Origin of the sequence: Bacillus sp. FSL L8-0099 (genome assembly GCF_038006385.1) — a bacterium.
GTDB lineage: Bacteria > Bacillota > Bacilli > Bacillales > Bacillaceae_G > Bacillus_A > Bacillus_A toyonensis.
Map to the genome: position 1 here is coordinate 1 of NZ_JBBOVC010000002.1, position 115,343 is coordinate 115,343.

At 31.9% G+C, this 115,343-nt stretch carries 107 protein-coding genes and 15 pseudogenes (1 of these 122 running past the window's edge); 40 read left to right on the top strand and 82 right to left on the bottom strand.

Annotated elements, in window-relative coordinates; all coding sequences use genetic code 11:
• Positions 1–38: 38 nt before the first annotated feature.
• Together MHH42_RS27655 and MHH42_RS27660 are read right to left on the bottom strand one after the other, a co-directional pair.
• Entirely contained in the window at positions 39–1,322 is a 1,284-nt protein-coding gene (locus tag MHH42_RS27655; RefSeq protein WP_340894833.1) for an NCS2 family permease, read from the bottom strand.
• A gap of 27 nt (positions 1,323–1,349) precedes the next feature.
• Positions 1,350–2,555, bottom strand: a complete 1,206-nt coding sequence (locus tag MHH42_RS27660) for a cytochrome P450 (protein ID WP_340894835.1) — start codon at positions 2,553–2,555, stop codon at positions 1,350–1,352.
• Positions 2,556–3,214: 659 nt separating this feature from the next.
• Here MHH42_RS27660 and MHH42_RS27665 point away from each other — a divergent pair.
• Complete coding sequence (locus tag MHH42_RS27665; protein WP_340894840.1) at positions 3,215–3,988, top strand: HAD family hydrolase; 774 nt, start codon at positions 3,215–3,217, stop codon at positions 3,986–3,988.
• A gap of 118 nt (positions 3,989–4,106) precedes the next feature.
• On the opposite strand, the gene MHH42_RS27670 is transcribed toward MHH42_RS27665, so the two are convergent.
• The 4 genes from MHH42_RS27670 to MHH42_RS27685 all read right to left on the bottom strand — a co-directional run bounded on the left by MHH42_RS27670 (position 4,107) and on the right by MHH42_RS27685 (position 7,544).
• The gene (locus MHH42_RS27670; protein ID WP_340894843.1) at positions 4,107–4,745 is read right to left on the bottom strand and encodes a LysE family translocator; all 639 of its coding nucleotides are present in this window, start codon (positions 4,743–4,745) and stop codon (positions 4,107–4,109) included.
• Positions 4,738–5,505 carry a YqcI/YcgG family protein gene (locus MHH42_RS27675; protein ID WP_000236658.1) on the bottom strand — a complete coding sequence of 256 codons (768 nt, stop codon included), beginning with the start codon at positions 5,503–5,505 and terminating at the stop codon, positions 4,738–4,740. Before MHH42_RS27675 ends, MHH42_RS27670 begins: the two co-directional genes overlap by 8 nt.
• A 29-nt stretch (positions 5,506–5,534) precedes the next feature.
• Positions 5,535–6,011: a YbaK/EbsC family protein gene (locus MHH42_RS27680; RefSeq protein ID WP_070174150.1), complete on the bottom strand. Its 477-nt coding sequence runs from the start codon at positions 6,009–6,011 to the stop codon at positions 5,535–5,537.
• A 357-nt stretch (positions 6,012–6,368) separates the two neighbouring features.
• Entirely contained in the window at positions 6,369–7,544 is a 1,176-nt protein-coding gene (locus tag MHH42_RS27685; RefSeq protein WP_016107160.1) for an MFS transporter, read from the bottom strand.
• Positions 7,545–8,563: 1,019 nt separating this feature from the next.
• Between MHH42_RS27685 and modA the strand changes: the two genes are divergently transcribed.
• The 6 genes from modA to MHH42_RS27715 all read left to right on the top strand — a co-directional run bounded on the left by modA (position 8,564) and on the right by MHH42_RS27715 (position 13,460).
• Positions 8,564–9,382, top strand: coding sequence for a molybdate ABC transporter substrate-binding protein (gene modA, locus MHH42_RS27690; protein WP_340894847.1), 819 nt, complete (start codon positions 8,564–8,566; stop codon positions 9,380–9,382).
• A 156-nt stretch (positions 9,383–9,538) separates the two neighbouring features.
• Positions 9,539–10,342, top strand: coding sequence for a Cof-type HAD-IIB family hydrolase (locus tag MHH42_RS27695; protein WP_070174147.1), 804 nt, complete (start codon positions 9,539–9,541; stop codon positions 10,340–10,342).
• A 35-nt stretch (positions 10,343–10,377) separates the two neighbouring features.
• Positions 10,378–11,097, top strand: a complete 720-nt coding sequence (locus MHH42_RS27700; RefSeq protein ID WP_070174146.1) for a phosphoribosylaminoimidazolesuccinocarboxamide synthase — start codon at positions 10,378–10,380, stop codon at positions 11,095–11,097.
• Positions 11,098–11,101: 4 nt separating this feature from the next.
• A complete protein-coding gene (locus MHH42_RS27705; RefSeq protein WP_070174145.1) occupies positions 11,102–12,016 on the top strand; it encodes an acetamidase/formamidase family protein in 915 nt (304 codons plus the stop codon).
• Positions 12,017–12,081: 65 nt separating this feature from the next.
• Positions 12,082–12,738, top strand: coding sequence for an ATP phosphoribosyltransferase (gene hisG / locus MHH42_RS27710; protein WP_340894849.1), 657 nt, complete (start codon positions 12,082–12,084; stop codon positions 12,736–12,738).
• Between the two features lie 35 nt (positions 12,739–12,773).
• Positions 12,774–13,460 carry an SDR family NAD(P)-dependent oxidoreductase gene (locus MHH42_RS27715; RefSeq protein WP_000707038.1) on the top strand — a complete coding sequence of 229 codons (687 nt, stop codon included), beginning with the start codon at positions 12,774–12,776 and terminating at the stop codon, positions 13,458–13,460.
• Between the two features lie 666 nt (positions 13,461–14,126).
• On the opposite strand, the gene MHH42_RS27720 is transcribed toward MHH42_RS27715, so the two are convergent.
• The gene (locus MHH42_RS27720; RefSeq protein WP_340894851.1) at positions 14,127–14,636 is read right to left on the bottom strand and encodes a hypothetical protein; all 510 of its coding nucleotides are present in this window, start codon (positions 14,634–14,636) and stop codon (positions 14,127–14,129) included.
• 549 nt (positions 14,637–15,185) lie between these two features.
• Between MHH42_RS27720 and MHH42_RS27725 the strand changes: the two genes are divergently transcribed.
• The 5 genes from MHH42_RS27725 (at position 15,186) to MHH42_RS27745 (ending at position 19,652) form a co-directional block, all read left to right on the top strand.
• Positions 15,186–15,884 (top strand): DUF1963 domain-containing protein, encoded by a 699-nt coding sequence (locus MHH42_RS27725; protein WP_098072192.1) that lies wholly within the window; start codon positions 15,186–15,188, stop codon positions 15,882–15,884.
• A 134-nt stretch (positions 15,885–16,018) separates the two neighbouring features.
• Positions 16,019–16,165, top strand: coding sequence for a hypothetical protein (locus MHH42_RS27730; RefSeq protein ID WP_170958071.1), 147 nt, complete (start codon positions 16,019–16,021; stop codon positions 16,163–16,165).
• Positions 16,166–16,497: 332 nt separating this feature from the next.
• A complete protein-coding gene (locus MHH42_RS27735) occupies positions 16,498–18,672 on the top strand; it encodes a colicin E3/pyocin S6 family cytotoxin (protein ID WP_340894857.1) in 2,175 nt (724 codons plus the stop codon).
• A 14-nt stretch (positions 18,673–18,686) separates the two neighbouring features.
• On the top strand, positions 18,687–19,232 hold the full coding sequence (locus MHH42_RS27740) for a hypothetical protein (protein WP_070174138.1): 546 nt from the start codon (positions 18,687–18,689) through the stop codon (positions 19,230–19,232).
• 96 nt (positions 19,233–19,328) lie between these two features.
• A complete protein-coding gene (locus tag MHH42_RS27745) occupies positions 19,329–19,652 on the top strand; it encodes a hypothetical protein (RefSeq protein ID WP_070174137.1) in 324 nt (107 codons plus the stop codon).
• Positions 19,653–19,917: 265 nt separating this feature from the next.
• Here MHH42_RS27745 and MHH42_RS27750 read toward each other — a convergent pair whose 3' ends face one another.
• Positions 19,918–20,223: a hypothetical protein gene (locus MHH42_RS27750; protein ID WP_070174136.1), complete on the bottom strand. Its 306-nt coding sequence runs from the start codon at positions 20,221–20,223 to the stop codon at positions 19,918–19,920.
• 148 nt (positions 20,224–20,371) lie between these two features.
• Here MHH42_RS27750 and MHH42_RS27755 point away from each other — a divergent pair, with 148 nt between their 5' ends.
• Both MHH42_RS27755 and MHH42_RS27760 read left to right on the top strand, forming a co-directional pair.
• Complete coding sequence (locus MHH42_RS27755; protein ID WP_070174135.1) at positions 20,372–20,797, top strand: DUF4879 domain-containing protein; 426 nt, start codon at positions 20,372–20,374, stop codon at positions 20,795–20,797.
• 417 nt (positions 20,798–21,214) lie between these two features.
• Entirely contained in the window at positions 21,215–21,493 is a 279-nt protein-coding gene (locus MHH42_RS27760; protein ID WP_070174134.1) for a hypothetical protein, read from the top strand.
• A 280-nt stretch (positions 21,494–21,773) separates the two neighbouring features.
• Here the strand turns inward: MHH42_RS27760 and MHH42_RS27765 are convergent, their stop codons facing one another.
• A complete protein-coding gene (locus MHH42_RS27765; protein ID WP_340894864.1) occupies positions 21,774–22,499 on the bottom strand; it encodes a hypothetical protein in 726 nt (241 codons plus the stop codon).
• Positions 22,500–23,050: 551 nt separating this feature from the next.
• Between MHH42_RS27765 and MHH42_RS27770 the strand changes: the two genes are divergently transcribed.
• The 3 genes and pseudogenes from MHH42_RS27770 to MHH42_RS27780 form a co-directional block, all read left to right on the top strand.
• The gene (locus MHH42_RS27770) at positions 23,051–23,344 is read left to right on the top strand and encodes an ArsR/SmtB family transcription factor (RefSeq protein WP_070174133.1); all 294 of its coding nucleotides are present in this window, start codon (positions 23,051–23,053) and stop codon (positions 23,342–23,344) included.
• Between the two features lie 291 nt (positions 23,345–23,635).
• Positions 23,636–23,815 (top strand): annotated as a pseudogene (locus tag MHH42_RS27775) (hypothetical protein).
• A 635-nt stretch (positions 23,816–24,450) separates the two neighbouring features.
• Positions 24,451–24,696: pseudogene (locus MHH42_RS27780) on the top strand (site-specific integrase); the annotation flags it as partial.
• Positions 24,697–24,824: 128 nt separating this feature from the next.
• On the opposite strand, the gene folE reads toward MHH42_RS27780, so the two are convergent.
• From folE to MHH42_RS27850, 14 genes and pseudogenes are all read right to left on the bottom strand, one after another.
• Positions 24,825–25,412, bottom strand: a complete 588-nt coding sequence (gene folE, locus MHH42_RS27785) for a GTP cyclohydrolase I FolE (RefSeq protein ID WP_000054142.1) — start codon at positions 25,410–25,412, stop codon at positions 24,825–24,827.
• Between the two features lie 43 nt (positions 25,413–25,455).
• Positions 25,456–26,172 (bottom strand): 7-carboxy-7-deazaguanine synthase QueE, encoded by a 717-nt coding sequence (queE, locus tag MHH42_RS27790; protein WP_340894867.1) that lies wholly within the window; start codon positions 26,170–26,172, stop codon positions 25,456–25,458.
• Positions 26,165–26,656 (bottom strand): 6-carboxytetrahydropterin synthase QueD, encoded by a 492-nt coding sequence (gene queD / locus MHH42_RS27795; protein WP_000426940.1) that lies wholly within the window; start codon positions 26,654–26,656, stop codon positions 26,165–26,167. The genes queE and queD overlap by 8 nt, the downstream gene beginning before the upstream one ends.
• On the bottom strand, positions 26,656–27,321 hold the full coding sequence (gene queC, locus MHH42_RS27800; protein ID WP_340894869.1) for a 7-cyano-7-deazaguanine synthase QueC: 666 nt from the start codon (positions 27,319–27,321) through the stop codon (positions 26,656–26,658). The genes queD and queC overlap by 1 nt, the downstream gene beginning before the upstream one ends.
• 12 nt (positions 27,322–27,333) lie before the next feature.
• Entirely contained in the window at positions 27,334–28,122 is a 789-nt protein-coding gene (locus MHH42_RS27805; protein WP_000621951.1) for an ABC transporter permease, read from the bottom strand.
• A gap of 2 nt (positions 28,123–28,124) precedes the next feature.
• The gene (locus MHH42_RS27810; RefSeq protein ID WP_000760369.1) at positions 28,125–28,916 is read right to left on the bottom strand and encodes an ABC transporter permease; all 792 of its coding nucleotides are present in this window, start codon (positions 28,914–28,916) and stop codon (positions 28,125–28,127) included.
• Positions 28,913–29,911 carry an ABC transporter ATP-binding protein gene (locus tag MHH42_RS27815; RefSeq protein WP_000351263.1) on the bottom strand — a complete coding sequence of 333 codons (999 nt, stop codon included), beginning with the start codon at positions 29,909–29,911 and terminating at the stop codon, positions 28,913–28,915. Before MHH42_RS27815 ends, MHH42_RS27810 begins: the two co-directional genes overlap by 4 nt.
• Before the next feature lie 17 nt (positions 29,912–29,928).
• Positions 29,929–30,585, bottom strand: a complete 657-nt coding sequence (locus MHH42_RS27820; protein ID WP_000652095.1) for a PIG-L deacetylase family protein — start codon at positions 30,583–30,585, stop codon at positions 29,929–29,931.
• Between the two features lie 125 nt (positions 30,586–30,710).
• A complete protein-coding gene (locus MHH42_RS27825) occupies positions 30,711–31,511 on the bottom strand; it encodes a class I SAM-dependent methyltransferase (protein WP_001187391.1) in 801 nt (266 codons plus the stop codon).
• A gap of 11 nt (positions 31,512–31,522) precedes the next feature.
• Positions 31,523–32,302, bottom strand: a complete 780-nt coding sequence (locus MHH42_RS27830) for a glycosyltransferase family 2 protein (RefSeq protein ID WP_000933534.1) — start codon at positions 32,300–32,302, stop codon at positions 31,523–31,525.
• Positions 32,268–33,026: a DUF5591 domain-containing protein gene (locus MHH42_RS27835; protein ID WP_001246018.1), complete on the bottom strand. Its 759-nt coding sequence runs from the start codon at positions 33,024–33,026 to the stop codon at positions 32,268–32,270. Before MHH42_RS27835 ends, MHH42_RS27830 begins: the two co-directional genes overlap by 35 nt.
• A gap of 13 nt (positions 33,027–33,039) precedes the next feature.
• The gene (locus MHH42_RS27840; RefSeq protein WP_000289406.1) at positions 33,040–34,707 is read right to left on the bottom strand and encodes a carbamoyltransferase family protein; all 1,668 of its coding nucleotides are present in this window, start codon (positions 34,705–34,707) and stop codon (positions 33,040–33,042) included.
• Positions 34,708–34,727: 20 nt separating this feature from the next.
• Positions 34,728–35,762 carry a bis-aminopropyl spermidine synthase family protein gene (locus MHH42_RS27845; protein WP_000662195.1) on the bottom strand — a complete coding sequence of 345 codons (1,035 nt, stop codon included), beginning with the start codon at positions 35,760–35,762 and terminating at the stop codon, positions 34,728–34,730.
• A gap of 831 nt (positions 35,763–36,593) precedes the next feature.
• Positions 36,594–36,719, bottom strand: a pseudogene (locus tag MHH42_RS27850) (Rpn family recombination-promoting nuclease/putative transposase); the annotation flags it as partial.
• 864 nt (positions 36,720–37,583) lie between these two features.
• Here MHH42_RS27850 and MHH42_RS27855 point away from each other — a divergent pair.
• The 3 genes from MHH42_RS27855 (at position 37,584) to MHH42_RS27865 (ending at position 39,298) form a co-directional block, all read left to right on the top strand.
• Entirely contained in the window at positions 37,584–37,817 is a 234-nt protein-coding gene (locus tag MHH42_RS27855; protein ID WP_000718506.1) for a hypothetical protein, read from the top strand.
• Positions 37,818–38,043: 226 nt separating this feature from the next.
• Positions 38,044–38,289: a hypothetical protein gene (locus tag MHH42_RS27860; RefSeq protein WP_000477973.1), complete on the top strand. Its 246-nt coding sequence runs from the start codon at positions 38,044–38,046 to the stop codon at positions 38,287–38,289.
• A gap of 31 nt (positions 38,290–38,320) precedes the next feature.
• On the top strand, positions 38,321–39,298 hold the full coding sequence (locus MHH42_RS27865; RefSeq protein WP_016107726.1) for a CgeB family protein: 978 nt from the start codon (positions 38,321–38,323) through the stop codon (positions 39,296–39,298).
• A 312-nt stretch (positions 39,299–39,610) separates the two neighbouring features.
• Here MHH42_RS27865 and MHH42_RS27870 read toward each other — a convergent pair whose 3' ends face one another.
• The 10 genes from MHH42_RS27870 to MHH42_RS27915 form a co-directional block, all read right to left on the bottom strand.
• Complete coding sequence (locus MHH42_RS27870) at positions 39,611–40,789, bottom strand: FtsW/RodA/SpoVE family cell cycle protein (protein ID WP_000034797.1); 1,179 nt, start codon at positions 40,787–40,789, stop codon at positions 39,611–39,613.
• An 823-nt stretch (positions 40,790–41,612) separates the two neighbouring features.
• Complete coding sequence (gene pseI / locus MHH42_RS27875; protein ID WP_000073386.1) at positions 41,613–42,662, bottom strand: pseudaminic acid synthase; 1,050 nt, start codon at positions 42,660–42,662, stop codon at positions 41,613–41,615.
• On the bottom strand, positions 42,655–43,215 hold the full coding sequence (pseH, locus tag MHH42_RS27880) for a UDP-4-amino-4,6-dideoxy-N-acetyl-beta-L-altrosamine N-acetyltransferase (RefSeq protein ID WP_000900606.1): 561 nt from the start codon (positions 43,213–43,215) through the stop codon (positions 42,655–42,657). Before pseH ends, pseI begins: the two co-directional genes overlap by 8 nt.
• 1 nt (position 43,216) lies before the next feature.
• Positions 43,217–44,317 (bottom strand): UDP-2,4-diacetamido-2,4,6-trideoxy-beta-L-altropyranose hydrolase, encoded by a 1,101-nt coding sequence (gene pseG, locus MHH42_RS27885; protein ID WP_098100569.1) that lies wholly within the window; start codon positions 44,315–44,317, stop codon positions 43,217–43,219.
• A gap of 39 nt (positions 44,318–44,356) precedes the next feature.
• Positions 44,357–45,352: a glycosyltransferase family protein gene (locus MHH42_RS27890; protein WP_000679358.1), complete on the bottom strand. Its 996-nt coding sequence runs from the start codon at positions 45,350–45,352 to the stop codon at positions 44,357–44,359.
• A complete protein-coding gene (gene pseC, locus MHH42_RS27895; protein ID WP_052943703.1) occupies positions 45,353–46,558 on the bottom strand; it encodes a UDP-4-amino-4,6-dideoxy-N-acetyl-beta-L-altrosamine transaminase in 1,206 nt (401 codons plus the stop codon). It lies immediately after the preceding gene.
• Positions 46,558–47,520 carry a GDP-mannose 4,6-dehydratase gene (locus MHH42_RS27900; RefSeq protein ID WP_000699373.1) on the bottom strand — a complete coding sequence of 321 codons (963 nt, stop codon included), beginning with the start codon at positions 47,518–47,520 and terminating at the stop codon, positions 46,558–46,560. The genes pseC and MHH42_RS27900 overlap by 1 nt, the downstream gene beginning before the upstream one ends.
• Entirely contained in the window at positions 47,517–48,542 is a 1,026-nt protein-coding gene (locus tag MHH42_RS27905; RefSeq protein WP_000465310.1) for an SDR family NAD(P)-dependent oxidoreductase, read from the bottom strand. The genes MHH42_RS27900 and MHH42_RS27905 overlap by 4 nt, the downstream gene beginning before the upstream one ends.
• Before the next feature lie 227 nt (positions 48,543–48,769).
• The gene (locus MHH42_RS27910) at positions 48,770–50,173 is read right to left on the bottom strand and encodes a CDP-glycerol glycerophosphotransferase family protein (RefSeq protein ID WP_340894885.1); all 1,404 of its coding nucleotides are present in this window, start codon (positions 50,171–50,173) and stop codon (positions 48,770–48,772) included.
• Positions 50,174–50,177: 4 nt separating this feature from the next.
• Positions 50,178–50,945 carry a glycosyltransferase family 2 protein gene (locus MHH42_RS27915; protein ID WP_001124411.1) on the bottom strand — a complete coding sequence of 256 codons (768 nt, stop codon included), beginning with the start codon at positions 50,943–50,945 and terminating at the stop codon, positions 50,178–50,180.
• A 281-nt stretch (positions 50,946–51,226) separates the two neighbouring features.
• Here MHH42_RS27915 and MHH42_RS27920 point away from each other — a divergent pair, with 281 nt between their 5' ends.
• From MHH42_RS27920 to MHH42_RS27930, 3 genes are all read left to right on the top strand, one after another.
• Positions 51,227–52,513, top strand: coding sequence for a glycosyltransferase family 2 protein (locus MHH42_RS27920; RefSeq protein ID WP_001182599.1), 1,287 nt, complete (start codon positions 51,227–51,229; stop codon positions 52,511–52,513).
• A 341-nt stretch (positions 52,514–52,854) separates the two neighbouring features.
• On the top strand, positions 52,855–53,970 hold the full coding sequence (locus MHH42_RS27925; protein WP_070174124.1) for a response regulator aspartate phosphatase: 1,116 nt from the start codon (positions 52,855–52,857) through the stop codon (positions 53,968–53,970).
• Entirely contained in the window at positions 53,970–54,131 is a 162-nt protein-coding gene (locus MHH42_RS27930) for a hypothetical protein (RefSeq protein WP_000724113.1), read from the top strand. The genes MHH42_RS27925 and MHH42_RS27930 overlap by 1 nt, the downstream gene beginning before the upstream one ends.
• 265 nt (positions 54,132–54,396) lie before the next feature.
• On the opposite strand, the gene MHH42_RS27935 is transcribed toward MHH42_RS27930, so the two are convergent.
• From MHH42_RS27935 to MHH42_RS27945, 3 genes are all read right to left on the bottom strand, one after another.
• Positions 54,397–56,379 (bottom strand): methyl-accepting chemotaxis protein, encoded by a 1,983-nt coding sequence (locus tag MHH42_RS27935; RefSeq protein WP_142307622.1) that lies wholly within the window; start codon positions 56,377–56,379, stop codon positions 54,397–54,399.
• 855 nt (positions 56,380–57,234) lie between these two features.
• Entirely contained in the window at positions 57,235–57,567 is a 333-nt protein-coding gene (locus MHH42_RS27940; protein WP_000524423.1) for a hypothetical protein, read from the bottom strand.
• Between the two features lie 1,574 nt (positions 57,568–59,141).
• The gene (locus MHH42_RS27945; RefSeq protein ID WP_070174122.1) at positions 59,142–60,410 is read right to left on the bottom strand and encodes a glycoside hydrolase family 5 protein; all 1,269 of its coding nucleotides are present in this window, start codon (positions 60,408–60,410) and stop codon (positions 59,142–59,144) included.
• Between the two features lie 317 nt (positions 60,411–60,727).
• Here MHH42_RS27945 and MHH42_RS27950 point away from each other — a divergent pair.
• From MHH42_RS27950 to MHH42_RS27960, 3 genes and pseudogenes are all read left to right on the top strand, one after another.
• A pseudogene (locus tag MHH42_RS27950) lies at positions 60,728–61,201 on the top strand (RNA-guided endonuclease TnpB family protein); the annotation flags it as partial.
• Between the two features lie 361 nt (positions 61,202–61,562).
• Positions 61,563–62,213 carry a Yip1 family protein gene (locus MHH42_RS27955; protein WP_340894891.1) on the top strand — a complete coding sequence of 217 codons (651 nt, stop codon included), beginning with the start codon at positions 61,563–61,565 and terminating at the stop codon, positions 62,211–62,213.
• Between the two features lie 238 nt (positions 62,214–62,451).
• Entirely contained in the window at positions 62,452–62,811 is a 360-nt protein-coding gene (locus MHH42_RS27960; protein ID WP_000653922.1) for a hypothetical protein, read from the top strand.
• A 311-nt stretch (positions 62,812–63,122) separates the two neighbouring features.
• Here the strand turns inward: MHH42_RS27960 and MHH42_RS27965 are convergent, their stop codons facing one another.
• The 3 genes from MHH42_RS27965 to MHH42_RS27975 form a co-directional block, all read right to left on the bottom strand.
• Complete coding sequence (locus tag MHH42_RS27965) at positions 63,123–64,058, bottom strand: DUF7018 domain-containing (lipo)protein (RefSeq protein WP_053446183.1); 936 nt, start codon at positions 64,056–64,058, stop codon at positions 63,123–63,125.
• A 171-nt stretch (positions 64,059–64,229) separates the two neighbouring features.
• The gene (locus MHH42_RS27970; protein ID WP_340894895.1) at positions 64,230–64,715 is read right to left on the bottom strand and encodes a metal-dependent hydrolase; all 486 of its coding nucleotides are present in this window, start codon (positions 64,713–64,715) and stop codon (positions 64,230–64,232) included.
• 33 nt (positions 64,716–64,748) lie between these two features.
• Positions 64,749–65,138 carry a hypothetical protein gene (locus MHH42_RS27975; protein ID WP_070174118.1) on the bottom strand — a complete coding sequence of 130 codons (390 nt, stop codon included), beginning with the start codon at positions 65,136–65,138 and terminating at the stop codon, positions 64,749–64,751.
• 799 nt (positions 65,139–65,937) lie between these two features.
• On the opposite strand from MHH42_RS27975, the gene MHH42_RS27980 reads away from it, so the two are divergent.
• The 3 genes from MHH42_RS27980 to MHH42_RS27990 all read left to right on the top strand — a co-directional run bounded on the left by MHH42_RS27980 (position 65,938) and on the right by MHH42_RS27990 (position 68,051).
• Positions 65,938–67,032 carry a Rap family tetratricopeptide repeat protein gene (locus MHH42_RS27980; RefSeq protein WP_097926812.1) on the top strand — a complete coding sequence of 365 codons (1,095 nt, stop codon included), beginning with the start codon at positions 65,938–65,940 and terminating at the stop codon, positions 67,030–67,032.
• Positions 67,032–67,199 (top strand): hypothetical protein, encoded by a 168-nt coding sequence (locus MHH42_RS27985; RefSeq protein ID WP_000755964.1) that lies wholly within the window; start codon positions 67,032–67,034, stop codon positions 67,197–67,199. Before MHH42_RS27980 ends, MHH42_RS27985 begins: the two co-directional genes overlap by 1 nt.
• A 219-nt stretch (positions 67,200–67,418) precedes the next feature.
• Positions 67,419–68,051 carry a hypothetical protein gene (locus MHH42_RS27990; RefSeq protein ID WP_070174116.1) on the top strand — a complete coding sequence of 211 codons (633 nt, stop codon included), beginning with the start codon at positions 67,419–67,421 and terminating at the stop codon, positions 68,049–68,051.
• 107 nt (positions 68,052–68,158) lie between these two features.
• Here MHH42_RS27990 and MHH42_RS27995 read toward each other — a convergent pair whose 3' ends face one another.
• A complete protein-coding gene (locus tag MHH42_RS27995) occupies positions 68,159–68,635 on the bottom strand; it encodes a hypothetical protein (RefSeq protein WP_340894898.1) in 477 nt (158 codons plus the stop codon).
• A 376-nt stretch (positions 68,636–69,011) separates the two neighbouring features.
• Between MHH42_RS27995 and MHH42_RS28000 the strand changes: the two genes are divergently transcribed.
• Positions 69,012–71,444 (top strand): immunoglobulin-like domain-containing protein, encoded by a 2,433-nt coding sequence (locus tag MHH42_RS28000; RefSeq protein ID WP_340894901.1) that lies wholly within the window; start codon positions 69,012–69,014, stop codon positions 71,442–71,444.
• Positions 71,445–71,512: 68 nt separating this feature from the next.
• Positions 71,513–72,043: an SMI1/KNR4 family protein gene (locus tag MHH42_RS28005; protein WP_070174114.1), complete on the top strand. Its 531-nt coding sequence runs from the start codon at positions 71,513–71,515 to the stop codon at positions 72,041–72,043.
• Positions 72,044–72,251: 208 nt separating this feature from the next.
• Here MHH42_RS28005 and MHH42_RS28010 read toward each other — a convergent pair.
• The 16 genes and pseudogenes from MHH42_RS28010 to MHH42_RS28085 form a co-directional block, all read right to left on the bottom strand.
• A pseudogene (locus tag MHH42_RS28010) lies at positions 72,252–72,413 on the bottom strand (AbrB/MazE/SpoVT family DNA-binding domain-containing protein); the annotation flags it as partial.
• Between the two features lie 5 nt (positions 72,414–72,418).
• Positions 72,419–72,634, bottom strand: a complete 216-nt coding sequence (locus MHH42_RS28015) for a hypothetical protein (protein WP_070174113.1) — start codon at positions 72,632–72,634, stop codon at positions 72,419–72,421.
• A gap of 219 nt (positions 72,635–72,853) precedes the next feature.
• Positions 72,854–73,081 carry a hypothetical protein gene (locus MHH42_RS28020; protein ID WP_000206853.1) on the bottom strand — a complete coding sequence of 76 codons (228 nt, stop codon included), beginning with the start codon at positions 73,079–73,081 and terminating at the stop codon, positions 72,854–72,856.
• A 161-nt stretch (positions 73,082–73,242) separates the two neighbouring features.
• Complete coding sequence (locus MHH42_RS28025) at positions 73,243–73,842, bottom strand: hypothetical protein (RefSeq protein WP_171903040.1); 600 nt, start codon at positions 73,840–73,842, stop codon at positions 73,243–73,245.
• A 387-nt stretch (positions 73,843–74,229) separates the two neighbouring features.
• Complete coding sequence (locus MHH42_RS28030) at positions 74,230–75,114, bottom strand: Rpn family recombination-promoting nuclease/putative transposase (RefSeq protein WP_340894906.1); 885 nt, start codon at positions 75,112–75,114, stop codon at positions 74,230–74,232.
• 117 nt (positions 75,115–75,231) lie between these two features.
• Positions 75,232–75,392 (bottom strand): annotated as a pseudogene (locus tag MHH42_RS28035) (LacI family transcriptional regulator); the annotation flags it as partial.
• A gap of 119 nt (positions 75,393–75,511) precedes the next feature.
• The gene (gene tnpB / locus MHH42_RS28040; RefSeq protein WP_070174267.1) at positions 75,512–76,660 is read right to left on the bottom strand and encodes an IS200/IS605 family element RNA-guided endonuclease TnpB; all 1,149 of its coding nucleotides are present in this window, start codon (positions 76,658–76,660) and stop codon (positions 75,512–75,514) included.
• A gap of 171 nt (positions 76,661–76,831) precedes the next feature.
• A pseudogene (locus tag MHH42_RS28045) lies at positions 76,832–76,909 on the bottom strand (LacI family DNA-binding transcriptional regulator); the annotation flags it as partial.
• Positions 76,910–77,086: 177 nt separating this feature from the next.
• Positions 77,087–77,590, bottom strand: a pseudogene (gene terS / locus MHH42_RS28050) (phage terminase small subunit); the annotation flags it as partial.
• Between the two features lie 480 nt (positions 77,591–78,070).
• Positions 78,071–78,148, bottom strand: a pseudogene (locus MHH42_RS28055) (DNA translocase FtsK); the annotation flags it as partial.
• Positions 78,149–78,670: 522 nt separating this feature from the next.
• Entirely contained in the window at positions 78,671–78,955 is a 285-nt protein-coding gene (locus tag MHH42_RS28060; RefSeq protein WP_070174266.1) for a hypothetical protein, read from the bottom strand.
• A 201-nt stretch (positions 78,956–79,156) separates the two neighbouring features.
• Positions 79,157–79,700: pseudogene (locus MHH42_RS28065) on the bottom strand (site-specific integrase).
• Positions 79,700–80,182 carry an ArpU family phage packaging/lysis transcriptional regulator gene (locus MHH42_RS28070; protein WP_070174265.1) on the bottom strand — a complete coding sequence of 161 codons (483 nt, stop codon included), beginning with the start codon at positions 80,180–80,182 and terminating at the stop codon, positions 79,700–79,702. Before MHH42_RS28070 ends, MHH42_RS28065 begins: the two are co-directional and overlap by 1 nt.
• 358 nt (positions 80,183–80,540) lie before the next feature.
• Positions 80,541–81,197, bottom strand: coding sequence for a DUF6944 family repetitive protein (locus MHH42_RS28075; RefSeq protein ID WP_098180551.1), 657 nt, complete (start codon positions 81,195–81,197; stop codon positions 80,541–80,543).
• 813 nt (positions 81,198–82,010) lie between these two features.
• A complete protein-coding gene (locus tag MHH42_RS28080) occupies positions 82,011–82,235 on the bottom strand; it encodes a hypothetical protein (protein WP_340894913.1) in 225 nt (74 codons plus the stop codon).
• Between the two features lie 474 nt (positions 82,236–82,709).
• The gene (locus tag MHH42_RS28085; RefSeq protein ID WP_340894914.1) at positions 82,710–82,862 is read right to left on the bottom strand and encodes a hypothetical protein; all 153 of its coding nucleotides are present in this window, start codon (positions 82,860–82,862) and stop codon (positions 82,710–82,712) included.
• A 2,262-nt stretch (positions 82,863–85,124) separates the two neighbouring features.
• Here MHH42_RS28085 and MHH42_RS28090 point away from each other — a divergent pair.
• Both MHH42_RS28090 and MHH42_RS28095 read left to right on the top strand, forming a co-directional pair.
• Complete coding sequence (locus MHH42_RS28090; protein WP_340894917.1) at positions 85,125–85,709, top strand: exosporium leader peptide-containing protein; 585 nt, start codon at positions 85,125–85,127, stop codon at positions 85,707–85,709.
• Between the two features lie 295 nt (positions 85,710–86,004).
• Positions 86,005–86,871 carry an exosporium protein D gene (locus MHH42_RS28095; protein WP_340894920.1) on the top strand — a complete coding sequence of 289 codons (867 nt, stop codon included), beginning with the start codon at positions 86,005–86,007 and terminating at the stop codon, positions 86,869–86,871.
• A gap of 114 nt (positions 86,872–86,985) precedes the next feature.
• Here MHH42_RS28095 and MHH42_RS28100 read toward each other — a convergent pair whose 3' ends face one another.
• From MHH42_RS28100 to MHH42_RS28135, 8 genes and pseudogenes are all read right to left on the bottom strand, one after another.
• Entirely contained in the window at positions 86,986–87,177 is a 192-nt protein-coding gene (locus tag MHH42_RS28100; protein WP_340894922.1) for a DUF3954 domain-containing protein, read from the bottom strand.
• Positions 87,178–87,248: 71 nt separating this feature from the next.
• Positions 87,249–87,611: a cell division protein SepF gene (locus tag MHH42_RS28105; protein ID WP_340894923.1), complete on the bottom strand. Its 363-nt coding sequence runs from the start codon at positions 87,609–87,611 to the stop codon at positions 87,249–87,251.
• A gap of 10 nt (positions 87,612–87,621) precedes the next feature.
• Positions 87,622–88,572 (bottom strand): annotated as a pseudogene (locus tag MHH42_RS28110) (DnaD domain-containing protein); the annotation flags it as partial.
• A 119-nt stretch (positions 88,573–88,691) separates the two neighbouring features.
• Complete coding sequence (locus MHH42_RS28115) at positions 88,692–89,144, bottom strand: JAB domain-containing protein (RefSeq protein ID WP_070174259.1); 453 nt, start codon at positions 89,142–89,144, stop codon at positions 88,692–88,694.
• Between the two features lie 753 nt (positions 89,145–89,897).
• On the bottom strand, positions 89,898–90,422 hold the full coding sequence (locus MHH42_RS28120) for a nuclear transport factor 2 family protein (RefSeq protein WP_340894925.1): 525 nt from the start codon (positions 90,420–90,422) through the stop codon (positions 89,898–89,900).
• A 155-nt stretch (positions 90,423–90,577) separates the two neighbouring features.
• Positions 90,578–90,970, bottom strand: a complete 393-nt coding sequence (locus MHH42_RS28125) for a nuclear transport factor 2 family protein (protein ID WP_340894926.1) — start codon at positions 90,968–90,970, stop codon at positions 90,578–90,580.
• Between the two features lie 4 nt (positions 90,971–90,974).
• Complete coding sequence (locus MHH42_RS28130) at positions 90,975–91,796, bottom strand: cytoplasmic protein (RefSeq protein ID WP_340894929.1); 822 nt, start codon at positions 91,794–91,796, stop codon at positions 90,975–90,977.
• A gap of 292 nt (positions 91,797–92,088) precedes the next feature.
• Positions 92,089–92,709, bottom strand: coding sequence for a DsbA family protein (locus MHH42_RS28135; protein WP_070174255.1), 621 nt, complete (start codon positions 92,707–92,709; stop codon positions 92,089–92,091).
• Between the two features lie 1,149 nt (positions 92,710–93,858).
• Between MHH42_RS28135 and MHH42_RS28140 the strand changes: the two genes are divergently transcribed.
• A complete protein-coding gene (locus MHH42_RS28140; protein WP_340894932.1) occupies positions 93,859–94,263 on the top strand; it encodes a DUF3221 domain-containing protein in 405 nt (134 codons plus the stop codon).
• 1,076 nt (positions 94,264–95,339) lie between these two features.
• Here the strand turns inward: MHH42_RS28140 and MHH42_RS28150 are convergent.
• Entirely contained in the window at positions 95,340–96,020 is a 681-nt protein-coding gene (locus tag MHH42_RS28150) for a hypothetical protein (RefSeq protein ID WP_097873035.1), read from the bottom strand.
• 389 nt (positions 96,021–96,409) lie between these two features.
• On the opposite strand from MHH42_RS28150, the gene MHH42_RS28155 reads away from it, so the two are divergent.
• Positions 96,410–96,547, top strand: coding sequence for a DUF3956 domain-containing protein (locus tag MHH42_RS28155; protein WP_000376551.1), 138 nt, complete (start codon positions 96,410–96,412; stop codon positions 96,545–96,547).
• A 130-nt stretch (positions 96,548–96,677) separates the two neighbouring features.
• Here the strand turns inward: MHH42_RS28155 and MHH42_RS28160 are convergent, their stop codons facing one another.
• The 6 genes and pseudogenes from MHH42_RS28160 to MHH42_RS28185 form a co-directional block, all read right to left on the bottom strand.
• Positions 96,678–96,953, bottom strand: a complete 276-nt coding sequence (locus tag MHH42_RS28160) for a hypothetical protein (RefSeq protein ID WP_070174252.1) — start codon at positions 96,951–96,953, stop codon at positions 96,678–96,680.
• 295 nt (positions 96,954–97,248) lie between these two features.
• Positions 97,249–98,037 carry a cytochrome c oxidase assembly protein gene (locus MHH42_RS28165; protein WP_070174251.1) on the bottom strand — a complete coding sequence of 263 codons (789 nt, stop codon included), beginning with the start codon at positions 98,035–98,037 and terminating at the stop codon, positions 97,249–97,251.
• Positions 98,027–98,533, bottom strand: a complete 507-nt coding sequence (locus MHH42_RS28170) for a DUF2243 domain-containing protein (RefSeq protein ID WP_070174250.1) — start codon at positions 98,531–98,533, stop codon at positions 98,027–98,029. Before MHH42_RS28170 ends, MHH42_RS28165 begins: the two co-directional genes overlap by 11 nt.
• Before the next feature lie 266 nt (positions 98,534–98,799).
• Positions 98,800–99,045: pseudogene (locus MHH42_RS28175) on the bottom strand (IS4 family transposase); the annotation flags it as partial.
• A gap of 357 nt (positions 99,046–99,402) precedes the next feature.
• Positions 99,403–99,801 (bottom strand): CHRD domain-containing protein, encoded by a 399-nt coding sequence (locus MHH42_RS28180; RefSeq protein WP_070174249.1) that lies wholly within the window; start codon positions 99,799–99,801, stop codon positions 99,403–99,405.
• A gap of 561 nt (positions 99,802–100,362) precedes the next feature.
• Positions 100,363–101,352: an ABC transporter substrate-binding protein gene (locus MHH42_RS28185; RefSeq protein ID WP_340894937.1), complete on the bottom strand. Its 990-nt coding sequence runs from the start codon at positions 101,350–101,352 to the stop codon at positions 100,363–100,365.
• Positions 101,353–101,976: 624 nt separating this feature from the next.
• Here MHH42_RS28185 and MHH42_RS32485 point away from each other — a divergent pair.
• Positions 101,977–102,123 (top strand): annotated as a pseudogene (locus tag MHH42_RS32485) (GNAT family N-acetyltransferase); the annotation flags it as partial.
• Positions 102,124–102,304: 181 nt separating this feature from the next.
• On the opposite strand, the gene MHH42_RS28195 reads toward MHH42_RS32485, so the two are convergent.
• From MHH42_RS28195 to MHH42_RS28205, 3 genes are all read right to left on the bottom strand, one after another.
• Positions 102,305–103,174 (bottom strand): DUF421 domain-containing protein, encoded by an 870-nt coding sequence (locus tag MHH42_RS28195; RefSeq protein WP_097838379.1) that lies wholly within the window; start codon positions 103,172–103,174, stop codon positions 102,305–102,307.
• Positions 103,175–103,530: 356 nt separating this feature from the next.
• Positions 103,531–103,710 carry a small acid-soluble spore protein H gene (locus MHH42_RS28200; RefSeq protein WP_001041681.1) on the bottom strand — a complete coding sequence of 60 codons (180 nt, stop codon included), beginning with the start codon at positions 103,708–103,710 and terminating at the stop codon, positions 103,531–103,533.
• 214 nt (positions 103,711–103,924) lie between these two features.
• A complete protein-coding gene (locus MHH42_RS28205; protein ID WP_098180449.1) occupies positions 103,925–104,488 on the bottom strand; it encodes an undecaprenyl-diphosphatase in 564 nt (187 codons plus the stop codon).
• 436 nt (positions 104,489–104,924) lie between these two features.
• On the opposite strand from MHH42_RS28205, the gene MHH42_RS28210 reads away from it, so the two are divergent.
• Both MHH42_RS28210 and MHH42_RS28215 read left to right on the top strand, forming a co-directional pair.
• Positions 104,925–105,545 carry a DUF2238 domain-containing protein gene (locus MHH42_RS28210; protein WP_340894944.1) on the top strand — a complete coding sequence of 207 codons (621 nt, stop codon included), beginning with the start codon at positions 104,925–104,927 and terminating at the stop codon, positions 105,543–105,545.
• Between the two features lie 231 nt (positions 105,546–105,776).
• Complete coding sequence (locus tag MHH42_RS28215) at positions 105,777–106,085, top strand: hypothetical protein (protein WP_097838381.1); 309 nt, start codon at positions 105,777–105,779, stop codon at positions 106,083–106,085.
• Positions 106,086–106,454: 369 nt separating this feature from the next.
• On the opposite strand, the gene MHH42_RS28220 is transcribed toward MHH42_RS28215, so the two are convergent.
• The gene (locus MHH42_RS28220) at positions 106,455–107,252 is read right to left on the bottom strand and encodes an alpha/beta fold hydrolase (RefSeq protein WP_097926880.1); all 798 of its coding nucleotides are present in this window, start codon (positions 107,250–107,252) and stop codon (positions 106,455–106,457) included.
• Between the two features lie 469 nt (positions 107,253–107,721).
• Here MHH42_RS28220 and MHH42_RS28225 point away from each other — a divergent pair, with 469 nt between their 5' ends.
• Positions 107,722–108,498, top strand: a complete 777-nt coding sequence (locus MHH42_RS28225; RefSeq protein ID WP_098180450.1) for a C39 family peptidase — start codon at positions 107,722–107,724, stop codon at positions 108,496–108,498.
• A 717-nt stretch (positions 108,499–109,215) separates the two neighbouring features.
• On the opposite strand, the pseudogene MHH42_RS28230 reads toward MHH42_RS28225, so the two are convergent.
• Positions 109,216–109,877, bottom strand: a pseudogene (locus tag MHH42_RS28230) (cytochrome c oxidase assembly protein).
• 558 nt (positions 109,878–110,435) lie between these two features.
• On the opposite strand from MHH42_RS28230, the gene MHH42_RS28235 reads away from it, so the two are divergent.
• Entirely contained in the window at positions 110,436–112,115 is a 1,680-nt protein-coding gene (locus MHH42_RS28235; RefSeq protein ID WP_098180451.1) for a DUF6044 family protein, read from the top strand.
• 91 nt (positions 112,116–112,206) lie between these two features.
• Here MHH42_RS28235 and MHH42_RS28240 read toward each other — a convergent pair whose 3' ends face one another.
• The 6 genes and pseudogenes from MHH42_RS28240 to MHH42_RS28265 form a co-directional block, all read right to left on the bottom strand.
• On the bottom strand, positions 112,207–112,431 hold the full coding sequence (locus MHH42_RS28240; protein ID WP_070174382.1) for a DUF2187 domain-containing protein: 225 nt from the start codon (positions 112,429–112,431) through the stop codon (positions 112,207–112,209).
• Between the two features lie 25 nt (positions 112,432–112,456).
• Positions 112,457–112,564: pseudogene (locus MHH42_RS28245) on the bottom strand (recombinase family protein); the annotation flags it as partial.
• A gap of 422 nt (positions 112,565–112,986) precedes the next feature.
• The gene (gene hfq, locus MHH42_RS28250; RefSeq protein WP_098180452.1) at positions 112,987–113,175 is read right to left on the bottom strand and encodes an RNA chaperone Hfq; all 189 of its coding nucleotides are present in this window, start codon (positions 113,173–113,175) and stop codon (positions 112,987–112,989) included.
• 584 nt (positions 113,176–113,759) lie between these two features.
• Entirely contained in the window at positions 113,760–114,443 is a 684-nt protein-coding gene (locus MHH42_RS28255) for a hypothetical protein (protein WP_070174384.1), read from the bottom strand.
• Between the two features lie 426 nt (positions 114,444–114,869).
• Positions 114,870–115,184, bottom strand: a complete 315-nt coding sequence (locus tag MHH42_RS28260; RefSeq protein ID WP_070174385.1) for a DMT family transporter — start codon at positions 115,182–115,184, stop codon at positions 114,870–114,872.
• Positions 115,184–115,343, bottom strand: the 3' end of a protein-coding gene (locus MHH42_RS28265) for a DMT family transporter (RefSeq protein WP_070174388.1). Its footprint extends 182 nt past the window's final position; the window shows 160 of its 342 coding nt (coding positions 183–342); the start codon falls outside the window, past its right edge; the stop codon is at positions 115,184–115,186. The genes MHH42_RS28260 and MHH42_RS28265 overlap by 1 nt, the downstream gene beginning before the upstream one ends.

A 115,343-nucleotide genomic window follows, 5' to 3' on the forward strand; every position in this document is an offset into this window, starting at 1 on the left:
TATAAAGCAGTCTTTTTCTATTTATAAAGAATTCTTAATTAATAAGATAGTAAGTAATTTAATAAGAATAATAGACCGATAACACAAATAGTTTTGTTTAATTCTTTTCTTTTTCCAGTTAGAAGTTTTATTATTGGATAAAATATAAAACCAAAAGCTATACCGTCAGCTATATTGTAAGTCATTGGAATCATAATAATTGTAAGAAAGGCAGGGAAATATTCCGAGAAATCATCAAAGTCAATCTCTTTTATGCTTTTTAACATTAAACTTCCAATGATAATTAGAATAGGTGCAACGGCTCCATCTGGAATCATTTTTATAAAAGGCATAAAGAAAAATGAGATAAGAAATAGTAATCCCACAAAAATAGAGGATAAACCGGTTTTTGCACCAGCAGCTATTCCCACAGCACTTTCTAAACCAGCTACAGTAGAACTAGTACCAAAAACCCCAGCAAAAATGTTAGACACCCCGGTTGCCTGATAAGCTCGATTGAAACGTTTATTGTCATTTTCAAAACTTTGTATGGTTCCTAGATTTTGAAATAATAGAATCATTGTTAAAGAAAAGGTAGCTGTCCAAAAGGAGGCATTTTTTGCTTGTGCAAAAGAAAAAGCGTTAAACACAGCTGGGTAATGCTCATATAAAGATCCCATATTATAGGAAGGATCTAATTTTGTTATGCCACAAAGGGCTGCAACCAATGTACTAATTCCTATAACGATTAAAAATCCACCTCTAATATTATAAATAAAAAGGATTACAGCTAATGCCAGAGTAAAAATTGTAAGTAATGTATTTGCTTTAAATAGGTTATCCAATCCTATTATTGTTACAGAAGAATCTGTAATAAGTCCACCTTTCTGAAGTCCGATAAAGGTCAAAAATAGGCCAATCCCTACAGTAATAGCATTTTTTAAGGAGTGTGGAATAGAGTTGATTAAAAGTTTAGAAAAAGGTGTAAATGTAATCAGTGTGAAAATAATGCCTGATACTAATACGACTCCTAAAGCTTCCTGCCAATTTAGTCCTAAAGATTGAACAATTGTATAGGAAAAGAATATATTTTCTCCCATTCCAGGGATAATTACGAGAGGGGAATTTGCCCAAAAACCTATTATAAGGCAACCTAAAAAGCATGTTAGAGTAGTGGCTACTACAGATGCCTCTGTACTAATCCCTGCGTCTCTTAATATGGAGGCATTTACAATCACTATATAAGAAACAGTGAAGAAACTTGTTAGAGCAGCTAGTAATTCTTTTTTTATGGTTGTATTGTAGTGTGTCATATTAAAGTGAGTATAAATCCATTCTGTCATGACATAAGTCTCCTCTGTTCAAATTTTTTATACATTAACTGGGTACTTCGTTTTTATTGTGACTTTCAAAGTTGAAATTGTTCTAAATCCAAAAGTATCGTTCCATTCTAGATCGTCAATAATAAGTGACTTATCTTCTATAAAAGGTTGTATGGTATTTAAAAATACTTTTAGTGATTTTCTTGTTAGATTTGCACCGGCACAGTAATGAGAACCAACTCCAAAACTTAAGATTGGAGGGGTATTTGATCGCTTTTGGCATTCATTTGGGTTTTCATATTTACTCTGATCTCTATTTCCAGAAGAGATAAACAAAATAATTCTATCACCTTTATTAATGAGTTTATCTTCTAAAGGTATATCTTCATTGGCAACACGTGCACAATAGGGAAAAGGGCATTCCATTCTTAAAGATTCTTCAACTATATTTTCTAATGTTAGTAAACTGTATGGATTATTATGAGGTAATTTATCATTCTGCGTTTGTATGTAAAGATACATTAATGTTTTTACAGCACTAAGGAATGGTTCATGTCCATCTACTGTTACATTTGCGATTAGGGCCAAACTATCTTCTACTTGATCTACATTTTTCAGTATTAAATCGAATAAACCATTTTTTTCGTATCTTTGTTGGTCGCGAATTTCAGAAATAATACTATAGGTTATATCAATAGAGTGAACAGTTTTTTGTGAGTCTTCGAAACTAGGAACCGGAATCCAAAGGAAATCCACAGCTTTAAAAGCTTCTTGTAGAATTAATTTATAATCGTTTACATCTAGGCCCAATAAATTAGCAAGAGTGTTTTCTGTAAACGGTATAGCTATTTCATTAATAACGTCAATGAATTCATTATCTTTATTCAGAGAATTCAATACTTTGAGTGTAGAAGATTTAGCTAACTCTTCTATAATAGAGTTTGTTAAATTGATAGGTACTTGTACATGTTTACGCAATTCTTTATGCTCAGGATTATCCATATACATTAACCATCTAGAGTAAAAATTAGAGAGTTTATCTTTATACTCAACAGGTATATCTAGCTTTTCGATGAATTGTTTTTTTCGATTAGCCTTTAATCGAGAATCTTTTAGTAGTTGGGTGATATTGGTGTAATCAAAAACAAGCCATGCATTGAGTTCTTTATCCCAAATAATATTTTCTGTAGCTAAGGCCTCTGTATAAAATTTATATCTATCTTCGATAATTTTTTTTATTGTATTGTTAGTCATTTCGTCACTCCTAGATTCACTTTTATTTGTAATATTAATTTTCTTGTAATTGATATTTCATATTTTTGTGAGTGATCTGGTTGTTGGATGAGAAAAGAGAAAATAATGCTTGAAAAATATATATTTATAGATATGGACCTATTTTCCAGTTATAACTAAATTATATTAAACAATAAATTTAGTTATAAAACAATACTTATTTTAACTAAACATAACTAAACATAACAAAAAATGACTAAACATAACTGGATATATATTTGTTTAGTTAATTCAGAATATTCCTTATTCCGTTTATTAAGATGATGATTTTTATAGTTAATGAATTGAAAATCTTTTATTAAATTGTAAGACTATCAAGGGTTGTGACTAAGAAATAAAGCGTTCAAAAGGTTTTTATCCTGAAAATAAAGAAAAAAATAATTTTGCAATTAATAGAATTGATATGATATGTTTTCTTTGTTAATAATTTAAAAAATCTACATAGTCTATTAAATTTATGTTTGATTTATTTAAAGACATTATAGATAAGCAGAAGAGAAGGTAGATGATAGATCAGCATTGGGTAGAGTGAATAGCTGTAAGTAACTTAAAGTAAAATCACGTTGTTTATTTTTGAGTTATTATATAATCTAGGAGAAATAAGAAGGGGAGTGCAAATTTTGAAATTTGTCTTTGATTTAGATGGTACAATTTGCTTCAAGGGAAAACCAGTTTCGGAAAAAATTCTTGCATGTTTAGATAACATTAGTAAAAATGGTCACGAAGTTATATTTGCTTCTGCAAGACCTATTCGTGATATGCTACCTGTGATACATCCACGTTTTCACGAATATACATTGATTGGTGGAAATGGATCTTTAATTTCTCAAAATGGAAAATTAATTTATTCGAAAGAGTTCGAGAAATCGCAACTAAAAAAGATTCTTGCTTTGATAAATGAATTTCAAGCAACGTATTTAATTGATGGTGATTGGGATTATGCATATACTGGTCCGGATAATCATTCTATACTTAATAATCTAGATCCAGCTAAACTTGCTAAATCTGTTAAGGTGACTTCTTTAAATTCTATAGTTAAGATTTTAATCCTTACAGCGAGCAACATGGAAGAACTATCTCAGAGTCTAAATGTATTAGATGTTGTAGTACATAAACATAGAAATGAGAATGTAATAGACATTAGTCCAAAAGGTATTCATAAATGGAATGCACTACAGGTATTAGGTGTCAAAGAAGGGGAATATGTAGCTTTTGGAAATGATGCGAATGATATAAGTATGTTCGAACATGCTGTATATTCAGTAATGGTTGGACATCATCCAGAATTAGCGCCATTTTCTAAAGAAAGTATTCCAATGGATATAGAATATGAAATAGAGATCATAAATAAGTTAGAGAAACTTTCTGAATTATACAGCCTAAGTCATAATTAAATGTTTAAAAATCCAATAATATATTTTTAAATTATTAGATGTGGAATAATTAAATATTGTAAAATGAAAAATATCCTTTTGGATTATCAACTCCAAAGGGATATTTTCGCAACTTTATTTAAATTAACTGTTGGATTGTTAGCACAGCTTGGTAGCCAAAGTAAATACCAAAACAGATTAAAATAACACCTGCTGAAATGGAAATCCATTTCATTACAGTAGCGTTTACAAAGCGTCTACCAAAATGTATGGATGTAGCCATGAATAAATCCCATAGCATAATACCTGCAAAAATAGCTGTACTATACCATAGAGCTTGTTCTTTTCCAATTGTATTTATTGCACTAGTAAGAACAGAACCGTAAATTCCTATCCAAAATACAATGTTTAATGGATTTGAAATTGCAATTGCAAATCCTGCTAAAAAAGATTTTAGAGGATGTTCTTTTTCCCCAGCTAAAGAATGATGTACTTGTTTAGGAGCATCCTTAATACTTTCATATCCTAAGTAAAGCATGGTAATAAAACCAAAAATCCAAATACAAAGTTGAGCAATTGGAGTTGTTAAAAAAGTGGAAACCCCAAAATAAATGAGTAACATCATAATTACATCAGCGGACATAGCCCCTAATCCAACAAACCAAGCACTCCAAAATCCATTTTTAATGCCTTTATTTATTTGAGCCACATTGATTGGGCCCACAGGAGCAGAAAGGGAAACACCTAACAATATATAACTAAAGATCATGCTAATCATGTTTTTTTACACCTGTAATCGGACATCTCATTACGCTTTCTTCATTTGTTTCAGGCAAAATATACTGTTTCCACTCATGTGAATTTTCAGCACCATAATCACCTATATCTGGATGCATTGAAATATTATCGTAGGCTAATAAGCGTTTCCTAATAACTTTACGGACTTGTTTTCCTTGTTTGGTATTACCTGTAATATCATCTAAGGTTCCGCGGGGTTGAAGGGTAATTTCAAGACCATTCTCTGTATATCTGCTTTGTCTTTCAGCATATATAGGTGCTCGGCAAACTACAAATATAGGTTCTCCAGCAAAACAAAATTCCCATTTAGCATGGTAAGGATCTGTTGGGATTTCTGGATTCCATGGTTCAGGATCATTTTCGATTAAAAATTGTAGTACATTCCAAAATTGTTTTTTATATTCTTCTGCTAGTAATTGCTTACTTGAGGGTTTGAAGAATATCACTAGCGTGGTCCGCTTGGCAATTTGCTGATATGTCTTTATATATTCATAAATTCCATCTCTAAGCTTTAGTAGCTCTTTTTGATCATAAGCTGAATCAATAAAAAGATATCTGGACCAACCATGTTTTTCGGAATCTACTGCAAAATAGCAAGGAAACGGTTTAGAATTATCCATAATACTTTTGTGGAAACTGTTGTAAGCGTGTATTTTCCAGTTTTCTAAGAAATCATTGTTCTTTTCATCAAGAATTCTATTTTGATTATACAAATAAGATTTGGTTAATTGGATTACCACTGTAATCCCTCCTTATTGTAAGTATAAAATCATTGATTGTTTTCATAAATTAAAATGTTGTTTTTCACTATATTTAAAATTTTATTGATATCCTCTGTGTGTATCTCAATTGTTAACTCAGGTACACCTGGAGATAGTAGAAATTTATTATAATTATAGATCTTTTTATCTATAATAAGGGTAACCTCATCCTGATATCCAAAAGGGGCTACACAACCGGGAACACAGGAAGTCTTTTCAACCAACTCTTCAGATGAACAAATTGAAACCCTCTTGCCAATTAGTTCTTTCATTGATTTTGAATCTAATTTTTCGCCTTCAATCGTAACTAGCACATAATTATGTCCGGTTTTATCTTTTAGAAATAAACTTTTACTTGGAACACCTTCTAAATTAAATCTTTTTCGTATTTCTCTATCTGTTTCATAATCCAGATTGGGTTCATGCTTGTATTGCTGATAAGAAATATTAGCTTGATCTAATAGTTGTATCACATGATTATACATAATTATCCTCCTTTATGATTTATGAAGTGCATAGAAACTTTTGTTTTAAAATTAATTCTTGTTAATGTGTGTTTATGAAAAGGCACTTATAAAGTAATAGGCTTTCGGTATCAAAAAAATTCAATATAAGGGTTATATTGGAACCTTTTTAATATATTAAACTTTTTCACTGTAGAAAGGTATTGATAAATTTTCTTTTAAATACGGAAATTCTGAGATGATTTTATTTTTGAAAATTTAGAAAACTGTTTTTGGTATTGAATAAGAGAATTTGTTTTTAAAGATTAAAATGTATCATTTAATGTTTTGCATGTAGTTTTCTTAGGGTTGTTACAACAAGGATTGTTCTCTATATAATTACATATTACTCTCGGTAGGAATATTTAGGGTTTGGTTTGCTTCTTTTTTCATTATTAATAAAATAAGTATTATACTAATAACCAGTGAACTAACTCCAACTGATATGAAAGATGAGAATTGAAAAATTTTAGCGTCCCAGAACAAGCCAGACAGGTAAGCTCCTAATGCAGCACCTATACCCATGGTAAGAACTGTGTAGGTAGTTTGTCTTTGGCTAATTAAATCTTGGTCTGCATTTAAACTTAAAATGTTCATAGCACAAATGTGATATAAAGCAAAGGTAAAAGCATGCATTAACTGTGAAATTACTAATAAAGTGATGCTTCCGACAAAAAGTTCTATTAATGTCCATCTTAGAATACCTAAAATAGAACACAATAAGAGAATAGATGAAACATTCATATATTTTAGAAGCCTATGACCATAAGCGAAAGTAACAATTTCACATATAACTGCAAAAGCAATTAATGAACCTATTGCAAAACCAGTATAATTATTTTCCAACAACTTAATAGAAAAGAATCCATAATAAGGTGCATGTGTTAATTCAAATAAGAAAAATACAGAATAAAAAAGCAAAAGTTTTTTTTCAATAAAAATACTTTTTGATTTTTTTTTCGTAACCTCAATCGGTTCAAGGCGAATTAGTAGAGTAGAGGAAATTAACAACATAAGCCCTAAAAATATTAATATAAACCAAAAAGATAGTGGACCAAATTTAATAAGGGCATGACTTGCCCAAACTGAAAAGAAAATAAATCCGATGCTTCCCCACATCCTAATGGTTGAGTAGCGTTTCATGTCACCATTTAGCTTTGATAATGAAATTGTTTCTATGTTGGGTAAAATAGATATCCAAAAAATATTTAGTAAGGAGAGTGCTATAACTATAGCCAAGCTATTTTTAACTTGAGTACCAACAAACAGAACGACTAAAAGGAGAACGCATTGTATAAGGTATATGCTTGCTAAATTTCTATTTAGTTTTGATATCAGTAGGAATACATATGGTCCTAGTATTCTGGCTAGGATTGAAATGCCAAGGATTATCCCTATCTCTTTGCTACCAAAGTGTAATTGATTTAAAAAAAGACCAGTTAGCGGAACTACAATAGCAAATGTTGCAAAGTATGAAAAGAAAGTAAAGGAACAGTACTTATCAAATGTTTTCATTTTTATCCACCTCTTTATTAAGATTAATATTGTTATAGTAGTGATTGACCTGTATTAAAAACGTTTTTTATTAGTTTGTAGCAACATTTACTTAAAATTAATATATTCAGTTTTCAAATGTATTTTATAATGTAGTTTAAATAATTTTTCCCCCAATGATTAGTGGTTTGTAAATTGGAAAAATAATATATTTAGTGATTTTCCACATGCTTGAAATAATTCTTAGTATCTGGCGTATTTTCAACTGTAATACTTTGGAGCGAAGCCTTTTGTGTTTGTTCCTTCATAGATTAGAAAGTTATTTAATATGCAAGCAAATTGTTTATGTTTATAGACTGTATTTTTAACTGAAAGAGGGGATTAGTTCTTTTAATGAAACTAGTCCAGTATTAAATTCTACAGGCTATCCAACTAATAAACCTCTTTTAAAAACATACTAATTTGAAGGTATGTTCCACATTGAGTATTTCGAATTTATTGTTTGTAAATGTAAGTACATATTAGTATGAAGTCAATTGCAACACCTCCGTTTTATTATTCTGAAAATACAAAAAGAAGTATACAATACTTTTGATTTAATTGGAATATATTTCTTTGGAGATTTTAATGCATAACGAATTATAACTAAACATAATTAAAAACAACTAAATATAACTAAGTACGAGTATTTTCAGTTTATTTTTTCGCAAAAAAAATTCCCTTATGAAATAAAATCGCATATTTCGACATATGATGATGTTATTTCATAAACATTTATTGCATTGGTTTTTAAAAAAAGCGGATTCATAATACTTTATTTGTTTAAATTGAGCAGATATTATTGTACAAATGTTTCTCAAAAAATAAATCTGAAAATATAGAAAAATTAGAATTTAAAATGTAGTAAGAATGTTGTGTTATGTTCTGTTTGCGAGAATTAAATTTTGTACAAGTGATGCTTTTGATAAAGGAGGAGATACAAGGGTACTTTTTTGTTAGGTAATTTATTTATTGTCTTTTATTAAGAAGGGAGAAAAATTATGAAAACAATTAAATCATTTTTACTATGTGCTGTTTCTGTTTTTATGCTCGCAATTTTTACAGGATTCTCTCCTGCTCTGGCGGAAGAAAATGTTAATAAAACTGAGATAAAAGTATTTGCTGCTGCAAGTTTAAAAGATGTTTTAGAGGAAGTTACAGCCAATTATGAGAAAACTCATGGAAATGTAAAGTTTACTTTCACTTACGGTGGTTCGGGTTCACTTCAACAAATGATTGAGCAAGGTAAATCAGCAGATCTATTTATCTCCGCTGCAGAAAAAAATTTCACTCCTCTAGTTGAAAAGGGGTATATCAATCCGAGCCAAGCTATTGATTTTTTAGGGAATGAATTAGTATTGGCAACACCAATCGAAAATAATATTGTGCATAGTTTTTCGGACTTGAACACAAATAATGTGCAAAAGATAGCTATTGGTAATCCTGCAACAGTACCTGCTGGAATGTATGCAAAACAAGTATTTGAAGGGCTGAACCTGTATGACGTTTTAAAACCTAAATTTGTATTAGCAACTGATGTAAGACATGTATTGTCGTTGATTGAAACGAAGCAAGTTGATGCTGGGCTTGTATATAAGACAGATGCACTCATTTCACCTCAAGTAAAAATAGTAGATACCGCAGATTCTAATTTACATGACCCTATTATTTATCCAATGGGTGTTCTTAAAGCAACACTGTCTCCAGTTCAAACTACAGAGTATTATAACTATCTTCAAACGGATCAAGTAAAAGAAACATTTGTAAAATACGGATTTTCAGTGCTAAATCAGAAACAGGAATTAAACAGAGCAGCATAAACCTAAATTTTAGATTTTGTGCAAACTTAGAGTATCCACCATTAGATAAGAAATATTTAGTGGTGGATACTTTCTTGCTTTGTAAATATTAAATTAAGTATTGACGAAAAATCGATAAATAAAGAGATTTTAATTCTTGTCTAGGAGTTATTTAAAATGAATTCTACGTTTGAAATTGTCATATGTGATTTAGATGGTACTTTGCTAAACAATAATAAAGAGATTAGTAATAAAACATTAAAAACTATACAGTCTTTAAATCAAATGAAAATCCCTGTTATTCTCGCAACGGCGAGAGCACCAAGAGATATAGAAATATATTTAAAAGGATTAGAACTGGATACTCCAAGCATTTGTTATAATGGGGCATTAATTTTTGATAATAGAAAAAGTGAAATACTTAAATCTAATATGATTGATATTTCCATAGTGAAAAAATTATTTGAAGTATTAAGAGAAGAAAAAAGCATTGAAAATTATTTAGCTGAAAAGAATAACGAGTTTTGGGTGGATGTAATTGATAAAGATGTACAGTGCTGGATTGATGCGGGGTGTCCACCACATGCAATAGGATATCCGTCAACTTTTTTAGATGATCATTTATCTAAATTGATTGTTAGGGGAAATACCGAATTCATTATCAGAATTTTAGAAAAATATTTCAAAGAGCACTTAATTTATACATTTTCCGACTCCCGTAAAGTTTGGATAGAAATTTTGTGTAAAAATGCAGGGAAAGCAGCGGCTGTAAAGTGGATAGCGAATCACTACAGTGTCCCACTTTCAAACATAGTGGCCTTTGGTGATGCAGAAAACGATATTGGAATGTTGGAACTAGTTGGTTTTGGGGTTGCTATGGGTAACTCTGGAAAAGATGTGCAATTAAGAGCGAATTGTATTGCACCAACAAATGAAAATGATGGTGTAGCACACACTTTACGTGGGATTTTTTCTATATAAAGACTATAACTTATAAATGGAAAGGGTAGAATATAATGACGAAAAACGGTTTGTTATATACATGTGGTAAATCAAAGTCGATGTATTATGGTGAGGAAAATGATTCAATTATCATGCACTTTTTGGATAGTGTATCTTCTTATACACAAAATAAAAATGCTCGAATTATAGGAACTGGAATACTAAGATGTGAATTTTCTTCTCACATATTTGAGTTGCTCCATAAAAAAGGGATACCTAATCATTATATATCCAATATAGGAATGGGGAGAATGAAAGTTAACAAATTAGATATGATTAAATTGGAGATAATTCCTCGAAATATTGCGGCTGGTTCAATTGTAAGGAATTATCCTATCCAATATGGACAAGTTTTTAATCAGCCTATTTTAAAATTAGACCTTAAATATTCAAACGATCCAATGATGAATTCCGATTACATTGTTGCAATGGGCATTGCTACTAAAAGAGAAATAGAAATTATCAGAGAGATAGCTTTTGAATTAAATGCTATTTTAAAGGATTTTCTTTTGGAAAGAGGTGTAAAGTTAGTTGATTTTAAGTTCGAAATGGGAAGAAATGCAGCAGGTGATTTGGTAATAGGAGATGAAATTTCTCCAGACGGTATGCGTCTTTGGGATATAGAAACAAACCAATCTCTAGATAAAGATGTATTTCGTTACAACAAAGGGGACTTGGTACATGCTTATGAAGAAATATTGAAACGTATAATGCCAGTAGAGAGTACGAAATAATAAGATGAATAAAGTTGATGTGAATTTTATTGAATACTCAACCGATACAGCTAGTTTTGAGTTATCTCCAGAGAGAGAACCGGTTTTATATGTAAATCCAGGTCAAGAAATCTCAATGGAGATAATGAATGCATTTTCACAAGAGACGGATAATGAAGAGGAATTAAATAATGTAATTAATAAAGGCAAACATCATCCGTTTACAGGGCCAGTTTATATCAATGGAGCTTTGCCAGGAATGACAGTAGCTATAAAAATTAAAAATATTCATTTAGCAAAGCATGCATATACATGTATTTCACGTTCTTCAGGAGTGTTGAAGGGTCAATTCACAGAACGGAATTATAAGAAAATAGAGATTAAAAATAATAGGATAGATTTTGAGGGAATTGATTTACAGGTTAGACCTAGCTTGGGAGGGATAGGACTAGCTGATCCCTTTAGAACAAGAAATGGTGCAACATGTAAATACGGAGGGAATTTAGATATCCGCTGGTTGGTTGAAGGAACAACAATTTATTTACCAGTAGCTGTCGAAGGTGGTTTATTATACGCTGGTGACTTACATGCTTTACAAGGAAATGGAGAACCCTCAGGGATTGCTTTAGAGGCATCAGGAACTTTACAAATAAATGTAAATATATTTGAAAATAATATTCCTACTCCCATTTTACAGGTAGAACAAGGGCTTGTAATAATTGGCTTTGGGGAGACATTTGAAGAAGCTGTTAAGATGGGCGTAGATACTTCTACAAAGATAATAGCTCAAGCAAATCATATGAATAAGGCAGATGCTTACATGTTATTGGGATGTACCTCGGACATTGTTATTGGGCACTTAACAGGGAGAATTAAAAGTGTAGGAGTTTTAATTCCATTTGAAGTTTTACGTATAGAAGATGTACTGAGGAAAAAGTAAACAAAGAAGAAAATGAAAAATTATTAACATTTGATTTTATATTTTCTATGAAGAGAGGAATCACTTTGTCAGTGAATGAAGAGTTTATTACAATTGCTCTTTCAAAGGGACGCTTATTATCAGAAACCTTGCAGATTCTAAGAGCAAGTGGGATTAATATCCCCTTAGATTTAGAGAGTTCGCGTGAACTGTGTTTTGAGTTAAGTGAACAAAATTTGCGCTTTATCTTGGTGAAATCAGTAGATATTTTACTTTTTTTAGAGAAAGGAATTGCTGATTTAGGCGTTGTAGGAAGTGATTTACTATTAGAAAAAGGTGAAGGTTTTGTAGATATACTTGATCTTAAAATTGGCCAATGTGAACTGTGTGTTTGTGCAAAACCTGGAATAAATATAAAAGATGTAAAATCTGTAGCAAGTAAATATCCTGTAATTACAAAGAAATATTTTGATCAGCAATACCATGATATAGAAGTGATACATTTAAATGGTTCAGTGGAAATTGCTCCAGTGTTGAATATGGCGGATTGTATTGTGGAAATAGTGCAGTCAGGTAAGACACTTGTGGAAAATGGATTAATAGTCTATGAAAAAATTGAAAAGATTTCAGCAAAAATAGTTAAAAGAAAAAAATCTTTATATGAAAAGGAAAAACAAATTAATGACTTTTTAGCAAACTTTAATAATTATTTTTATAACATTAATGTGCCATCTAAGTTATAAAAATAACATTTTGAGAAAATAGGTGGTGTTTTGAAGTGAAAATAGTAGTAATAACTGGTGCAAATCGTGGTTTGGGATACGGAATTGCAAAATCATTTGCGGAAAAAGGGCACAAGGTTATTGGATTGAATCGGACTTTGTGTAAAGAAGAATGGTTAGAAGAAATTCAATGTGATCTTTCACAAAAGATAGATATTGAAAAGTCTGTTGCCGGGATAATTAGACGATATGGAAAAATAGATATATTAATAAATAATGCAGGTATAAGAAGATTTAATAACATTTCAAAGATAACAGAACAAGATTGGCAAGACAGTATAAGTACAAATCTTTCAGCCCCATTATGGTTGATTCAGTTTACTGCCCCTATGCTAAAGCAGAGTAAAGGGCTAATTATATTTATTGGAAGCCATGCGGGTGAATACTACTTTGAGCAAGGTGTTGCATATTCAAGTACAAAATCTGCTTTGCACGCAATGGCAGAGGCGGCAATACAAGATTTAAGATATGAAGGAATACGTGTTAGTCACCTATCCTTAGGAGCAATTGCCAATAGATCGATGGAAAATGATGAATGGAAAATGCGCCCACGGGATATAGGTCAATTGGCCGTCGCAATCTCAGAATTACCATCCAGCATAATGCCTGCTTTTGTAGAAGTTCGACCTTCTATGCCAAATAGGTCTCCAATTTCTGGATTGGAAAGATTACAGTATATATAAGTATTATGGCGATACTTTATTTTTTACCCCCCCATTTTTTACGGAAATGGGGGAGGTTTTTGTATTTAAAGGAAAAAACTGAGAAACTCTATGATATATCTACTATCTTAATGTAAGAATAATAGAAAAACATATATTACAAAAAGAGTAGGGGAAAGGATCTAGAAATATTTATGTACTTTTATATATAATGGTACAAATAATGATATATATCATTAAGTTAAGGTAGTATAGTATCATATTGTAATGAAAGAGGAGCTTGTATTATGGAATTACAAGTTAGTTCCATCATCCACTGATGCAAGGCTGTGATCCTTAACCTATAGTCCACTTTCTCTGACACACATATGCAATTAAATCAAGATGGTTGGTCCCCATGCCTACCAAGTTAAGGAATGCATCGTCCTCAAAAGCAAAAAAAGTGAATTGAATTCCAAAGGTCAGCTATAAATAAAATTTTCGTTTTAGGGATATTTCAAATTATTAGCTTGACAGAAATGTAAGGTAGTCCTATGTTTTCTAAAAAAAGACACCCTTAAGGTGCCTTCAACAATTTGAATTACTGTATTTGCTAGTTGGCAGGGGATGGAATTCTAGATGCTGCAAAACGTGTGCCGTTACCTGCTAAAAATTGACCAGCTATACTAGGCGTAGCAACTACTTCAACTATATCCCAGCATTTAATCTTAATATATCAACTGTTTCTACAATATTATCTCTTGTAATGCCTACTACATTTACTGCGCCATGGCTTTCCTTATCGGGTCCAATAGACACACCATTTACTGAAATAGATACAGTTATTTGATAAGGAGTGGTTAGTACAGTTGGTTGAAAATGAACAGATCCAATAATGTTATATACCCCATCTTTTCTAGGAATAAATCTGGATGTAGCAGTATTATATTCATTTGCCAAATCAAATTGTTCATTCTGATAAAATACTTGAATCGTTGAATTTGCTACAACCGCTTGGTTAGTAGCACTAGTAGCTCTGAATGCCGATTCCCTTGTATTATCTTTGTTTGAATCGCAACAATCTACATGTACTTTGACATAAGAATCATCACATTTCTTATATGATGAATAATCGTTACAATCCTCAAAATGATACTTTTTGCGCTGTTTATTCGATGAACAATCATTATATTTCTCGTAATAGTTGTATTTACCCATTCTATTAAAACATCCTCCTTTCATTAGTAGGGTTACTACTAATAAATGCGGCTTGTCCTATATTTGGAACAGCTTTTAATTTTTTTAGACACATATAGTGATTTATTAATTTAGTGGTGTTACCCCATCGCTATCAAGTTAAGAAAATACAACTCCCACTAAAATGGGAATTTTATCCATTGTTGAATACTGATAAGATGGTTATGTTAACTGAAGGCAATAGATTTATATAGTTAAATTTATATAAAAAGATAAAATGAAAGTTCGTTTGAAATATTCATATAAAAAAGGTGCTAGATATGGTGAGTATAATTGAAAAAAATTTAAAGTTAGATATTAATCGTATTGTATTTATTGGGAGAACGTTTAAGGAATACATTAAAATGTTTGATTTAAATCGACAGTAAAAACACAAAAAGATACGTGAAATTGCTGCTAACAGTACCCTTCAAAAGAATCGTTATAACAAAATACACACATTATTGATACAATATAATTATTCATTGAAATAAGGAGAAAACAAAATATACATTTAGGAGGAGAAATACTTTGGAAATAGATCAAATAAAGAATATCCTAAGAAAAAGAGCAACTATCTTTCAAACAGGAGGAAAAAGACCCGATTTATCTATAAATGAAAGTTGGATTGGAAAGATTCCCTATTCATTACCAAATGAAACTTATCCAATCGACCGCTATCAAGAAAAAATGTATGCGATCATGATGCTTAATTTAACTCAAATACCTTTTGTTCCAGAAGCAGTCAAAGATATGAGAGCCATCGCAGTATTTCTTTCTCCAAACTTTGCTAAAGACTTGTCCAACTTATCAGGAAATTTTTGTATTAGAGAATATGATTCTTTAGAGGAACTAGTACCAAATGAGATGTCACTTACGTTTCCAAATCTAAAACCTTTTCCCTTAATACCTAGATTAGTAACTGATGAGTTTCCACAATGGGATACAGAAGATTTTCCAAACAACATGCAAGATAGAATTTTAGAACTTGAGAACACAATTGATATTGACTACTACGAGGATATTTTTGAAGAAAATCATTACATACATAAATTAGGTGGCTATGCTTGTTTTGCCCAATCAGGCATCCAATGGCCCGCGGATTATGAATTTATTTTTCAAATAACAGACGATCCAAAAGCACATTTAAAGATTATTCATGGTGGCGGAATTTATTTTGCTAAAAATAGCAAAACAAATGATTGGATCGCACATTGTGATTTTTTATAGAATTAGAATATAAAGTGACGTTTTCTCGTGTAAAATTTTGCTTAGCGTATATTCTTGTTAAAATGTTGGCGGTATGCCTATAACAACAAGCTTTAATGAATTAAAAGAGAAAAGGGGATTTACAATGAAGAAATATGCCAAATTACAAGCGTGAGGTAGGCCATCTAGTTACACCAGTAAGTTTTGATACATGGCTCTATTCTCCAGATTTAGGATATGAAATAGAGTTCTATCACGAAGGTGAAGTTCGTATTGGTGATACAAAAGATGTTTCAGAATAAGCAGCAAATGAAAAACGTAGGGGCTCTCCCTACGTTTTTTTTATACGCTCATTATAAAGCTGTTAATAACAAAACGATACAAATGAACGGGAACGTAGAACACTTGGAACTTTCAAACATCACCGTAACACTTTATTTGAGTACATTTTACATACATTGAAAACTAGCCACAGTAATGTTATTTTTCACCTCATTTCTATATCATCCCTCTTGAATTTTCATCATAAAAAAATGATAGATAGTTACATATGCAATTATGCATATGTACTAGCAATATCAAATTATAGGGATATAATAATTCCTTGTGATTAATAGAAAAGGAGTTGATAGATATGAAGAAGATTGCAACATTGCTCTTATCATTATTTTTACTAATTTCTGCAGTTGCACCTTCATATGCATTTGCCGAGACAGGTAATACTACTGGCTGGGTTGTAGAAGGAGAAAAGAAATATTATTATGATAAACCAGGCGTGAAACATACTGGATTATTACGATCGGGAGACGATACATATCTCTTTGATAAAAACGGAAATCTATCAATGGGATGGAATACTGTTGACGGGAAAGACTATTATTTTGATAGAACAACTGGTGCAGCTCAAAAGGGTTGGTTCCCGCAAGCTACACATTGGTACTTCGCTAATGATGAAGGTGCCATTCAAAAAGGTGATATAAACTACCTAGGAAAACAATTTCAATTCGATAGAACAGGGAAAATGGTCAAAGGCTGGGTAAAAATTAAATCTTTTGATCATAACATATACGGTTCAAGAACAGTCTTAAGAGGATTCAATCCTATTCAAGTTGGAGAAGATGAAATTCTTGAAGTAGTGGGGGAAGATGGACCCTTATGGTTTAGAGTAAATTACAACGGGAAGACATATGTTGTAAAAAAACTATTTGTAGTCGTGTTTGACCAATCATTATCGGATAAAATGGATGAGATTCGTCAAGATGTAGACGATTTAAAATTTGGTCTAGAATTATTACAAATACACTCAAAACGATTAGCTAATGCCAATCAAGCGAAAAATATAGATACGGCTATTCTTGAATCAAGTGAATTGGCACACAGTATGAATCAATTCATTACAACATTAAAAAGTTCCCACATAAAGAGCTTTGTTGATAACATAAACGCAAAAGAAACTGATCCAAATGTACAAATAAAATATCAATCCATTCTTACCAATTTGCAAATGATGGAAGATGATTTTAGTAAAATCCATAAATTTATGCTTTTAAAAGATAGTATCATGGTTTTAAATAAAGCTAACAAAGACGCTGGCGATATAATTGGTAATGTTGAAGCTGCTAAAAAACTTTTACCCGAAACATTAGATACATTAGTGTACAATGGTGCATCAATATTAGAAACAGGTGTAGAAGCGTACATGGCAACTGTAGATGCACAATTGGGATTCCCAATTGCAATTACTGAAAACTATATTACGCCGATGGAAAATTATTTCAAATCCTTACCACAAGAAGAGCTCAAAAAACAAGTTGAGGGATTAAAAGATACTGCAACAGAGATAAAAGATTGGCGTGAAGATTTTAAGGGGAGAATACCTGCATACAAATCAATGGCTAAAGATTTACACACTTTTAATAAAAGTGTAGATAAATTTGCAAATTCAGTAGATGTAGCCGCTAAATCGTTACATAAGCAAGCACTGATGGCCGAAGATTTAACTAGAAGTGTTTCTACGCATATTAAAGAAGCACAACAAGCTTTCCCAACGCTTCACACAGATATCATGTCAGGTATCGACGCGACAAACAATCTTTTAGGTACTGCTAATAAAATTGCAAGTTACAAAATTGATATACCAGCAGCTGCACAAAAAATGGGGAATATGGATGGACTCAAAGACACATTACGTGATTTTGGTGTGCCACCTGAAAAGATGCAGGAATATTTGGAAGAAGAAAAACGTTCCGCTAAACAAACTTCATTATTCCTTGATTTAGCTCCTGGAATTGGAGAAGTAAAACAAGGTATCCAGCTCTTTACGGGCGAGGAAATGTTTACTCATGATAAATATGCGCCAAGTGACTTTGTATGGGGAACGCTTACTGCAGTAACTGGAGGTACAACAAAAGTAATTGGCCGTACCTTTGGTAAACTTGGCGATCTTGAAAAAAATGCACAGAAACTTGGTAATGTAACAAAAAATGTATCTAAAGGTTCTTTCGATGTAGCAGCGTTTGATAAAAAAATTGCAAAAATGAATATAAATGAAAAAGCTGCTGAAATAAAAATAGCCTCAAAAGGCATTGCAGAGCAAAATGGTTGGAAAAAAGACTCTAAATTGAGCAGAGTTAATAAAAGGGACGTATATGTTGATTCAAAATCAAATAATCTTTATGCTTTAGATACACAACATGGTAGATTTGAAGTACTTAATAAAAAAGGGAAACACCAGGGTGAAGTAGACTTTAATTTAAACTCAACAAAACCTGCGGACAAATCTGGGGGACATGATTTGAAATTGGGTTAAGAAAGGATTCATTTATGAATGAATTAGTAAAAAAAACCATACAACATTTTTATGTAAATGGTGACGCAAATGAATATTTATTTACGTGTGAAAACAAAATTGAATTACCAAAAGAATTAACTGCATTTATTCAAAATGCACGCATTCAAACAACTTCTGTCAAGATTGACGATATTTGGCCAGCAGAAAAATATGTATTCGATTTTAAACCATATAAGAAAGAAAGTATCAATATTAACTACAGCAGTACTTTATTAATTTCAAAATTGGCACCCGTATTTTACTTACAACATGAATTTTCAGTCGACTGTTCTGATGATCCGTCACTCATGTCCACTTTAGATGGATATGACACACAGGCTTATACGATTCAACAATTAGAGTTCGATTCACAAGTCATTCAATCTTTAACATCGAAGAATTATACACAACTATCCTATGCAGAAGTAAATGAGGTTGTAATGGATCTCACATTCCCAGAAGGGGTAACAATTTTTGGACCTCAAGTGACTGTAGAATATGCTATGTTTCATGATGTACTTGATTTATGTCCAGAATGATAGACATTGCTTAATAACATAGATAGACTCGTTACATACGGTGCAAAATAAACATCGTATGTAACTATAAAACTATACAAGTTAGGAATACTCAAATTGAATATTCAATACGACGAATACGAATTGTTAGAAATTTTCGAGGATGAACCAGAAGATTATTTTATTCCTGGTGCAGGTGCCTATAGATATAGTAAAAAAGATAAATTAGGATTTGAATTGGTAATGATTATGCGGTATTACGAGGAAACTGTTTCACTACGCATGTCTTATAAAAATAAATGTATCTTTGAAGCCGAGATAGAATCGGCGAAACGAATCTATACCCGTAATGACTCCTTATTTGTCCAAGGCGGTGTAGAAAACAAAACAATCGAGGTAAAATTCAAGCCACATTTTACTGTTCAAATAGAGGAATTCTAGATATAGGAAATAAGAAAACACTTTATATACTATAAGGTGTTTTTATACAAAAGACGCCCACATGGGCGTCTTTTGTACCTCTTAAAATAACTTGAATAGCGTTTACTCGAGGTCATTAGGTAGTTAGAGATTGATGACTATCTTTAACAAAAAAAGTTGATTAGTTCTTAATCATTATACATCAGTACATTCTAATTTATAATGCAATATTGCATGAATACTACATTCCCTATCCATGACATAGCAAGTTTTAAATTATATATATTTATTTCGAAACTTGAGTTAGATATAGAAAGACAGTAAGCATAATTAAAATGATACTTATCCGATACATCCATGGATTTTCTTCTTTAACTCCTAGTTCTTTTCTCACATCGTTTTGTACTGTACCCAAATAGATAGTAGCTAAACTAAGGAATGGACCGATAAAGCAAAGAACCAACCACACAGGTTCAAAAGGAGACAATTCCAGATCATAATCCTGTTCATATTTTATAGACATTTGATAATACAGTATTGGATATAAACTAGTTATAAGTGCTACATAAGATAACCACGTAAATTTCCTCATATAAAGAGACTCCTTAAAATATTTACACCTTAATATTAACAATAATTGGATGAGTTTGTAATTGAATTATTGTGTTATTTTGTAATCATGTTATTAGGATTATATTGGCAATGTAAGAGAAAACAATAGATGGAAGGGAATGTTTTTTATGTTTAAAAAAGCAACACTAAGGATTTCATCGTTAGCAATCATAGCATTCGTCGGATTAGGAATGGCAACAGAAGCTTCAGCTGGACCTGCAGCAACACTTACTTCATTAAACGTCGTACAAGTAGAGTCTGAGCTGGGCGGAGTAGAAACAATTAACCAAAATAGCTTTAGCACTTCGCGTAATCACGGGGGAAAATACTTATATATTACAACGAAAGAAATGGGCTATGGCCAAAACCCATTTGCTAAAATGAATAATTCTAACGTAAAAAGTATTGACTCCACTATAATTGGCAGAAGACCAATCGTTGGCTGGTATTATAAATGGGATGCTTCAGGGCACCAACAAGGAACGTTTGAGTATCAAAAAACATCTATCAATGCACCATTTAATACAATGCGTACATCAATTTATATCCAATAATTTTGAAAGCGTACGCACATATAAAATATTCAAAGAAAGGCACTCCTAGGAGTGCTTTTTCTTTGACTTGAACCACGTTCATATATTTAATCCCCATCCCCAAAAAACACTTCCTATAAAACAGAATCCTAGACATCAATAGACTTCATCTAAGAACCTACTTTATAGAAAGTACCTTTCTTATTTATTTTACCACATGTACCTTTGAGTTTATTAAGTATTTTGTGTATATGCACAATTACATAGTAAATACCGTTTAAATAGGAGAATGGAAGAATAAAAATATAAATGTCCCTAAATATATTCCAGGTTATCCTAATTTTACATTAAACGTTTCTATAATTGGATGATATTTATATAATCAGGAGTGGTGATACAGTAAATGTGTAATCTACTAATCTATGAGAAGGAATTTTCATGTTAAAAAAACTAGTAATGGGTGCTATGGCGACATGCTTTATCTTGGCAGGAGGGACAGGCTTTGCTTCTGCAGCAGAAACTTATCCAAATGTGTACAATATTGATTGCGGCAAAACAGTACCTACTGCTTGGTACAAAAACGATTTCCCGTCAAGAGGATCGTCGCCAAATATAACGGTAAAATATGGATATATATTTTATTTGAAGGATGCTTATGAAACAAAAGATAAGTTTGGTAATTTAACAAAAGACTGGACAGGTATTTACAAACGTTAATCATGAGAAAAAACGGCACCTTTTAAGTGTCGTTTTCTCTCATGATGTAGGTTTAAATCTTAGTTTAATCATGATGAAATGATAAAACCCTATTTTACCCCCACAAAAAACTCCATTTTGAACAATCTCTCTTCAAAATGGAGTTATCTTTACTATGACTATATGAATGCTTGCAATAAGGTTCATTCTTTCCTTTAACCTCACACCCACAAATATTCTACTGATATGGTACATATATTTATAAGCTACAACTTAATGAAAAATATAAGAGCTGCCAATCTTACGACGTAGTTTTTACTTTTTCCATAAACTCTTTATTTATTTTCAGACCTTTTAGATATGAAGACATAAACGTACTACCTGTTTCTCTTTTTGTTAATTTAGGATCAGAAAACAGTGCATCTAGTGCTGCATCAAACTCTTTATTTGCTTCTTTAAACGTTTCCGCAGCTTCATCTAACTCTTTAGGCGGAACCGTAGCTATTATGTTTGTTAGATGCCCTCTAGCTTTGTTCACAAGGTCCATGACAGCAAGATGATCTACTTTACCATCAACTGTAGGAACTTGCGCGTCTTTGAAACAAGCAAGAAATTCTTTAATTTCTTTTTGATATACTTTTATGTATTCTTCTCTTGATACTCGACGTAAATCACGATTTTTCTTATAGAGTTTTTCACGAGTATCAACTCCTAACTTTTCAAGAAATAAGTTATCATATTTATCATAAACTTCTTTGTCTTTATCACTATAGTCATCAAATATAGATGATGTACGACTAAGATTTTTTTTCGCCTTTTCAAGGTTTTCAATCTCTAGTTCTAATTTTTTAACGTATTCTTTGTCTGCATCTTTCCATTCAGAAGGGGCGGATAGTTTCTTGGAATCTTCTAAAAGAGAGAGGCGTTTGTCAATGTTTTCTTTTCTTTCAGCAACCGATAGAGATTTATCATTCCCTTTTTTTATCCCTCCGCTAACATCAACCTCTTCTTTTGGTACAGCATCCAAGTACTCCTCTTCCGTTAATGTTGAACACGCAGACAAGAGTAGCATTGGAAATAGTAGTGTTGCGATAACCTTACGCAAGTTAATATATTCATTCTTTCTAATATATACATTAAATACTATTCTAACATACAAGTGTTCGATTGGGCACAAAAAAGATGGCACAAACAGGTTATATAAAAGGCTGTGTACGGTCTATATACTTTCTTATAGGAAATACCCTAAGTAAAAAAGGAACGCTATATTTTCGCAAAAATACTAACTTTATAATTTTGTAACACACATGTTGTAAAATATTTACAATACATCTATATAATATGAAATATCAGACGTCAGATGTACATTCCTTTAATCATACATTAGGATATACAAAACTTCACACAAACTCCAGACGAACTTCACACCCGAATAGTAAATGTGGTATATAATAACTTTAGAATTAATCATTACTACATTAATTTTTATTTATGTAAATATACAAAACATAGAATTCTATAAATGGGAAACTAGGGTAAATTACTTTTCATATAATAAGCAAATAAAGGAGAATGAAAATGACGAGCATTGTATTAGAACAAAACAGCAATAATATTACGGAAGAAGATGTCGAAATTTTGAAAATAATGGCTCACCCAATACGTTTACGCATTGTACAAGAGCTAAGTAAACATAATACATTCAATGTATCTCAGCTTACACAAATTTTAGAGATACCTCAGTCATCTGTTTCTCAACATCTATCTAAAATGAAAGGAAAAGTACTAAAAGCTGAACGTAAAGGCTTAGAAATGTACTATTCTATTCGTAACAACAAAGCAACTCAAATTGTCGGTGTTCTTGGTTTTTAAATCAAATATACAATAGTGTGAAGAACGAGTAGGACCTGGAATAGGGTGCTACTCTTTTTTAATTCAATAAACACAACATGACAAATGTTACTTTTCCATAAAAAAACAAGAACAAACTAGGGATTCTGTTTTCTTGCAGCGAATGTAAACGTACATGTCATTCAAAATAGATGTCAGACACCTGGATGTAACTTATCAAACCGCTGGAGGGAGCCAATGTCTTATAAAACGATTCATACCGATTTTCGAAATGACTATACAAATGCCCGAGATGCCTTGTAAAATGAAGGGATCGTTGAAATTGGCCATGTCTAATACGAGAGTCCAAAAGCGCTCATCATACGTCCTGCCTATGAAATAGATGGAGAAATTTATTTTTTCTCAGGAATGAAAGCGGTGGGAGATACGATATATAGTGTTCGATTACGACCTTTTCATGAGCTAAAAGAGGCGAAAAGCCTCAGTCGATAACATTGATCCGGTCTTGGTAAAATACTACCTAATCAGTATTCAGAAGGGAAGTAGCATGGATCTTGGTGTCATGACTTCAGAAGAATATCGAAAAGTACTAGATACGAAGGTACATGCTCAGTTGACGATACTTAAACTACACGAGATATCAATTTAATTCAGCATACATACGAAATACATCTTAAAATACCAAATTCCACCTCATATCTCAAAATTCAAGAATACTTTTTATTTTGAGATATGAGACTTTTTATAAATAGATTACTAGAAGTATAGAGTCTAGTCTGAAACGTACATAAATCTCGTGTTAAACAGAACATCATTCGGTCAAACATACTGTATTAAGTCATATAATATGAACTATCTATATGGGATCAATATTGTTTCATTTTTTGTCTCAATAACATAACAGTACTTTTGATTTTGAGACATGATATTTTCATTTTTAATGACTACCTATAATAAAGGTTATGTAAACTAATTAATAATAAGTTATTATAAACATCTTTATAGTGCGGTTTTTCAGCTGCATACCTTTCCCTACTGTTACATCATTACAAACTTAACTATCTAGATAGAACATACATTACTTCAGTACTAATCAATTCTTTTTGTATACAACAAGAGAATAGTAGTCACAATATATTTCTAAAATTATAAAAGACACCAAGTTACCTTTTGCAGAGAATATATGAATTACCCCTCATTTCTTTAGACATTTTTATGTACAGTACTTATATGATTATAAGGGGCTAGCACCTCATGTCATAGCGGCTGCAGTTGGCCATAAAAATGATAGAACTACAAAAGAAAATTACTTGAAGCAAAGACTTACAAAGGATAATGATGTAGGGAACTTAATTGGTGATGATAAATTTTAATGTATAATTAACATATAATAAAATCGAAATAGGGCAAGGTTAAACAAATAATCCCGTTTCACCTTACCTTATCTGTTTGAATTGTTTTAAATATTTATACTGCATAGACTTCAATTAACAATATAATTCTATCTCTCTATCAAATTTAAGGTTTCACTTCGAAGTGTACTATTATCTTTAAATATTCCTTTATATGATGAAGTTATAGTCATTGAACCAGGTTTTTTCACACCCCTCATTGTCATACACATATGCTCAGCTTCAATTACTACAATTACACCTTTTGGCTCTAAAGTTTCAAAAATTACATTTGCTAATTCATTGGTTATTCTTTCCTGCAACTGTGGTCTTTTGCATATGGTTTCTAAAGCTCTAGCTAATTTGCTTAACCCAGTTACCTTTCCATTATTAGGAATATAACCTATATGAGCTATTCCAAAAAAAGGTACCAAATGATGTTCACACATAGAATAGAACGGAATTTCTTTAACTAATACCAATTCTTCATGATTTTCATTAAATATTTTTAACAAATGTTCAGAAGGGTTTTGACCTAAACCTTGAAAAACTTCCTTATACATTTTTGCTACTCGTTTTGGGGTTTCCAAAATACCTTCCCTATTAATATCTTCTCCAATTGCTTCAAGAATCATTTTTACTGCTACTTCAATTTTGTCAGTATCTATTTCTACACTTTGTATTGTTTTTAAGCTCATCTATTATCTCCACCTTATTAATTTATTCATAAAATGCTCTTATTTATACACCTCGTTTATTTCCCCATACTAAAGCATGAAGTTGAGGTAATACTTTTGCATCATTCATTTCTTTACACTGTACAACTTTTTCAATCAATCGTTCATATTTCTGTAATAAGTTTTTAATAAGCGCTGCATCATCCACCGTTTTCGTATCATCATTCCCAACTTGTAAGAAAAATGGTACTTGCGGATATCGCTTGTGCACCTTTACTGCATATTCAAAATCGTAATCTTCAAATACAACCACTTTTAAACTAAAATCTTTTCTTTCTAATTTACGAATAATAGAGTCTAGCATTGTAAAATCTGTTTTCATCTTCGAACTTGGTGGTTTAGGCGAAATTGTCACTTCTTCAATTTGAAGCAACCATTCTTGCCACTTACTCCCTTGCGTCTCAATCGCTGTACGAATTCCATTCTCTTTTAATACAGTAAGAAGAAACTGAATATTCTTCAGCAAAACGGGATTCCCACCTGAAATTGTAACGTGAGAAAAATTTTCTCCACCAATTTCAACAAGTTCATTCCAAATTTCTTCTGGCGCCATTTGTCTAACTTGTTCTTTTGCTGAGCCATCCCATGTAAAGGCTGAATCGCACCAAGAGCAGCTATAGTCACAACCTGCTGTGCGAATGAACATCGTTTTTTGTCCGATAACCATGCCTTCTCCTTGAATAGTTGGGCCAAATATCTCCAACACAGGAATCTTACTCATCAAGTATCCACTCCCGCCTTACTTCTGCATAACTCGTTGGTGTTTCAAAGAGACGTACGAATTCGACACGAGCTCCTTTATATTCTTCTGTTCGATTCCCTTTTATTAATGCTTCCGCCATCTTTTCATAAATCCAGACAACCATATTTTCCGCAGTCGTATTCATCACTGGTAATGTCTCATTTAAATAGCGATGATCCAAATAAATCTCTATTTCGTTTTTCCAAATTTCTTTTATATCTCCAAAGTCAATTGCAAGTCCAATATCATTTACATATCCACTAATACCAAATACAACTTTGTATGTATGACCATGTAAATTTTTGCATTTCCCTTCATAACAGTGCAAATGGTGTGCTGCATCAAATGTAAATTCCTTGCTAACCATTACTCTTTTATTATGGTATTTTAATTGCTCAAGCTGAATATCCTTGTCCATTTTTTGCAAATTTTCTACAATGCGAAACCCGAAAAAGTTTTCCATTATTCATTCTCCTCTTTGCGTTCTTGTAGGTACGTATCTAATCCTGCTTTACGAAGTTGACATGCTGGACATTCACCGCAACCATTACCAATGATTCCGTTATAACATGTTAATGTTTTTTCTCTAACAAACTCGAACGCGCCAAGTTCATCAGATAATTTCCACGTGTCTGCTTTATCAATCCACATAAGTGGTGTATGAATGACAAATGGATAATCCATAGATAAATTTAATGTAACATTTAACGATTTCACAAACACATCACGGCAATCTGGATAACCACTAAAATCAGTTTCACATACACCCGTTACAATATGACGTGCTCCAACTTGTTTTGCTAATACAGCAGCAAATGATAAGAATAATAAATTCCGCCCATCTACAAATGTCGATGGCAATTCCCCTTCTTCGTTTGTAATCTCCATATCTATTCTCGTTAACGCATTGGGAGCTAGCTGATTTAGTAAGCTCATATCTATCACTGTATGTTTAATGCCAAGCTCATTCGCAATTTCCGCTGCACAATCAATTTCTAACTTATGACGTTGATTGTAGTTAAATGTTACAGCTTCCACCTCCGCAAACTGCTCTATTGCCCAAAATAAACATGTTGTACTATCTTGTCCACCACTAAAAACAACTATTGCTTTATCATTAGAGTACATTTTGTTCTCCCCTTAACTACTTGCACTGTTATAATATCTTAAGGCAAACTTCCAAAAATAAATTGAAATAATAAAAAATCCAATAGAATAACCCATTAACACGAATATATCGTTTAGTTCTAATCGACCAATTAAAGCATAGGTTGGAATATTACTAACAATAACAATAGGAAAAACAAATAAAAAAACAAATCGACTTATTCCTTTATATAAGGAAGATGGGTATCTAAGTAATGTCATAGTACCAAGAAATAACTCATGCATACCTTCAACTTTGGTTAACCATATAGATAAAGTCATTAAAATAAACCACAGAGAATACGAGAGTATAATCCCTAAAAACAATAGACCCAAGAAAGAAAATCCATTTACAATACTAACACTCTCTCCTTTTTGTAATAATGCATAACTAATTAACAGTACGGCTGGTAAACAGTTCCCTAAGTTCCCTAAATCAAGCTTTCTTAATGAAACTAGAAACTGACTATTAATAGGTTTAAACAATATCTGATCTAAACTTCCTTGGTTAACTAAACTCGGTATATACGGTAGATTATTAATAAAAAGAGTAAACATCAAAGATTTTATCAACTCACTTGTTCCAATTAACAAATAAATATCATTTGTATTCCAACCATTAATATTACCAAAACTATCAAATATACTATTAAAAAATACTAATGTAACAATGAACCAAACAACGCTATCTAATATATTTAAAAAAAAGTTAACTCTATACATCATAATATTACTTAAATTAATTTTAAGTATTGCTTTTAACATTTTTAAATATCTAATCATATTTATGCACCAACAGATTCATATTTATTTAACCCCTTCTTCCAAAGTACTCTAATAAGGACATAGAAAACTAAAGACCATATCACTTGTGAAATTAAACCATTTACAATTTCAGTGCCACTTAAATTTCCTAAATATACATTTACCGGAAAGTGAATTAAGTATGAAAAAGGTAAAAACTGAGTTATTGTATTTAATGGAGTTGGTAAAAATTCAAGCGGAATAAGCGATCCAGATAATAATTCTAATACTATATCTACAGTAAAGAAAAAGGATGATATCTCTACAAAGTAAAATGAGAAGAGTGATATCAAATAATAAATCATATAATATAGTATTGCTGCTCCTACTATTGAAAGAATGAACAGGAAAGTATATTTTAAAGTAGGCAAAAGGAAATAATCCCTGTTCAGGAATATTATCGGTATTATCGGTATCACTGACATCAGTAAATGAATAATTTTGTTACCTAAATTATGGCTAAACCAATATCCAAAATATGAAAATGGTTTTATAAGATATTTTGATAATTCACCGGATTGTATTTCCTCATTTATCGACCAGTGCATTTCAGGAATTAGTAAAAGTTCAATTAACTTAGCAATTATTACATAAGTAATCATCATTTCAAGAGTATAACCCTGAATATTGCTTTGTGTTTCAAAGAGAGAATGCCACAATAGTATTAAAGCCACAAGCGGTATTAAACCAAAAATCATATATAATACAACATTCATGCGATACTGAAAAACCGCTTGAAATGAAAGCATCATTGGTTTTAAATACTTCTTCATACTGTTATTTTCACTCCAGTCGATTCCATTGAATAAATATCTTCAATGAGGTCTTGTGATGACATTTCAGTCAAATTGTAATCAATAACATTGAATTCTTTTAATATGCTAGATATGGTCTCGTTCACTAACTTATCTTGAACTTTTATTGTTACACTAAATTTATCCGACTCTTTAACTTCTCCATATTTCTTAAGATCTTCAGAATTTATTTCATTTTCAAAGCTAAGATATATATATTTATAACTCTTAATTTCTTCTTTTATTTTTTTGAAATTGTTATTAAAAACAACTTCTCCATTCTTCAATATTATTAATTCTTCACATAGCTCATATATATCTGGGAAATAATGGCTAGTTATTACGACTGTTGTATTTCTTTCTTTGCAATAATTTTTGAGAAAATTCCTGATATTCTTTTGAGCAAGAAAATCCAATCCGATAGTCGGTTCATCTAAAAATAATATCTTAGGTGAGTGTAAGATTGAAGCAATTAACTCACATTTCATTCTCTCTCCTAACGATAGATTCCTTACTGGCGATTTAAGAATTTCTGATACCCCGAGATTTTTAGCTAATTCATCTACATTCTTTCTAAACTCTGTATCAGACAGCTCATATATTTCTTTATGTAATAAAAATGTTTCGTAAGGGGAAAGATCCCACCATAGCTGATTTTTTTGTCCTAAAACAACGCCAATAGACTTTAAAAAATCTTTCTTCTTATCATGAGGGTTAAATCCATTTATCAAGATTCTCCCGGAAGTTGGTTTAATTAATCCAACCATGGCTTTCATTAGGGTAGACTTACCAGCACCATTCGCGCCAATAAGCCCTATTATTTTACCTTCTTTTATTTTGAATGACACATCACTTAAAGCAGTAACCTTGACCTTTTCTCTTTTAAATAAACTCTTGAAAGAGTTTATTAATCCTTCTTCAATTTTTACTCTTTCAAAAGTTTTTGATACATTTTCAATTTCAATGATATCCATCTTCTCTCTCCTTTTTACTACTTACTTACCACTCTAAAAACTTCTGCAAATTGCACTCCTGCCTGCATACCCCTATAAGAATTTAGCCCCAAAACTCCATCAACCAAATTTAATGTTTTAAGTTGGGATTCATATTTTTTAATTGATGCTTTTTTCAGTTCAATAAACCTGGTAATATCTTTTACAACCTGATAGTTTTTCATGGGAGTCCATACTTCATACTGTAAACACATCGGAGCACAATTCTCTTTTAAGAACCCCGATTGACACAGGAATATTGCTTCTGATACAACTTCATTTACTATTCGATGATCCCTATCACTTTCCATATCATGGGGGAAATAAATAAAATTAGGCTTATATTTTGAGATTTCATAAATAATTTCTTCAACAAAATCTAAAGAATACACAAGTGATCTGTCTGGTTTCTTTAAAAATTTAATATCTCCTTTTTCTATCCCTAATGTATTACAAGCATTTATACACTCGTTCTCTCTATTTGAAATAATTTCATTTAAATCCCCTACTCCTCCAGATAAATCTCCTTTTGTAATTATGATTACTTTTATATGTTCACCCTTACTAATAGCTTGAGCAATTGTTCCACCACAGCCAATGACTTCATCGTCATGGTGTGGCGCTATAACTAAATGTTTTTTTACAATATCCTTCATTCAGCATCACCTTTATTGAACAGGTAAATCATTTACCTATTATTTTAATTAAAAATTATTTACTCTGGAGTATACTAACTGGATACATTTTATTTCCACTAGAAAAATATAATTTTTAGGAGCGTCTATTCACACTGTATATCATTAAAATTTTCCCCTTGCTTCCTACATTCGTACACCATAAATTCACTATTCCTCCCAAAAGGATTTTTATTGTAATCACCATAAAAATTTTTTATACTGAATCCTTCTATTTCTAAGAGATACTGCATTTCGGATGGTAAAGTATATTTTGCAAGAAATCTAAAATTTTTTTCACTTAAAAAATTATCTGCTATGTCATAAACCTCAAAATAACAAGTGGTTTCAACTATTTGCTTATAATGATCTGCTTTTACGACATCCCATGATTTAATTTTATATTTTTTAAAATTCTCCCCTTTAATAGGACTATTTCCTCCATCACTCACTCTCTTAGAATAAGGAAGAATAGTTGGAGGTGTAATAATATCGAAAACAAAAATCCCGTCTTCTTTTAATAGTAATTTAATGTTCCTAAGAGCTAATTTTTGTTGTGACGATGTAAGTAAATATTCAAATACACCACCAGACATAAATATAAAATCAAATTTTCTTTCAGACTTAAAATCTGTAGCAGAAGAAACCTTAAATTCTATTTTATCCTTAATATTTGGCATCTCATCTAACTTCTTACTGGCTTTTTCAATCATTCCTGCTGATATATCAACACTAGTTACATTCGCGCCTTTTTCAGCAAGAGTAAAAGATAATCTACCAGTACCGCACCCCAAATCTAAAACTTCATCATTTGCTTTTACCAAACCACTGTAAAAATCAAAAATACCATCAGGTTCTGGGATGATAATGTCGTACAATTCAGAAATTTCATCGTATTGTTGCTGCATTGTTTTCCTCCTTAATGCATTTCTTTTTTATATCCCCTATAAAAAGCAAGCTGCCAAAATATGAGATAGAACGCAGTTAAATAACCGTATTTTTTTTTAATATACTTATATGAGTTAATAATGGACTTCGTTTTATTTTTAGGTTCATAATAACCATCTTTTTTGTGTAAAACCCCACGTGCATGACCTACACCATAATTAAATGAACTTTTCAAATCTTGCTTAATGCTTAACTCTGGATGAATAATTCTTGCTTTATCATCATATAAAATCTTAAGATTTGCAGATTTAACTCTAATATCAAAATCATAATCCTCTGTCCAAGATAAATTCTCATCAAAATAATATCCATTTACCTTCGCTAAGATTGCTTTATTAAATGCCAATGGAGGTGAATATGCATTTTTTTTGCAAGTATGTATATGTCTTGCGCGTGCAATGATTTTTCCAATTTTACTGTTAAAGGAAAACATCACCCTTCCTTTAGCCAAAGGTCCTGCATCTAATAATTTGAATAACTTATTGATGGTACCTGGCATAAAAACACAATCTGAATCCATAATTAACACATTATCTTTACTAGAAATTTCAATTCCATAATTATAAGCTTTTGCTAAATTAGGTATAGGTAATTCCCCAATTACTGCATTGCTAGAATAAGCGATTTTTTTTACTTCTTCTGTTGCACCATTTAAGACAACGACAACCTCTACATTTTCATCAATACTTTTTAAACACTTTTCCAATCTAACATCATTATAAGCCGGTATTACAATTGATAGATTCAACATATCTACTCACCTTATTTAAACAATTATCCATACTACTCAAAACTTCATCTAAACAATAAAATTCTCCTGAATCCTTTAACTCGACTAATTTATCTTTATTATTTCTATATGTTTCTATATCTGGGGTTAAAAGAAAAGTAATTCCTAGATCCTTACAAATATCTTTAATTACAGGAGCCATTGAATATTTTTTTACCGGTATACCATATTGTACTACTACATCGTATGAATTTGATTCTAGGTAGCTCCTAATTCTTTGTATCAATTTATCCCTATATTCTTTCATTAATTCTTCATAAATTACTGGATCCTCAATGTCATCCATCCAATCGTACGCACAAAAAGTAGGATTCATTTGGTATTCATATGGTATAATTCCCGCATTTGATAGAATAATTGGATGAACCATTGGGTATTTATTTGTAACTTCTCTAATTTTTTTACCAATATATGAAAAATCATATGGTTTAGCCCAAGAACAAACTTGTAAAAAAGCAATTCTTTTCCCCTGAGGCTTGTCGTAATAATCCCCACAAAAATATTCCTGCCATGTATTGAACTCTTCGTGATGAATATACTTTGAGCAAGCTCCTCGTTTAAAAACTGTTTCCTCTTTTATTAAATCTAATAGTATATATTCTGGGTAGTTAGGATAACCTTTTTTATTAAGTACCAAATCCTTTACCCTTTCATCTTGTAGATTAGAATAATTTCTATTTCTCAAAATCTCTCCTCCTTTATTTAAGAATTAAAAATGAACCTAATAAAAGGGCATCCATCTCTGATCCATAAAATGACCTAATAGCATCACTTGGGTTACATATAATTGGTTCTTTTCCTACATTAAATGATGTATTCATGACTGCAGGAATTCCTGTCTTCTGGTAAAAGTTATAGATTGTTTCATAATAATCAGAATTCATATCCCTCGTAACTACTTGAGCCCTTGTTGATCCATCAACATGAACTATTGCTGGAACTAAATGATGTACCTCTTTTTTAACAGTAGAATTTAACAGCATATAAGGGTTATTTATTTTTTCTTCTAATACTACAGAAGCGTTTTCATCTATGATGCTAGGAGCCAATGGTCTCCATTGCTCTCTTTTCTTAAGAGTATTTACTTTATTTAACATATCACTATTCTGAGGGTTAGCTATTATGCTTCTATTTCCTAAAGCTCTAGGACCAAATTCCATCTTTCCAGAAAATCTTCCTATTATCTTATTTTGAATTAATAACTCGGAGCATTTATCATATTTATTAGAACCTAATTCTATATATGATAAATTATATTTTTTTAATATATTTAAGATACTAGAATCAGGAAATTCCGGACCAGAATATACATGATTTTCAGTGAACATAGGCGCTATACCATTTTCGGCAAGAAACCATGTAGCTGCTCCAATACTTACCCCACTATCTGAAGCACCTGGTTGAATGTACAAACTATCCACTTCTGGTAAATTAGCTATAATTCTATTTGCTATACAATTTAATGCTACTCCTCCCGAAAGACACAAATTATCTATTCCAGTTAGATTAACAGCTTTTTTTACAAGCTTAACAATTGCTCTTTCCAAGGCTGCCTGACCTGAGGCTGCAATATTTTTATATTCCATTACTGATGAATTCATTAATAGTATTGAATCTATTGGATTATATTCATATTTAATATAATTAGGAGCTATCTTTGTTATACTATTAATAACTTTTATCCAATCTTTTAATACCGAAAAATATTTACCATTCATACTAACTGTATTTTTATTTGGTTTCAAAGGATTTTCCAGTATTTCAGGAAATTCAAATATTTCTTCCCCATATGAAGATAGGCCCATTAACTTCCCTTCATTATGCCTCCCTAAACCTGAAAATACAGTTAATGCTTCATAAAAAATACCTAAAGAATGTTCCAACGGGTATTTTTCTAGTACTTCTATTGTATTACCTTTTCCTTTTGCTATCGTTATTGACTCTTCTTCTCCACTTCCATCAATAACTATTATGGTAGCTTCAATGAATCCCGAACTAAAGAACGCACCAGAAGCATGTGCCAAATGATGAGAACACATATGGATTTGAGGATCTTTATCTCTCTTAAAAATTCTCTTCGGAAAAATCTTTTCAAGACATTCATCTTTGTTAAGCTTCTTTGAATACTTCTCAAAATATAATTGTTCTACATCCCAGCCCATAACAATATGATCTACTTCATTTGGAGTAATTTCAGCTTCCTTTAAACAATAAGCTATTGAATTATATGGAATCTTATCTAATGCCTTTTTTTGACGAATAAATCTTTCTTCTTCAGCTGCAGCTATTAATTTACCATTATAAAATAAACACGCACTCGCATCATGAACATCAAAGTCCCACCCATTGACTCCTAAAACATACATTATATTACCTCGCAGTTATTTTATATTTTTCTTCTAATCTCATAATATTCTTGCGGAAAAAGGGTTGGTTTATCTATTAATCGTACAAAAACTAACATGTCCGTTTGAATATATAAATTATAAAATGTGTCTTTAGAGAAACCAATGCCATCTAAGTCCTTTTTTATTAATTCTTCATCAATGTAAGGCTCTTCAGCCACTTTATAAGAACTTAAATCGTGAATAATTTCTTTTAAATAAAAGCCTAAAGATGTCAAGAAATTCTGCAAATAAACCGCCCTATTCCCTAATCTTTTAACACTTACATTTAAAAAAATTAAATCACCCTTTTGACCTTTTAATAATTCATTAGCTCTATTTAACCACAAATCTAACCCTCTACCATCATCTATAGGGTCACAATGTATTGCATCATACTTATTCCTTAAATCTTCTATAACTTCATTTCTAACATCAAAATTATAAAATTCAATGTCTTTGTTTGTATTTTTAAAATATTCAATTAATTCTTCGTCAATATCTCCTACACTTATTTCTCTGTTTTTATATTGTTTAAGGGCCAAACTTGTATAATCATCATCTCCGCAAAAAAAGATATTTTTATTAGATGATAACTCTTGATTTATTATTTCAGCTCTCTTCAACGAACTATCCCAAGTAGCTTTAAATTGAGCATATTTTTTTTTGTTTATTTTACTCTCATATCCTGTATTAGGAAGAGAGGTTGGTTCATATAAAATACTACTTGTTAAATCTTGTGAAAACCTTATTTTATTTTCTATAATTTCAACTAAATTTCTTTCTTTTAATACTTTTAATAATCTTAAAGCCAAACTTAAAGTCCCAGTTATTTTGACTAGATCATCTAAAGTATCTACAGTATTAATGGACTTCCAAATTATAAATTCGAATTGTTTTTCACTAATTTCATACCATTTTTTCCAAAAATTCAAAAGTACCCCTCTGTTTTTTAATTTTGGTACTTTATCTAACTCTTCTTCATAGTCTAATTCAATAAATCTTTCATATAATAAAATAATCTTATTTTCTTTCATACTGTATACCCTACCTTAAAAAAAGTTACATATACAGTTAAACTGCATATGTAACCTCCTTATTTTAAAACTTAACCTAATGTCTTGCCTGCGCGAATTAGTAAATCCTCTTCATCTAATTCAAGATCTTCAAGCTCTAGCATTTCTTCATGAATATATTCCTTTTCCATTTCACATTCCCCCTTTTATAAATAATTGTGTAGTTCAAATATTTGCAACAGAGCTGCACCACCCATATTAGCATAAAAATAGAATTTTCTGATTAATAAATAAATTGTATTTGTAGATAAAATTTATTCAGAAAATTAAGTATAATTTTTCCTGATAAAACAATAATAGGAATAATTTTGGGTATTTATATTATTTTAATTTTCATATTAGGATTTTTTAAAAACCTAGTATAGAGCCTTTTCTTTGAGATTTTTGTCGATTTTCTTTTTTATAAATTTTTCAAAAAATGTTTATTTTCGGGGGTTATTTCATTAAGTAGCTTTTGTGGTTCTGGCGTAAAAATATTAATTAGAAACATAATGAAGGATGTGTATTTGACGTAAATATGGAGTTTGTATAACGGATCTATACTCGCAATGATACCCTCCATATTCAGTGTTCTGAGGAGAAAAAAGCAATTGAAGTGAGATTTAAACCACATTTTACAATTAATATTAGAGAAATCTAATCAAAAAATCGTAGGAATTATCAATTCCTACGATTTTTATTATTGAATATTTTTCTAGCTTGGCCCCTCATATCCAGAATCGTTTCCGTACCCCGAGTTGACAAATAGCACAAAAAAAGACCCCAATTAATAGGTTCTTTTTTTGTTGCTGATTATTTTTGTTCTAAAATACGTTCAATCTCATCTATGCCTAATTTACTGGCTTTAACAATCGTTTCAAGTGGTACACCAAGTTCATGTATACCTTTAATCATCTGTATTTTCCCTTGCTGAACCCCTATATGAGGTTGGAGTAACAAATTCTTCTACTCCGTAAAATGTATTGAGTCGTCAAGCACAAGACGCTAAAACACAATTGAGAACTCACAATCTGACTCGTTTGGTAATAGAACAAGTGCCGTGTCTGCTATATGCGCTGGATACGGAGTGGTGATGGCACACCGCAATCTTGCACGTCAGCGATACTAGAAATAGACTTCGCCTTTGGTAGCAAGAATCCCACTGACGTTAGTCAGCTTGTGGCTTTAGCCGTGGGAGTGTCAAATATATGTGCTTTATTCTTTAATTTTGTTTACACACTTAAACGAAACGAGCATATGATATTATATACTAATCCAAAAACCATATAGTCTACTTTCTAAGAGCACTGATCTGTGTTCTTTTTTTTTTTTCAGATAACGCTTTTGTTCAACTTTTGCTACATTTTCAAACATTCATTTGTTACCCTTAACAAGCCCTTTTAAGAACAGTTACATGTAAATCAGATTTTTTTAGTTTTCTAGTTGTTCGAAATTTCCATCAATAGTATCGAAAACTTAAGCCCTATATTTCATCATATTCAAATACTATTCAGCATGGCCCCCAGTATTCGCTATCTCCACTTTATCATTCCGATTCATATCATTTGGATCTTGGAATAGCTAATCACTAAATTATGTAATATCTCATTCATAAACCTGCTTTCCATATTTTATTTTTTCAACCTTCATACTGTAATATTTAATAGCTATCACATTGATCATGAAGGAATAAGACCGGAAAGTGACTTCTATTAGTCCAAGCACTTCATATTTCTACCACATACACTATAAAATGTTTGGAGTTTAATCCATTATTATAACTTAGAGTTAGGAGGGTTTAATATGGCAGCATGTACAGGCTTAGCTTGTGTTATATTCTCTACATGGCCAGAGGGCACAGTTGTTACAGTTACTACTAGATCAGGCCAAATTATTGGGCCTGCTACTTTTTCTCAATTCATTCCGAATACTTGTGCGGTGATTTTAGTTGAAGAAGATGTGATTAGCCCCTCTTCTACCAATACTATATTCATAAGTTGTGAAGATATAGAAAGTGTTACTTTAACCACTCCTTAAGATGATTCATATGGTTCTGGCTTAATCGATATTTAAGACATTCTATTGAATGTCTTTTTTAATGAAAAATCTAATTAGAATACCCTAAAATGTAACATTCTATTGTATCTATTATTTCAATAAGTTGCTTTAATTTAAATTTTTTTCTCTTCTAAGGGTTACTTGTCTACACATCGTTCTACAAACATTCATATGATATAGTATATTGTTTAAAGGAGGGATAAATTTGTTCTTATGCAATTTATTTCGTTGTTCAGGTGGAATATGTAGTATTTTTAAAAATTTACAACCAGGCGAAGTTGTTACTGTGACTGGTAAATCTGGAAATATTATTGGACCTGCTATTTTTACAAATTTTAACCCTAATACTTGTATCGTCACATTAGAAGAGGAAAATTCAGTTACTCCTCCTACTACAAGTATTACTAAGATTAGTTGTAAAGAAATAGAAAGTGTTACGTTTATCTCATAATATATTTTAAACCTAAAGCAGGGATTGAAATATGAAACTCTTATACATTACTTCTGGTTACTCAAAAATCTATCAATATCTAGATCAAAGCATACAGGAAACATTTATCGATCAAAATTTCGAATGGTTGGCAGTACAGCCGAGTGAATTAATACAGAAATTGGATTTCATTACAACAACGTTCCATCCTGATATTGTTTTCACCTTATTAGGTAATCATCTACCTCAAAAAGTAATTCAATATTTTAAAAAAAAGAACATTAAATTAGCTGTCTGGTTAACTGAGGACCCATTTTCTATAGATAATTCTCTTCTTCTATTAAATAACTTTGATTGTATATTTACCATTGATAGCGAAGCACTTAACTATTACACTGATTTAGGATATACCAATGTATACCACTTACCCTTAGCAACTAATATAGATGTATTTAAACCTGGTCCAAAAAACTCAAAATATAAAAGTGAAGTATTGTTTATTGGATATCCTTATCCAACCCGAGTAAAATTGATACAGTTTCTTTTGGAAAAAACCCCTTATCATTATACTATTATTGGTCAACACTGGAGAAATAAGTTATTTAAAAAATGGAAGAATCACCGAAGAATTAAAATTATAGAAGAATGGATTCCACCTCAAGAAGTTGCACTCTATTATAATAACGCTAATCTTATATTAAACCCTCATCGTAGTTATCTATTTCAACAGAATAAAAATAAAAATAAAGTAAAAAATAATACCATTAATAATCGTACATTTGATATTGCAGCTTGCCAAGGCTTTCAAATAATTGAAGAAAAACCTGACCTTTCATCTTTCTTCAATAAAGATGAAATTATATCCTATAATAGCTTTGAGGACTGTTTAAATAAAATATCTTTTCATTTGAATGATACGATTTCAAAAAAATTAATGGTCGAAAAAATTCATACAAAAGTTATTACACAGCATACCTTTCATGAGAGAATCCATTTTATAACGACTATTTTACAATCACACCTTCATTAAAATAAAAATCCCCTTCTGCATATGGATGCACAAGGGGATTTTTTCAAATTAATCTATTCATTCTACAGATAATGTTCATAGATAAATAGGAAACGGTGTATATTCACACTAACATCTAAAAATATAGAATTCAACATATAAGCATCTACCTATAGAATCTGATACCTACTGTTTTTATTCACCAATATTCTTATGTTTTATTTCACATAAGAATATTAGTTTCCTCTAGTTTTCTAACCGGACTATATTTAATTTCTTTTCGTTTTCAGAAATTAACCTTTACAAAAACATACCTAGACACATTCTTCTCTTTTAATTAACTTGAAACATGTATTTTTTATAATTTTTATGCACCGATAAAATAAGCCCCATCATTATCATATTTGAAAATAGTGAACTCCCTCCATATGATAAAAAAGGAAGTGCAATTCCTTTTACCGGCATTATCCCAACAATCATACCAATGTTTTGGAAGATTTGTAGTGTTAAAACACTACTTGTCCCAGCACATAATAATGTACCAAACAGATTCTCTGCTGAATAAGCAATTATAGTTATTCGATATATAAGAAGTAACAAGACCAATACAACGATAGCTGCAATTATGAATCCACCTTCTTCAGCGATGGTAGCAAAAATAAAATCAGTATGTTTTTCAGGAATATATACACTACCTTGACCGAATCCTTTTCCATGTAATTCACCACTTCCAACAGCTAAAAGAGATTGTTGCGTTTGATATCCTTGATCTGCATTTTCAGCTGGATTTAGCCAACCTATAATACGTGATTGTTGGTGCGGTTTTAACCTAGTAACTAATTCTTTAAAGAAAAAATCTGGATATTTTATATATATAAATATTAATGTAGATAATATAGTTACCGGGATGACTGTACAAAATGCAATTAATTTCTTTTGAATCCCTGACATAAATAAAATACATGCAATAGATGCTGCGTATAAGAACACCATACCTGTATCTGGCTGACTGTATACTAAAGCAATAGGAGGAATTGAAACTAACATAATTTTTCCGACCAATATGAAATCAGTTTTATATGTCCGAATCATATATTTGGCGTTATGATTCACTACTAAATTGGCGACAAATATAATTAGTGCAATTTTGAAAAATTCCGATGGTTGAATTTGACCGATAACAGGAAATTGAAACCATCTTTTTGCTCCTAATTTAACGGGAGTAAACGTTGACTCCGGTAGTATTTTTAATATAACAATTGCCGCAGAACCAACAATATACAATGGCCAAGATAATTTTTGCCATTGATCCCAATCAATACTTGCAACAAATATTAACAGTACAAAACCAATTATATAGTTCCTACCTTGCTGCAATGCAAAGTTTGTGCTTCCATACTGACCAGTTTGTTGACTACTATAAATTGCAGCGGTACTAATAATACAAAACATGCATAAAATTAAAATTAGTTTTGCATCTAGACTCCTTAATAATACTATTATTTTACTCATGAACCCCTCCTGTAGTACTCAATAAATTCCACGCTCCATAATAATTACTAGTACCCTTTTTATAAGTTTTTTTGGTATTCAAATAAAAATTACATTATTATGTTATAACGCGAAATTTTATTTTATCTAAACTTTCTCTTAAGGTTTCACTTTAAATAGTTAAAGTAATAATAAGTAAATCTTAATTTTTCCTAAACTAATATGAACAAATCCTTTTTATTCAGAATTACTTTGCTTCTTTGAACTACCCCCTCTTTAACTCTCTTGGTCGAGATCCAAGCAGTTAGCTTTTGCTAGCTGCTCTTTTGTGTTTCATCGTCACATTATGATGAATTAGTCATATATTATCTCGAAGCAAAAAACCCTAATTTACTTTTCAATATCTCACTTTTCCCTTAAAGAGCACTTTTTAAATATTCTCTTTTTAGGTTTATCAGCATAAAACTAAACATTCCGTCAATAATAAAAATAGGCGAAAGCCAGAACTCATTTAACCGTCCCTGTAGTTCTTCTCTTTTCTGTATTGAGCAGTTAGCTTTTGCTAGCTGCTCTTTTATTTACACTTATCGTATGACTTCGAATACATAATGTTTGAAAGTGCTCTGTTTTATCAAAAGGCGATTCGCTACGATTGCCTTTTTTATTTCTCAACATCCAAAATACGGTATAAACATTCTTGTAATGGTAATATAAAGGTACCTTCAGTTGTTAACTGTCATGCCCTTTTTAAAGGCCCTGTCTAAAAACAGGGCCTTTAAAATTTATTCTCTACTAAAGTATTTTTGTTATAAGTCTCTCTATAAACGCTTTTATTTCCTCAATATCAAATTAAATCCCACGAAATAGGTGTTCCTTTTTCGATATCCTTACTCGCTTTCTTTCCGATAATTTTGGATAAGTGTTTTGGCAATAAACCATTCCCTGGTCTAATAGCTTTAATATTTTCATTTGTAAAGACTTCCCCCGCCTTTATGTTTTCTACTACATATAATGACCTTCTAAATTTTAAAGAATCTTTTTCTATATCAGTAGGGCCATAATATACATTCCCCAAAGATTCCCATGCTTTTTCAGTTTCGCTTACTAATAATTTAAATTCAGCTGGTTCCATTGAAAATTTAGCGTCAACTCCTCCATCCGATCTGGAGAGCGTTAAATGTTTCTCAATTACTGTGGCACCCAAGGCGACACTCGCTACAGATACACCTACTCCCAGCGTATGATCAGATAAACCTACTTCACATTTAAATAACTCCTTCATATGAGGTATGGTAGCTATGTTTGTAGATTTTGGAGATGCAGGATACGTACTTGTACATTTTAATAGAATTAATTCTTTACACCCCTCTTCTCTCGCAGCTCTTACTGTTTCATCTAGTTCAGCAATCGAAGCCATACCTGTCGAAATGATTATTGGTTTTCCTGTTGCGGCTACTTTGCGTATGAGGGGGATATCAGTATTTTCAAAAGATGCAATTTTATAACATGAAACATTTAATGACTCTAGAAATTCTACAGCTGTTTCATCAAACGGCGTACTAAATGGTATCATTCCTAACTCTATACAGCGATCAAAAATTGGTTTATGCCACTCCCATGGCGTATAAGCTTCTTTATATAAATTATAAAGTGATTTACCTTTCCATAAGCTTTTTGTATCGTTAATTAAAAAATCACCATTTTCTATATTTAAAGTCATTGTATCTGGTGTATATGTTTGAATTTTAAAACCTTGTGCCCCAGCCTCCGCAGCTGCCTCTACAATTTGCAACGCCCTATCTAATGATTGATTATGATTCCCTGACATTTCTGCAATAATAAATGGTGGCAAGCTATTACCAATCTCTCTACCTCCGATATATACATTACTCAATTTTTTCACCTTCAAGTTCTTTTTTTATAGCTTCTTTCTTTTCCGTCCATTGTTCATGAGACAGGGTCATTATAATGACATCAATATAATCATTATTCCTATAAATATAGTTTTCATATCTTCCATCTTCTTGGAACCCAAGTTTCTGATGAAAGTTTAAACTAATACGGTTTGATTCAATTATTTCTGCGCACACTTTGTGTATGTCTTTCGTTTCAAAAATATAGTCTAATGCTAATAAACCTAATACAGTTCCAGCACGTTTTGCGCTTTGTTTTTCACCTATATAAAATCCCCAATAACACGTCTGATTCATTTCATCTATTTTTGTAAAATTAACAAATCCAATTGGTTTTTCTTTATATGTTAATAATCTTGCAACCTTTGTATCATCTATTATTAGTTTTTCATACCATTTTACATGCTCGTCTATTGTAATTTGATGGTCGTCATACATAACTGAACGTATTTCTTTTGTATTCCGCCACTTTAAAATAAGTTCTAAATCTTTCTTTTCTAAACTTTCCAATTGAAAATCCCCAATCCCTAACATACTATCCTCCTAAAATAATTTTTTCTATTTCCTTTGAATTACTGGCACACTGTATAGAAAGAGCTTTATTAGACATTTCTTTCACTATTTTAGAATCTGATAAAAATTTGTTTAGACATTTCGTAATTGTTTTATCCGATACACTTTCAGCTGTACCAATATTCCATGTAGCTCCAGCCTTCGCTACAGCCTTGGTTACTTCAATTTGATTATCGGCAGTTGTAATTGTTATAGAAGGTAATCCAAGAAAGCAGCGTTCCCATGTGGTTGTACCCCCAGCTCCTATCCCTAAATCGGCTCGTACGAGAAACTCTTCCATGTTCTCTATTTGACAATAAAATGAAGCGTTAGAAACACTCTTGCAATAAGTTTGAATCTCCTCTTTATGCGGATTTTGGCTTCCTACGACAACGTCTATTTTTAAGTTATCTTTATTTATATTTTGTAAGGCTCTTAACGTTTTTAATGTCTCATTTGTTACATCATGTCCTCCAAAAAAAATAAAAATCCTTTCAATTTCTCCTGTTCTTTTTCGTGAAAATTTATTAGCGGCATGAAATTCTGGCCGTAATATAGCATATTTAGGTCCCAGTTTTACTAATGAATGCTCTGGTATTAAATCTTTATAGCGACCATTAAGGTTATCGTATAAATTTTGGTCTAGTAACAAATCACAGTCGTGCATTCGATTGGCAAGATCATCGATTACCATGATTTTTCTTACATTTTTTCTTAAAGCAGACTCCCACTTATTATCTAATCCATAATGATCAACAATTAACCAATCAAAGTTGGGAAGTTGTGACAAGATATCATTGGTCTGTTTTGCATCAACAAACCAATGATGTTTTAACCAGTTTAAATAACTCCCGTGTACTGTACTTAAGAAATTCGTATTTTCACCATCTGCATCTAATACAAACACATGAAATCCTTTATTTAAAATATATTGATACAAATCACCTTGCAGCTTACGACATATGAAATAAACTTGAGCACCTTTATTCCGTAATTCATTGGCCAGTGTTAAACAACGCATAATATGACCAGTACCTATTTCAATAGATGCGTCGGCACGAAAGGCAATTTTTTTCTCAAGCAAGATACTCCCTCCTCACTAAAAGCACTACAATTTATTAATTTATAATTTTGTTTCTTTATTTAGCTCATCTACTAATGACTGTTGATTTGCCCATTTCAATTTCACATGACTATTAATTTGAATAATTTCAGGATTTCGAAGGATGTAATCTTTTATTTGATGAAAAAATAAAGGTTTAGATTTTACATTCAAACTTTTATAAAGTTCATTGAACATATCTAAATCTGGTTTTTCGTCTAATGTTAACCTCCAAGTAGGGTAACAAAATGGTGGAGGGAGTTTCACTATATTGACCCGAAATAAATGTGGATTATTAATAAAATAAAACGGAAGATATTCTGCATAGGTTAAAGGTTTTGGGGTTTGTAGTAGTCGTTCGATTGCCTCTAATGTAAAAACATCGCCTGCTGTTCCGACAGGTAACGTACTTAGCTCTGCCTGTGTATAATCTGCACCACTTTTCAGATGTTCATCTAGTAAAAAATTATTAATTTCTGGTGACACAGCGGGACAATCCCCGGTAATCCGTATGACAATGTTTGCATTTTCTTGTTTTGCAGCTTGGAACATGCGATCAGCGGTATTTTCTGGATCACCTCTAAAAATCTTAACTTTTCCATCTAAATCAAATTTTTCCAAAGGATCATCTTGTTCAATATCTGAAGTAGCAAGTATGACCTGGTGTTTTCCTGGAATAGTTAATGTATTTATAAGACAGCGTTCAATGGAAGGAACTCCGTGTATTGGCAATATTGCCTTTAAAGGTAACCTAGTAGATTTTAACCGGCAAAGTACAATTATTGCTACCTTTGGAGGTTCAATAACCTCTTTTGTTAATGGGGTACCCGCAGACAAATTATATAGAGCTACCTGAGGTAATAATTCCTCTGCTTCAAGCTCGTTCAGCGCATTTTCTACAACATCTAATTCCATAGTTACTTTATTAGCTGTAATAATCTCTCCTTTTCTAATATCAACTTTTATAACTGCTCTTAATAATTTTTGGTTTTGCAATTTTAATAACACCCCTTTCATTTAATTTTTAGAAACACTATAAAACGAAAAAACTTTTCTCACAGCTTGTATTACATCCCACACATCAGCTTCTGTCATTTTAGGAAATAGAGGCAGCGTAATAATTTCCTCATATATGTTTTCTGCTTGCGGACAAATACCTTTTCCATAACCTAATTTTTGATAAAACGGTTGTAAATGTACGGGAATATAGTGCACATTCACACCGATATTTTCTCTTTGTAATGCTTCGTAAATTTCTTTTCGATTACATTTTAATAATTTAGTATTTAAACGAATAATATAAAGATGCCAACTTGAATCGGTTTGAGGCAATTGCTTTGGTATTGTGATTTCAGATAAATAACTAAATTCTTTATTATAGATGTCTACATATTTCTTTCGAGTCTTAATAAAAGAGTCTAATTTACTTAACTGTGATAAACCAAGAGCAGCTTGTATATCCGTTAATCTGTAGTTGTAACCTAAGAATTGCATTTCATAATACCAAGGCCCATGATTTTCAAGGAGTTTTTGAGGATTCCTTTCAATTCCATGCGTACGGAATTGAACAAGTTTTTCATAAAACAGAGGATTATTTGTGGTAATTACTCCACCCTCTCCGGTAGTAATATGTTTCACCGGATGGAAACTAAACATTGTCATATCACCAATAGAACCAATCTTTTTATTTTTATATGTGGCTCCTAATGCGTGGGCTGCATCTTCAATGATAATCAAATTATTTTCTTTTGCTATTTTTTGTATTGCATCTAACTCTACAGGTTGCCCAGTAAAGTGTACGGGAATGATGGCTTTTGTTTTGTTTGTAATCTTTTCCTCTATTGATTTAGGACTAATGTTATATGTTTCATTGTCAATATCGGCGAAGACCGGCTTTCCACCCTGGTATAAAATACAATTTGCACTTGCTACAAATGTCATTGGAGTTGTAATTACCTCATCTCCCTCAGTTATGCCAGATGCATAGCAGGCAGCATGCAATGCAGCTGTACCATTTGAAAAAGAAACAGCGTATTTTGCTCCCACATATTTCGCAATAGACTTCTCAAACTGTTGAATCGTTGGTCCTGTCGTTAAAAAATCCCCTTTTAATATATCTACAACCGCCTGAATGTCATGTTCATCAATTTGTTGCTGTCCATATGGTAAATATGTTTCTCTAACAGGATTTCCTCCGTGCATAGCAAGAATTTCCCTTACCATCACTCTTTCTCCTTAGGGGCAATTTTTAAAGATTTGATCCACTCTTCTGTTTTAATAACTCCATCTTCTAAAGAAATTTTCGGCTCCCAGTTTAATATTGTTTTTGCCTTTTCATAGTTACATAATAATTTTTGAATCTCACTTTGTGGATGGATATGAGTTACATGATGAATACTTACTTTATTTCCCGAAATCAATTCTGCTAATTTATTAATGGATATATCTTGTCCTGTTCCAGCGTTGATAATATGACCATTTGCTTTTGCAGAGTATCCTGCTGCCACAACAAAATCTGCACAATCTTCAACGTATAAAAGGTCTCTCGTTTGTTTTCCATCCCCATAAATATTTAGTGGTACATTATCTAATTTATTATTTATAAAAATAGCAACGACCCCACCTTCACCACCTGTTTTCTGAAATGGGCCATACGTATTAAATGGGCGAATAACCACTACAGGTAGCTTATAAGCATAATAGTAAGATAAAACCATGTTTTCAGCAGCAATTTTTGATCCAGCATATGGAGAAGCTGGTTTAATCGGATCTAATTCTGATATCCCTTGTATATTAGTAGCTTTATCATAAACCATACAAGTACTCATAAAGACCATTTTGACATGATACTTAAGGCATTGTTCTAACAAATTAAAAGTACCTATTGTATCATTTTCAAAAGTTGTTCTAGCATCATCTATACTATCTTGAACATTAATACTCGCTGCTAAATGATAACAAAGGTCAAATGAATTATTTTCAAATAATTGAGCAATTAACTTTTTATCTTTAATATCTCCTTGAATGCATTGCTTTAAATTTAGATCGTGTGCAAACTCGGTAATATTTGCAGTAGTTGAATTTGCTAAGTTGTCTATTATCCATACTTCATGCTTATCCTGCAATAATCTCTTTACAACCCACCTACCAATAAAACCCGCACCACCAGTTACTAATATTTTCATAGTTTCTCTCCTCCTGTTAGTAGTTGCTGGTTTAATATTAAGTTTCTAAGCTCTTCTTTTGTAATTGCATTTTGATGATCAGAACGGTAAAATCCTGCCTTCGCCCTTTTTGCATTTTCATATTGAGTACCTTTTTTTAATGGGCTAGGAATGATAAACATATCTGGCAATTCAAAAGCCTGTAAAGATTCATCATGTGTCATAAGTTCTTCATACATTTTTTCACCAGGTTTTAACCCAATTTCTTCAATTTTAATATTCTCCTTGGGCAACCCATATAACTTTGTGACTTCTTCTATCATCACTTCACTTAAATGGTTTAATAAAATTACTGGCATTTTTAATATAAAAGTTTCACCACCCTTTGCTATTTTCATCGCTTCAATTGTTAACATAGTAGCTTGGTTCAGTGTCATCATAAATCTACTCATACTAAGGTCAGTTACGGTTATTTTTTGGTTTTGTTTAATTTGATTTTCAAATAAAGGAATGACAGAGCCTCTTGACCCCATAACATTTCCGAAACGAACACTGGCAAATATCGTTTCACTTGAACCTTTTGAATATTCGGCTGATGTAATCAATCTCTCAGCAGTCAATTTTGTTGCACCGTAATTATTTGTTGGTGAAATTGCTTTATCAGAACTTGTGAAAATCACCTTTTTTACTTTCTGAGCAATTGCCGCTTTTATTACATTTTGTGTTCCAAAAATATTGGTCAAAACTGCTTCAAACGGATTATATTCACAAAAAGAAACATGCTTCATTGCGGCCACATGAAACACATAATCAATATTTTCCATCGCACTAAACACTCGATCATAATTGCGAATATCCCCAATTAAATAACGAATATTTTGATTTTCATCCCTGAATTCTTCTTGTAATAAAAATTGATTATATTCACTTCTACTAAAAACCCTTACCACTTTTGGCTTTTCCTGTAGAACATTAGAAAGAATGCTTTTTCCAATTGTTCCTGTTCCACCAATAATTAAAACGTTTTTACCTTTAAAAAACATAGAAATGTATACCTCCTCTTATAAAGTTACTTTGAGCCAAGAACAATCTCTCCTTAATTCTGGTGTAATTCTATTGGCAAACAATTAAGTGAGAGATAAACTAGCTTTTTGCATATTGAAACATACATTTTTATTACAAATTTATGTTTCATATTGTTTATTGAAATCTGAGGATATGATGTTGTTTTAGGAATCCCTTACTTCCAAAAAAATAAGTGATGATGGGCTCAATCTTTTTCACTTTGAATTAAATTTATTAATCTTTTCGTGCATGCTTCTTGCGGATAGTTTTCATTAATAAATTTTCTTCTTAATTCTTTAGCTAGACTTGATTGTGAAGAATCATTTAAAACCTTTTCAACCGTGCTAAGCAAATCCTCAATAGAGTGATTTACAAGCCCATCTAGTGTATCGTAATATTTATAATCTCTATCTTCTAATAGCGATTTATAAACAACTACAGGTATATCTAATAACATTGCTTCTAACCCTACTGTTGAATTTGAGATAACCACAAGATTTGCATGTAAAATAACATCATACATATTTACTTCATTTGTTATATATTTAACATTAGGATATAAGTTACTTAACTTAATGTATTCTCCCACTAGGTTACGTCCTTTTTCCCAAGGATGCGGCTTTATAATAACCGTAATTTTTTTGTCTTTCACTAATTTTTCTGTCAGTTCAGTATAAAATGAAGTTTTAAATGGCTGGGTTGCAATAAAAATCACTTTTGTAGTGGGATCTATTTTTAATGTTTTAAAAAGCTCCTTCTTATCCATATATGTCCTATTGAAGATTTCATCATATCTGGGGTGCCCTAAAATCTCAATTTGAGATTCACTGCCTCCTTTTTGAAGGTACCAATCTTGTTCATATTTTCCATATACGACCTGCTTTGTTGCAAAAACCGGAAAGTATGCCTCTTCTCCCATTATTGCACCATGCTGCAGACAATAACTTGGTATCCCCTCACTTCTAGAAAGAAAAGTAAGAGCTCGACTTGTTATATCTTCCGTAGTACCAACAATCACACCAGAAATATCTTGTTCTTTAAAAATGAAATAGGCCATATTAAGTTTCTCAATCATGATAGGGAGATCACTGAGTAATTTTTTTTGAAAAAACATGTTTGAAAATAGTGGGTGCTTATTATACTTTAAAAAGATTTCTTTAGCTTTTTCTATAAAAACATGTGCATTATTAGAGGCTTTATTTATATAATCTGGTGCACAAATTGTAGGAAGGCCATAAAGTTCTGTCTTTTTTGATCTTGTTAATATCTTTGTTTGATTTGGGTTAAAGTGAGTAAAGTTACTTACTGAAAAACGGAGATAATCTGAATTTAGGAGAATTGCTCCATTTCGATTCTTGCTTTTTATTTTTGATTGAAATGAAGACATTATTTTTTCAAACTCTAACTGTAACTGCGTTTCCTCTATGGGCTCAATTGACAGTTGCTTATAAAAATTATTTTCTTTCATTTTATTTTTTACATCTGCATCTAAATATTGATAAAAATTACTCAGTAATGGTAAAGGAATATTATAATGCTTTAACTCTGAAAAAACATTTATATACTCTAGATTTAATAACCAGTAATTTTTCAAATAAATATCACTCAATTTTTCACCCTCTTTTTCTTCTTAGGTCTTCTCTTAATTCTTTACATGTTCTTTGTGGTGGTAATAATTGTACAAATTCATTTTTTTCTTCGGCAAATAACTGCGCATGTATTGAATGAGGAGTAATATAATTAATATCTAAAATTTCATCTAAGGGATAAAAATCCCAATAGTGATTTAATCTCCAAAAAAAGCGGGCATCTCCTATCCGATAAAACTGAGGATCTTCATCCCAGTAAGAATTCCACCTTTTTTCAAGAATTGGTAAAACAGAGGCTCTATGCATAATAGAACAATGATCAATTGAACATGGGGCATTATTCGTAATTTTTTTAGCAGGTCTTTCAACCGTTTTAATAGGTAAATCTGATTCATCTACATGAATCGTTTTTGATGCAGAATAAATAATTTGAACCTCTTTATTCTCATCAAGATAACTAGACATCTTTTTAAGGCGTTCTTTTTCATATTGATTATCATCTGTAATATAAGTTATATATTCTCCTTTCGCCTGCTTAAGTGCCTCATTAATTAAAGCCGCATATCTGACTTTTTTTGTGCGTTCCGAAATATGAGCCACATTACTTTTATAAAAATGTACATTTTCCTTATTTATGAATGGTCGAATAACCTTCTGGGTCATTTCATTAGAATCATCATCCATAATAAAAAGTTCAAAATCTTGAAAAGTTTGGTTCAATACACTTAATATTGATTTTTCAACAAACGTAGGCTTATTGTAACTTGTCATTATAACTGAAATTTTAGGCAAATATCCCTCTCCTCCTTATCAACAAATATAAAAACAGTTAAATTATTATATAAACAGAACGGACAAACTGTTCCGATAATTTTAAAAAAGGTTTCTTTATCTATTAAAATTAATAGCAATATTTATATTCACCTATGTATCTTTTTCACTCCACTATAGTCCATACCATATCTATGAAAAAGTAATAAACTATTTAAGTATAAAAAAAGTGCCGATAAAGCTTTAATTATTAGATTTCACTAGATAAAACACATCCTATATTTTCAAGAGAGGTGAGGACTTTGCAACCCAAAATATCAATTATCCTTACTAGTTATAATAAGCCATCATTAATTAATCAAGTCATTGAAAGTGTTCTAATGCAAACTTATAAAGAATGGGAACTTTTTATTATGGATGACAACTCCTGTCAAGAAACCATAAATGTCATAAAAAATTATCTAAACGATCCTCGAATTACTTATAAGAATAGTTTTATACAAGATAATGAGAGATATAAAACCACAAGATATGCAAAACTTATCAATGAGGCACTTCCATTAACTTGTGGGGATTATATTTGTTATTTAACGGATGATACTATATACCTTCCAAACAGATTAGCAGATATGTTATCTTTCTTAGAAAAACATCCTGAAATTGATGTAGTGTACTCTTCCCAATACGTAAAATATGTTGATTATAGCCTTCAACCTATAAATGAATTTGTTAGAGAGGCTTCGAAAATTTTATATACAGCTGCAAATGTTGTAGATCACTGTTCAGTTATGCATACTCGAAGAATATTATTAAAGGTCTATGAAAAGTACTGTGAATATTGGGATGCAAATCCTTTATATTGGTTTGTTGGAGATGCAATGTTTTGGAAACGCCTAAATACATTCCAACCTTTTTATCCCATTAGCAAAGTGCTCGATATTACTTTTAAAACACCTTTCTCCTTCCAAAACCTATATGCTAACCTCCCTTCTAAAGATTTAAATGGTATTTTGTTTAGTAATTCACATGGTAAAGTATTTTTAATTGATAATTTTAAACGCAGGTTCATTTCGAAAGACATGCTTTCCTACTTCAAATATAATCAAAATGAAATTGTCTTAATCCCCGATCCATTTATCTATAAATATACAGAAGGTGCCCCCATAACCCTTACAGAATTAATTCCCAACCTACGGGTAGTACAAAATGAAAAAGGAGAGTTATTTTATATAGAAAATAATCAAAAACGTCCATTTATTAGCACCATAGCATTTCGCAAATTTAAATTTTCAATTCAGGAAATTATTAAAGTTTCACAACGCAGTTTAGATCAATTTTCAGATGGACCACCTATTTATCCGAATTTATCTAATTACACGATTCTTCCGGAAGGAAAAGTATTTATCTATCATCACAATTATTTCATCATGACAAATCACATGCTCCATCCCATAGATAAAGACATATTGCAAAAATTATATTTATTAAAGAACTGTATACCGATTTCAAAGACCAATTTATCCCATTTTAAGATTGGCCCTCCTATTTCATCATATCCCTCTTACCTAGCCGAAAAATACTTAGAATAGTACCAAGAAGGGGTATTATCAAAAAAAAATAGAAATAGGTCCTGAACTAGGTTCTATGATTACTTACAGTATTAGTAAAGAATAAAACGGAGTGTTAGAAAGTGAACTAAATAAAGATTTTTATAGTAGTATCATATCAACATATTTGTTTATAGTTTCACATTAGATTGATGACATATATCGTACAAATAACTTAAATTATAAGTACATTCGACAACAATCGAATATTTTCTGACTCTTCTTGAAAAAGTTGTAAAACCACTCCATTTTTACTCCTATTTTGCTATGATAGTTACAATTAAATGGGATTAGGATATTTCTATAGGATGGGGGAGTATATAATGAGTGTTTCAGTAAAGAAAAATGAACAATTAACCTCTCTATTGAACGACTGGTATCGATCTATGCTATCTCAACAAGTTATAAAAGCTACTAATCTAAAAAAGAAAATTGATGAAAAGATTAGTAAGTTAAGCATTGAGCCGAATCAAGAACGTCAGGATCAAAATTTGTTACTGTATTACTCACTACTTGAATTTCGATACACAGTCTTAACAGATAGCCTTGGTATTCAACAAAATAGCTTTGATGCTATTAGCGATTATGATATGCCTTCAGACCATTTTCTACGCTTCTATTATCACTTTTTTAAATCCATTCATTCCACTTTTATATCAAATTATACTGAGGCAGAAGAACATTATAAACTGGCAGAAAAGTTATTAGTAGATATACCAGATGAAATTGAACATGCTGAATTCTACTATAGAATTTCCACTTTTTATCATCATACCTATAAAATGGTTACTTCTATTGAATACGCAAATAAATCGAGAGCAATCTTTTCGAAGTATGAAGGTTATAAAGTAAAAACCGCTTTTTGTAATAGCTTACTAGGTGGCTGCTGTATCTATTTAAAACAGTACGAACAAGCAGAAGAATATCTATATTCTGCAATTGATTTACTCAAAAGTAATAAGGAGGTAGATTCCTTGTTATATGTAAAAAGTACTATAGGGTGGCTCTATTCTGATCAAAGCATGTCTACTTTAGCTATTCGTCATCTGTCAGAAGTAACGGATAAAATCCCTACACACTTTAAAGCTATCTTTCTACAAGCTAAGGAACATTATAAATTAGGGGAACAATCGATAGCTAGCACACTCATTGATAAGGGATTAAAGATTTGCAGAGAAATTCATAACGAGGAATATATACATCACTTCTTTATTTTAAAAAGATTAAACGAAAACATTCCATTGGAAGAATTAGAAAAAATCATTCAAGAAGGAATCTTATACTTTGAGAAAGAAGAGTTATGGGAATATGTTGTCGAATACGCTGAATTATTTGCTACAAAATGTAGACAATTAGAGAATCACAAAAAGGTAAGTGACTATTTCGATATTTGTTATCAAGCAAGACGAAAATCAATCGAAAAAGGAGTGTTAATATAATGAAAAAAATTAGCTTATTATTATCTGGTATTGCTTTTATTGGGGTGTTAACGGTAGGAATTTCTCAGTATTCTAAAACAGATCAGCTTGCTACTCATGGACATTACCCTACTCCTTCATATAGTGTTGGCGATTATGGTGGTGCACCACAACAAATTTAATGTAAGTACATGTAAGAGCCCTCCATTTGAAGGGCTCTTACATGCCGAAATATGAACTGCGCTTTTTTTGCAGCTTTCTTTTTTAAAAATAAGTTTTATACTTCAAAATTTGCGATGCATAAAAAAAGATTAACTACCATCTAAAGTAGTTAATCTTTTTTTGAAACAAATATAGAAAATACATACTATATTTGTTACCATGATATAAGATTTCTAATTCCTGTTTTTAAACACGCTTTCTAGTATCCTATCCTAGAATCTGAACTTATATCTTAAACCCACCGATTAGCTCTTGAAGTTCTTCCGCCATCTGTGCTAATTGTATTGCTGAAGAATTTATCTCTTCCATAGAAGCATGTTGTTCCTCAGATGAGCCAGCTATCGTTTGCATGCTTGAAGAATTCTCTTTTACAGCCATAGCTATTTGATCAATTGATGTATCGACTTTCATTGCATCAGTTGTCATTTTATTTGATAGTTCCACCATACCATGCACTTTGGATACAATATCATTTGCAGATTTTGAAATCTCATAAAAACTTTGTTTTGTGTCATTCGCAACCTGAATTCCCGACTGTACTTCAACTCCTACTTCATTCATAGCTTTTACAGTCTCATGTACGTCTGCTTGTATTTCATTGATTAAACTTCCAATTTCCATTGAAGATTCGGATGATTGCTCCGCCAACTTCCTAACTTCATCGGCGACAATTGCAAATCCTCGCCCCTGTTGACCTGCTCTAGCTGCTTCAATCGCTGCATTCAATGCTAATAAATTTGTTTGTTCTGCAATATTTTGAATTGCTTCTAATATACTTCCGATTTGCTGCGATTTCTTATCTAATAATTTAATTACATTATCGGATTGAGAAACAGAATGATGTATAGACTGCATTTGCGTTACAGTTTGTTCTACTAATTGTTCACCCTCATTGGCTTTTTGTTTTGTGTATAAGGATGAGGTTGATACTTCAGAAGCATTATCAGCTACGCATTGAATATTACGCGTTACCTCACCAATTAATTTCGCTCCAGACGCAACTTCATTATTTTGAACTTCTGCACTATTCGATATTTCTTCCATTTCTTTTGTAATTTGTTCTGTAGCAACACTTGCTTGCTCTACGCTTGCAGTTAGTTCCTCAGACGAAGCAGCCACATGTCCGGCAGATGTGTTAATTTGAGAAATTATATTACGTAACGACTCTGCCATTGTATTAAAACTACCACCTAATTGACCAAGTTCATCCTTTGAACGAATATCTATTTTCTCAGTTAAATCTCCCTGACTAATTCTTTGAGCTGAAATAACTAATTGTCTTAGTGGATTAATAATAGATTTAAGAATGAAGAAAATTACAATTACACCTAACATCAATGAAGCCCCTATTATAGTGAGCGTTTTATAAAAAATAGGATTGGTAGCCTCTTCAACCTCTTTAATAGGCATTACACCAGCTATTTTCCAACCTGTTTTTTTGTTTGTCTTAAAGCTTATGTTTCGATCCTCACCATTAAGGCTATAAGTAATTACTCCATTTTCTTTCTTGTATAGTTCATCTGCTAATGATTTCTCTAATTTCTCACCTGGCTTAAGCGATGGATGAACAACTATAGTCTTATCTTGACTTACTATAGATACAAAGCCTTGTTTTCCTATTTTTATCATTTTAGAAGTTTTTACGATATCATCAATATTTAAGTCCACTCCAATGACACCACTTTTATCAGCATTTTGCTTTGCAATTGCAATTACCATATTTCCTGTAGCCTTTGATTTATATGGAGATGAAACAATAATCTCTCCATTTGCTTTTACCGCATCCTTATACCAACTACTTTCTAACGGATTAAACCCTTCTGGTATTTTCCCTACAGGTGCATGAATAAATTGATGATTACTGGATGCCGTATAAATTGTTTCTATTTCAGGATGTAACTGTATATACTGATCAAACTTACTCTGTACATTTTGTAATTGTTCAGGATTATAATCACCTTGTGTAAATGACTTTGCAAAATGGGTTACATCTGTATGCTTATTTTCTAATTCGTCATCTACAATCTTATCTAAAATACTTACATTATCATTTGCTGATTGTAGGATTGTTTCATTAAGATCTGTTTTTGCCTTATTATAAGATGATACTCCTACAATAAGACTAGGTATAATTAATATGGCGATAAATGCCATAGACAACTTCGTTTTAAGCTTTATTTGCCCAATTCTTTCTTTTATATTTAACACTAGATACTTCTCCTTTTCATTCATACTACTTAATTAAATAGTTTATTTAAATTTTTCTCCTTTATTTTCTCTACATTCATTTATGGTACCATTCGAAATGAAATCACAATTACATCCTTTTATATGCATTTCCACATGTAGCGATTTTAATTTCACAAGCAGAGTTTTATCTATCCTCCTTTCGAATATGCTATCTTTCGATATTTAGCAATTTTAAGTCGACGAATTGTTCCAAATAAACTGGATGAAACATATACTTCATTTTAAAGATGATTTTTGACTTTAATTGGATAAAAAGTTCATCGAATTTAACGGAAGAATTCTTCTTCCTCAAGCGTGTGAAGGGCAATGGTCCAACGATAGGTGAGAGATGAATGTCGGTCAACATGTTTGCTATCATTTACTTGTACAGATTGCTCTTCGAAAACTGAAGATATGAGGTTGGTTGCAGAAAAACGTTGCAACCGTATAATCTTAAACGTTCTATCGCCCCATGCTTGCCTAAGTTGCGAAAACCAAGCTAAAGTAGGTAGTGTGGGGAGTCAACGTACATGTTACTTATGTTCTCACCGTAGGGACTACGGGTAGAGCCTTCTAAGATAACCGGTGGATACATCGGTGTTCGCAGGAATCTCCCACTTCAAACAGTTCGCAAGGACGTTAAGTGGTGAGTAGTTCAATCTTTGTATAATTATGCTTAACAGCCTTTTAACCATTCTAAATGCATCACTTCATTCATGAATCATTGACTACAGCCAAATTTGTTGTATTAAATAGCTAAACCACAAATTCTAAATAGAAGAATAAAATAAATTAGAGAACTTCATTGTAACACGTATACATAAGTTGTAAATATTAAAATTCAACAATATAATATTTTTTCATCTCGTATATACAAAAGACAATGATAGCTAAACTCCAACTGACACTATAGTAATCATGTGTGTAGAAGTCATATCCTGCCTTAATACCTTTTTCTATTACAACCAACGTAAACCCTAAAGCCACACATTTGTTAATTTTCATCTTGAGAAACGTTATAGATATAATTATTAAAAATAAAATATTTGCAAGGTCATTTATCATTAGCTCATATTTTTGAATGTATACTGCCATTATACAAGCAGCGATATTAGTCGCAATGCCAAAGGCAACCACCTCTCCCCAAATCCTGTCTGAAAGTCCCAATCCTGAGTCAGTCCCTTCCTTTCCTTAATTCATTCCTACACCCTATTCAAGGTATGCTGCATTACCCTTGTCCCATGAATATCTATTTATCTTTTCATATAGAGCAAACAAAACCTTTACTCATAATTTTTTCTTTATTAGACAAACTATGTCTAAGCCGTTTGAACTAGCGGCTTCACTCTTCTGGTAATGGGATAGCAATTTTTTGTAATTGACTAACTCATTCAATTCACTGGCACCGGCAGGCAACAAAATAGTTGTCTGCCATTTTCATATATACTTTTTTCATTTCATTACAAACCAAGTGTGCGTTGTAATGATTTCAAAAAGGACAGAATATCATTTTTGAAAAAGTAAAAAGATAAGGCCCTGTCTACTTTTTGTATAGGACTTTTTCATTTCACATATACTATTTTTGAACCTGTTTTCCAATACCTGTCTGGTGTCTTGAATTCCTCCTAAAAAGGGCGGCAGATACGACTGCACGCCCTTTTTATTTACATGGCTGTTCTATATTCAATAATGCAAATGAAAACTAAAAATGTCATATTACATATTCTTTTCAGTCAAGATTATGTTAAGATTTATTTCTTAGTCGAATTATGGTTTCGTATCTAATTTAGCAATATGTGAACTGTATACCTACAGAAAAGACACCTAAAAGGTGGCTTTTCTTCTTTTAATCTAAAAAACATTTTTCCTTTTCAGTGAGATCCAATTATCCCCCTAATCTAAACCACGTATATAAAGGCAATCTGATCACGGTACTGAAGAGTTGTCATCTATATCAACATGCTAATAGTTTAATTCCAAACCGAATTTCCAGCACTATATTCGCTTCCTTAAAGATTTTCTGTCTTGTTCTTAATTTTGTCAAAATCCTCATATGGCTATACAAAAAATAAATGCTATTATGATTTTAAGAAACTATGCGTTCCCTTAACCCTGTATCCGGCTCTGTATTTTTACAGGGTCTTTGTTTATTTTATTTAATTTTATTTGAATTATTAGAGTTGATACACACCCATTTTCAATTAACATCGTTTAGATATTAGATAGGTTTTGAAATGATATATCTATAAGCTTTTTTAATACATGAAATCTAAAATTATACATATATAACCAATTGTGACTATTATTAGATTTCTAAATGTATACTATGCTAAACGATTATTAACACTATACATACAGCGTTAATAATTTTAATTGAATATTAGCAATAGTAAGTATAAATATTATCAATTTACTATATCTTACATTTATGTAAAAATAGATGTATGTTAAGCTTTTTCAAAATCTTTCCCCTAATAAAGATTTGAAGTAGCATTTCATGATTCTCCTTACTGTTAATATGCCTTGAAAAAGAACCCTATAGGGTTCTTTTTCTTCTCATAACATCCTCAGCAAGTCTTATTTAACATACAAAAAGAACTGCCAATTACTTGCAGCCCTTTTTGCACATTAATATACACTTGTATTAAGTCCTTAACAACTCCGCCTTTTTTGATATAAAAAGCATCTAATTCTATTTGAATTAGATGCTTACATTTAGTTCTTAAGCCAAACACTCTAAACTATTTATGTCCCTGTAAATCTTTTTTAATTACATCCCAGAGTGAATTATCTTGACGTATCGGTTTACCCTCTTCGTCCCATTTTATTTTTCCTGTTCCCAATTCATAATTCATTCCCGTCCATGTGTCTTCACGGAATGCATAGAATGATTTATGCCAACCTTTTTGGTTGAATATAGAAATAAGATCTTGCATGTATTCGGTAGCTCCTGGAACAGTACGGTTAATTCCAAACTCCTCTGCAATAATTCGATTAGATGGTACATGGTTTTTCTTAGACCATTGTTGGATTGGCTTCAAAAATTTCTCTAATCCCTGTTTATTCCACATTACAGGTTTCTCTAAATCTCCTACTTTTACTAACCCTGGATATTGATATTCCTTGTTTTGTTTTTCACCTTGGCTCGTTAATTCATATGGTTCATACATATGAAATGCGTATAGTGTTTTATTATCATTTACTGGTTTTAAATATTTAAAGGCCCATGGAGTAGCATATAAACCCGAATCTAAAATAACCGGTGTTTCTTGGTCTACTTCACGTATGGAATTGATCACCTTTTGATAAAATCTGTTTAGATCCGCTGTCGTTCCCTTCACTTTTGCATACCATTTCTCGTAATCTTCCGTCCAAAAATCATTATATCTATTATTTTTAGCTGTTTCTGGATGCGGTTCATTTATAATATTATAACCAACCACTGCGGGGTGACCTTTTAGTTCTAGAGCAAGGTCCTTCCAAAATTTACTTGCTTGTTCTTGATACTTCTCTTCTTCCCATATTCTGTCGTCATTCTTGTTATTATTAAATTGACGCCATCGATCACCAGGTAAAGATAACATTGTAAGGACAACTTTCATTCCTTGCGATTGGGCAGCATCTAAATCCGCTTTTAATTTTTCTAGATCCTCCTTTACTAATCCCTGATAGTTATCTGCATTACCTATCAGAAAATCCTTTTCGGAAGTATCTGGTTTATCCTCAAATAGAAAATCTTTATCTTTTGCCCATTTATCAGGTGCTAAACGAACATATTCAATATTTGCTTCTTTTGCACTTTTATAGTTTTCAGGTAATGACGTACTATTCATGAAATTAGTACCCTTCCTTTTTGAATCCCAAAAACTAATTTTTGAATCGCTCTCGTGATAAGTATTAGCTCTTACATTCATTTCCTGTACTCCAAAGCTCATCATGCCTAATAACGCAACAATTGGCAAAAATTTTTTCACAACTTTTCCTTCTTTCTCTTTATATTTTTCACACATAACATACCTTTGTTTTGTTACAGGAATATGGCAATTTTCCAAAAATAAATTTTAAGTTTATAAGGTGATAGTTCATTCATAAAAAAGAAAGAGACAATTAGAACGTTGCTGCATTTTTAAAAAACAAAAAAGGAATCCTTGACGGATTCCTTTTTTGCAATGCACTCTTTTTCAAATGGTACATTTTGCACCTACTTTTATTATACATTATAATTCCCTCAAAACAAATAAGATTAAATAGAATTTACTTCATGTATTTTCATAAAAGTATATGAATCTAGAAATTAATACTAATAGGTTCACTTACAAAGATTTGTGTTCTTTCTAGAAGAATGAAAGGATCTTCTCGCTGGAATAAACAACGATTAAAAGTAGCTAGAATTCATGAATACATGACGAATGCTAGAAAAGATTACTTGAAAAAAATCTCGACTGAAATCATCAAAAACCACGATGTTATTGGTATAGAGGATTTGCAAGTATCGAATATGTTAAAGAATCATAAGTTAGCAAAAGCGATTAGTGAGGTATCATGGTCACAATTTCGAACCATGTTGGAATATAAAGCAAAATGGTATGGCAAACAATTCATTGTCGTATCGAAAACATTTGCTTCAAGCCAATTATGTCCTTGTTGTGGGTATCAAAATAAAGACGTTAAAAATCTAAATCTACGTAAATGGGATTGCCCTTCTTGTCATACACATCATGATAGGGATATTAACGCAAGTATTAATCTAAAAAATGAAGCGATAAGGCTTCTAACCGCAAGGACTGTGGAGATAGCCTAATAAATTAGAGTTCGATAGAACTCTTTACTTAGGAATCCCCCTCTTCTAAACGAAGTGAATGTGGGTTAGTTCAATAAAGAAGAACTCTTCATATTCAAAAAAAGATTGGTCAAAAATAGATTCGTTGTTGTGAATTAGTGTACAAATATTGTAATTACTCAGCCCATAGTTAAAAATGCAAGACAAATAGAGATAATTGCTAAGAAGCACTCCCCCTAAGTTTCAGATGAAATGAAATTAAATGATTGAAAATTTATATTTAAATAATCGACTATTTATGCTTTAATATTTCCATGTACATAACTGGGATAATTAGGAAATTATATTTAATATATTTTAAGAAAGGGGGAATGTTTTTTATATGGAAACTCCAGAAAATCAATTTAAACATGCACTTAATCCTTGGTTCTCCATTTGGACAAAACCACGTGATACAATGAAAGAAATTTTTATATCCAAACCTAAGAATGTGTTTTTACTCATTTTATTAGGCTCATTCGTACAGACTTTAGATCGAGCATCTTCTAAAAATGTGGCGGATTCAATAAGTAGTCCATTTTCAATAATCTCAATAGTTATATTCGGTACCTTCGTTGTTTTCTTAACTTATTATTTTTTGCTACCAGCGTTATTCAATTGGGTGGCAAAAAAACTTGGTGGACAAGGTACCTTTGAAAAAACACGTTACTCAGTTGCCTATTCTTATATCCCTTACGTTTATTCTCTTATATTAGTTTGGGTGCCTTCATTTTTCTTGTTTGGGATAGAAAACTTTACGAGTGAGACACCGGAAATGGATAGCAGCATAACCTTAACGATTTTATTTCTTATTTTTGCCATAATTGATATAGTTATTGGAATTTGGACAATCATTATTTCCTTAAAATGTTTAGGGGAAGCACACCAATTTTCAGCATGGAAAGCATTATTAACAATAATAGTGTCCTTTATAATTATCATTCTTCCCTTGGTAATAATAGTATTTCTTATAGTAGGGGTTACAACTCTTTAATAATTTATTTGCTTCTTATCCTTTCGCGAGAATCGTTTCATATTCTTGATGCAAGTTGAAGAGTTTTTGTGAAACTTACTACGAAAATATATGAATATTTGGACTATTTTTGTAATTTATTGTAAAATAATATACATAGAAAGATATTTTAGGGGAAATATAGAAAGAGTATGACTTTCAGCTTTTAAAAGGCTAAAGCATATTCTTTTGTTATTTAAAGGGGGATAAAGAAAAGAGTATGAAGGATTTAAAAAGAAAAAGTATTTATGTTTTATTAATAGTTATAGCAATTATGGGGTTAAGTGCTTGTGGTAAAGATCCATCAGATGATTTGCAATCTAAAAAATGGAATGTCGTTGCTACCAATGGCGAATCATATACAGCAGAATTCGCTAAAAATACAGTTTCTTTCAAGATAGGGGCTTTCACAAGAGGTTTTACATATAAAATTAACAAAGATGAAATTAGTTTAGAAGAAGATGGGAAAGATCCAATTGTATTTGAAGTAGAAAAAGATGGTGATGAATATAAATTTAAAGCAACGACTTCAGCTATTAAAAAGAAATTTGGAGATTTGACGTTATCACCAAGTAAATAATAAATGAAAATTCGAGATAAAACTCTGTAATAATTTTACAGAGTTTTTTTGTTTGGACTTATATAAGTAATTATTTAAGAAATTTTTACGTTGATACATATTAGTAATATTATTGGTTGGAAATAAATTTTCAAAACGATTAAACTTTATTTCAAATCCACACCTCTTTCGTATTTTGCCTCATTACTTGTAACAAAAGTAATACCCTATAAGAACATTGTAATTAAAAATAAGCACAAAAAAAGATTCCTTTTATACAAAGGAATCTAGTGGTTCAGCTTTTTTATAAACAGTTCGACTTTATTTCAATTTTACTTCTGTCTCTCTACTTCTAATTTGTTACCTTTACTATCTACCATTCTTAAAGAACCTGCTCTCAAGAACTCAACAGTATAATCTACTACCGCATTCATTTGTCTAGCATCTATCTTCTTACCGTCTTTAACAAATTCAGTAGGAATCAAAGTTACTTTATTACTGTCTTTATTGTATAACCATGTTCCTGTCATATGGTTGTCTTCATAAGAAGATTTACCAGTGTCATCATAAGCCGTGAATGACTTATCTTGTCTAAAGTCTAAACCCTTACGAAACTCAGAACCTTTGTAACTACCCCAAGAACCGATTAACTCGTTACCGTCTGCGGATATTTGTACGTTACCATTATCAGAAGTAGTTGACGACTTAGAGTCGGTCTTCGTATCTACATCGAAACCTAAGGCTTTTGCTTCCTTCTCATTATGGGATTCAATAGGGTCGAATCCTTTATGCCAGTACTTGTTACCCTCATTAATCAAGTCCATTGACTTTTTAGACTTTTCTCTATCTTCGTCTGTTACTTTTCCTTTACCCTTCATAATTTCTACTTGAAGTGCATAGGCTTCACTATAACAGTCTACTGCTTTTAAAATCTCTTTATGAGCGTCTTCAAACTCTTTTGGTGGGTCTATCTTCTTAAACTTAGCGATAATCTTTTGCAACTCAGACTCTTCTTTTAGAATTTCTTTCTTTAAGTCAGTTTCCTTTTTAGTTTTATCCATAGCTATCTCAGTTATTACTGTAATTTTCTGCACTAACTCAGAAGATAAACCAGTCATTCGAGTTGGATACTTCTCTTTTGACAGCTTTTCTTTCGTTTCTGATTTAGATTCTACTTTTTCTTTTGGCTTTGCGTCTGTTTTATCGGTACCACAACCTGCCAATAGCATGAACGGTATCGCAAACGTTACTAGTTTCTTTGCTTTCACTATGCCCCATCCCCTTAGAAAAAATTGTATTTAATTAACATATTGTACCATATCATAATTTGTATAAATAAGATATAAAGTTATCTCATCATTAATTAAAATCTAGACTCTACATAAAAAAGCACTTGAACATTAAATAGCTGTTCGAGTGCTTTATTTCTTCCCTATGTTTCATGTAATTTTAAAAGAACCTCCAATTAAAGTTATGTCAATTACAATAAGTGAAAAGAAAAATATATATTCAATCATACTTCCTGTTCTTGTATATATCGGAAATCTTATTTTCATTTTCAAAGGATAAAGCAATTGAATCCCACTTGGAGTAGGGGCATCTAACACTAAATGACTTAATACTCCAATAAACATTCCTATATATATTATGGGGTACTGAGGAACTAGGTACTTAAGAAATGCCGTTATACCAAACAAAAAGATTAGACTATGTGTTATTGTTCGGTGACCAAAAGTTTTATTGATACCCCAAGATAATAAAGGTATTTTTCTTCCTAAAGTAGATCCTTGATGACAAATATCTGGTATTAATGCTCCAATTATTGATGTGGCCGTTAATAAATATGGGTCATCCCCAATTCCCGCATAATTATGTGCAATTAAAGCGAAAGCTGCTCCTGCTGCTACATGAGTTGGGCCTCTCAATTGTATCCTCCTTTCTATTATTCAAGTCTTATCTTAACAGTTGGCGAAAACATAATATCCTTTCACCCAGCGCTCTTTTAACCATCTCAGTTTATATTCCATGCTTGGTGTATAAGCTGCTGCAGAATCCATTAAGTTATACCTATCTAAAATTTCCAAACATCTATTAGGGTTCGTTAAAGTATTTAGAAATTCCAAGTCCTCGCTTTCGAGAAAATTCCATACAATGCCTTTAAAATTAATTGGCAGCAGTTCTAAAATCATATCTCTATCCAAACCCGATGTTTCCAAGAAATTTTGAAGATGAGAGAGGGATAAGTAACTCCAATTGGTACTTTGGTATTCTTCCCCTAAAAAAGTAAAACGATCTAAACCATTACAATTTAATTCATAACTTTTTATTGCTTCTATTCCCCATTTCATCTTTTTCCCCCACAATTATTATTCTCAGAATTGACTACTAAGTATGTTCACAAATTTCTACCAGTTACTTTTAAATAACATAATGGACTTCTCTATTCCTTCTTTTCACATAATGAATATATAGATAACATGAACAAACCATATTTATTATCATTGTAGAAAAACTAAAAAACACATTAATTCCTAAAACATCACAGAATAATAAAGCAACCATGCTTAAAACATAAAAAAATAATAATCTATCAAAAATAGACAAATGTCATTTCTCCCTTTTCTTAAGATTAGTATTATACAAATGTTGCTTTTTGTAATTTCTCCTTACACTTCCCCAAAACAGAATCCCTAGATTAAAAATTATCCCTATAATTATCATGAGAATCGCATACAAAACTAGATTCACTTTTCTACAGATCCCCCCTTTAATTATAAATATAAAAATAACTCTTTATCTAACGGGTTACTATCGGTAACTTGTCCTTCACTTTAAATATATACAAATAATTCTACGAAACTAAGCGACAGTAAAATAATATCAACCTATTCTTAAAAAGAACCAGGCGTATTCAAAGCTAGGTCATATTTAATTATCCTGCTCTCCATTCTGCTAAGGTCAATTATCTTCACAAGAAAATTTTCTGATTTTATTCGTAGATGTTACAGTCTGAAAAACTCGAAAACAATACTTTTTTCCAGAGAAGTCAATAAAAAATTGTTGAGAAATATTTTTCTAGATACCTAAATATTAACAATTTTGATGCAATAATGAGAAATCGCACAATATATAATAGGAGGGGTTTATATGGGAGCAGCAACTGTAACATTAAGTGAAATTACAGAGCTTTTAAGTAACTGGCATGACTCTATTCGCGAACTTGATCATGAACAATCAACTAATTTATTTGGAGAAATAAAAAATAAGATTGATAAAATTGAAGAAAACAAAAACGTGCTTTTATACTACTCTTTATTAGAGTTTAGACATAATATGCTTAACAAGGATTATGAAGGCTCTAAAAAATCGCTTGAAAAAATTGAAGATTTTAATAAACCAAGTGAAGAACTTTTGAATTACTACTATAACTTCTTTAAAGCAATTCATAACACAGAAATTGGAGAATATAAAAAGGCTGGTGAATATTTCGATAAAGCCAAACAGTTAATCGCAAATATCCCTGATGAGATTGAGAAAGCTGAATTCTATTATAAAGCAGCAGCATTTTACTATCAGGTAAGGCACCCTTTAGAAGCAGTTAAATATGCGAACCGCGCTTTAAAATTCTACGAACCTGAAACAGGGTATGAACTTAATATAGCAGCTTGTAATAATATACTTGGATTAACATGTACATCACTTAAACAATATGAATATGCGGAAGAATATTTTATTAAGGCTTTAGATATCGTTACAAAAAAACACAACACCATGTTAGGTCTTAAAATTAGACATAATTTAGGTTTTCTATATGCTGAGCAAGATCTTTCAGAAGCAGCTATACGAAACCTAACAACAGCTATTGATACTCCAGAAAAAAGTTATAAAGCTATTTTCCTTATTGCAAGAGAAAACTACAAACTCGGAAATACAGAAGAGTCATTAAAATTTATTGAAACTGGGTTAGAGGCATGCAATCGTATCAATAACACGGAATATAAACACCACTTCTCAATATTAAGCGCACTAAACTCAAAAGATTCTACAGAAAAGTCAGAAAATATAATCGCAGAAGGAATTGAGTACTTTGAACAAGAAGGTTTATTAGGGTTCGTTCATGACTACTCGAAACAATTGGCTTTAAAATTCTACTCATCTAACCAGCAAGATAAAGCAAACCAATATTTCTTTAAGTCACACGAAGCCGAAGAAAAACTACGTAAAAAGGAGGCACTAAAATAATGAAGAAAGTAATTCAAGTTTTAGGTATCACTCTAGGATTAGTAGCCGTTTTTGGTTTTACTTCAAACAACACAATACAAAATGCTGAACACGGAGAAACATTTGCACCCAAAGTACAGGATAGCTCTATCCATTACGTAATGAGAGAACACGGAGAAACATTTTAATACTTATAAAGGGCCATACCTCATACATGGCTCTTTTTTTATTATATTAAATTTGATTTATATGCCTTTTAAGATCATATATTCAACTGAATCCATTAAACTTTTACTAGCAGCTAATCCCCCGCCTAACTTCTTTACTTCGCCCAATTTTATGCTAGGAGTTTCACTAATCACAAATCGCGGGATTAACTAATATTTAGAAAGGGTGTAATTTATTCTATGTTAACTACACTTCCGATCATTATGACTACCAATGGCCAGAAATTAAAATGTTCATTTACTAGTATTACAGAACGATGTGATTTTGACCATATCTCCTTCGACATGGAGTTTCACGACCTTGTGAATAATTCCAGGGTTGGAACTGCTTCATGTCGTATTCATAAAGAGCATTCTGAAAAAAAAATTGAAATTACTATTACAAGTTTAGATGCAACCCCTATAGGAAATGGGGTTGGAACTGCTATGGTATACTCCATATACAGATGGACATATTTTAGCTATCCTGGTTATGAACTCCGCTTTAATGGAATGATTAGTACGGCCTTCGATGAAGAATATCTAATAGGTTTTTATACTAAAGTTGGATTTATCGTAAAAAATGGTTTCTTTAATCTAAAAGTAGAACAAAATGATTTTCAAAAGTTCTGTACAGACACCGAAAGTAAAATATCTGAGATGTATTTCACATTTCTAAGTAAACAAAATGAAAGCTATAACAATGAAATAAATACTTATCTAAGTATCCTGTCACATATCAAAAAGAAATATAATTCAATGTCAATAGTTTCATTTATTAAACTACGCTATTTTAGACGTAAACAGTCCTATAATGAAAGTACTTTCATGTAAATTTAAAATAAAGTTTAATGGAATTATTACAAATACTCTTCATATTAAAACAAGAATAGAGAACAAGTTTAAAAAAGCATAATCGAAACTTGTTCTCTATTCTTATGTTATCTTATTTCCTTTTCTACGCCGTGATTGTATAGCTGAATGGTATCCTCTGTAAAATTCTGAACGATTGTTGCAAGTTCTTGTAATTTCTCTTGCGTTATCCCATTAATATACCAAACAAAATTACTATTGGATTCTGAATCAGCTGGAATAGAACCAATGGTTACTTTATATTCTGTAGTTTCTATTACCGTTTCTTCATAGGATTTCTTTACCTTATACTGATATTTTTCAATGCAAATAAACATATCTCGCCAGAACAAATCAGCAATTTCCATTTGATGATACCAGACTTTACGGAAATAATCAGGAATACTTCTTGTATGTTCTAACAAGTATCCTTCTCTCTTTGTTGGATGATGGATCATAGTATGAATCGCTTCCCTAATATAATGAGCTGTTGGATGATTACGAACCAAGATACGACGTGTTTCCTGACGCACTTGTAGAAGAACATCGTAATAAAAATACATCATGTCACAAGTCGTGTAGCAAGCTCCCCTTTTTGAAATGGAACCATAGTACCGTTGTGAAATGTTAGTGATGCATCGCCAAGGTTCCATGTATATGTTTGCAAATTCTAGTCCGCTTTCGTGCTTTTTTATATGTAGTATAATCTCCCCATTTCAAAAAAGCATTTATTCAGTAATAAGAAACAATCCTAATATCCCTTTTACACTTTCTAATCTAACCTTCAATTTATAAGGACTTAGAGAGACACTCTAAAGCTAAAAAATATTAATATTTAGATATAACTCAATCAAATTATACATATAATGGATAACTTATGTTAAAATACCATTGAATATTATAAAAATACTAATTATTCAAACAGTGAAAAGGGGCATATAAATGGGGAATTCAACAACCAAATCAAAAAAACTAGTAGGGTTTGTAGCAACAGCAACATTAGCTACATCAATGATTGCAGGGGCAAGTAACGCGAGTGCACAAACGACAGATACATTAAAAACGGCTGAGCCAGTACAGGAAAAAGCAAAAGACAAGAAAGAAGAACGTCCAGAAAGCTTATTTCCGAGCATGGATATAAATTATGATACTACGATATATGTAGGAGATCCATTTGATCCAATGGCGGAAGTGTCAGCTTATGATTCAAAAGATGGAGATATTACTGATAAAATAAACATAGTTGGTGAAGTAAATCCTTTTGAGCCAGGCGGGTATAATTTAGATTATACGGTTACTAATTCTAGAGGTTTTTCAGTAATTAAACAGGTACATGTATGGGTTAAAAGGGGGGAGAAACCTATATTAAGATTACCTTATAGAGTATCGATTAATGTAGGAGATAAATTTGACCCAATGACAGGAGTATCGGCTATTGATGAAAAAGACGGTGACATTACTTCTAAAATAAAAGTTGATGGTAATGTAGATACTTCTAAACCTGGTACTTATGAGGTAACTTACACGGTTACTAATTCTAAGGGTCTTACAATAGTTAGGAAACAACCAGTTAAGGTTAAAGAGACGGAAGGAACAAAAAATGAAGTACCTGTATTAACTGTGCCATTTACTACTACACTTCATGTTGGTGAAGAGTTTGATCCAATGGCTGGTGTTTCTGCAACTGATAAGGAAGATGGCAATTTAACTAATAAAGTTAAATATAAAGGTAATGTAGATACTTCTAAACCTGGTAAATACATTGTAGAATATTGGGTTGTTGATTCTAAAGGAGTTAATGCGACAGCTACACAATCTGTAATTGTGAAAGAAAATGAAGAAACTCCCGATATGGAACCAAAATTAACTGCACCTACTAAAACAACAATTAATGTGGGAGATAAATTTGATCCAATGGCTGGTGTTTCTGCTACTGATAAAGAAGATGGCGACATTACCTCTAAAGTAACAGTTGATGGTAGCGTAGATACTTCTAAACCTGGTACTTACGAGTTAACTTATACTGTTTTAGACTCTAAAGAGCATAAGGTTACCACTAAACAAACTGTAACTGTGAAACAGAAAGTAGAGCCTAAAGATGAAGTCCCAGTTTTAACGGTACCTGCTGAAGCTACTATCAATATAGGAGATAAATTTGATCCAATGGCTGGTGTTTCTGCTACCGATAAAGAAGATGGTGATATTACTTCTAAAATAACAGTCGATGGCAGCGTAAATGCTTCTAAACCTGGTACTTACGAGTTAACTTATACTGTTTTAGACTCTAAAGGGCATACTGTTATCGCTAAACAAACTGTAACTGTGAAACAGAAAGTAGAAACAACAAATAAAGCACCTGTATTAACTGTGCCATTTACTACTACACTTCGTGTCGGTGAAAAATTTGATCCAATGGCTGGTGTATCTGCATCTGATAAGGAAGATGGTAATTTAACTAATAAAATTAAATATAAAGGTAATGTAGATACTTCTAAACCTGGTAAATACATTGTAGAATATTGGGTTGTCGATTCTAAAGGAGTTAATGCGACAGCTACACAATCTGTAATTGTAAAAGAAAATGAAGAAACTCCCGATATGGAACCGAAATTAACAGTACCTACTAGAACAACGATTAATGTAGGGGATAAATTCAATCCACTTTCTGGCGTTAAAGCTATTGATAATGAAGATGGTGATATTACTGATAAAGTAACAGTTGATGGCAGCGTTGATGCTTCTAAACCTGGTACTTATGAGTTAACTTATACAGTTAAAGACTCTAAAGGGCATACTGTTACCGCTAAGCAAACTGTCACAGTGAAACAAAAAGTAGAATCAAAAGATGAAGATCCAGTTTTAACTGTACCTACTGAAGTAACCCTTCATGTCGGCGATAAATACAACCCACTTTCTGGCGTTAAAGCTATCGATAAAGAAGATGGCGATATTACTGACAAAGTAATTCATTTGGGCGAAGTTGATACATCTAAAGCAGGTAATTTCGAAGTGAAGTTTCTAGTTCGTGATGCAAGTGGAAATGAAGTAACGGCCACACAAAAAGTAACTGTAAAAGATACAGACACTGAAAACGGTTCTGATAATAGTAATAACAACTCTAATTCTGGAAATGGTTCTGATAATAGTAGTAACAATACTAATTCTGGAGAAGGTCCTGACAATAGTAATACTACTACCGGAAACATCTCTGTCAATAACAACACTAGTAGTAATTTGGATAATAAAAAAGATACCATTAAAGAGCTTCCAAAAACAGGTGCAAATTCAAATAATGGTACCGCTGTAGGCATATTAGCAATCCTTGCAGGTATGTTAATTACTTTTGGTCGTAAATTTAAAAAGACTATAAAATAAAGATATTCATAGTCTCCAATCCTGTAGTGAAGGTATTATCTTTGAGACGTAAGAGGTGGATAAATAGCATGATAAATCAAGCTGAATGGTTGTGGCAACGTATTATCAAAAGAGGATCAGATTCTGAAGGTAACTTTAAAGAATCGTTAAATCTTCAGCCAGGTGCAAGTGATGAAGATTTTCAACTTATTGAGGATACACTGGGGCTTACACTCCCTGAAGAAATGAAGAGCTTTTACAGAGTATATAACGGACAAATTTGGGACCCCGGGGTGAATCCATTTGTAAGAAATTTGACTCTGTCTCCCATTTCTGAAATTATAGCAAATTGGAAATTTTTACAGGAAGAATTCGACCCTGATGATGATTTAGAGCCAGATATCGAAAAAGAGCTTAAACCAGCTCTTTGGAATTCTAAGTGGATTCCAATTGCAGAAAATGGTGGCGGAGATTACCTTTGCATTGATACAGATCCATCTGAAGTTGGGTTTACAGGACAGGTTTTATACTATTACCATGACTGGGGAAGGCGTGCTATCGAGGCAAAGAATATTTTTGCATTCATCGAAATTTGTTTAAAAGAAGGGAATTGTGAATAAATGTACCTAAAGTAATGTGTGCTTTATGTACATAAGAAAGGACATTACATATTAGATATGTAATGTCCTTTAATTTATCTAAGCCTATTCATTTTAGGTCTTGATTATTAGAAATTCACTCAATTTTTTAAAATACCATTCTATCCTAGTAAACAATCTATTTTTACAGATGGTACTTGCTGCAAATGAAATCTTTAGGATATTAAACCTATTTCACCAAAAATTTTTCTAATTCTTCAGCTAAATGTCTAGCTCCATTAGGACTTAATGTAATTTTTCCATCTGCTAAAGTTATATTTCTCTCAGTTACCTCTCCAGTAATTTGGCAAGCATTATTAGGTGAATATCTTTTTTAAATTATATTTTCATTATGGCTTAGATTGCTCCAATTGTTGTTTCACTTTCAGTTATAAGATTTATTAACTCCTTTTCTCTATCATTATAATAACTAGTTAGTGTTTCAAAACGAAGCTTAATAAGTTTTTCAAGACTGAGCTTTTTATGATTATCAATTATTTCTTTCTCACTTAAGTAAGAAATATTATTCTTTAAGTTATAATGCTCTTTATTAATTACATCATTAATCTCCATATGAGCCTTTTTAATATTCTTGAACTACCCCCCATTTCGATATACGCCTATCATACAACAAACGTACATTCGATAGGTAGTGAAGTAACAGTTTATGTATGTCGAACAATTAAGATGGCTTCCTGCCATCCCTTGTCCGAAGCCAATTCATCTCCCACCTACTCACTTCGCGTTCCTTGAGGAAGGAGTCTTCTTGGCTAAAATGATAAAACTGAGTAATTACCTGTTACCCTTTATTTTATATATACTTTTCTTTAGCTTTGGCTTCTTGTGTAATCGTACTTTAGTCCCATTAATATCTAAGTCAATCTTTTCTTCCTCTAAAGCCTCCATTTTCTCTTTATGTTCTTTTTCAATTCTATCTCTTTCTTCTTTTCTCTTAGTCGCTTTGGGACCAATTACAAACAGAATTAAGAATATACTCACCATTACAACAAAAGTAGTCACTAGTACCTCTCCCCCTTTGCCAAAACTTCATACAACAAAATTCTTTTTAATGTATTAGACTTAACTCAGAAATCTATAGGAGGACGAGCACTAGCATAATTACACAGAAACATTATAGAAATTACCTGCACTATTCCTCCTTCTCCTTATATAAAACAAGATTATAAATGACGCAGTAAGGCCGGTACTAACAATGTCATTACAAATATAAAAATTGAACTATATCTCAAACTTGAACTCCATTTTCCATATTTGGGATGTTCAAATTTCTTATAAAGCATACCTAATGCTAAGGATATCAAAAACATTAATACAGCTGTTCCTAAAATTATAGAAGTAATTAAGCCCACCATATTACTCATAAAGGTTTGAAAATCAAAAGAACGTGTCGTCAACATTAACACTGGTAGAATCCTTATTAAAAGAATGAGAATAAATGAACCTACTCCAAAATATATAGATCTTTTTTTCCACTTTATATGTTTAAACCATAAAGAAGCCCCAAAAACTAATAATGATATTAAAATTACTACAGAAAGTATAAGGAAAATAACATCAAAGAATGCAGGCACACTCGCATGGACTGCACCATCTATTTTATCTCCCCCATCTTTTATTACATCACTGCCACCATTAAACAAAGAACCAAACCAGTCTACAATCCAATCGGTCATCCAGGAAATATCGAATGGTAACTCTTCATTATTTGTTTCTGCAGGAGCAGCTGAGTTATACACCTCCAAATTATCCTCCCCCTTAATTGAAATTAAGCCCTTTACTTTAAGTATATAAATTTCTGTTACCAAAACTAAGAAAATATTAAATCCTAAATGATTAAATAGAAGTTTCATTTGATATATATGTATACTCCCATTATGATAATTATCCGATGCATTTACTTTTGTCCCTATTATGGAATAAATAAAAAAGTATCTATCCAATTGTGATACACATAATAATTGGATAGATACTTCATTACACATTCTTCTTTCAATTTTTCTATATAATTGTGAGCAGAATGAAAAACATCAAAAAACTGATTAAGAAAAAGCACTGCCAAAATCTTTAGCAATGCTTTTCTATTAAGCGTACCATGATAATGAGCATCTACCTTCTTTTATTCATGAGTACTGTAGGTTCATATATATTTACTTTAATTTCAAGATACGTTCTATTTCCCCCACACTCAACTTACTTGCTTTGGCAATAGTTTCAAGCGGTACACCAATTTCATGCATCCCTCGAATCATTTGCATCTTACCTTGCTCAATGCCTTTTTCCATGCCCTCTTGTTCTGCATGTGCTAGCTTAGCTTGTTCATCTAGAAGTAATTTCTCTCGAGCTTCATATGCTGTTCGGAAAGAAGAATCGTGGCTCATATTTTCCCATTTATTTATTTCCTTTTGTAAAATTGGATCTTGATTCATCGCAATCTCCTCCAATGTTTGAGTTAAATGTTCATCTTCATTTGCTGGTAATAATAACATCCAACGAACAAATGTATTTTCCCAAGGGTTTACTTTTTCTTCACGCCATTGTTTTACCAATTTCGGTATCTCTACAAAATGGATTTCAATTTCGTCACTTAATAGTTGCTTCATTTTTGTATTCCATAATTGTCCGATGGTATGAAATGCATCATCCTGAGGAAACAAAATAAAGTCTAGTAAGTTAATCGTGATTGTTTTTCGAAGTGAACGGTATGGCATCCCTTCTTGCATTTGGGATGTATATAGTTTACTCCAATAGTATAAAGATCGCTTCACCATATCATGTGTATTTCGAAGCTGAATTTCTATATTTACTTGCGTCCCATTATCTAGTGTTGCTAATAGGTCTAAAATCGATAGCTTATCATCTTCATAAGATTTATGGAGATGTGGATCATCTAGTTGTAGCGATGTAATAGATGCTTCTAAGGATTCCTCTAGAATTGCATTTAAGAAACCCGTTAAAATTTCCTCATTTCCCTTCGTTCCAAATAACTGTTTAAAAGCAAAATCAATGCGTAAATTTACTAATTTAGTGGACATGGATTTTCTCTCCCTGTCTATATCATCTCTTATTCTTATTGTACATAAAAAAAGGTAGGACATGCAAACAGGCTCTTATGCTATTTCACATAAGAACCTGCCTAAATCCACAAAAAAAGGATGATCTACGGTAAATAAAACAAGCGGCAAATCTCGATTTACTATTTTTCAACAAGTTTATGATTATTTAGTTCCGTTGCAATAATTATGCCATCTACTTGCTTTTTAAATAATAAATTGATGTATTCGTGATCACGTTTTGTTTGATGGTCTGTACTACTTGAACTACCCCCACTTACTCGCTAACGCTCCTTGAAGTGGGGGATTCCTAGATACAGAAGCCTATCGGCTTCTAATTCATTAGGCTATCCCCACCGTCCCGGCGGTTCTATTCTTTCTAGCAGCCCATTTCTACTAACACTAAATCCCGTATATTCAAAGCTGCATTCACATCTGCATTACCTTTGTAGCCACAACTTACACACTCAAACTCTGATTGACTTTTCCTATTCTCTTTAGAGACATGTTCACATTTACTACATGTTTGTGAGGTACAGTGTGGGTTTACTGCTATGACCTTCTTTCCATACCACAAGGCTTTATACTCTAACATGACCCTGAAAGAGTACCAGGCTCTTTTACCTATCTCTTTAGAGAAGTTTCTACCTTTAACCATTTTACTTACTTTCAAGTCCTCTACCCCTATGTTATCATGGTTTTTGATAATCATGGTAGAGAATTTCTGTAAGTAGTCTGTTCGCATATTCTTTATCTTTTCATAGACTCTAGCGACCTTTTTACGTTGTTTTTCCCAGTTAGAAGACCCTACCTTTCTACGGGAAAGAACTTTTTGTAATTGTATAAGTTTTTGTTCTAACTTTGGACTTGTAGGAAGAACGTACTCTTTTCCATTAGATAAGGTTGCAAATCGGACTAACCCTACGTCTATACCTACGGTATTTCCCGTTTTAGGTAATTGAACCACTTCCGTGTCTGTAAGGACTGAGATGTAATAACGTCCAGAAGGTGCTTTACGTACCGTTACCCTCTTAATATCTCCGACTACCTCCCGAGAATTAGCGAACTTAACAGACCCCAGTTTAGGTAGTCTACTTCGGTTTTCTATAACCTCTATATTGTTACTGACCCTCTTAGAAGTAAAAGACTGTACAGGGTTTTTCTTTGACTTAAATCGAGGTTTCCCACCCTGCTTCTTATAGAATCTTGTGTACCCCTCGTGTAAATCCTCTATAGAAGACTGTAAGGCAGTACTGTCCACTTCCTTTAACCAACTGTAATTCTTTTTTAGTTTCGGAATGTTCGGAATCGCTTGGTATTTACTAAACAGGCCCGTTTTGTACTCTTCAAAAAGGGAAATACCTGCCTGCACAAGTTCTTTAACCTGTAACCACAGTTTTTCTTTCTTCCTCTGTTCTGCTAGAGAAAAATTAAATACAAATCTCGCACACCCTATAGTCTTATCTATTAGCTCCTTTTGCCTCTCGTTTGGGTACAAACGGAACTTGTATGCCTTCTTGACTAGCATTTACATCTCACCTCCCTTACCTACATTCAATGTTCCTTTATATTATCTTACCATGTGGAAATCCTATAGGTCGGGCATATTAGGTAGCTAACGCTACCCGTTGTCCGAAGGCAATTCATCCATTACTTTATTTACTTTGTTTATTGTTTTTTCACTAATACGCCCTGTTTAATTAATTACCTTAGATACAGTCGCTATTGATACACCTGCTTTTTCTGCAACATCATAAATTGTTGGTTTGACTTTGATTATCCCTTCTTAAACTTCTTTTTCTATATTTTATCATAAATATATTTTGCTTCTTGGTACACCAAAGGAAATTTTGTAAAATTTGTAGGTACTTCTATCTTCTAGCGTAGTGCTTCACATTTACAAGCTAATCAACCTTGATGAAACTCCAGTAAAAATATTTCATGGATTTGCTTATTAGACATTTAAACCACCACTGATATTGTCTACAATGACAACTAGTTCAATATTGTTATCATCATTATTAGTATTAGATTTAATTTTGTTGATTGGAACCTGGATAAATTCAAGTTTAGCGCGTCGCTCATCATCTATATTTGCTAATCTATCAAAATCTCTAATAAGAGCAGACAAAGTAGATAGCGCCTTAGATTGAGCATTTAAGAAACTAGCCTGTTTATCCCAAGCAAATTGAATTCCCCACTCTTCTTCAAATCCGCTTTCACCAACCTTAGTCTTACGGAGCTCCTATGTCATATCTTGATTATCTTTAACAAACATAATACGTTGAGCATGGATAATTTGAGCGTACTGCAGCATTATACTTTCCCATAGAATCGATAAAGAATCATTGTTAATTGCTTCCTCTAGCTCTTCTTTTAAATCATATAATTCTTGTGGCAAATACTTTCTATATAAACCATGAGTAGCAGCATTACCATTACGCAGTGGAGCGGCACCACAGATATCAATATCCTTATGGATATCCAATAAGCTCATACTACCCTACCACTATGCACTCGACCATGTCACAATCATCACTATGCACTCGTTTAAAGGCAATATAAGCAGAAAATAGTAGCAAACTTCGCGGGTTATACTACCAATGGCATCACGCAACCTCTCAAGAGCAGAAAAATGCAATTAACGAACGAATTAATGAAATAGAGGCGTAGCAATTTAGAATAGAAGATGAAATGTCATATATAGGTTGTTATTAAGCTTCAAACAATACATTTAATATATTAAGAGAATCCTCATTAACGAAAATTAATAGTTGTAACCAACATATACTTATAGATTTAAATAAGAAAAAAAGCACCCACATCTGCGGATACTCTTCATATATATACAATAGGGTGACGCTTTATTACGTCCTATTTTTTTATTATATAATTTCTACATAACAAAGAAAAAAGCACCAGTTATGGATACTACTCTTTAATTAATACTGCTTCCTTCATATGGACCAATAACTCTATTCTCTTCAAGACGATCAATAATCTTTGCTGCACTAGTATAACCAACTCTATTCTACATTGAATCCGAGTTACTTATGCAGCTTGTTAGCTTCTTCTATAATGTTCCCCTGCAATTTCATCACTTAAATGTGTTTCCGTCATATAAATTCTATCTACCACACAAATAATAAAAAGCACACGAATGGACGTTTTGATATAAATTATTAATTTGTACTTCAATTACAATACGTGAAGTTTTATCTTTCTTCCAGTTACCTAATGATGCTATGCTGATCTGCATCAACAATATTTAGTAACTGGAAGAAGAGCAAAAGCCCTTCTCCGTTTATACAACGTGAATTGCAATTGAATATGAAAACAAGAAACAACTGTTCATTCAATCTGCAACCATCGCCACCGGTTATGACGATCCATTTTTAGTTATAAGGAATTTTGTGAGCAATGTTTTCCGCCACTACTCACTATACAAATATATCAAGTTAATTCCAAAACAACCAGCATATTTACTGCTAAAAAGCGGTCACGACTCTGCCAATTACTTTATTCCCGTTATCCTTACTTATAATAGTCCGATGCCACTTAATTGAACATAGTTACTATTAACCTGCACTTTTATAACTTCAGCAATGCCTTTAATATCAGTTGCATAAATTGTAGAAAATGTAACCTCCACTTCTTTATCATAGTATGCTGCCATTATAAAAAAATCTTTTGGTCCCGGATATTCAATGTCTATTGTCCATTTACAATCCTTGTCTCCATGTATCTTAAAATAAACTTGATTATAATTGACTTCCTCTCCTAACCCTTCTATAAATAGCTTTTTCACACTATAGGTCCTCATCTTCTCAACTCCTTACTATTTTAATTCTAACAAACAGCACCAATCTTTTAACAGTACGTAGTTATCCATATCTTATATTGTGTGTAACTGACCCCTTCGCTGAATCCCTTGCTATCATTGACTTAATCAAACTTTTCCTTTTGAGTTACACAGTACGGAATTTATGAGTAACTGTATAGATTTAAAAAGAAAAAACAATGCTTAGATTTTAAATCTAGTCATTGCTTTATCCATTGCATCTTGGTTTATACCTATATAACGTAACGTGACCTTCTCTGACGAGTGATTGAATATCTCCATAAGTAAATGCTATGTTTTTCGTTTGCATGTACATATGATACCCATACGTCTTTCTTAACGTATGGGTTCCTATTTCATCTAACCCAAACTCTGCCGCTGCTCCACTTAATATCTTATATGCCATGCTACGACCAATTGGACGATTCTTCCCTTGTCTACTTTGTAGTAAATACTCATTGTCTTCTCTTTCTTCAATAAACTTTTTAAGTTCTCTTTTTAGTGCTGCAGTAATTTGTATTCGTTTTTGTTTCCCTGTTTTCTTTTCCCTCATAGAGATATGACTGCCTTTGACATCCCCTACTTTTAGTTTCAAAATACCTGAGATTCTAAGACCTGTATTAATACCCATAATGAAGAGAATGTAATTACGTAAGCCTTTTTTCTTAAAGTCCTCTTTTAGCTGTTGTATTTGCTCTGGATCACGTATCGGTTGAACAAAATTCATTATTCATTACCTCCTGTTTCTTCTGTCTCGTAAACTTCTAATCCAAGCGCAAAAGCAAGTTTATAAAACGCTTTAGACTTCCAACGGCGATATGTACGCTCTGACATTCCGATTTCGTTATAAACCATGTAATCACACATATCCTCTTCTTCTAAATAACGTTTAAAAATAATATCCCTTTGAATACTTCCTACACGTCCATTTCCTAATCGAGTTAGAAACTGATCAATACGTAATGACATTCTCTCAAGCCACTCTTCTCGTTTACTTTGTTGAATATTCGCTATAGCAACATCTTCTAACGGTTTTCCGACTGCATGTGTAGGACCATGCTCACGTATTTCATAAGAAGGAGTAAATTTCATTTCTTTACGCATCATCCCAAACTGTCTATGTATACGTACGCTTTCCAACACACCTTCTAATTCCTCTTGTGTTGCTATTCTATCATTTTTTGGTAAGAAAGATAATTGTTTAGTCATGTAAGACCACTCCTTTTTATTTTTAAATTACCTTTGTCTTAAAGCTCCATGTCTACGTTCATAACGTGGACCACGATTTCCCATTAAATCTTCAATGTCACGAATGCTTAGTTTTTCTTTTCGTTTTTTTCTTGTTTTTCTTCTTAGCTTGTTTTGATTGCTTTTTCCATTCGCGCAATTGATCTCTTAGCACCTTCATTTCTCCATCTCCCTTTTTAAAATAAAAAGGACACCTATCCCTAAAACAGCTTTCATTGCCGCTTTAATGAATTGGTGTCCTCTAGTTTTCTAGCCGGACTATATTCTGTTTGCTTTCACTTTAAAAGGATTATTGTTTTAACTGTTCTATTAAATTACTCTATTCATCGTTCCCTTCCAATTCCTCACTCTCTTCACGTATTTGTCCAATTAATGAAATTACAGAACCAACTGCTTGAACCCAACTTCCTATAATATCTATTAGCTTTCCTTCTTCATTTTCATTAGTTTCGTTGTTTACCTGAGTGTTTGTATCTTTCTCCACATCATTTACATTACCTTCTTTATTAGACTGGTCCTCATTTCTGATACTTTTTAATTCGTCAATACCCCCTATTGCCTGTAATGAATTCCCAATTGATTGTAATAAGTTTCCTATAATATTTAAGGATTCATCTTTATCGGATGTATCCTCAAATTCATCTGCTAATGCTGTAAGTCCACCCAAAGCCTGTGTCCAATTCCCGGCAATCACTAATTTAATTTGTGTTTCTTCTTTAAAATCGATAATCAATCCAGATATTACAGTAACATTACCAATTGATTGGATTTCATTACCGATTTTTTCAAGAGACACTTCTCCTTGACCATCAGCCTCTAAAGCATTTCCAACAGCCTGTAATACGTTTCCATAAACATTTAAATCCTTTCTTACATTACTGCTTATAAAATCAAAAGGCGTACTTCCAATAGCGGAAGTAATTGTTCCTATTGCTGCAACCCATGCACCAAATATCTCTTTAAATTGATTTTCCATTTAAAACATATCCCAGCATTAAGTAATTAATATAATCCTATTCAATTACTCATCTCACTGTTAATAATTTTAAATGTCTCTTTGCCATCTCCTTTTTTATAATAATGTCTTATAAAAGTATTTTTTTAGGAATTATACGTATTTGTTAAACGTAATTCTATATTGCTTTTATACATATTACTGAACCAACTTTATAAACCGACTACATCTTTGAACTTATTAAAATACTCAAGATTCATTATCCGCTCCACATAATTTATAATGTTCAAAAAGCTCATATTGATTAGTGAAACATTCTAAACATTTTGGACAGATATACATTTGTATCACCATTTTCTTTTAAAATAAAACTCTTCCGATTCCGTTTATACTCTAACTGTAACTTTAAGTTACATACCGCTCCTATTAAAAGGATATTTTGTTCAGTTTCTTATAAAGTGTTAATATTCTTCATAAAGGAGGTCTACTAATGAAAAATTCCTGGAAGAAAGTTTCTTTAATTGCTTTCATAGTAATTGTCCTTTTAATAATTTTATATTTTGATGGCATGTCATATTTTTGGAACCAGCCCTGAATAAAAATCAATATTCCGCCAATACTATAGACAACCCATTTCGATCCATATTCCATGATTGGAGCAGTTAGCTTTTACTAGCTGCTCTTTTGTATACTTTTTTATATTTAAACTCATACTAAACATCGGTTATGTGTATACATGACTAAAATTTCTAATAACAAATTTACTGTTTAAATGCATCCTTTGGTTATTCTCCCGTTGGATGCATTTGAATTTTACAAAATGAAATTTTCATATTAATCTTCATCTAACGCGGTAACATTTAAATAATTACGAGCTTTCTTTCTGCTGGCCACTCTCTTTCTATGTGTTTTATAAAAGAGTATCGTCTTAGGAAGTGCACCCATATGTTGAGCGCACTCCTGTACAGTTCCGATACATATTAGCGATTCACCCTTATAAATGGCGTACTCCTTTAACTCCGTTACCCAACTCCCCTTTGCTCTAAAATTTAAGATCATTTTCAATTCTACATAATATTTTAAATTCTGCTTATACTATTACTATAGCTGTAACTTAAAGTTACATATCATTTACTTGTAGGCCCTAATTGTCCTTTATACAACATGTAGTTAGCTAATTACGCTGACTGCTTTGTTGTGCCAAATAAGATTTTTATTTCTCAACAACCATTTTTGGAATTAAAATCCCAATAGTGGTAATATGAAAGTAACTTTCAGTCACAATTTTTAACATGTCAAATATTGTCCCCTTTTAAAAGGTCCTGTGTCAACCAGGGCCTTTTAAACTTGTTCCCTACTAAAATAGCGTTTTTGTTCAATTTACTTTTCTTTATATTCCATCTCCAAAAATTCAGCATCCTTAATTTTATTCTGTAATTCTTCTTCCAGATAATAAAATACCGCTTCTTCTCCACCTTGTTCCGGCCATTCTCCTAACCTCACTTTCTATTCAAAGGATTATTTTGTTCAAAATTACTTATCTTTTAATCCACATTGCTTCATAGCTTCTTTTCTGATTTTAGTAGCTAACTTTCTATCCTCATCGCTTAAATGTGCAAAGTTAGTAGATCTAATGTAATAAGACCATTCATATATTTGAAGTAACTCGTTTTTATTTAATTTCATTTCCCTCTACCCCCTGAATAAAACTCAACATTCTGTCAATACCACAAATGGCACGGTGATCTTTTCTCCGATTTCCTTACACGAGCAGTTAACTTTTGTTAGCTGCTCTTTTATTGAATAAATTTCTAAAACATGTTAACTATATAGATACACCAAGGTTGAATACGAATGACCATTGCGTTCTTCTTATTCACTGTGCAGTTAGCTTTTGCTAACTGCTTTTTTATTGCGTCCTGACTCTTGCTTCTTGAAATACCCCTTGACTGCCTTTTCCCAATAAGTACCCATCCTTTTTTCCACCTTGAATAAATTTTCAAATCTTGTCTATGCTATAGATACATTCAATTATTGAACTTCCTAATTTAAGTATTAAGTGAATAAAATTCTAATTTTTTCCGATACTATGGAAGAATTTAAAAGGTTATATTAAATTCTTCCCACTCTAGCTCTCTCGGTCGAGAGGTGAGCAGTTAGTTTTTGCTAGCTGCTCTTTTATATTGAATTAATAATAAAATTTTGTTCTTTTTTCCTTTTTAATACATATAAATTTAACCTTAGCATTTAGCTCAAAAAGTTACCTCCTATCGTATGAGCACCATATAAGGGTGCTCTTTTTTATATCCTTTTTGCTACAAAATTAAATTTTGTTTTAGTTTTCTTTCATTTCCGAATAATATTTTCAAACCTGTTCATACTATCTTTGTAACTTTTAGTTACGAACTATTTCTGTAAGCGTAGCTTTTCTTTTATACAACAGGCAGTTTGTTTTATTGACTAGCTGCTTTGTTGTACAAGAATGAAGTTTTTTTGCTAAGCTTTTCACCATTTAATTAAATAAGCATATAATAGTTATTGAATAGGCATTTATAATCACTCTCTCAAAGAGCACTTTCATTAGTTGCTTTTTTCTATACATACAATTTAGAGATTGAATAATTCCCCATAAAAAACTTCTCACATTTAAATTAGACAAGCATATGTTATTGTATGAGAACTCGCCACTCATAGAAAACTACCTTTCTAATCTAAGAGCACGCATATATGTGTGCTCTTAGAATGTTTACAATGAAATAAAGAGTTTATTAATTTTCTCAATCCCCTAATAGAAAAGCATTAATAAAAATATCTGCATACTTATCGAATATAGTTTTGAATTCTGATAAAACTATATAATTTTGGAGTTGGTTAATACGTTACAAAAAACTGACCGTATTATCATTATGGTCCCTCCACTTTCACAAGTGTTTGTTACCTTTTTCTCATCATCAGGTGAACATATTTCATCACAAGTTTTGTCTAATACATCTGCATACCCTGCATCAATGTATGCACTTAATGAACTTGAAAGTGAAATGTTTGAAGTCGAGTTAAAACCAATACTACTTCATTTAAACTACAAATAATGGAATTCCCTTTACAATTTCCATAAGGAACTAAGACGGGCTAGGCTTTTAAAATAACAATTTTATTTAAATTTTCTACATTTTAACTGGATGAGCATATGTTATTGTATGAGGCATCCACTCATAGAAATCTACCTTTCTTGTCAAAGAGCATGTATATGCATGCTCTTATTGATTGCATTTAAAGAATTCACATTCATTAGAAACGTACATACAATAATCATGATCATCTCATTATTAATCATTTTGTATCATTTTCGATACACTCCTTGGTCATAGAGCGCCTTTTTCCTATGGCGCTCTTTAATTTTCAAATAAGGATTTTGTTCTGTTTTTTTATTTAAATCATATAAATAACATGGTGGTAAGTAATTAACTTGATCACTACCCGCTCAATTCTAGCACCTATAAAAGGTGCTCTTTTTGCGTATATTTTGTCCCAAATAACTATTTTGTTAAATTTCTCAATCCACAAAGTACTAACTTTATAAAATGAATTCATATACATTTATTGAATACATATTAAGTTCATATAAAACCAAATAATTTAGGAGCTGATTAGTATGACAAGTAAACCAATAGTAATAACGCTCCCTCCTATATCAAAAACCAAAATTATTTTTTATTCTTCTTCTGGTGAAGTAATTAACCACACCTTTTTTACAAACGAAACTTCAGAACCTATAGTAACGTTTGCATATTGTCCTATAGAATTCGAAAGATTTGAAACTAAAAGAATGCCCGTCCTTATAAAATATTTATGAAAATTCCATTGCCTAATTCCTCACTTGTCCATTTCGCTTTTCTCTATCCAGACATTTACTATTAGTAATACTAACTATTCAGAGGTGAAAATATAATGGACCAGTTTTTATCTTTTGCTGCAATAAACCCTAATTTAGTTGGACCTACTTTACCACCTGTTCCACCATTCACACTACCAACTGGACCTACTGGATCGACTGGGCTGACTGGACCTACTGGACCCACTGGATCACTATCAGTAGCTTACGGAACTTTTTGGCAAACGGAAATCATTACAGTCCCTTTCGAATCCCCTTTTTCTTTTGATCAGGCTGACCCTATGGTAGGGGGAATTTCTCTGTTAAATCCAACCACAATTAATATCACACAAGCTGGGGATTATCGAATTTCTTTCATTTCCTCGATTAACTTGACTGTAGCCCTTTCATTCCCTTATTCGCCTACCATTTCTATACTATTAAATAACAGTCTGATTCCAAATTTCAAAGCTACTTTTGGTCTTTCAATACTAGATTCAGAGGATGTAGATTGCGCTCAACTCATTGGGGACACTATTTTATCAGTCCCAGCCAACTCAACACTTCAACTTATAAATAATAGCTTTGTAGGTGAAAAAGACATTCGTACATGCGATAATGGAATAAATGCTTTAGAATTAAACATTATCAAATTAAACTAGTATCAGTACTCCTTTAAAACTAGGCGCTATTATGGATCTAGTTTTCAGTTTCCAATGAAATTTTTATACAAAGAATACATCAAATATCAAAAATAAATTCATAAAATATTTTATATTCTTTTCTTTTTAGAATGAATAGTCTTTACAGAGCACTTCCCGAAGTGCTCTTACATTTACATATCAAATAATGTTTTTAATTAATTACAAGAGCGGATTTTCTTATTGTGTACAAGCACTCTATTCTTTTTTTTAATAAAATATATAGATATCTCAAAGAAAGGAGAGCGACATAAGTATGGCTGATTATTTTTATAAAGATGGTAAAAAGTATTATAAAAAACAATCGTACACTCACCATCAAAAAGATAACTGTTTTATCGAAACCCATACAATAACTGGTTCGAATACAGCTTTAAATTTCAACGTACCAGCTAACACTACAAGAACTGCTTTTGAAGATTCCACCAATAACCACAATAAAACATTACTTGATCTTCGCATTCCCGGTACTTCTCAACCAATTGAAGTAACTATCCGAACAAGAAGTTTTCGTCTGCCGATTACTGTAACAATAGTTGCAGGTGAAACCAGGGTATTCCAAGTAGAGGATTTCCATAGCCTCACTCTCACAAATAATACTAATATCAATAGCAATATTGGTATATTCATTCAAAAAACATTTTGTATCTGTTGCAATAATCAAAATGATTCTCGTAACAAATATTATAAAGAACAATCAAATTCTCACTATCAAAAAGATAACTGTTTCATCGAAACTCATACCGTAGCTGGTTCAGAAACTACCCCAACCGAAAATGCACCTTTAACTATTATCGTACCCCCTAACACTTCAAGAAGAGTTTTTGAAGATTTCACTAATAATCACAACAAAACATTACTTCAAATATCTGTTCCCGAAGATGTCTCCCCCATCGAAGTCACTATTCAAACAAGAAAATCTCCTACACCAATTATCGTGACTCTTGCTACAAATGAAACAAGAGTATTTCAAGTAGAAGATTTTCAAAGCCTTACTCTCACAAATAATACCGAATTCCTTAATTTCATTGAAGTATTGATCAAAAAGACATTTTGTATCTGCTGCAATGATAGGAATAATTCGTGCGATAAATATTACCGTGATTACGAATGTGGGTGTTAGATTGACTGCCTCAAAAGAATCCTTATAATAAAGGGTTCTTTTTCTTTTACCTTAGTATCATCTAATTATTCACATTTGTTCAACATTTCATCTCTTAACAAAATTCGAATTTGATTAAAGTAACTGTGTTTTTCGTTCTTCCATACGAATTACTTTTCCACTTTGATATACAAATGATTGTTCACCAAATCCACCTTGGGGTGGTTCTATTAGTTGGACCTGACCATTTTTAACAACATATATTCCGTTTATTTCCAAATTTATTTCAGCTGTCATTTCTACAAGATTTTCTTTAATAATTCCCACTAAGACCACTCCCATATGTTATGATTATTTTGTCGAAGCAAGTCGGGAGCAATCTCGACTTTTTTATTTTGTTATAGATATTCCACAACATTATCAGGAATAAATGATTGTTCTAATGATAAATAAAGTCGTATTGAAATCGGTTCTTTATTATCTCTCGCAGACTTGCAAAGCTCCTCCGCTTCTTCCCAATCGAACTGCTTATCTTCCACTCGCTTAAATCTCCAAATTCCAATTGTATATTCCTCAAATAATTCATACTGATCATTAGGCGCTGTTGTTGGTTTTAATTCATCAGTAGCTCTTACTTGTTTTGGTACTTGAACACCTACATCCGTAAAACGAACTTTAGAATTTAATCGATGAATGTGTGCTTTCTCAGTATCGAATGCTACTACAGGCTCAACATCAAATATTGTTAACTGCTTTGGCATTACAATCCTCCTAAGCCTCTTTTTTATATTTAGCTAATACTTGTTCTAAACGTTTACGTTCACCCTCTAAATCCGTTTCATCGTGCTTTACAGGCTGAGATTGCAATTCTGTATCTTGTGTATGTAACCAATCAGGAACAATTTCTTTTCGAGCATTACTTCTGCCACCACGAGACTGGTATTTCTTACGGAATTGAGTTTGTGCAGCTTCAACATCAGTAATACTCTTATACCCCTTAGCATGCCAATCTCTTAAAATACCTTGTACATAAGACATATTAGGTGCATTCTTTTCTAGGGCTATTTTCATCGCTTTGATAACAAGCTGTGCATTCAAATCTTCAATCCATGCATTAATGCCTTCTGCTACAAATGGTTTAAGAACTCCAAAGTTTTGCTCATAAAATGCTATTGGATTTTCTTCTGCAACTTTTTTATCTCTTGAGCAGCTTGCTGCTTCTTCTTTTGTTTTTGTTTCTTCTTTTTCTTTTGTTTCTGTTTTTGTTTCTTCTTTTTCCTTCATAGGGTCTTCGAAGCCCCTTATAAGCCACTCAAAACGAGCTTGGAAGTATTCCTTAATACGAGGAATTTTAAAATCTTGCTGCTGTTCTAAATCTAAACATGTCTCATAAAAATCAATTAAAAAATCTTCACACTTAATATTCTGGATTTCTTTTAACACACACTTTTCAATATTCAAATTTGTAATAGCATTGAATTTAAGCCAATTAAGCAACATAATTTCTTTCGTCTTTTTGTTGTAATGAATTTTCCCGTAATCAGCAAACCGCTCTAGCAGCTTCTCAACCGTTTCACGGTTATACCCAGTATCCATTTCTATCACTCGTAGCGGAAGCTCATAGATACCACTCTGAGAAGTTTTGCTATTAGTGATTAAGTAGAAGTAGAAGTATTTCTCCTCCGGTGTAAGATCTAAAACGAAAGCATCTTGCCAATATGAATCTACATTCTTTTACATTTAAAACTAAAAAGAATAAGAAAATCCATGCGAGTAAACGCTTTAGAATCTTCTTATTCCTCCATACACACTCTTGAATATAGTTAGTTTATTACTTGTTATTAGATAATTCCCTTTTTCATTAAACTTACATAGCTGTTATCTCCAATAATGACATGATCTAGAAGAGGAATACCGATAATAATTCCACACTCTTTTAATCGTTTAGTTACTTCAACATCTTCATGGGATTCCATGCTATGTCCTGATGGATGATTATGGAAACATATGATTGAAGATGCATTGTTTAATATTGCCGTGCGAAAAGTCTCCCTCGGATGGACAAGCGATGAATCAACAGTTCCTTCGAACACAATGCTACAGCCAATAATTTCATTCTTTGTGTTTAAGTTAAATACACCAAAAATTTCATTAGGTCTTGATTCTATATCAAATATAATCTGTGCAAAGCGTACAGCATCCGCTGGACAAGTTATTTTCTTTTTCTCAATATCATAAATTCGATTACTGTCTTTTACCAACTTTACAGATTGAACCATAATTTTCTTACCCATGTCCTTCTCCTTTCGAAATAAAAAAGACGAGACTGCTCCTCTCATCTTTTTTCACCTTCTTTTGTATTTTGAAATCCAAAATTCTTATCTCCCTACTACAATACTTAATAATTTAAGATAATCTATCACACCCTTTTTAGTTGATTACTTGTCCTATTCCTACAACGCAAAAAAACCTCCCAGGAATACATTCGTATTACAAATTAGCGTATATGCGTTATACACTTCCTTGTAATGAATCGTAAACCCGAAAGGTTTGTGGTTATTTAGGAATGATTAAAAAGGAAAAATTTTCTTGTTAATATCATATAACACGTTTAATATTGTTTCAATCCTTTTTTGACAAAATACACTTTTCTAACTTAACATCATCCCTCTAATTAAATTTGATAAATCTATTAAACCAAAGAGAATGCCATTAATTAAATTAATTATACAAACATTAATCTTTGAAAAAAACTAAAAGTTCTCATATAAAAGCACCCAGATATTTCCTAGTGGTACATTTTATAACCTTGGAAAATAAAAAAAGAAAGACGAATAGCCATGTAAGGTATGATAGTTATATTACGTGTAGTGGACATACATTGGTACACTTCAATTAGAATATTGAATTATGTTTACATCTATATGCCTTTTCTATTCTCAGCATTATACGGTTGATGCTATACACCTCTAATAATTAAAACTGTGTTAAAAATGAAGAATCATTCTAGAAGTGCTTTTGTTACAACCATGCAATAAGTCTTTTACCTAAAACATAGTATTTTCATTAGCTGCCTCATTTGGAACTTCTTGAATTACATCCCAATGCTCGACAATCTTACCATTCTTTATACGAAATATATCCACTATAGCAACTCCCTTATCTTGAGAATTAGCTCGCGAATGTACATGAAGAGCAACTGTATCCCCTTCAGCTACTACACGTTTGATCTCTGCAGAGGAATTAGGATTTTTAACAAAATCCTCCTTAAAGAAATCCATGAAGGCTTTTCGTCCATCAGCTACAAAAGGATTATGTTGCTTATAATCTTCTCTAACATATTTAGGGATAATATCGATATTATGTTTGTTAAAAACTTCATTATAGAAATCAACTACCATCTTTTTATTCTTTTCATTTTCTTTTACTTCTTTTGATACAGAAGTAACATTCTCGCTCTTTATTGAGTTATCTTTGTTATTACCGGTGGAAGCTTGAAATATCAAAGTCGACACAATTCCTAAAATAAAAACAGAAATAATTATTACTATTAAATTTTTCTCTAATTTCATATATACCTACCTCTTCTAAATTATATAAATTATCTTCCATAACACACTTGAAAAAGGAGAAACCTTCACCAAAATATGATTTGCGGGGTAATGTTAGTAAAATTTGTTTGTCCTAACATTACTCCTTATACAAGGTATGCAAGAAGCGATTAAATCTAACTCAATACCTCATTAACAGTTGCACTGTCCACAATTTGAATAAACTTCTTAACCTTATCGTTCTCATCAAACTCATAAAGGTGACAAAAATCTGCTACAAATGACTTCCCTGTAGCTTTATATGTTCCACTATATTTTCCATACACGATAACAGTATTGTTATTAAAAGTATAAATTTCATCTTTAGCGCTATAGTCATCCCATTCCGTACCAAGACGTTCATGTACGTTTTTCACTACTTCATCTGGACCTATATAAGTACCTGCATATGGAAACCCAGCAGCTTCTGTCCAAGATACATTTTCACTTAAATACGTTTTGAACGCATCCAATTTTCCTTCGCCAGTTAACGCATACGTTTCATGTAATAGTTTTTGATATTTATTCATAGCATTAACCCCATGGTATTTCTTTTGTTACAACTTTTGCACTTAATTCTAATACACCTTTATTTGCATAGCCTGGATATGCTGCATCAAGTTTTGCTACAAAATCTTTTGAAGTTTTACTTTCCTCAGAAGCTTGAATGGCAGTTCTTAGATAATCCATTGTCGCAGTAAGTGATTGATTATTTAAGGATTTTTCAATTAATCCATGGCTAGGTACAATTATGTCAGCATGTAATGCTTGTAATACTTTTAAGTTCTCAATCCATGCCTCCATAGCTGCTTTTGAGCTAGTATCCGCTAAGAATACATGTATTTCGTTAAATACATCAATACCACCAATTAATAATTTTAGCTCTCCATTAAATAAGCTAGTTCTGTAATGATCTAATCCTACTAGTTCAAATGTTAACCCCTGAAAATCAATCGTTTTTTCTTTAAACACTTGAGGTAATACCACATTGCTTGGTGCATTTTCTCCTAAGGCGTCTTTCCAAACTTTTAATTTACCTAAGACAGAATGAACAATATGTTCAACAGTAGACTCTGTAGCATACGCTATTGCTTCTGGGTAAGCTGCTTTAATACTTTCTAATCCAAAGTAGTAATCAGGATCCCCATGAATGATAAAGATTTTATCTAAAGATAAATCGTTTTTTTTCAGATACTCAACAATTTCTTTCGAATCAGACTGAGTAAATTTTGAGTTTATTAAAAATGCATGTCCCGCTTTCTCAACTAAGGTTGCAGTGACCATGAAACTTTTTTCGTCTGAACTAAACACCGTCAATTTTACATCTTTTTGATTTGTATCAATTATTTTAAACATAGAATGTTATTCTCCTTTTGTTAAAGTTATTAACTAGTTAACATATTTTTATCTTGTTTCGACAAAAGCTCCCTCTCCAATTCACCTGAAAGTGTGATAGCACCATCAAATAGGCCAGAGATGAATATCAGTTGGCATAAGCTAACATGTTTGCTACTTTAGCTTATAGTAGAATTTAAATTAGACTCTTTTTAAGAACAAATTGAAACCAACTGTTATAAAAAGGTTTAAGTCCATCCACTTCTAGCCTTTTTTAAAACGTTAAATGCTATATACTTTAGCTTGAAATTTTTTAATATAAATTTTTAAAACGTGCTTCGATTTTATCTGGTGTCATCACCCCACCACCAATAGGAATAATTTGATTCTCCTTTTGTAAAAGTAATGAAGGATAACTATTAACACCAAGCTGTCGAACTTTATTGAAATCATTTTGGACATCTATTAGTGTTTCTTGAGCGTTTAAACGCTCTAGCACTTGTTCAGGGTCCAAACCATGCTCAATTGCGATCTTACGATATGTTTCAGGATCACTTAGACTTTTCCCCTCAAAATAAAACGCTTTTTGCATAGCCGAAGTGAATTCTAACAAACGGTCTGGCGCTAATGAGCGTAATGCCGAAAAACCAATTGCAGCATCTTTCGAATTCATTTTAAAAGTACCTTCTTCCACCAATTTTTGATATGAAGGACCAAATTCTGCACCTGTAAGCTGATTAATTCTTTTATTTCCTTCTTCTATATATGAGAAATTTTTTATTGGTAGATTATCTAAAAATAATCCTCCACATAAAACTGTTAATGGTACTTCAGTGTGGTTTTTGTAAAATCCTTTAATACTTTCTGAAAAGCCATAGCACCATCCACAATATGCGTCCCATACGTAAATAAGGTTATCTTGCTTCGTCTCCATTTAAATCTCCTACCTTTATTTTTATTATCCAGCTCAGCTAACTTTTTGTTTTATATAAGTACATCTTTTTATACCTTGTTCTTTTGGAGATACCTTACTATATTCCCCAAAAACTAATATTTCCAAAGAAAGATTAACCAAGGTTTTTAACAAAAGATAACGTTGCACATTATTGCCCAGTATTAGAAATTACTAAAGTTGGGATTATGCATTAATTTGAATGCGTTAGTAACTTTCTACACCAGGTGACAACGTGTGTACCACCATTCTTAATTAAATATATAAATCATATCTTTATTTTAAGCAGCTATTAGTTGTAACTGAATTGATTACATCTTTATGTAACCATTCTAGTTACAACTAATATAGAAGTCAATTCTTTTTTTCCGAAAATATTAAATTTCTACCCTAATGTTTCCAGAATTCTAGCATTAAAAATTTTCTTCTTGTTCTTAAATCTTTCAAAAACTTTAGTAAAGCCTTTAAAAAATATACGCTACTGAGTTGATAAGAAGCTATGTTATCCATTAACTCTATATTTTCTACTGGATTTATTTATTAGTTTTATTTTTAAGTTGTTTATAGCAACAATAAATTCTTCAAAGAAAGATTTTAAAGCATTCCATGCCAAACAAGATAGTTAACAACATAAAAATAGTGTTAACTATCTTAATTGAATATTAGTAATAGTAAGTCAAAATATTATCAATTTACTATATATTACATATGTGTAAAAATAATAACATAAGCTTTTTCAAATCTTTCACCTAATAAAGATTTGAAATTAGCACTTCATTACTCTCCTTACTGTTAATATGCCTAGAAAAAGAACCCCATAGGGTTCTTTTTCTGTTCATAATATAAAATCTTATGTTATGAATAGAAAAAAGAAGAGGGATCTCTCTCCTCTTCACCAATAAAATTGAACATATTTAAAATTAAGGAAGGGTATACATTCATCAAAAGATGAAAGGAACAATAATAGTTCACATAGTGAATTATAACATGAATTCATACCCATTAATAGATAATATTAACATTTATGGAATGCTTGTGACAGAATCGTTAAATATCTTAATATTAAAAAGCCTTATATGTATTTAACTAGAAAGTGAATAATGTAAGGATAAAATATAAGGGGGATATATCATGTTTACAAAAAAACAAAAATTAGTAACAACCGTAACAGCTTTAACATTAGGATGTGGATTCACTTTCGGATTAACACCAGCCTTTGCAGATTCAAATAATTCTTCTGGAAGCGCTACACCTGTTCACTCTATTCAAAACCAAGAGCAAGAACCTTTTACTGGATATGTTATCTCGGTAGACAAGAATTATTTAGTAGTTGCAGCTACTTCTACAAAAGATGAAGCACTTGCTTATCATACTGATTGGTGGGAACTAGTTTCCCAGAATAAGATTCTTAGAGTCCCTGTTTCCAGTGGAGAAGATTACACTTTAGGTGAAAAGTTAAACATATATGCAGCTGCATGGACTAAATCTCTACCACCAATCGCTGTTATGCCTACAATTGAAAAAGTATTTCAGTAGGTAATATTTCCGATAATAAATCTATCCCATTTAAAAAGGAGTCGTTATTCGACTCCTTTTTTCTTTGGACGTTTTCCAGAATTCTTTCCCCTCTCGTACATCTAATATTGGATAACCCGCTTTTTCCTCACCAGCTAAAGCAGTTTTCACCTTATACTCTCAATAACACTTATCAAAAATAATATATAAAGAGGGCTAAAAATGGGCTATGGGTACGCTCTTGTAAGTGCACAAGAATAAAATCTAGATACACAGATTGAAGCGCTCATGAAATATGGCGTAGATGAAATTATTAAATTAAGTATAAACATAATTTTTTATCATTTTAGCCAAGAAGACTCCTTCCTCAAGGAACGCGAAGTGAGTAGGTGGGAGTCTTCTTGGCTTCGAACAAGGGATGGCAGGAAGCCATCTTAATTGTTCGACATACATAAACTGTTACTTTTCATATTGTATAGGTGGCTGTTTACTGTTCCTTACCTCCTAGGCTTAGGGAAAATGCTCTCACTCATATAGATTAAATCCCCAGTACAAAGGTATCTATCAATATCAACAATTTGAGCCATTTAAATCTCCATCCCTTCTATAACAAAATTATTTAAGGGTATGAAAGCATATTATGTATCCTTAGTTATTGTTAGGATTAACACAACATGAGACATACCCTCAGCCCATATTTTACTTTATTATCCATAATATGTATTGAGAAAGAATGTAAATTGAATCATTTCCGTACTCCAACTATTGATTGCCTTTTTCATCTATTATCACTAGATATTTAGAATTTCATTATAAAAAAACCAATCTCTTAATGTACAGGAAGCGGTTGGAAAATGTATCTAACGTACTATTTACTTTTTTGATAGGGTGACCCTATCACCCTCAAGCTTTGGTTTTGAAGTAACCCCTAAATGAAAATGTTCTTTCTCTACATATAGTTACTCTGAAAAGTCAGCTCAGTTTTTTCGTTTTGGAGGCATTATAAAATAAAATTATCTTTTTATAAAAATTTTTGATAATTTATGTGATCTTTTCTCGATTAAAGCGCCCTTTAGCTGAAGAAAAAAATCAGTTTATCACTGATTTTTCTTCTCTAATTCTAATTGATTAACAATGTAAGATACTAATGTATTCAATGGATTAATAATAGACTTAGAAGTTTTATACTCAACTTGTTGAGATGCATCAACCATAGATAATTGAGCAACGGAGATAACTTTCTTTTCATCTTTAATGATTTGATTTAAGAACTTTGCAATTTCTTGGTTGTATTTTTCTTTTAGTCCTTGCATTAGCAATTCAAAAGTACTGTTTATAACAATAAACTCTAAATCTAAAGATTTTTGATGGTTATTAGCATGATGTTTAAGACGTTCTTTTGTACCTTCGACAGTTGCAGGATTTGTAAAAAGAATTGTCTGAGGTTGCTGTATATTGCAGATGTAATCAAAGTAAGGTTCATCAATTTTAATAATTGGTACTGAAATGGAGAGTTGGTCTTCCTGTAAAATCGCAATATAGTTTGTGCAAGTAATAAGGATAGCATCAACATTACATTGGGCAATCCATTCTATTTGCTCTTTAACTTTAAATTGAGCATCTGATTCTTGGAATTTTGCATTTGATGTAACTCGATACATTAATGCTGGGTCAACAAAATGTATTAATTCAATATTAAATGGGGAAAGTGCATTTTCTATATATTCTATATTCGAATAATGGGCGTGTAAGCAGCCTAATCTTTTTCTCAATTCCATTCCACCTTTATAAGATTTCTGCTTATTCTATCAGTATGTAAATCCAAATGTCTATTAAAATCAACTTATAGTTAGTCGAACATAACCTTTTACTATTTTTCATAAATATGACCCTAAACGTGACAGTATTTGCGTATATACTATGAAAGAACAGGTAATATGCGAATTAAATTCGGAAAACATGAACTTATCATTTCATCTGATTTCATTACTGCAACAACTGGACTAAAAGGATCATCTAATTCGTACTTTTCTTTTTCGTTCGTTGTGTTCGTTTGTTTTGTAAAACAGGATAAATCTATCAATTCTGTTAAATTAATTAATTTAACTATTACATTTTATAGTTTTACTTATATACTATATTAGATTGCTAGAAAGGAGGCGTAAGCATGGACAGTTGTGTTTTGTTCGTTAATGGACAACCTTTTTTAGTGGTCTCAGTTGCTGGAATCGAAATTGCTAGATTAGAGCTTTCTCTTCAAGTAGCATTGACTTTAATAGCATTAGGGATTCCAATTTGTGCGTAAGCCTTAGGTATTTATTAAAAAGAGGGCTTTTGTCCTCTTTTTAATAAATACCTTTATCTTTCCTTAACAACAAACAAGACGCCATCCAGATGACGGCAGCGCCTACAATAATTACTATTGGGTTTAATCACTAATTTACCAACAATCCTAATTGACGTAGAATTCCTGAGAACGAATAACCATACGCAAAACCTACAATACGAATTCCTGGAGTGTATCTATGTTCTAAATCTTCACCATATGTTTTCTTATAATACGCTAGTTTAGAACCAATGTTATGTTTGTCGTTAATAATTAATTCATCACTAGGAAATCCAACCTTTTCAATCTGAACAGCTACATACTCTGCTCCTTGATTTACGGCTTCATTAAAACACTTTTCTAATCCTTCTAATGTTACACCCATCATTGACCTCCTATTCAAATGTCCATTTTGTTTAATAAGAAGAGAGCATCTACTAGGGGTAGGTGCTCTTCATATAGCAAGGATTTTCTGTGAGTATTGAAATATGAAACTATAAAGGTTTACCTCATATCTCAATATATGCTTGTCCTTATCAGAAGGTGCAAACGAAAGAGAGCACTCATTGGGGAGTACTCTCTCGTAAAAAATATCGACAATTGTATTTGCAACCGTTCTGTACTTTTACATATAAATCAAATTCTAAGTTATAATTCCCACTCAAATTAGCTGGTAATGTTTAATAAATTACTGATTTATGTACTTTGGTTATCGGCCTGCTGGCCCTAAACCATTGTAAACAAAAAATAAATATGAGAATAATATCAATTAAATCTCCACCATAATACATTAGCATGCCTCCTATTTCAGCCTGTGCAGTGACTACACCAGTAGGTGGGTAAGCATAAATGTATTTTGATAACATCCCATGACCGGCCAATGCAATTATTAAAACAATTGCTCGATATCTATAACTATATCTATGTGGTGCTGGGTCAATATAAATGATTGATATGGTAAATAGATAGCCTGCAATGAAAACATGGAGATGTATAAACAAATGAAGAAGTATATTTTGATGCATCGTTGAGTATAAGTTCGTCGTATAGAGAATCCATAGCCCACCTAAATTAAGAAAGGTTGCGACAATTGGATTACTAAAAGTTCGTATGGGCCAACTCTTTAGCACACTAGAAAGATGTCGAGCTGTTTTCACATTGAGCGTTCGCAGGAAAAGAGTTGTCGGGGCGGCTAGTACCATAAAAATTGGAGCGAGCATCCCAAGAAGTAAATGGCCTAGCATGTGAGCGATGAAATCAATATGAGCGCGATTGGCTAAGGGACCAACAACTGCTGTAGCCACACAAACAGTTCCTAAAATCCAGAAGACAGTTCGATGTAACGGCCATCGTTTGTGATGACGATTTGATAGGACTGTAGCTATGATATAGACCATTAATATAATTACAATCAATAATAACAACAGGAACTCCAAGAAATTTCCGTTTTCAAGATAATTATTGTTCATTTAAAATTTTACCTCTCAATAGTTTTAATTCTTTTCTTGTTTGAAAAACTAGTAAAATGCCAATTAAGATCATTACAGTCGCAACTATGTTCCATATCACGTCGTAGATGAGAATATTTTCTACGTATCGAATCTGATGTATTTTCATTAGTTTGTGTTGAATTGTACCATCATATAATTGAAATCCACCACTTCCAAGCATTATTCCACCCCACCATCTTTTCAACCAAAATGCATTTCTACGGCGAAGATCAGCAACCATGAACAATGAACCAATCGTTGCAAACCAACTAAAAGCATGAAAAAGACCATCTGAAATTAATCCAATTTCTGTTGTAGATTTGTCATAGAAATGATGCCAATGCAATAGTTGATGAAAAATGGTTTCATCTATAAATGCCGCTAGCCCTAGCCCAAACAAGATGCCTGACCATAGATTACGAGTAAAGTAGACAGAAGAGTATGGATTATTTACATTATCGATTTCGGTAGTCATTAAATCATATCCTTTCCACAAATGTATGTTCTTAGTTTTCCCAAAAGAAATAAGTACTAAACATAATCTGCTGTTAGTTAGGAATGAAGTTCAATTGAAAATAACGCATAGATTCTTATTCTCTGGCAAATACAAAAAGTCCATAAATGGTTGATTAAAACAGGTTCATCTCTAATATATTTAAGTTCCGACTGTATATAAGGTTTAATTAAAACTCACTTAAAATTCTTTAATCGAAAAGAGCCAAAATGTCGCAACTCCATTCAAAACTTCACGTCTTCCTTACAAACATTGTAATTGTCATTTCGTTTTCCTAATTCAATTTTCACACCCGATACATGACTACATTCTCTGACAACAGGATAAGTAGCTGCGAATTGATTTGGAAATTGAAAAGTTGTAGAATCAAGGATGCGAATACGCTCAAAGTAAGCAGCAAGAGAATGAGTAATCTTAGATAACCCTCCAATTTTTGTAGTAAATATATTTCGAAAGAAGGCCACAGAAGCCGAGAAAACATCGTTACTTCTGATAGGGCCCGAACTTCATCAAGTACTTTTTATTAATTCGAACTCATTTCCGAATCATTGTATTATATTTTCGGATCTTACCTATATAAATCATTGTCAAGAGAATCTGCAGATTTGTAGGTACTTTTTTATAAAATAAAAAAGTACCTCATTCACTATATCTGTTAATTTTATATTGTTTTTCTAATTAAATTCAATTACTTTCAAAACAATGAAAATGAATTTTATAAATTATTAAAATCATATTGGGTATCTATATACTGGCAGTCATCCTCTCCCAAATAAAAGCACCCTCAATGGATGCTTTATACCTTACTATATTTTAACTATTCTAATTAATTAACAATGATATAGTTGACCTCGAATTTCACCATTAGGATGTAGTACTGTATGAACATTAATATATATGTTTCCAGATATGATTTCATTTACCAGAGCATCTAATGTTTGCCCAGCTAACGGCCCAACCAAATCCTCTTGAGTAATCATTCCCGTAAAAGTTGCACATTCAATTGAAACTGGATTTGTTATAGGTCCAAATAAAAAAGCTACAACAGGACCGTTCGTTCCTTTTGCTCCTAGATGCAGATGAGCAACTACTACATTCTCTATATCGAATAAACTTAATTTGAATTTTAAACTAAGCTCGTCCCGATTTAATTTAAAGAAAGCTTGTCCTCGAGCATCTGTTTCTACTGGTGGAACTTCATATCTGCCACGTAACTTTGCGAAGAACATATTTATCACTCCTATGTTTTTTATATACTCCTAATATATTCTTGTCCTTTTTAAATGGTGACAAAATAAAAAAGCAGCTGTTGGGCTACTTTAAACTCATTTCATCACCAAGAGAAATGATATATATTCTCCCGTTGCATTTTCTCTTACTCCCGTAATCCTAGCAAATCTCATTCAGTCCACCCTTGAATAAAATACATTATATGCATAGCTAGTACTTGTGGCCACATAAATTAAACAAACTCATCTAATCTCTGCTTTGTTGAAACAATTAAATTATTTTAAATTTTATTATTCCATATAGGGGTACCGCCACACCACCATCAAGTTAAGAAATTCATTATTTCCTAAGACAACAAATAAACTGGATTCCCATAGACAACTATGAAGAGATAAAATTTTCGTTTTGGGGGTGTCTCAAAATCCTAGGTTGATGGCTATGGGGCAGTACCCCTCTTAGGTTGATGGGAGTATGGTGCTACTCCATTAAAAAATAGTAAAAGCCGGAAAGTATTTTTATACTCCCCGGCCTTAATATAAAAAGATTAAGAATTTGAAACCTTATTTGCTAAGCAAAATTTTCTCAAGTTCATCTAACATTTTGTTAGCTGCAATTACACCACCAGCAGTATTCCAAACTGCATCACTAACTTCATGTGCATTTCCCTTTTTAACAGCATTTAGATTTTTCCAAAGAGGATCGCTTGTCATTTCTTTTGCTTTATCTAAAGCTTTTTGATCATTTTCTGGAGCATATGTAAAGTAAAAAAGAACATCTCCATCCATTTTAGGAATCATTTCTTTTCCTACATCTATAGCAAGGTTGCCAAATTTACTGTTAGCAGTAAAAAGCTCTTTTTGCTGTTTCACACGTTTAAAACCTAATTGATCAAAAATAACTCCAGAAAAAGAATCTGTGTAATAAATACGAGAAGTTCCAGCCATAAAACGGACAACAGAAACTTCTTGATTTACTTTATCACCTAATTTTTGTTTTACATCTTCTAGGTGTGCATCAAATTTACTTAATACTTTGTTGCCTTCTTCTTCACGATTTAAAGCTTTTGCATATAATTTAAAGTTTTCCTTCCAATCGCCTCCTAGTGTATCTGAAAATACTGTTGGAGCAATTGCGCTTAATTTATCGTACACCTTTTCTTGGCGTACCTTATTACCAATAATTAAATCAGGTTTTAACGATGCAATTTTCTCTAAGTTGACTTCATGTTCAACCCCTACAACTTTAACATCTTTCATATCGCTTTTAATATGATCGTACCATGGATCCCCTAGCCAAGATTTCACAGCACCAACAGGCTTTACTCCCATTGATAAAATTGCTTCTGTTCCTTCGTTAGTTAAAACAACAACGCGTGTAGGAGTTTTTGTGATCTTTGTTTCACCCATAGCATGTTTAACGGTATAACCTTGCACTTTGTTTGATTTTGACTCTGTTTTTTCTTTTGACACTTCATTGCTACCACAAGCAGCTATGAACACTAAGAAAAGAGCCGACAATAAAGTAAGTGTCGTCTTTAAATATGTACGCATAGTAAGTCCCCCGATAAGTTCAATAATGATTTTCATTATTAATAATGCTTTATAGATTAATAAACTGTCAATGGTATTTTGTCAGATGTTTAGAACATACATTAAAATATCTGACAAAAAATAAGAAACCCAGCTAGAGGGGATCTCGTCCATCGCCATCAAGTTAAGAAATACATTCTTCCCCAAAACAAAAAAATGAGCTGAATTCTTATAAATAACTGTAGAAATATAAAATTTTCGTTTTGGGGTATTTGCTTTTCTTAGGTTGATGGTGATGGGGCGGGACCCCACATCCATCAACTTAAGAGAACAAATTAACCCTTAAAAGATTAATTATTGAAATTACTTAGTATGATCTATGATAAATTTTGAGAATAAAAACCCTTTACTATTTTTCAGTTTTACTTATTGTCTAACGGTGCAGGTTAGTTGAACAAATAAAGGAGTGTTGCTTACAGTAAAGAAAGAATAAACAAATAAAAAATGTAAGGGGATGAATAAAATTTCAGAACGTAGCAATCATATTATTCAAATTAAACCTTGGGAAGATAAGGACCTTAATTTACTTTTTCATATTAACACCCCAGTGATGATGCAGCATCCGCTGAGAATAAGTATAGGTACATTTACGCTTTCCCTTCAGTTGACAATCCAGCTTCAAATACAATTTGTCGGAAGCTTGGATTTAAATTAATCTCCGAATTCGAATACCCTCCTAGTAGCTTCATGCGATGTAATAATTGGCGTTTAAACTTAATTTCCAGTAAATAGCCTTTTTTAACTAACAGAGGCGCTAATTTAATATCCAAGTATTGTTCCGTGTTACCTTAATGTGTGTGCCAATTTCAATGTTTTTTGTATATCCGAAAAATTATAACATATCATTGATTTATGTAAGACTATCACTCAAAAATCATCAGTCCAAAAAGGAAGCTTGTAAGAACGTCCTTTTTTATTCCTTTAGAAGGTAGGTTACCTTATTTAAAATAGCTTCAATTTGTTGTGCATTTTTACTATACATTTCACTTGCCGTTTTTGATTTCGTTTCTAAAGAAAATAGTTCAAGATCAGCATGGCATTTTTTTAAAGATGCTAATAATAAAGGTTTGTTTTGAGGAGAAGGCATTTGGAGTTTATCATTATAAATGTCGATAGTAAGTTGTCCGTATGAATCAACTTGACCGAGAAAGACATTTTCAATGACAACACCGAGTTTTTCTAGTTCAGAATGTAACCAAGCTCGGTTATGCCCACTATTTGAAAGAGGTTCATCTAGTACATTTCCATCCATAATAACAGTTTGTGGTTCCTTTTTATTTGGCACTTTCAAGCCAATATCTTTTGCTGTTAGTGGTTGAGATTCTTTCTTTAATAATACATTTAGTTCTCCGCTTGGTTCTAAGACGGCAAATTCTACTTCGGATATACTAAAAGCTCCGTTTCCTCTGAGAAGTTCAAGTAATTCATCACTGGTATACTTTTCTTTCTTTAAATTATCCTCAAGTATTTTGCCATCCTTTATTAAAACTATAGACTTACCTTCAAAGAAATCTCTCGCGGCTTTGTTTTTTAAGGAAAGAATTCCTACGAAAAAAGGTACCGAAGCGAAAATAAGTATGGCAAAGACGCCATGGAAAATTTTTTGGTCTAGCCCTGTAGATACTTGAGCGGCGATACCACCAATTGTCATTCCAGCTACGTACTCGAAAAAGGAAAGTTGAGAGATTTGCCTTTTTCCTAAACATTTTGTGATAGTAAATAAAACAATTAATATGAATATAGAGCGGAGAATGACAAGTGTCCACTCGGGTAGGTGAGGCATAGTAATTTCCTCCTGTCTACTTAAAACCCTTTATATTTAGGTTCTTCACGTTCTAATACAGAAACTCTATCCTTTAAATCAGCAATGCATGTTTTTACATTTTTACTGGTGCCGTTGGAGGTACATTGTTATCACTAATTTAAATAAGTCATTCATTTAGTAAATGCTACCATATTTTTGGTATTTTTTTGCTTTATTAAAAATGGATTGTAACCACCAATCAAAAATGTTTTTTATCCTTATTAACCTAATTAGCTAGAAGAAAATAGAAAATAAGATTACTCAAACATACAAACACCATTGTAAGTGGTGCTTGTATGTTTGAGTAATTATTTATTGAGGTAACATATAAACCATTAATGTTCTATTAGGTTAGATAAAGGAATTTCTTGTTCATTATTAGGTTCATTAAGAGGATATATTCTAGCTGTTTCATTATTTTCAGCCACATTTTGAATATAAATTGGAACTCCATTATACGTTACATTAGCCATGACTGGTGAAGCGGCAATCTCTTGTGCTCTTTGTTTGTTCATTATAATGACCTCCTTTTGATTTGTAACAGTTATAATATTTACTTCAAACTACTTAAGTATTCTTATTACTCAATAATAAGTAAACAGGGAGCTAGTTTTAATAATTAAGGGATTGGCTACATTTCTATAGTTTATTCCAAAACATATCTCAAGAAAAAGTTACTTTAGTAAAAAAATGTGAAAGATTATGTACTGCGATTGATCAAAGATATCTTCAGGAATGTTTCAAATCTACAAAAAATATTTTTCTATATACATTTATAATCCAGGTAACAAAAGAATTAAATAAATATGAAGTATTGTCAATAACTATACTGGTTAAGATTCCTATAAAGGCACTTCCTATGATATCAAATGGATAATGATGCCCTAGCCAGATACGTGAGAGCCCTGTCAAAATTGCTAAAAACCACATGATTGATCCAAATAAACGTTCACGAAGTAAGACGGAGGTTGCTAAGGCAAATGCTACAGCGGTATGTTTACTAGGAAATGAAGAATTATTCTTTGATGGAATAAGTAAACGCACACGGTGTATAACAAACGGACGAGGTTTAAAATAAAAGAACTGGATAAAACGGTTTATACATAATGAAAATCCTACTGATACCCCTGCAAATAAAATAATTTTTTTGTAGGAATTGTTTCTAAACCACATTAAGGCTAATAAGAAAATGTACAGGAATCGAGTCTTTTGTGAAATAAATATCATAAATGTATCCAATGTTGAGTTACGACCAGCTAGACGATTGATAGCCCTAAACATCTTATAATTCATGCAGATGCTCTCCTTTATCTTTGAATTGTTATATAAACATCATTCCCTCACGAAAGAGAAATATGTAGTGTGCATGCCCTTTCTTATTATTCTACTCCGCTTAAATAGATAAATAATATATAGTTCCAAATTGAACATGTTTAACGTGATAATGCTCCTCCTACTGGTTATGTACATTTTTAGTTTAGTCACAAAAATTTATAGAAAGCAAACTTCTCTATATTTTCTTGGCCTTCTTAACTTGACATTGATATAGAGCTACACCTTTTAGAGCAGTTTACGAAGGCTGTGAATATCTACTAGACAAAAACACTTTCCCCATTAAAAGAGCTGTTCTTAAGTGTAAACTAAGGAAAACAGTGCCAAGTACTTTGTATACGAAACTGTGTTTTTTCAAATACTTTAAGCAGAAAGCCTTTCAATAGGAGGAAAAAAAGTGATAAGAGACAAAAGTAAAATGATTCATCTATTTTTATTATTAATTGTTACCACAGTTTTTATATGGTCCGTTATTAAGCCTACAAGATACTCGTCATGGGCAGCGGAAGCTATTCCTGCCGTTCTCGGTCTAATCATTATAATTGCAATATACAATAGGTTTCGCTTTACCACTCTCTCTTATATCATTATTGCAATACTAGCCATTATAATGTTCATCGGCGGTCATTACACATACTCAAAGGTCCCTCTTTTTAATTGGATAAAAGATGTTTTTGATTTAAATCGAAATCACTACGATCGATTTGGACATTTGATAAAAGGCTTGGTGACAATTGTGATAAGAGAAATATTATTACGGAAAACTCAACTAACCGAAGGTCCTTGGTTAGTTACGATTAGTATAAGTATTTCGCTTGCTATTGCTGCATTATACGAAATCATCGAATGGTTAGCTTTTAAAATAGCAAAGGGAGGAAAAACAGCAAAAGACTTTTTAGGTATGCAAGGCGATATATGGGATGCACAATGGGATATGTCACTTGCCTTAGTAGGTTCGATTCTTGCGTTACTCACCCTTTCGATATTACATAACCGATTATTAAAAAAGCAGTTATAAAGTTCCAATCTAATAATACATAACTTTTCATTTCCTTTTTGAATTTTTTATAAAACTATTTTGCGCATTTCAGTAAAAAACACTTAGGTAATATTAGGAGGTTCCGGTTTAAAAATCAAGAATTATTAGTATAAGTTGGCATCATAAATTTCTATAAAATATCGCATCATAAATTATGTGAAATTGAACCTAGCGTTTCTTTTTACCATTTATTTACATGGAGGGACAAAAATGAATATTCTTAACTTCTTGATTTCATTATTCAATTCTAAAAAAATAACTCAACAAATGTTTGAGTTATTCGGAAATAAAAAGAAGAATAATAAAGGATGGATTTGGGCTTCTTTACTAGGATTAGGAACATTTTTGGGATTATTAGCAACACGTAATTCAAGTATGATGAGACCTATAAAACATACGTTCCAAGGTTTTCAAAATAAAACAAGAACATTTATTCCATCCAAAGTAAACTTGGCAAATATAGAGTTTGCTGATGAAATTAAGCCTATCACACAAAAGAAACAAAGTAATCCAAACTAGTAACTGTTACTATTAAAAGACAACAACCCTATAAAAAAGCAGATAGCCGGTTTCTTGTTTTACAGGAAATCGGCTAATCTGTTTTAATACATAAAATTTTCTTTTTTGGATATGGTGATCCGAATTAATTTATCAACATCCCCACTTGTTAATTGTTATGTATCTTCCTTTAACTCATACCTTCATTGTCCATTAGGTTCATGGGGTACTTTTTTAAATCTTCACTTTTCGAAATCCCCTATTTCCACAATTTCATTTCTAATTGATCTTCTGCTAATCATAATTTTTTTAAGTTAGAAACAAAACTTATACCGTTATCCTTTTTGAAAATATAAATTTCAAATCCCCTTTAGGATTTGAGATAATACTTTATGATTTAAGAACTTCTTTAGGCACCTTAGAATGAGTACAAACAAACTGCTCAATCATCTGATTTAACTCTGTAGCCGCTTTTGTTGGTATTTGATGTTTTGCACCAGTAATAAATCTTAATTCATTACATGGCAATTCTTCATGTAGTAAGTTTGCATGACTATAAAAAGTTTTGTCATTTTCTCCATAAACCAACAACATAGGTAGATGAATATCTTTAAGTTGATTGGTACAATTATATTGCAAACTGCAGCGATAATATTGTTCGATATTTTTGGCATTACCTTTCCGAGCTCCTCGAAACATTTTTTTGAATAATTTATTTGTATTGGAATTCCCCCAAGAAATAGCAAATGCTAAAAATGAAATTGCTCTTGCTTTCGCCAATTGGACACCAAGAGAAATCTTATTTTTTAAATAGCCTTGACGCACTTCTGACATTCCACCTATAAGAATCCCACCTAAACTATTTTCGGGATATGTTAATAAAAATTCCAAGGCAACTGAGCTTCCTGTTGAATACCCACATACAAAAGATTTTTTTATTTCCAAATAATCCAGTAAACTCTTCATATCTTTAGCAATTAGTGAGTAAGTAATTGGCTGTCTTGAACTCTGACTGTTTCCATGTCCTCTAATATCAAAAGCGATTACTTTAAAATTTCTAGATAATTCTTCTAGTTGATATTCAAAATTTTCATAGGTAAGTGTAGGTGGATGGATAAAAATGATAGGCGTTCCTTCTCCTTTTACTATGTAGTAAAGGTTACACCCCTCTACATCTAACTTTGGCATGTATTGAATCACCTCAACAATTTATAATCTCTTAGTAAAATCTACTGATTTCATAAGTATTTCACCCTTAATAATTTGTATAAAAAGAAAGAAATATACTCCCTTTCTCTTTTGTTAAAGGATTCAATATTCATTTCCCTCTTCACAAAACATAAAATGTTTAAAAAAGTTCATTTTGATCAACGAAACGTTCTAAACATTTAAGACAGATATATACCTGTTTCGCTAGTCACTTTTGGAATAAAGCTTTTAATACTTTTTATTCCTGCATAGCTCTCCTCAACTCGCTTATACTATAACTGTAACTTCAAGTTACAAATTATTACTCGGTACGCGTGGGCTGCCTTTTTACTACACATAGTTAGTTTACTTAGTTGCTCAAAATGAAGGTTATTAAACGTTCTACACCTCTAAAAATATCGAATAGTAGAATATTATAGTATTAAGTAATATTAAAAAGGTGAATGATATGAAAAGATTTCTAACTTTGTATGCCTTATCTTTAATTTTAGCGGGATGTTCAGAACAAACACCCTCTCTTAAAAAGAATGAATTACAAGTTAAACACCAAGATAACAAATCGACTCAAAATACAACACATTCATTTCCCAAAAGGAAACCCTTACAACCATCCCACACTTCATCCACTAAAAAAAACATTTTAGATGTGCCGCTTATATCGCAAAAGCCAGAATTAAAATATGGATGCGAAGTTACAAGCTTAGCGATGGTATTACAGCATGCAGGTATTAAAGTTAATAAAATGGATTTAGCTAACGAGATAAAAAAAGATCCTACTCCACTGTCTACAAATAAAAGTGGAGACATCATTCAATGGGGAGATCCTAAAGAAGGTTTTGTCGGAGATATAACTGGGAAAAATAAGGGATACGCTGTCCACGTTCAACCGTTACAAGAATTAATGGAACGTTATCTACCAAATCGCACAGTAAACTTAACAGGAAAAACTTTTAATACTGTGTTAGCTCAAATTAAGCTCGGTAAACCTGTGGTAGTATGGACTACAGGAGATTATCGCCTTCCAGATAGATGGGAGTCTTGGAAACATGATGACAAAAAAATTACAGCTCCTTTGGATTTACACGCTGTTGTTATTGTAGGTTTAGAGGACAAACACATTTATATCAATGACCCATTAACTGTGAAAAAAGGTCAGAAAGTGAGCCAAAATATCTTCATTCAATCGTGGGAAGCATTAGGGAAACAAGCATTATCATATCGCTAATGCAATTTCATTAAATATTTAATACTACCATTAGGTACACCCTGTCTATACAAAAAATAAAAAATGATTTGATGATAAATACATTTTGTCTATAGAGGTGCAAAATATAAAATACTCATTAAATCCACTTTCATTTCGCATACTATTTCTAATGTGATTTATACTTAGTTTGTAACTCAAGGTTACAAATCATTGCTGTAAACGTGGGCTTGTTATATGTAACAAAGCAGTTAGTTCCATTTACTAATTGCTTTGTTGCACAAAATTAAAGTTATTACAATTTAACTAAAAATCACTATTTCCAAATAGGGTACCGCCACATCGCTATCAACCTAAGGTTTCAAGTTACCCCCAAAACGACAAAATTAGCTTCTTACTTGAAAAAAGATAAGGAGTGAGCTATTTTCCACTACTGATAATGATACGTTATGTTAACCTCAAATGGCTGAAATATACAGGGATTTATAACTTGATATAGAACATAAAAAGGAGGAGTTTATACGGTAAATAAGGGGACATACTTATGGAATTAGAATCCGAGGTTACAGTAATCGTTCTGTACTCTCCATTCATTATATAGATCCTAATGCGTATTATTATACCTAAAATGTTTTTAATGTGTAATTTTTATACAAAAAAGAAAAAGCACCCGTTCTGTACTTTTATATTTAAATCAGATTCCAAGTTATTATTTCCACTCAAAGAAGCTGGTAATGTTTAAAAAATTACTGATTTATGTACTTTGATTATCGGCCTGCTGGTCCTAAACCATTGTAAACAATAAATATATATGAGGATAATATCAATTAAATCTCCACCATAGTACATTAGCATGCCTCCTATTTCAGCCTGTGCAGTGACTACACCAGTAAGTGGGTTAAGCATAAATATATTTTGATAACATCCTATGACCGGTCTATTCAATTATTAAAACAATCGCTCGATATCTATAACTATATCTATATGATGCTGGAGCAATATAAATGATTGATATGGTAAATAGATAGCCTGCAATGAAAACATGGAGATATATGAACAAATGAAGAAGTATATTTTGATGCATCGTCGAGAATAAGTTCGTCGTATAGAGAATCTATAGCCCATCTAAATTAAGAAAGGTTGCAACAATTGGATTACTAAAAGTTCGTATGGGCCAACTCTTTAGCACACTAGAAAGACGTCGAGCTTTTTTCACATTGAATGCTCGTAAGACAAGACTCATTGACAGCTAGTGCTATAAGAATTGGGGCAAGCACCCCAAGAAGTAAATGGCCTAGCATATGAGCGATGAAATCAATATGAGCGCGATTGGCTAAGGGACCAACAAATGCTATAGCTGCACAAATTATTCCTAAAACCCAGAAACCAGTTCGATACAACGGTCATCGTTTGTGATGACGACTTAATAGGACTGTAGCTATAATATAAGTCATTAATATAATTACAATTAATAATAACAACAGGAACTCCAAGGAATTTCCGCTTTCATAGTGAAGATGATTATTGTTCATTTAAGGCTTTACCTCTCAAATATACCTTTCGTGTAACTTTAAATTAACTCTATAAATTTGATTAAAGAGAAAAAAAGCGTGTTTTGAAAAAAGATTAATCAGAACACGCTCTTAACATTGTTAAATATTTAATTATTTTTGCACTCCTAATTCCATTAAAGCATTTTTTACTATAAGAGAATATTTTTTACGATTAACTTTTTGAGTATTAAACAGTGCGATTTTAAATTGATAACCTTTGAATCTTACACATTTGTCAAAGAAATAATCATCCGATATTTTCTCCCTCCTATTCTACACTTAAATTTATATAAGGATTTTCTTATTTACAAAAATTTGATAGTAACTTGGTTAATAAGGGGATAATTTCTTTCTTTTTGGAAATTTTATAAGTAAACTTTTCAAAATTTTTTTGAGGTGCCGTAAATGTTTTCAATCCAGAATAACCAAGAAAAAAAGTTACTTATTTTTGTAGCAATTATACTCATTCTTTATTTGTCTCCTTTATTTATTCTTGGAGAAAATGCGCATATTCGCGTTCATGATAACCTTGATTCCAATTTGTCCTGGTATAAGGTTTTGGCAAGAAGTGGAGAGATAACAGGTCCGATTGATGCTACAATTCCACAAGTGATAAACAATCAATTATTAAGAAATGCATTTAGCACGGAATATAGTGGTATTGTTTGGTTATATGCTTTTTTTCCAAGTATGGTTGCCTATGCATTAAGTCAAACGATTACAAGAGTGGTTGCTTTTATAGGGATGTATGTTCTTTTAAAACATCATTTTTTACCTAGAGAGGACTGGATGGTCATTTCAGTAGGAGTTTCATTAGCTTTTGCTCTTACTCCTTTTTGGCCGCCAGGAATGCTTAGTACTCTCGGAATGCCTCTTGCACTTTGGGCATTTTTAAACATTCGAAAAGGAGAAAGATCGTGGAAGAACTATTTCGTACTTACTCTTATTCCTCTATATTCGAGTATTGTTTTAGGGTTTTTCTTTTTTTTAAGCGGCATTGGGATGCTTTGGTTAGTGGACCTAGTAATAAAAAAGGAACGGAACTTCCGTTTTCTTTTTTCAATTATTTATATGACGCTCATTTACATGATTGTAGAATATCGCTTAGTATCTTCCTTCTTTTTCTATACTACACCTAACAGTAGAGATGAATATTTTCATGCAAGATTATCAGTATGGCAGTCTCTCCGCCTTACAGTGAAAAATTTTCTTTTAGGACATACCCATGTCATGACAGTCCATACATTTGTTATTTTACCTGCCATACTTATTGCGTTTTATTTTATCATTACTAAGAAACGATGGAAGCAAGAAAAAGCCTTTGTTTTTTTGTTCTGGTTTAACATAGCTTTATCAATTTGGTATGCTTTTTGGTTTTATAAAGGTTGGCTTTCATTAACAAAACGTTTTCATATTTTGGATACATTTAATTTTGCACGTTATCATTTTTTACGCCCGTTAGTTATTTATGTCTTATTCGCTCTTGGATTAAAAATTTTATGGTTGCAAGGGAAATTATGGAGACACGTTGCAACAGGTTTTGTGATAGCTCAAATTATTTTGTTAAGCTTTTATAATGAGGAAATTATTTTTAAAAATAAACCTTCAGTAAAGGAATTTTTTGCAGAAAAACAATTTCAGGAGATAAAAGAGTATATAGGTTTACCTTTGGAACAGTATCGTATCGCTAGTATTGGCTTACATCCTGCAATCGCTCAATACAATGGATTCTATACACTTGATACATATAACAATTTTTATCCTTTATCCTATAAATATGGATTTCGAAAAATAATTGAGAAGGAACTAGCGAAAAATAAAACGATTCGTACATATTTTGACGAATGGGGTGGCCGCTGTTATATTTTCACCGATGAACTTGGAAAAAACTACATGTTTACGAAAAACTCGAAAAAATGCTTAGAAAAGGTAGAACTAAATATAGAGCATTTTAAAAAAATGGGTGGTCAATACATATTTTCTGCTGTCCCCATTGAAAATGCAGCAGAAAACCATTTGTCACTGGAGAACATATTTACATCAGACACATCTGTTTGGAAAATTCATTTATATAAAGCAATATAGATACTTGAAATAGATTGCCTCTCTCGATGTAAAATAATAAATTGAACTAGTCACCATAAAAATTGCGCCTAGATATATCTAGGCGCAATTTTTATGAAACATTATTTTTGATTCGCTTATGAACCACTTTATTATAACAACCATGTTTTACTACTTGCCTAACATCATCTACTTCAATTCCCATTAGCTCTGTAATATCTACAAAAATTGTATTCTGTAGAACACTCACTATATATCCGATTAATTGTAAATTAGGATTTTTACGATATAAAAATTGAGCGTAATCCCCAATCATTACCTTTGTTTTATATTCCATTTGGTATCCCCTGAATCTTCATTAATTATTCGTTAGGGTTCCCTTTTTTTGCTTCTTCATACTGTTTAGTAAATTTATAAAATGAAGAACGCTTAATATCATATTTCTTCATAGCTTCTACTACATTAATTGTATCGCAAAATTTTAGTTAGTAAACGAGAGATAAATACTTCATTATTGTTTCTCTTGTATTTAAAAGGTTCTACTCTAACTACAATAAGAAAAGTAAAAACAAACTATCTCATAATTTGAATCGGAGCAAACACTATAACCACGGGTTGATTTTATTATATAGCGAATCTTAAAATATGCGCTTTTATATTTGAAAATTATGAGAATTTAGAAAAGAAGAATAAATGACTGTCTTAAATAATTAATAAATCCCGATTAAGTATTTCGAACAAAACATTTTAAATCAATATACATATCATAATAAATTATAAAAAACGTAGGGATAGGTAAATAGTGAAGAATGTTCCTTTTTTAAAGAAGATTGATCTCAATCTTCTTTTTTTTTGTGTTTTTTCCTCTTCTCTCGAAAAAAAAGAAAAAGAATTATTTAATAATTGTGGAAATTGCTTGCTTGTAGACTAGTTGTTGCTTACCATGAACCATCATAAGAATAGTGAATTTATCCATCGTAAGGATCTGCCCACGTACTGGAACGCCATTCTTTAAAAACACAGTAACTTCCCCTTTTTTCTCTTTCGATTGTTCATACATATCTTTTTGTAAGTTATACATGAAATACGCCCCCTATTTGTATCTACTTTTCTTTTAATACTTGCTGCCTCTCATTGTTGTCTATATACAACTATCGTATCACATTTAAATTAAAATACGGCTCTAAGAAGAAATTGAGCCAATCCTTTGAAAATAAAAAAAGACGCGATAAAGCGCCTCCCATTTGGGTAATTAAGAAGTAAGGTTTCCAAGATAACTGAAAAAATAGAACAGGTGCTTAGATTTTACCAGATTTTTTCGTTGAATGAACATGAATTATTGCATGCTAACGAAAATCCTGCTATTTTCCATTTGGGGGCACCATATCATGCCTATCAACCTAAGATTTTGAGACACCCCATAACGAAAATTTCAACTTTTTACAGTTATTCATGAGAATTCGGCTCATTTCTTTCGTTTTGGGGAACAATCAATTTCTTAAGGTGCTGGCGATGCGACGATACCCAAGTACTAACATTCTGACCATGTATTTAACGCAAGAGCAGTCTGCCCTCTTGATGAATGGGCAAAAACACCCTTCTTCAAATGATTTTGTTAGCTATTCTTTTTAGAATCTTTGTTATAAATGCGTTGGCTATAAATGTTTATACACGAGTATGAGAACGTCTTTTTTGTTTTGCCAGTCCCTCAATAATGTGAGCAGTCGGCATATATAATAATTGGGCTGCTGTGGAAGAAGTAATGCCAGCAAACGGATAATTATCTTGATAACCAAATGAATCATATACAATCTCATTCAGTTGAATCGCTTGATATTGTCTTGTCCATAGTTTATTAGAGATTTTATTGGTACATGCTGTGATAATATTTGATTGATTCTCCGCCATTAATGTTAAAGCATGAGAAATGAGCATATTGATGGCGCTCATGATTCCTTTTCCCATCCATTTTGGATGACAGGCTCCCATATCAAAATAAATCAAATTTTCCTTGGGTAATTGTAAAAATTCTGCGGATTTTTCTTCTAAATCTGATAATAGTTGTAAAACGGGTGCGACTGGTGGACATATTTGAATTGCTGTTTGTTTATCGATTAACGGTCTCTCCACTTTTCGGCATAAAATGACTGCCACCATTTCATCGTCCTTCATAGCTACCCATGACATCTTTTGCTGAATAGCTCGGTCCACCATTTCTTCACATATTTTCTTATAGGAAAATAAGGGAACTTGTATATAACTTACTAATGGTTCATTCTGTACAAAGGCTGTTGCAATCAAATCCGTTGCCTCTTGTATATGTTTTTTCTCTAACAACTCAATTTTCATATAGGACTCCTCTTTTCTATATTCAAGTTGGATAACAACCTATTACAACAGGTATTTGAAGTTCCTTAGGCATTAAGAACCCCCTATCGATTTTTTGTTTGATATTATTCAAAACACCGCTGTGTAAATAATTATAAAGCTTTACATTATATACCCATATTGAGAAAAAAGATGTACTTAATTTCTTTATAGAGGGCACGACACACATTCATCAACTTAAGAATTTTATAACACCCTAAAACAAAAAAATTGTACATTTTCACCTGGAGATGTCAATTTTCTCGTTTTGGGATATTTATTTATCTTAACTTGATGGTGATGTGACGAGACCCCTGTAGTTAAAATTAAAATTGATACACCTAGATTGTGATTTTATACTCATAAATTTGTTAACGGGGGAAATCCAAGAAAAAACGGCGTGATCTTTTATGAAACAAGCTTTAAACCGATTGCTGCTCCTAAAACCATAGCAATAAAAATGATTCGTCTCCAGTCTTTTGATTCTCCATATAGAAGCATGCCTAAGATCGCCCCACCTGAAGCGCCAATACCAGTCCAAACTGCGTATGCTGTTCCCATAGGAAGTGTTTTCATTGCATAAGCAAGGAATAGAAAGCTTATTCCAAATCCAAAAATTAGAAAAAGCAAAGATTTCCAGCTACGATCATTGTGCAATTTGTTTATCATTGAAATCCCTAGCATTTCAAATAAACCAGCTAGAATTAAAAACAACCATGCCATTAGGAATCGCCCTCCTTCTCAACTTTATCTTTGGTAACTAATTTCAAACCAATTACACCTGCTAGTAAGAATAAAATCAATAGAATTTTACTCAACTTAAATTCTTCTCCAAAAAATAGGATTCCTGAAAAAACAGTTCCTGCTGTACCTATCCCTACA

Excerpts from the sequence above, each read along its gene's own strand:
- MHH42_RS27655 (WP_340894833.1), bottom strand. The coding sequence starts at position 1,322 with ATGACAGAATGGATTTATACTCACTTTAATATGACACACTACAATACA.
- MHH42_RS27660 (WP_340894835.1), bottom strand. The coding sequence starts at position 2,555 with ATGACTAACAATACAATAAAAAAAATTATCGAAGATAGATATAAATTT.
- MHH42_RS27670 (WP_340894843.1), bottom strand. The coding sequence starts at position 4,745 with ATGATTAGCATGATCTTTAGTTATATATTGTTAGGTGTTTCCCTTTCT.
- MHH42_RS27680 (WP_070174150.1), bottom strand. The coding sequence starts at position 6,011 with ATGTATAATCATGTGATACAACTATTAGATCAAGCTAATATTTCTTAT.
- MHH42_RS27685 (WP_016107160.1), bottom strand. The coding sequence starts at position 7,544 with ATGAAAACATTTGATAAGTACTGTTCCTTTACTTTCTTTTCATACTTT.
- modA (WP_340894847.1), top strand. The coding sequence starts at position 8,564 with ATGAAAACAATTAAATCATTTTTACTATGTGCTGTTTCTGTTTTTATG.
- MHH42_RS27695 (WP_070174147.1), top strand. The coding sequence starts at position 9,539 with ATGAATTCTACGTTTGAAATTGTCATATGTGATTTAGATGGTACTTTG.
- MHH42_RS27700 (WP_070174146.1), top strand. The coding sequence starts at position 10,378 with ATGACGAAAAACGGTTTGTTATATACATGTGGTAAATCAAAGTCGATG.
- MHH42_RS27705 (WP_070174145.1), top strand. The coding sequence starts at position 11,102 with ATGAATAAAGTTGATGTGAATTTTATTGAATACTCAACCGATACAGCT.
- MHH42_RS27720 (WP_340894851.1), bottom strand. The coding sequence starts at position 14,636 with ATGGGTAAATACAACTATTACGAGAAATATAATGATTGTTCATCGAAT.
- MHH42_RS27730 (WP_170958071.1), top strand. The coding sequence starts at position 16,019 with ATGCCAAATTACAAGCGTGAGGTAGGCCATCTAGTTACACCAGTAAGT.
- MHH42_RS27735 (WP_340894857.1), top strand. The coding sequence starts at position 16,498 with ATGAAGAAGATTGCAACATTGCTCTTATCATTATTTTTACTAATTTCT.
- MHH42_RS27740 (WP_070174138.1), top strand. The coding sequence starts at position 18,687 with ATGAATGAATTAGTAAAAAAAACCATACAACATTTTTATGTAAATGGT.
- MHH42_RS27750 (WP_070174136.1), bottom strand. The coding sequence starts at position 20,223 with ATGAGGAAATTTACGTGGTTATCTTATGTAGCACTTATAACTAGTTTA.
- MHH42_RS27755 (WP_070174135.1), top strand. The coding sequence starts at position 20,372 with ATGTTTAAAAAAGCAACACTAAGGATTTCATCGTTAGCAATCATAGCA.
- MHH42_RS27760 (WP_070174134.1), top strand. The coding sequence starts at position 21,215 with ATGTTAAAAAAACTAGTAATGGGTGCTATGGCGACATGCTTTATCTTG.
- MHH42_RS27770 (WP_070174133.1), top strand. The coding sequence starts at position 23,051 with ATGACGAGCATTGTATTAGAACAAAACAGCAATAATATTACGGAAGAA.
- folE (WP_000054142.1), bottom strand. The coding sequence starts at position 25,412 with ATGAGCTTAAAAACAATACAAAGTGTAGAAATAGATACTGACAAAATT.
- queE (WP_340894867.1), bottom strand. The coding sequence starts at position 26,172 with ATGAGTAAGATTCCTGTGTTGGAGATATTTGGCCCAACTATTCAAGGA.
- queD (WP_000426940.1), bottom strand. The coding sequence starts at position 26,656 with ATGGAAAACTTTTTCGGGTTTCGCATTGTAGAAAATTTGCAAAAAATG.
- queC (WP_340894869.1), bottom strand. The coding sequence starts at position 27,321 with ATGTACTCTAATGATAAAGCAATAGTTGTTTTTAGTGGTGGACAAGAT.
- MHH42_RS27805 (WP_000621951.1), bottom strand. The coding sequence starts at position 28,122 with ATGATTAGATATTTAAAAATGTTAAAAGCAATACTTAAAATTAATTTA.
- MHH42_RS27810 (WP_000760369.1), bottom strand. The coding sequence starts at position 28,916 with ATGAAGAAGTATTTAAAACCAATGATGCTTTCATTTCAAGCGGTTTTT.
- MHH42_RS27815 (WP_000351263.1), bottom strand. The coding sequence starts at position 29,911 with ATGGATATCATTGAAATTGAAAATGTATCAAAAACTTTTGAAAGAGTA.
- MHH42_RS27820 (WP_000652095.1), bottom strand. The coding sequence starts at position 30,585 with ATGAAGGATATTGTAAAAAAACATTTAGTTATAGCGCCACACCATGAC.
- MHH42_RS27825 (WP_001187391.1), bottom strand. The coding sequence starts at position 31,511 with ATGCAGCAACAATACGATGAAATTTCTGAATTGTACGACATTATCATC.
- MHH42_RS27830 (WP_000933534.1), bottom strand. The coding sequence starts at position 32,302 with ATGTTGAATCTATCAATTGTAATACCGGCTTATAATGATGTTAGATTG.
- MHH42_RS27840 (WP_000289406.1), bottom strand. The coding sequence starts at position 34,707 with ATGTATGTTTTAGGAGTCAATGGGTGGGACTTTGATGTTCATGATGCG.
- MHH42_RS27845 (WP_000662195.1), bottom strand. The coding sequence starts at position 35,762 with ATGAAAGAAAATAAGATTATTTTATTATATGAAAGATTTATTGAATTA.
- MHH42_RS27855 (WP_000718506.1), top strand. The coding sequence starts at position 37,584 with ATGGCAGCATGTACAGGCTTAGCTTGTGTTATATTCTCTACATGGCCA.
- MHH42_RS27865 (WP_016107726.1), top strand. The coding sequence starts at position 38,321 with ATGAAACTCTTATACATTACTTCTGGTTACTCAAAAATCTATCAATAT.
- MHH42_RS27870 (WP_000034797.1), bottom strand. The coding sequence starts at position 40,789 with ATGAGTAAAATAATAGTATTATTAAGGAGTCTAGATGCAAAACTAATT.
- pseH (WP_000900606.1), bottom strand. The coding sequence starts at position 43,215 with ATGTTAGGGATTGGGGATTTTCAATTGGAAAGTTTAGAAAAGAAAGAT.
- MHH42_RS27890 (WP_000679358.1), bottom strand. The coding sequence starts at position 45,352 with ATGAAAGGGGTGTTATTAAAATTGCAAAACCAAAAATTATTAAGAGCA.
- pseC (WP_052943703.1), bottom strand. The coding sequence starts at position 46,558 with ATGGTAAGGGAAATTCTTGCTATGCACGGAGGAAATCCTGTTAGAGAA.
- MHH42_RS27900 (WP_000699373.1), bottom strand. The coding sequence starts at position 47,520 with ATGAAAATATTAGTAACTGGTGGTGCGGGTTTTATTGGTAGGTGGGTT.
- MHH42_RS27905 (WP_000465310.1), bottom strand. The coding sequence starts at position 48,542 with ATGTTTTTTAAAGGTAAAAACGTTTTAATTATTGGTGGAACAGGAACA.
- MHH42_RS27925 (WP_070174124.1), top strand. The coding sequence starts at position 52,855 with ATGAGTGTTTCAGTAAAGAAAAATGAACAATTAACCTCTCTATTGAAC.
- MHH42_RS27930 (WP_000724113.1), top strand. The coding sequence starts at position 53,970 with ATGAAAAAAATTAGCTTATTATTATCTGGTATTGCTTTTATTGGGGTG.
- MHH42_RS27945 (WP_070174122.1), bottom strand. The coding sequence starts at position 60,410 with ATGTGTGAAAAATATAAAGAGAAAGAAGGAAAAGTTGTGAAAAAATTT.
- MHH42_RS27955 (WP_340894891.1), top strand. The coding sequence starts at position 61,563 with ATGGAAACTCCAGAAAATCAATTTAAACATGCACTTAATCCTTGGTTC.
- MHH42_RS27960 (WP_000653922.1), top strand. The coding sequence starts at position 62,452 with ATGAAGGATTTAAAAAGAAAAAGTATTTATGTTTTATTAATAGTTATA.
- MHH42_RS27975 (WP_070174118.1), bottom strand. The coding sequence starts at position 65,138 with ATGAAATGGGGAATAGAAGCAATAAAAAGTTATGAATTAAATTGTAAT.
- MHH42_RS27980 (WP_097926812.1), top strand. The coding sequence starts at position 65,938 with ATGGGAGCAGCAACTGTAACATTAAGTGAAATTACAGAGCTTTTAAGT.
- MHH42_RS27985 (WP_000755964.1), top strand. The coding sequence starts at position 67,032 with ATGAAGAAAGTAATTCAAGTTTTAGGTATCACTCTAGGATTAGTAGCC.
- MHH42_RS27990 (WP_070174116.1), top strand. The coding sequence starts at position 67,419 with ATGTTAACTACACTTCCGATCATTATGACTACCAATGGCCAGAAATTA.
- MHH42_RS27995 (WP_340894898.1), bottom strand. The coding sequence starts at position 68,635 with ATGATGTATTTTTATTACGATGTTCTTCTACAAGTGCGTCAGGAAACA.
- MHH42_RS28000 (WP_340894901.1), top strand. The coding sequence starts at position 69,012 with ATGGGGAATTCAACAACCAAATCAAAAAAACTAGTAGGGTTTGTAGCA.
- MHH42_RS28005 (WP_070174114.1), top strand. The coding sequence starts at position 71,513 with ATGATAAATCAAGCTGAATGGTTGTGGCAACGTATTATCAAAAGAGGA.
- MHH42_RS28015 (WP_070174113.1), bottom strand. The coding sequence starts at position 72,634 with ATGGAGATTAATGATGTAATTAATAAAGAGCATTATAACTTAAAGAAT.
- MHH42_RS28030 (WP_340894906.1), bottom strand. The coding sequence starts at position 75,114 with ATGTCCACTAAATTAGTAAATTTACGCATTGATTTTGCTTTTAAACAG.
- tnpB (WP_070174267.1), bottom strand. The coding sequence starts at position 76,660 with ATGCTAGTCAAGAAGGCATACAAGTTCCGTTTGTACCCAAACGAGAGG.
- MHH42_RS28060 (WP_070174266.1), bottom strand. The coding sequence starts at position 78,955 with ATGAGGACCTATAGTGTGAAAAAGCTATTTATAGAAGGGTTAGGAGAG.
- MHH42_RS28070 (WP_070174265.1), bottom strand. The coding sequence starts at position 80,182 with ATGACTAAACAATTATCTTTCTTACCAAAAAATGATAGAATAGCAACA.
- MHH42_RS28075 (WP_098180551.1), bottom strand. The coding sequence starts at position 81,197 with ATGGAAAATCAATTTAAAGAGATATTTGGTGCATGGGTTGCAGCAATA.
- MHH42_RS28080 (WP_340894913.1), bottom strand. The coding sequence starts at position 82,235 with ATGATCTTAAATTTTAGAGCAAAGGGGAGTTGGGTAACGGAGTTAAAG.
- MHH42_RS28085 (WP_340894914.1), bottom strand. The coding sequence starts at position 82,862 with ATGAAATTAAATAAAAACGAGTTACTTCAAATATATGAATGGTCTTAT.
- MHH42_RS28090 (WP_340894917.1), top strand. The coding sequence starts at position 85,125 with ATGGACCAGTTTTTATCTTTTGCTGCAATAAACCCTAATTTAGTTGGA.
- MHH42_RS28095 (WP_340894920.1), top strand. The coding sequence starts at position 86,005 with ATGGCTGATTATTTTTATAAAGATGGTAAAAAGTATTATAAAAAACAA.
- MHH42_RS28105 (WP_340894923.1), bottom strand. The coding sequence starts at position 87,611 with ATGCCAAAGCAGTTAACAATATTTGATGTTGAGCCTGTAGTAGCATTC.
- MHH42_RS28115 (WP_070174259.1), bottom strand. The coding sequence starts at position 89,144 with ATGGGTAAGAAAATTATGGTTCAATCTGTAAAGTTGGTAAAAGACAGT.
- MHH42_RS28120 (WP_340894925.1), bottom strand. The coding sequence starts at position 90,422 with ATGAAATTAGAGAAAAATTTAATAGTAATAATTATTTCTGTTTTTATT.
- MHH42_RS28125 (WP_340894926.1), bottom strand. The coding sequence starts at position 90,970 with ATGAATAAATATCAAAAACTATTACATGAAACGTATGCGTTAACTGGC.
- MHH42_RS28130 (WP_340894929.1), bottom strand. The coding sequence starts at position 91,796 with ATGTTTAAAATAATTGATACAAATCAAAAAGATGTAAAATTGACGGTG.
- MHH42_RS28135 (WP_070174255.1), bottom strand. The coding sequence starts at position 92,709 with ATGGAGACGAAGCAAGATAACCTTATTTACGTATGGGACGCATATTGT.
- MHH42_RS28140 (WP_340894932.1), top strand. The coding sequence starts at position 93,859 with ATGTTTACAAAAAAACAAAAATTAGTAACAACCGTAACAGCTTTAACA.
- MHH42_RS28150 (WP_097873035.1), bottom strand. The coding sequence starts at position 96,020 with ATGGAATTGAGAAAAAGATTAGGCTGCTTACACGCCCATTATTCGAAT.
- MHH42_RS28155 (WP_000376551.1), top strand. The coding sequence starts at position 96,410 with ATGGACAGTTGTGTTTTGTTCGTTAATGGACAACCTTTTTTAGTGGTC.
- MHH42_RS28160 (WP_070174252.1), bottom strand. The coding sequence starts at position 96,953 with ATGGGTGTAACATTAGAAGGATTAGAAAAGTGTTTTAATGAAGCCGTA.
- MHH42_RS28165 (WP_070174251.1), bottom strand. The coding sequence starts at position 98,037 with ATGAACAATAATTATCTTGAAAACGGAAATTTCTTGGAGTTCCTGTTG.
- MHH42_RS28170 (WP_070174250.1), bottom strand. The coding sequence starts at position 98,533 with ATGACTACCGAAATCGATAATGTAAATAATCCATACTCTTCTGTCTAC.
- MHH42_RS28180 (WP_070174249.1), bottom strand. The coding sequence starts at position 99,801 with ATGTTCTTCGCAAAGTTACGTGGCAGATATGAAGTTCCACCAGTAGAA.
- MHH42_RS28185 (WP_340894937.1), bottom strand. The coding sequence starts at position 101,352 with ATGCGTACATATTTAAAGACGACACTTACTTTATTGTCGGCTCTTTTC.
- MHH42_RS28195 (WP_097838379.1), bottom strand. The coding sequence starts at position 103,174 with ATGCCTCACCTACCCGAGTGGACACTTGTCATTCTCCGCTCTATATTC.
- MHH42_RS28200 (WP_001041681.1), bottom strand. The coding sequence starts at position 103,710 with ATGAACAAACAAAGAGCACAAGAGATTGCCGCTTCACCAGTCATGGCT.
- MHH42_RS28205 (WP_098180449.1), bottom strand. The coding sequence starts at position 104,488 with ATGAATTATAAGATGTTTAGGGCTATCAATCGTCTAGCTGGTCGTAAC.
- MHH42_RS28215 (WP_097838381.1), top strand. The coding sequence starts at position 105,777 with ATGAATATTCTTAACTTCTTGATTTCATTATTCAATTCTAAAAAAATA.
- MHH42_RS28220 (WP_097926880.1), bottom strand. The coding sequence starts at position 107,252 with ATGCCAAAGTTAGATGTAGAGGGGTGTAACCTTTACTACATAGTAAAA.
- MHH42_RS28225 (WP_098180450.1), top strand. The coding sequence starts at position 107,722 with ATGAAAAGATTTCTAACTTTGTATGCCTTATCTTTAATTTTAGCGGGA.
- MHH42_RS28235 (WP_098180451.1), top strand. The coding sequence starts at position 110,436 with ATGTTTTCAATCCAGAATAACCAAGAAAAAAAGTTACTTATTTTTGTA.
- MHH42_RS28240 (WP_070174382.1), bottom strand. The coding sequence starts at position 112,431 with ATGGAATATAAAACAAAGGTAATGATTGGGGATTACGCTCAATTTTTA.
- hfq (WP_098180452.1), bottom strand. The coding sequence starts at position 113,175 with ATGTATAACTTACAAAAAGATATGTATGAACAATCGAAAGAGAAAAAA.
- MHH42_RS28255 (WP_070174384.1), bottom strand. The coding sequence starts at position 114,443 with ATGAAAATTGAGTTGTTAGAGAAAAAACATATACAAGAGGCAACGGAT.
- MHH42_RS28260 (WP_070174385.1), bottom strand. The coding sequence starts at position 115,184 with ATGGCATGGTTGTTTTTAATTCTAGCTGGTTTATTTGAAATGCTAGGG.